Annotated in this window: 100 protein-coding genes, 1 tRNA gene, 3 pseudogenes and 2 riboswitches (1 of these 106 running past the window's edge); of the genes and pseudogenes, 53 read left to right on the top strand and 51 right to left on the bottom strand. The window is 66.8% G+C overall.

Going from position 1 to position 113,112, the window contains the following annotated elements:
- Positions 1–80: 80 nt before the first annotated feature.
- From ACXJJ9_RS07450 to ACXJJ9_RS07435, 4 genes and pseudogenes are all read right to left on the bottom strand, one after another.
- Positions 81–671 (bottom strand): proprotein convertase P-domain-containing protein, encoded by a 591-nt coding sequence (locus ACXJJ9_RS07450; RefSeq protein ID WP_457096608.1) that lies wholly within the window; start codon positions 669–671, stop codon positions 81–83.
- Positions 672–764: 93 nt separating this feature from the next.
- Positions 765–2,366: pseudogene (locus tag ACXJJ9_RS07445) on the bottom strand (S8 family serine peptidase); the annotation flags it as partial.
- 352 nt (positions 2,367–2,718) lie between these two features.
- Positions 2,719–2,952: pseudogene (locus tag ACXJJ9_RS07440) on the bottom strand (proprotein convertase P-domain-containing protein); the annotation flags it as partial.
- A 129-nt stretch (positions 2,953–3,081) separates the two neighbouring features.
- Positions 3,082–4,803, bottom strand: a pseudogene (locus ACXJJ9_RS07435) (S8 family peptidase); the annotation flags it as partial.
- A gap of 845 nt (positions 4,804–5,648) precedes the next feature.
- Between ACXJJ9_RS07435 and ACXJJ9_RS07430 the strand changes: the two are divergent.
- A complete protein-coding gene (locus tag ACXJJ9_RS07430) occupies positions 5,649–8,519 on the top strand; it encodes a winged helix-turn-helix domain-containing protein (protein ID WP_457096557.1) in 2,871 nt (956 codons plus the stop codon).
- 57 nt (positions 8,520–8,576) lie between these two features.
- On the opposite strand, the gene sufT is transcribed toward ACXJJ9_RS07430, so the two are convergent.
- The gene (sufT, locus tag ACXJJ9_RS07425) at positions 8,577–9,134 is read right to left on the bottom strand and encodes a putative Fe-S cluster assembly protein SufT (protein ID WP_457096556.1); all 558 of its coding nucleotides are present in this window, start codon (positions 9,132–9,134) and stop codon (positions 8,577–8,579) included.
- A gap of 290 nt (positions 9,135–9,424) precedes the next feature.
- Here sufT and ACXJJ9_RS07420 point away from each other — a divergent pair, with 290 nt between their 5' ends.
- Positions 9,425–9,862, top strand: coding sequence for a hypothetical protein (locus ACXJJ9_RS07420; RefSeq protein ID WP_457096555.1), 438 nt, complete (start codon positions 9,425–9,427; stop codon positions 9,860–9,862).
- Positions 9,863–9,898: 36 nt separating this feature from the next.
- Here the strand turns inward: ACXJJ9_RS07420 and ACXJJ9_RS07415 are convergent, their stop codons facing one another.
- Genes ACXJJ9_RS07415 through ACXJJ9_RS07400 form a run of 4 tightly spaced genes read right to left on the bottom strand, consistent with a single transcriptional unit; the run spans position 9,899 to position 11,704 of the window.
- Entirely contained in the window at positions 9,899–10,363 is a 465-nt protein-coding gene (locus ACXJJ9_RS07415; protein WP_457096554.1) for a DUF3106 domain-containing protein, read from the bottom strand.
- Between the two features lie 4 nt (positions 10,364–10,367).
- The gene (locus ACXJJ9_RS07410; RefSeq protein WP_457096553.1) at positions 10,368–10,751 is read right to left on the bottom strand and encodes a hypothetical protein; all 384 of its coding nucleotides are present in this window, start codon (positions 10,749–10,751) and stop codon (positions 10,368–10,370) included.
- On the bottom strand, positions 10,748–11,305 hold the full coding sequence (locus ACXJJ9_RS07405; RefSeq protein WP_457096552.1) for an RNA polymerase sigma factor: 558 nt from the start codon (positions 11,303–11,305) through the stop codon (positions 10,748–10,750). The genes ACXJJ9_RS07410 and ACXJJ9_RS07405 overlap by 4 nt, the downstream gene beginning before the upstream one ends.
- Positions 11,306–11,326: 21 nt before the next feature.
- Complete coding sequence (locus ACXJJ9_RS07400; protein ID WP_457096551.1) at positions 11,327–11,704, bottom strand: hypothetical protein; 378 nt, start codon at positions 11,702–11,704, stop codon at positions 11,327–11,329.
- Positions 11,705–11,853: 149 nt separating this feature from the next.
- Here ACXJJ9_RS07400 and ACXJJ9_RS07395 point away from each other — a divergent pair, with 149 nt between their 5' ends.
- Both ACXJJ9_RS07395 and ACXJJ9_RS07390 read left to right on the top strand, forming a co-directional pair.
- Positions 11,854–12,168 carry an NAD(P) transhydrogenase subunit alpha gene (locus ACXJJ9_RS07395; protein ID WP_310053957.1) on the top strand — a complete coding sequence of 105 codons (315 nt, stop codon included), beginning with the start codon at positions 11,854–11,856 and terminating at the stop codon, positions 12,166–12,168.
- Complete coding sequence (locus tag ACXJJ9_RS07390) at positions 12,165–13,559, top strand: NAD(P)(+) transhydrogenase (Re/Si-specific) subunit beta (RefSeq protein ID WP_457096550.1); 1,395 nt, start codon at positions 12,165–12,167, stop codon at positions 13,557–13,559. Before ACXJJ9_RS07395 ends, ACXJJ9_RS07390 begins: the two co-directional genes overlap by 4 nt.
- Positions 13,560–13,580: 21 nt before the next feature.
- Here ACXJJ9_RS07390 and ACXJJ9_RS07385 read toward each other — a convergent pair whose 3' ends face one another.
- The 5 genes from ACXJJ9_RS07385 to ACXJJ9_RS07365 form a co-directional block, all read right to left on the bottom strand.
- Positions 13,581–14,531: a helix-turn-helix transcriptional regulator gene (locus ACXJJ9_RS07385; RefSeq protein ID WP_457096549.1), complete on the bottom strand. Its 951-nt coding sequence runs from the start codon at positions 14,529–14,531 to the stop codon at positions 13,581–13,583.
- Between the two features lie 115 nt (positions 14,532–14,646).
- Entirely contained in the window at positions 14,647–15,132 is a 486-nt protein-coding gene (locus tag ACXJJ9_RS07380) for a hypothetical protein (protein WP_457096548.1), read from the bottom strand.
- Positions 15,133–15,279: 147 nt separating this feature from the next.
- The gene (locus tag ACXJJ9_RS07375) at positions 15,280–15,783 is read right to left on the bottom strand and encodes a hypothetical protein (protein ID WP_457096547.1); all 504 of its coding nucleotides are present in this window, start codon (positions 15,781–15,783) and stop codon (positions 15,280–15,282) included.
- 160 nt (positions 15,784–15,943) lie between these two features.
- Positions 15,944–17,074, bottom strand: coding sequence for an NAD(P) transhydrogenase subunit alpha (locus ACXJJ9_RS07370; RefSeq protein WP_457096546.1), 1,131 nt, complete (start codon positions 17,072–17,074; stop codon positions 15,944–15,946).
- 144 nt (positions 17,075–17,218) lie between these two features.
- Positions 17,219–19,363, bottom strand: coding sequence for a DUF1631 family protein (locus ACXJJ9_RS07365; protein ID WP_457096545.1), 2,145 nt, complete (start codon positions 19,361–19,363; stop codon positions 17,219–17,221).
- Between the two features lie 132 nt (positions 19,364–19,495).
- On the opposite strand from ACXJJ9_RS07365, the gene ACXJJ9_RS07360 reads away from it, so the two are divergent.
- The 8 genes from ACXJJ9_RS07360 to ACXJJ9_RS07325 all read left to right on the top strand — a co-directional run bounded on the left by ACXJJ9_RS07360 (position 19,496) and on the right by ACXJJ9_RS07325 (position 25,259).
- Positions 19,496–20,089 carry a nitroreductase family protein gene (locus ACXJJ9_RS07360; RefSeq protein ID WP_457096544.1) on the top strand — a complete coding sequence of 198 codons (594 nt, stop codon included), beginning with the start codon at positions 19,496–19,498 and terminating at the stop codon, positions 20,087–20,089.
- Positions 20,090–20,094: 5 nt separating this feature from the next.
- Complete coding sequence (locus tag ACXJJ9_RS07355; RefSeq protein ID WP_457096607.1) at positions 20,095–21,015, top strand: 5'-3' exonuclease; 921 nt, start codon at positions 20,095–20,097, stop codon at positions 21,013–21,015.
- Between the two features lie 49 nt (positions 21,016–21,064).
- The gene (locus ACXJJ9_RS07350) at positions 21,065–21,631 is read left to right on the top strand and encodes an NUDIX hydrolase (RefSeq protein WP_457096543.1); all 567 of its coding nucleotides are present in this window, start codon (positions 21,065–21,067) and stop codon (positions 21,629–21,631) included.
- Between the two features lie 66 nt (positions 21,632–21,697).
- Entirely contained in the window at positions 21,698–22,420 is a 723-nt protein-coding gene (locus tag ACXJJ9_RS07345) for a hypothetical protein (RefSeq protein ID WP_457096542.1), read from the top strand.
- 137 nt (positions 22,421–22,557) lie between these two features.
- Positions 22,558–23,166, top strand: coding sequence for an NAD-dependent epimerase/dehydratase family protein (locus ACXJJ9_RS07340; protein ID WP_457096541.1), 609 nt, complete (start codon positions 22,558–22,560; stop codon positions 23,164–23,166).
- Positions 23,163–23,528: a GDP-mannose 4,6-dehydratase gene (locus ACXJJ9_RS07335; RefSeq protein ID WP_457096606.1), complete on the top strand. Its 366-nt coding sequence runs from the start codon at positions 23,163–23,165 to the stop codon at positions 23,526–23,528. The genes ACXJJ9_RS07340 and ACXJJ9_RS07335 overlap by 4 nt, the downstream gene beginning before the upstream one ends.
- On the top strand, positions 23,498–24,481 hold the full coding sequence (locus ACXJJ9_RS07330) for a class I SAM-dependent methyltransferase (protein WP_457096540.1): 984 nt from the start codon (positions 23,498–23,500) through the stop codon (positions 24,479–24,481). Before ACXJJ9_RS07335 ends, ACXJJ9_RS07330 begins: the two co-directional genes overlap by 31 nt.
- A 37-nt stretch (positions 24,482–24,518) precedes the next feature.
- Positions 24,519–25,259: a class I SAM-dependent methyltransferase gene (locus ACXJJ9_RS07325; RefSeq protein WP_457096539.1), complete on the top strand. Its 741-nt coding sequence runs from the start codon at positions 24,519–24,521 to the stop codon at positions 25,257–25,259.
- Positions 25,260–25,483: 224 nt separating this feature from the next.
- Here the strand turns inward: ACXJJ9_RS07325 and ACXJJ9_RS07320 are convergent, their stop codons facing one another.
- The 8 genes from ACXJJ9_RS07320 to prmC all read right to left on the bottom strand — a co-directional run bounded on the left by ACXJJ9_RS07320 (position 25,484) and on the right by prmC (position 36,803).
- Complete coding sequence (locus ACXJJ9_RS07320; protein ID WP_457096538.1) at positions 25,484–27,934, bottom strand: adenylyltransferase/cytidyltransferase family protein; 2,451 nt, start codon at positions 27,932–27,934, stop codon at positions 25,484–25,486.
- Between the two features lie 27 nt (positions 27,935–27,961).
- Positions 27,962–29,641: a hypothetical protein gene (locus tag ACXJJ9_RS07315; RefSeq protein WP_457096537.1), complete on the bottom strand. Its 1,680-nt coding sequence runs from the start codon at positions 29,639–29,641 to the stop codon at positions 27,962–27,964.
- A gap of 11 nt (positions 29,642–29,652) precedes the next feature.
- Positions 29,653–30,480: a hypothetical protein gene (locus tag ACXJJ9_RS07310; RefSeq protein ID WP_457096536.1), complete on the bottom strand. Its 828-nt coding sequence runs from the start codon at positions 30,478–30,480 to the stop codon at positions 29,653–29,655.
- An 84-nt stretch (positions 30,481–30,564) separates the two neighbouring features.
- Entirely contained in the window at positions 30,565–31,692 is a 1,128-nt protein-coding gene (locus tag ACXJJ9_RS07305) for an ABC transporter ATP-binding protein (protein ID WP_457096535.1), read from the bottom strand.
- A 7-nt stretch (positions 31,693–31,699) separates the two neighbouring features.
- Entirely contained in the window at positions 31,700–32,488 is a 789-nt protein-coding gene (locus ACXJJ9_RS07300) for an ABC transporter permease (RefSeq protein ID WP_457096534.1), read from the bottom strand.
- Between the two features lie 19 nt (positions 32,489–32,507).
- Positions 32,508–34,808, bottom strand: a complete 2,301-nt coding sequence (locus ACXJJ9_RS07295) for a glycosyltransferase family 2 protein (RefSeq protein WP_457096533.1) — start codon at positions 34,806–34,808, stop codon at positions 32,508–32,510.
- A gap of 179 nt (positions 34,809–34,987) precedes the next feature.
- Positions 34,988–35,929, bottom strand: coding sequence for a prolyl aminopeptidase (pip, locus tag ACXJJ9_RS07290; RefSeq protein ID WP_457096532.1), 942 nt, complete (start codon positions 35,927–35,929; stop codon positions 34,988–34,990).
- 31 nt (positions 35,930–35,960) lie between these two features.
- Entirely contained in the window at positions 35,961–36,803 is an 843-nt protein-coding gene (gene prmC, locus ACXJJ9_RS07285; RefSeq protein ID WP_457096605.1) for a peptide chain release factor N(5)-glutamine methyltransferase, read from the bottom strand.
- Positions 36,804–37,052: 249 nt separating this feature from the next.
- On the opposite strand from prmC, the gene ahpC reads away from it, so the two are divergent.
- The 4 genes from ahpC (at position 37,053) to ACXJJ9_RS07265 (ending at position 41,171) form a co-directional block, all read left to right on the top strand.
- Positions 37,053–37,616, top strand: a complete 564-nt coding sequence (gene ahpC, locus ACXJJ9_RS07280; RefSeq protein WP_310053974.1) for an alkyl hydroperoxide reductase subunit C — start codon at positions 37,053–37,055, stop codon at positions 37,614–37,616.
- 267 nt (positions 37,617–37,883) lie between these two features.
- The gene (gene ahpF / locus ACXJJ9_RS07275; RefSeq protein WP_457096531.1) at positions 37,884–39,470 is read left to right on the top strand and encodes an alkyl hydroperoxide reductase subunit F; all 1,587 of its coding nucleotides are present in this window, start codon (positions 37,884–37,886) and stop codon (positions 39,468–39,470) included.
- A gap of 70 nt (positions 39,471–39,540) precedes the next feature.
- The gene (locus ACXJJ9_RS07270) at positions 39,541–40,491 is read left to right on the top strand and encodes a LysR substrate-binding domain-containing protein (protein WP_457096530.1); all 951 of its coding nucleotides are present in this window, start codon (positions 39,541–39,543) and stop codon (positions 40,489–40,491) included.
- Positions 40,488–41,171, top strand: a complete 684-nt coding sequence (locus ACXJJ9_RS07265) for a hypothetical protein (RefSeq protein WP_457096529.1) — start codon at positions 40,488–40,490, stop codon at positions 41,169–41,171. The genes ACXJJ9_RS07270 and ACXJJ9_RS07265 overlap by 4 nt, the downstream gene beginning before the upstream one ends.
- A 42-nt stretch (positions 41,172–41,213) precedes the next feature.
- Here ACXJJ9_RS07265 and ACXJJ9_RS07260 read toward each other — a convergent pair whose 3' ends face one another.
- The 4 genes from ACXJJ9_RS07260 to ACXJJ9_RS07245 all read right to left on the bottom strand — a co-directional run bounded on the left by ACXJJ9_RS07260 (position 41,214) and on the right by ACXJJ9_RS07245 (position 43,733).
- A complete protein-coding gene (locus ACXJJ9_RS07260; protein ID WP_457096528.1) occupies positions 41,214–42,143 on the bottom strand; it encodes a DMT family transporter in 930 nt (309 codons plus the stop codon).
- Entirely contained in the window at positions 42,140–42,799 is a 660-nt protein-coding gene (locus ACXJJ9_RS07255) for a glutathione S-transferase family protein (RefSeq protein WP_457096527.1), read from the bottom strand. The genes ACXJJ9_RS07260 and ACXJJ9_RS07255 overlap by 4 nt, the downstream gene beginning before the upstream one ends.
- A gap of 104 nt (positions 42,800–42,903) precedes the next feature.
- Positions 42,904–43,167 carry a putative signal transducing protein gene (locus ACXJJ9_RS07250; RefSeq protein ID WP_457096526.1) on the bottom strand — a complete coding sequence of 88 codons (264 nt, stop codon included), beginning with the start codon at positions 43,165–43,167 and terminating at the stop codon, positions 42,904–42,906.
- 32 nt (positions 43,168–43,199) lie between these two features.
- Positions 43,200–43,733 carry an adenine phosphoribosyltransferase gene (locus tag ACXJJ9_RS07245; RefSeq protein WP_457096525.1) on the bottom strand — a complete coding sequence of 178 codons (534 nt, stop codon included), beginning with the start codon at positions 43,731–43,733 and terminating at the stop codon, positions 43,200–43,202.
- A 182-nt stretch (positions 43,734–43,915) separates the two neighbouring features.
- Between ACXJJ9_RS07245 and ACXJJ9_RS07240 the strand changes: the two genes are divergently transcribed.
- The 6 genes from ACXJJ9_RS07240 (at position 43,916) to ACXJJ9_RS07215 (ending at position 49,119) form a co-directional block, all read left to right on the top strand.
- Complete coding sequence (locus ACXJJ9_RS07240) at positions 43,916–45,679, top strand: glutamine--tRNA ligase/YqeY domain fusion protein (protein WP_457096524.1); 1,764 nt, start codon at positions 43,916–43,918, stop codon at positions 45,677–45,679.
- Between the two features lie 200 nt (positions 45,680–45,879).
- Positions 45,880–46,170: a hypothetical protein gene (locus ACXJJ9_RS07235; protein WP_457096604.1), complete on the top strand. Its 291-nt coding sequence runs from the start codon at positions 45,880–45,882 to the stop codon at positions 46,168–46,170.
- On the top strand, positions 46,170–46,745 hold the full coding sequence (locus tag ACXJJ9_RS07230) for a nucleoside deaminase (RefSeq protein WP_457096523.1): 576 nt from the start codon (positions 46,170–46,172) through the stop codon (positions 46,743–46,745). The genes ACXJJ9_RS07235 and ACXJJ9_RS07230 overlap by 1 nt, the downstream gene beginning before the upstream one ends.
- Positions 46,746–46,765: 20 nt before the next feature.
- A complete protein-coding gene (gene rlmM / locus ACXJJ9_RS07225; protein ID WP_457096603.1) occupies positions 46,766–47,821 on the top strand; it encodes a 23S rRNA (cytidine(2498)-2'-O)-methyltransferase RlmM in 1,056 nt (351 codons plus the stop codon).
- Between the two features lie 132 nt (positions 47,822–47,953).
- Positions 47,954–48,475, top strand: coding sequence for a hypothetical protein (locus ACXJJ9_RS07220; protein ID WP_457096522.1), 522 nt, complete (start codon positions 47,954–47,956; stop codon positions 48,473–48,475).
- Positions 48,476–48,693: 218 nt separating this feature from the next.
- Positions 48,694–49,119 carry a hypothetical protein gene (locus tag ACXJJ9_RS07215; protein ID WP_457096521.1) on the top strand — a complete coding sequence of 142 codons (426 nt, stop codon included), beginning with the start codon at positions 48,694–48,696 and terminating at the stop codon, positions 49,117–49,119.
- A 92-nt stretch (positions 49,120–49,211) separates the two neighbouring features.
- On the opposite strand, the gene ACXJJ9_RS07210 is transcribed toward ACXJJ9_RS07215, so the two are convergent.
- Together ACXJJ9_RS07210 and ubiH are read right to left on the bottom strand one after the other, a co-directional pair.
- Positions 49,212–50,417, bottom strand: a complete 1,206-nt coding sequence (locus ACXJJ9_RS07210; protein ID WP_457096520.1) for an FAD-dependent oxidoreductase — start codon at positions 50,415–50,417, stop codon at positions 49,212–49,214.
- Entirely contained in the window at positions 50,414–51,718 is a 1,305-nt protein-coding gene (gene ubiH, locus ACXJJ9_RS07205) for a 2-octaprenyl-6-methoxyphenyl hydroxylase (protein WP_457096519.1), read from the bottom strand. The genes ACXJJ9_RS07210 and ubiH overlap by 4 nt, the downstream gene beginning before the upstream one ends.
- Positions 51,719–51,776: 58 nt before the next feature.
- Between ubiH and ACXJJ9_RS07200 the strand changes: the two genes are divergently transcribed.
- The 3 genes from ACXJJ9_RS07200 (at position 51,777) to ACXJJ9_RS07190 (ending at position 54,003) form a co-directional block, all read left to right on the top strand.
- The gene (locus tag ACXJJ9_RS07200) at positions 51,777–52,355 is read left to right on the top strand and encodes a DUF6580 family putative transport protein (protein WP_457096518.1); all 579 of its coding nucleotides are present in this window, start codon (positions 51,777–51,779) and stop codon (positions 52,353–52,355) included.
- Between the two features lie 18 nt (positions 52,356–52,373).
- Positions 52,374–52,958: a cob(I)yrinic acid a,c-diamide adenosyltransferase gene (locus tag ACXJJ9_RS07195; protein WP_457096517.1), complete on the top strand. Its 585-nt coding sequence runs from the start codon at positions 52,374–52,376 to the stop codon at positions 52,956–52,958.
- Between the two features lie 124 nt (positions 52,959–53,082).
- Positions 53,083–54,003 carry a histone deacetylase family protein gene (locus ACXJJ9_RS07190; protein WP_457096516.1) on the top strand — a complete coding sequence of 307 codons (921 nt, stop codon included), beginning with the start codon at positions 53,083–53,085 and terminating at the stop codon, positions 54,001–54,003.
- 222 nt (positions 54,004–54,225) lie between these two features.
- Here ACXJJ9_RS07190 and ACXJJ9_RS07185 read toward each other — a convergent pair whose 3' ends face one another.
- The 5 genes from ACXJJ9_RS07185 to ACXJJ9_RS07165 all read right to left on the bottom strand — a co-directional run bounded on the left by ACXJJ9_RS07185 (position 54,226) and on the right by ACXJJ9_RS07165 (position 58,911).
- Entirely contained in the window at positions 54,226–54,660 is a 435-nt protein-coding gene (locus ACXJJ9_RS07185; protein WP_457096515.1) for a hypothetical protein, read from the bottom strand.
- Positions 54,661–55,712: 1,052 nt separating this feature from the next.
- The gene (gene gcvH / locus ACXJJ9_RS07180; protein WP_457096514.1) at positions 55,713–56,108 is read right to left on the bottom strand and encodes a glycine cleavage system protein GcvH; all 396 of its coding nucleotides are present in this window, start codon (positions 56,106–56,108) and stop codon (positions 55,713–55,715) included.
- Positions 56,109–56,249: 141 nt separating this feature from the next.
- Positions 56,250–57,365, bottom strand: coding sequence for a glycine cleavage system aminomethyltransferase GcvT (gene gcvT / locus ACXJJ9_RS07175; protein ID WP_457096513.1), 1,116 nt, complete (start codon positions 57,363–57,365; stop codon positions 56,250–56,252).
- A gap of 163 nt (positions 57,366–57,528) precedes the next feature.
- Entirely contained in the window at positions 57,529–57,963 is a 435-nt protein-coding gene (locus ACXJJ9_RS07170) for an NfeD family protein (RefSeq protein WP_457096512.1), read from the bottom strand.
- 3 nt (positions 57,964–57,966) lie between these two features.
- Positions 57,967–58,911, bottom strand: a complete 945-nt coding sequence (locus ACXJJ9_RS07165) for an SPFH domain-containing protein (RefSeq protein WP_457096511.1) — start codon at positions 58,909–58,911, stop codon at positions 57,967–57,969.
- Positions 58,912–59,158: 247 nt separating this feature from the next.
- On the opposite strand from ACXJJ9_RS07165, the gene ACXJJ9_RS07160 reads away from it, so the two are divergent.
- The 3 genes from ACXJJ9_RS07160 to ACXJJ9_RS07150 are packed head-to-tail and all read left to right on the top strand — an operon-like array spanning position 59,159 to position 61,908.
- The gene (locus tag ACXJJ9_RS07160; RefSeq protein WP_457096510.1) at positions 59,159–59,800 is read left to right on the top strand and encodes an RNA polymerase sigma factor; all 642 of its coding nucleotides are present in this window, start codon (positions 59,159–59,161) and stop codon (positions 59,798–59,800) included.
- On the top strand, positions 59,793–60,677 hold the full coding sequence (locus tag ACXJJ9_RS07155; RefSeq protein ID WP_457096509.1) for a hypothetical protein: 885 nt from the start codon (positions 59,793–59,795) through the stop codon (positions 60,675–60,677). The genes ACXJJ9_RS07160 and ACXJJ9_RS07155 overlap by 8 nt, the downstream gene beginning before the upstream one ends.
- A 49-nt stretch (positions 60,678–60,726) precedes the next feature.
- The gene (locus tag ACXJJ9_RS07150) at positions 60,727–61,908 is read left to right on the top strand and encodes a PDZ domain-containing protein (protein WP_457096508.1); all 1,182 of its coding nucleotides are present in this window, start codon (positions 60,727–60,729) and stop codon (positions 61,906–61,908) included.
- 100 nt (positions 61,909–62,008) lie between these two features.
- On the opposite strand, the gene ACXJJ9_RS07145 is transcribed toward ACXJJ9_RS07150, so the two are convergent.
- Positions 62,009–62,980, bottom strand: a complete 972-nt coding sequence (locus tag ACXJJ9_RS07145) for an aldo/keto reductase (protein ID WP_457096602.1) — start codon at positions 62,978–62,980, stop codon at positions 62,009–62,011.
- Between the two features lie 69 nt (positions 62,981–63,049).
- Between ACXJJ9_RS07145 and ACXJJ9_RS07140 the strand changes: the two genes are divergently transcribed.
- The 3 genes from ACXJJ9_RS07140 (at position 63,050) to dusB (ending at position 66,720) form a co-directional block, all read left to right on the top strand.
- Positions 63,050–64,183, top strand: coding sequence for a GGDEF domain-containing protein (locus tag ACXJJ9_RS07140; RefSeq protein WP_310054011.1), 1,134 nt, complete (start codon positions 63,050–63,052; stop codon positions 64,181–64,183).
- A gap of 135 nt (positions 64,184–64,318) precedes the next feature.
- Complete coding sequence (locus tag ACXJJ9_RS07135) at positions 64,319–65,617, top strand: NupC/NupG family nucleoside CNT transporter (RefSeq protein ID WP_457096507.1); 1,299 nt, start codon at positions 64,319–64,321, stop codon at positions 65,615–65,617.
- A 104-nt stretch (positions 65,618–65,721) separates the two neighbouring features.
- Positions 65,722–66,720, top strand: a complete 999-nt coding sequence (gene dusB / locus ACXJJ9_RS07130; protein ID WP_457096506.1) for a tRNA dihydrouridine synthase DusB — start codon at positions 65,722–65,724, stop codon at positions 66,718–66,720.
- Between the two features lie 10 nt (positions 66,721–66,730).
- On the opposite strand, the gene ACXJJ9_RS07125 is transcribed toward dusB, so the two are convergent.
- The gene (locus ACXJJ9_RS07125) at positions 66,731–67,048 is read right to left on the bottom strand and encodes a hypothetical protein (RefSeq protein ID WP_310054015.1); all 318 of its coding nucleotides are present in this window, start codon (positions 67,046–67,048) and stop codon (positions 66,731–66,733) included.
- Here ACXJJ9_RS07125 and ACXJJ9_RS07120 point away from each other — a divergent pair.
- Positions 67,041–67,367, top strand: a complete 327-nt coding sequence (locus tag ACXJJ9_RS07120; RefSeq protein ID WP_310054017.1) for a hypothetical protein — start codon at positions 67,041–67,043, stop codon at positions 67,365–67,367. The genes ACXJJ9_RS07125 and ACXJJ9_RS07120 overlap by 8 nt on opposite strands.
- 75 nt (positions 67,368–67,442) lie before the next feature.
- Here ACXJJ9_RS07120 and ACXJJ9_RS07115 read toward each other — a convergent pair whose 3' ends face one another.
- The gene (locus tag ACXJJ9_RS07115; protein WP_457096505.1) at positions 67,443–68,495 is read right to left on the bottom strand and encodes a metal-dependent hydrolase; all 1,053 of its coding nucleotides are present in this window, start codon (positions 68,493–68,495) and stop codon (positions 67,443–67,445) included.
- A gap of 215 nt (positions 68,496–68,710) precedes the next feature.
- On the opposite strand from ACXJJ9_RS07115, the gene ACXJJ9_RS07110 reads away from it, so the two are divergent.
- The 6 genes from ACXJJ9_RS07110 (at position 68,711) to ACXJJ9_RS07085 (ending at position 80,314) form a co-directional block, all read left to right on the top strand.
- Positions 68,711–69,412 carry an RNA polymerase sigma factor gene (locus ACXJJ9_RS07110; RefSeq protein ID WP_457096504.1) on the top strand — a complete coding sequence of 234 codons (702 nt, stop codon included), beginning with the start codon at positions 68,711–68,713 and terminating at the stop codon, positions 69,410–69,412.
- A gap of 54 nt (positions 69,413–69,466) precedes the next feature.
- Entirely contained in the window at positions 69,467–71,980 is a 2,514-nt protein-coding gene (locus ACXJJ9_RS07105; RefSeq protein WP_457096503.1) for a protein kinase domain-containing protein, read from the top strand.
- Between the two features lie 148 nt (positions 71,981–72,128).
- Positions 72,129–72,821 (top strand): RNA polymerase sigma factor, encoded by a 693-nt coding sequence (locus ACXJJ9_RS07100; protein WP_310054024.1) that lies wholly within the window; start codon positions 72,129–72,131, stop codon positions 72,819–72,821.
- Positions 72,818–77,086 carry a WD40 repeat domain-containing serine/threonine protein kinase gene (locus tag ACXJJ9_RS07095; RefSeq protein ID WP_457096502.1) on the top strand — a complete coding sequence of 1,423 codons (4,269 nt, stop codon included), beginning with the start codon at positions 72,818–72,820 and terminating at the stop codon, positions 77,084–77,086. Before ACXJJ9_RS07100 ends, ACXJJ9_RS07095 begins: the two co-directional genes overlap by 4 nt.
- 9 nt (positions 77,087–77,095) lie before the next feature.
- Positions 77,096–79,933 (top strand): TonB-dependent receptor plug domain-containing protein, encoded by a 2,838-nt coding sequence (locus ACXJJ9_RS07090; protein ID WP_457096501.1) that lies wholly within the window; start codon positions 77,096–77,098, stop codon positions 79,931–79,933.
- Between the two features lie 108 nt (positions 79,934–80,041).
- Positions 80,042–80,314, top strand: coding sequence for a hypothetical protein (locus ACXJJ9_RS07085; RefSeq protein ID WP_457096500.1), 273 nt, complete (start codon positions 80,042–80,044; stop codon positions 80,312–80,314).
- A gap of 223 nt (positions 80,315–80,537) precedes the next feature.
- Here ACXJJ9_RS07085 and ACXJJ9_RS07080 read toward each other — a convergent pair whose 3' ends face one another.
- Both ACXJJ9_RS07080 and ACXJJ9_RS07075 read right to left on the bottom strand, forming a co-directional pair.
- Positions 80,538–81,365, bottom strand: a complete 828-nt coding sequence (locus ACXJJ9_RS07080) for a UDP-2,3-diacylglucosamine diphosphatase (protein WP_457096499.1) — start codon at positions 81,363–81,365, stop codon at positions 80,538–80,540.
- On the bottom strand, positions 81,362–83,083 hold the full coding sequence (locus ACXJJ9_RS07075) for a lysophospholipid acyltransferase family protein (RefSeq protein WP_457096498.1): 1,722 nt from the start codon (positions 83,081–83,083) through the stop codon (positions 81,362–81,364). The genes ACXJJ9_RS07080 and ACXJJ9_RS07075 overlap by 4 nt, the downstream gene beginning before the upstream one ends.
- A gap of 281 nt (positions 83,084–83,364) precedes the next feature.
- Here ACXJJ9_RS07075 and metK point away from each other — a divergent pair, with 281 nt between their 5' ends.
- The gene (gene metK / locus ACXJJ9_RS07070) at positions 83,365–84,582 is read left to right on the top strand and encodes a methionine adenosyltransferase (protein WP_457096497.1); all 1,218 of its coding nucleotides are present in this window, start codon (positions 83,365–83,367) and stop codon (positions 84,580–84,582) included.
- Between the two features lie 177 nt (positions 84,583–84,759).
- Positions 84,760–84,845, top strand: a riboswitch (S-adenosyl-L-homocysteine riboswitch).
- A gap of 51 nt (positions 84,846–84,896) precedes the next feature.
- Positions 84,897–86,357 (top strand): adenosylhomocysteinase, encoded by a 1,461-nt coding sequence (ahcY, locus tag ACXJJ9_RS07065; protein ID WP_457096496.1) that lies wholly within the window; start codon positions 84,897–84,899, stop codon positions 86,355–86,357.
- Between the two features lie 206 nt (positions 86,358–86,563).
- On the opposite strand, the gene ACXJJ9_RS07060 is transcribed toward ahcY, so the two are convergent.
- The 3 genes from ACXJJ9_RS07060 to ACXJJ9_RS07050 all read right to left on the bottom strand — a co-directional run bounded on the left by ACXJJ9_RS07060 (position 86,564) and on the right by ACXJJ9_RS07050 (position 89,377).
- A complete protein-coding gene (locus tag ACXJJ9_RS07060; protein ID WP_457096495.1) occupies positions 86,564–87,328 on the bottom strand; it encodes a LytR/AlgR family response regulator transcription factor in 765 nt (254 codons plus the stop codon).
- On the bottom strand, positions 87,325–88,362 hold the full coding sequence (locus ACXJJ9_RS07055; protein WP_457096494.1) for a sensor histidine kinase: 1,038 nt from the start codon (positions 88,360–88,362) through the stop codon (positions 87,325–87,327). Before ACXJJ9_RS07055 ends, ACXJJ9_RS07060 begins: the two co-directional genes overlap by 4 nt.
- A gap of 82 nt (positions 88,363–88,444) precedes the next feature.
- Positions 88,445–89,377 carry an alpha/beta fold hydrolase gene (locus ACXJJ9_RS07050; RefSeq protein WP_457096493.1) on the bottom strand — a complete coding sequence of 311 codons (933 nt, stop codon included), beginning with the start codon at positions 89,375–89,377 and terminating at the stop codon, positions 88,445–88,447.
- Positions 89,378–89,577: 200 nt separating this feature from the next.
- On the opposite strand from ACXJJ9_RS07050, the gene metF reads away from it, so the two are divergent.
- The 4 genes from metF (at position 89,578) to ACXJJ9_RS07030 (ending at position 92,949) form a co-directional block, all read left to right on the top strand.
- Positions 89,578–90,408: a methylenetetrahydrofolate reductase [NAD(P)H] gene (metF, locus tag ACXJJ9_RS07045; protein WP_457096492.1), complete on the top strand. Its 831-nt coding sequence runs from the start codon at positions 89,578–89,580 to the stop codon at positions 90,406–90,408.
- A gap of 146 nt (positions 90,409–90,554) precedes the next feature.
- Positions 90,555–91,187 carry a hypothetical protein gene (locus tag ACXJJ9_RS07040; protein WP_457096491.1) on the top strand — a complete coding sequence of 211 codons (633 nt, stop codon included), beginning with the start codon at positions 90,555–90,557 and terminating at the stop codon, positions 91,185–91,187.
- 86 nt (positions 91,188–91,273) lie between these two features.
- Complete coding sequence (locus ACXJJ9_RS07035) at positions 91,274–91,876, top strand: DUF4124 domain-containing protein (RefSeq protein ID WP_457096490.1); 603 nt, start codon at positions 91,274–91,276, stop codon at positions 91,874–91,876.
- Between the two features lie 155 nt (positions 91,877–92,031).
- Positions 92,032–92,949: a branched-chain amino acid transaminase gene (locus tag ACXJJ9_RS07030; protein WP_457096489.1), complete on the top strand. Its 918-nt coding sequence runs from the start codon at positions 92,032–92,034 to the stop codon at positions 92,947–92,949.
- A gap of 89 nt (positions 92,950–93,038) precedes the next feature.
- Here ACXJJ9_RS07030 and ACXJJ9_RS07025 read toward each other — a convergent pair whose 3' ends face one another.
- The 6 genes from ACXJJ9_RS07025 to ACXJJ9_RS07000 form a co-directional block, all read right to left on the bottom strand.
- A complete protein-coding gene (locus ACXJJ9_RS07025; protein ID WP_457096488.1) occupies positions 93,039–94,379 on the bottom strand; it encodes a sensor histidine kinase in 1,341 nt (446 codons plus the stop codon).
- 135 nt (positions 94,380–94,514) lie between these two features.
- On the bottom strand, positions 94,515–95,195 hold the full coding sequence (locus ACXJJ9_RS07020) for a response regulator transcription factor (RefSeq protein WP_457096487.1): 681 nt from the start codon (positions 95,193–95,195) through the stop codon (positions 94,515–94,517).
- 380 nt (positions 95,196–95,575) lie between these two features.
- The gene (gene rimK, locus ACXJJ9_RS07015) at positions 95,576–96,535 is read right to left on the bottom strand and encodes a 30S ribosomal protein S6--L-glutamate ligase (RefSeq protein ID WP_457096486.1); all 960 of its coding nucleotides are present in this window, start codon (positions 96,533–96,535) and stop codon (positions 95,576–95,578) included.
- Positions 96,532–97,068, bottom strand: coding sequence for an ATP-dependent zinc protease family protein (locus ACXJJ9_RS07010; RefSeq protein WP_310054058.1), 537 nt, complete (start codon positions 97,066–97,068; stop codon positions 96,532–96,534). The genes rimK and ACXJJ9_RS07010 overlap by 4 nt, the downstream gene beginning before the upstream one ends.
- 99 nt (positions 97,069–97,167) lie before the next feature.
- Positions 97,168–97,241, bottom strand: a tRNA-Gly gene (locus ACXJJ9_RS07005).
- Positions 97,242–97,360: 119 nt separating this feature from the next.
- Entirely contained in the window at positions 97,361–99,199 is a 1,839-nt protein-coding gene (locus ACXJJ9_RS07000) for an autotransporter outer membrane beta-barrel domain-containing protein (RefSeq protein ID WP_457096485.1), read from the bottom strand.
- 166 nt (positions 99,200–99,365) lie between these two features.
- On the opposite strand from ACXJJ9_RS07000, the gene thiS reads away from it, so the two are divergent.
- From thiS to ACXJJ9_RS06980, 4 genes are all read left to right on the top strand, one after another.
- On the top strand, positions 99,366–99,566 hold the full coding sequence (gene thiS / locus ACXJJ9_RS06995) for a sulfur carrier protein ThiS (RefSeq protein ID WP_457096484.1): 201 nt from the start codon (positions 99,366–99,368) through the stop codon (positions 99,564–99,566).
- A 91-nt stretch (positions 99,567–99,657) separates the two neighbouring features.
- Positions 99,658–99,745, bottom strand: a riboswitch (cyclic di-GMP riboswitch).
- A 249-nt stretch (positions 99,746–99,994) separates the two neighbouring features.
- Positions 99,995–100,801, top strand: a complete 807-nt coding sequence (locus ACXJJ9_RS06990; RefSeq protein ID WP_457096483.1) for a thiazole synthase — start codon at positions 99,995–99,997, stop codon at positions 100,799–100,801.
- Complete coding sequence (gene trmB, locus ACXJJ9_RS06985) at positions 100,801–101,544, top strand: tRNA (guanosine(46)-N7)-methyltransferase TrmB (protein ID WP_457096482.1); 744 nt, start codon at positions 100,801–100,803, stop codon at positions 101,542–101,544. Before ACXJJ9_RS06990 ends, trmB begins: the two co-directional genes overlap by 1 nt.
- A 131-nt stretch (positions 101,545–101,675) precedes the next feature.
- Positions 101,676–103,523, top strand: coding sequence for an SLC13 family permease (locus ACXJJ9_RS06980; RefSeq protein ID WP_457096481.1), 1,848 nt, complete (start codon positions 101,676–101,678; stop codon positions 103,521–103,523).
- A gap of 12 nt (positions 103,524–103,535) precedes the next feature.
- Here ACXJJ9_RS06980 and ACXJJ9_RS06975 read toward each other — a convergent pair whose 3' ends face one another.
- Positions 103,536–103,889, bottom strand: a complete 354-nt coding sequence (locus tag ACXJJ9_RS06975; RefSeq protein ID WP_457096480.1) for a Rieske (2Fe-2S) protein — start codon at positions 103,887–103,889, stop codon at positions 103,536–103,538.
- 107 nt (positions 103,890–103,996) lie between these two features.
- Between ACXJJ9_RS06975 and ACXJJ9_RS06970 the strand changes: the two genes are divergently transcribed.
- The 4 genes from ACXJJ9_RS06970 to ACXJJ9_RS06955 all read left to right on the top strand — a co-directional run bounded on the left by ACXJJ9_RS06970 (position 103,997) and on the right by ACXJJ9_RS06955 (position 107,066).
- Positions 103,997–104,287 carry a hypothetical protein gene (locus ACXJJ9_RS06970; RefSeq protein WP_457096479.1) on the top strand — a complete coding sequence of 97 codons (291 nt, stop codon included), beginning with the start codon at positions 103,997–103,999 and terminating at the stop codon, positions 104,285–104,287.
- Entirely contained in the window at positions 104,284–105,024 is a 741-nt protein-coding gene (locus ACXJJ9_RS06965) for a fumarylacetoacetate hydrolase family protein (RefSeq protein WP_457096601.1), read from the top strand. The genes ACXJJ9_RS06970 and ACXJJ9_RS06965 overlap by 4 nt, the downstream gene beginning before the upstream one ends.
- A gap of 71 nt (positions 105,025–105,095) precedes the next feature.
- Complete coding sequence (mscL, locus tag ACXJJ9_RS06960; RefSeq protein ID WP_457096478.1) at positions 105,096–105,503, top strand: large-conductance mechanosensitive channel protein MscL; 408 nt, start codon at positions 105,096–105,098, stop codon at positions 105,501–105,503.
- Positions 105,504–105,653: 150 nt separating this feature from the next.
- The gene (locus ACXJJ9_RS06955; RefSeq protein WP_457096477.1) at positions 105,654–107,066 is read left to right on the top strand and encodes a M28 family peptidase; all 1,413 of its coding nucleotides are present in this window, start codon (positions 105,654–105,656) and stop codon (positions 107,064–107,066) included.
- Positions 107,067–107,126: 60 nt separating this feature from the next.
- On the opposite strand, the gene ACXJJ9_RS06950 is transcribed toward ACXJJ9_RS06955, so the two are convergent.
- From ACXJJ9_RS06950 to ACXJJ9_RS06940, 3 genes are all read right to left on the bottom strand, one after another.
- Complete coding sequence (locus ACXJJ9_RS06950) at positions 107,127–107,933, bottom strand: TrmH family RNA methyltransferase (protein WP_457096476.1); 807 nt, start codon at positions 107,931–107,933, stop codon at positions 107,127–107,129.
- Positions 107,934–108,222: 289 nt separating this feature from the next.
- Positions 108,223–111,348 (bottom strand): efflux RND transporter permease subunit, encoded by a 3,126-nt coding sequence (locus tag ACXJJ9_RS06945; RefSeq protein WP_457096475.1) that lies wholly within the window; start codon positions 111,346–111,348, stop codon positions 108,223–108,225.
- Positions 111,349–111,351: 3 nt separating this feature from the next.
- Positions 111,352–112,479 (bottom strand): efflux RND transporter periplasmic adaptor subunit, encoded by a 1,128-nt coding sequence (locus ACXJJ9_RS06940; RefSeq protein WP_457096474.1) that lies wholly within the window; start codon positions 112,477–112,479, stop codon positions 111,352–111,354.
- A gap of 119 nt (positions 112,480–112,598) precedes the next feature.
- On the opposite strand from ACXJJ9_RS06940, the gene ACXJJ9_RS06935 reads away from it, so the two are divergent.
- Positions 112,599–113,112: the 5' portion of an O-acetyl-ADP-ribose deacetylase gene (locus ACXJJ9_RS06935; protein ID WP_457096473.1), read on the top strand. Its footprint extends 8 nt past the window's final position; the window shows 514 of its 522 coding nt (coding positions 1–514); its start codon is at positions 112,599–112,601; the stop codon falls past the right edge of the window.

Below are 113,112 nucleotides of genomic sequence, written 5' to 3'. Positions count from 1 at the left end.
CTTCGCCGGGATGACGAGCAAAAGCAAAAGACCCCGGCCGAAGCCGGGGTCTTTTTTTGCCAGCTGCCAGAACAACACCGTCAGAACGTGATGCTCCAGCTGTTGATGTAGCCGGTATCCGCCGCCGCGTTGTCGTTGACACGCAACTTCCAGGTGCCGTTCAACGCTTCCGTCGACAGGTTCACGTTGTAGGTCTGGTTGATGTTGTCGGCGCTGCCGCCGGTGTGGTTGTGCAGCGTGTACACCGAACCGTCCGGCGCCACCAGGTCGACCTTCAGGTCGCCGATGTAGGTGTGGACGATGTTCACCGCCACCGGTGTGCTCGCCTGTGCGTTGCCCGTGCGTCCGGACACCGTGATCGGGCTTTCGACCGTTGCGTTGTCGCTGATCGTGTAGTCCGTGGTGTTGGTGTAGGTCTGCCCGCCACCACCGGTGGTGTAGCTGCCGGTGAGTGCCACGCCCGAGAACGCGGTGTAGCCGCGCAGCATCACGTGATACGTCCCGGCCTGGGCGGTGGCGATGTTGCAGGTCTCGTTGTTGCCGCTGAGGAAAGGACGGCAGTCGTAGACGCTGGTGGTGGGCGCCGAACCAAAGCGCACGTACATGTCGGCATCGCCGGTGCCGCCGGCGATGGTGAACTTCAGGCCGCTGGCGCCGGCCGGCACGGCCATCGTCCAGAACTGCTGGCTGCCCGATGCGCCGCTGATGCCGGTGACCGGCACGCCGTTCTGCAGCACGCTCCCCGTGGCGCCTACGGTGACCGACTGGGTCCTGGTGTTGGTGGCGCCGCCGTTGTCGGTGACGGTCAAGGCGACCGAGTAGGTGCCCGCGGCCGCATAGGTCTTGCTGGGGTTGGTCGCGGTCGACGTCGTGCCGTCGCCGAAGTTCCAGCTGCGAGAGGCGATGGTGCCGTCGCTGTCAGTGGAACTGTCGGTGAAGTTCGCGGTCAGGCCGCTGGTGGTGAAGCTGAAGTTCGCCGTCGGCGCGACGTTGCCGCCACCGCCGCCGGCCGCATCGACGACCTTCTTCGCGTCGAGGATGCCCGGACCGATGGTCTGGCTCGGCGTCACCGGGAACGGGCGGAAATTCGCCTTGATCAGGCTCTCGACCTGGGCCGGCGTCTTCGGCGTAGGGGACACCGATTGCAACAGCGCGATCACGCCGGCGACGTGCGGCGTCGCCATCGAGGTGCCGCTGTAGGTGGCATAGCTTTCGGCGCCCGGCGTGGTCGTGCCGGCGTTGAGGGTGGAGACGATCGACGATCCGGGCGCGGCGATGTCGATCAGCGCGCCGTAGTTGGAGAAGCTCGAACGCTGGCCGGTGTCGGTGATCGAGGCCACCGCGATCACGTTGTTGCAGTTGGCCGGCGTGAACCCGGACGTGTTGGCGTTGCTGTTGCCGGCCGCGATCGCCAGGGTCGTGCCGCGGCTGACCGCGCCATCGATCGCCGACTGCATGGTCGCGCTGCACGTGCCGCTACCGCCGAGGCTGAGGTTGATCACTTCCGCGGGATTGGCGTTGGCGGGTATGCCGCTTACGGTGCCGCCCGAAGCCCAGACGATCGCATCGGCGATATCGGAAATGCTGCCGCCGCACTTGCCCAGCACGCGCACCGGCTCGATCTTCGCGTTGAACGCCACGCCAGCAACGCCGACACCGTTGTTGGTCGCCGCCGCCACGGTGCCGGCCACGTGCGTGCCATGCCAGCTGGAATTGGAACCGCTGATCTGCCCGCATTCGCCCGCGCTGTACCAGTCGCCCTGGTCGGCCGGGTTGGAGTCGCGGCCATTGCCGTCGCGCGCGGCGGTCGCGTCGCTGACGAAGTCGTAGCCCGCAATGACGTTCGCATTGAGCTCGCTGTGGCTGGTGATGCCGGTGTCGAGGATGGCGACCACGACGCCGGTGCCGGTGGCGCTGTCCCACGCCTCGTTGGCGCGGATGCCGGCGTCGGCATCCTGGTAACCCCATTGCTGCGGATACTGCGGATCATTGGGCGTCAGTACCGCCTGCAACAGGCGGTCGACTTCGACGTACTCGACCGCGGGATCCGCGGCCAGCTGGCGCATCAGCTTTTCGGCCTCGACGCGGTCCAGCTTGCGCCCCGCGCGCACCACGTCGGCGCCGACGGCGAGGCGGCGTGCCTGCTTCAGGCCGAGCGCACGGCCGTTGGCGGCGCCGTTCGCGGCCGTGTCCAGGGATCGCTGCAGCGTCGCGGCATCGCTGCGTGGCGCGCTGCCGTCGCGGTATTTCACGATGAACTGATCGAAGCTTTCCCCGGACTGCAGGCCACTGGTGTCCACGCGGCCGGCAGCCACGGCCGATCCCGTTGCGAGCGCCCACAGCGTAGCGACAGCAAGCGCATTCATGCGTACTGAGTTGTTCACGATGTACCCCCGAGCAGTGAGTAGATGGCCGCAGTGCGGCCGCGCAACTTCCGTTTGCCCTCCGTAACCGCCATGCGCACCGGTCGTCCGGTGGCGCAGGTCGAAACGGGGGATCGCGACGGGCCCAAGCGTCAGCGACCGCGCGACGCTAGTGGCGGGAACCTTTGAAAACTGTGAAGCCCGATGCCGGGCCCCGTTCGCCCCGGATCCGCGGGGTGCCGGACACGGGCTGCTGCGCCGCAACACCCGCTCGCACCGTACGCATGGGACGGAACAAAAAAAGACCCCGGCCATGGCCGGGGTCCTGGTACTGCGTCCTGGTCGCGCGGGGCGATCAGAAGGTGACGCTCCAGCTGTTGATGTAACCCGTGTCGCCGGCGGCGTTGTCGTTCACGCGCAGCTTCCACGTGCCGTTCAGCGCTTCAGTCGTCAGGTTGACCGTGTAGGTCTGGTTGATGTTGTCGGCGCTGCCGCCGGTGTGGTTGTGCAGCGTGTAGATCGAACCATCCGGGGCCACCAGGTCGACCTTCAGGTCGCCGATGTAGGTGTGCACGATGTTCACCGCGACCTGGGTGCTGCTCAGGCCGTTGCCGGTGCGACCGGACACCGTGATCGGGCTGTCCACGGTCGCGTTGTCGCTGATCGTGTAGTCGCTCGTGTTGGTGTAGGTCTGGGTGCCGCCGCCACCGCCGGTGGTGTAGTCGCCGACCAGGCTGACGCCCGAGAACGCCGAGTACGCCTTCAGGTTGATGTAGTACGTACCCGCGGTCGGCGTGGCGAAGGTGCAGGTCTCGGCGTTGCCTGTCTTGTACGGACGGCAGTCGTACACGGTGTCGGTCGGCTCGCTGCCGAGCTTCACGTACATGTCCGCATCACCCGTGCCGCCGGAGGTGGTGAAGGTCAGGTTGGTCGCGCCGGCCGGCACCACCATCGTGTACTTCACATAGGCGCCGGCCGCAGCCGACAGGCCGGTCGCGGCGACGCCCTTGGTCAGCGTCCCGGCGCCACCGCCGCCGCCACCGTTGGTCGCGTCGACCACGGCCTTGGCGTTGAGGATGCCCGCGCCAATCGGTTGCGAAGGGGTCGACGGGAACGCGGTGACGTTGGCCTTGATCAGCGCTTCGACTTCGGCCGGGGTCTTCGGCGTGGTCGCCACGGCCTGGATCAGGGCGATGACACCGGCGACGTGCGGGGTCGCCATCGAGGTGCCGCTGTAATTGACGTAGGTCTCGGCGCCCGGCGTCGTCGTGCCGGCGTTCATCGTCGACATGATGGTCGAGCCCGGTGCGGCGATGTCCACGCCGGCGCCGTAGTTGGAGAAGCTCGAACGCGCGCCGGTGCTGGTGATCGAACCCACCGCAATGACGTTCGCGCAGTTCGCCGGCGAGGCATTGGACACGTTGGTGTTGTCGTTGCCGGCGGCGATGGCCAGCGTGGTGCCACGCGACACCGCGCTGTTGATCGCGGCTTGCGTGGTGGAGCTGCACGCGCCGGTGCCGCCCAGGCTGAGGTTGATCACTTCGGCCGGGTTGGCGTTGGCCGGGACGCCGGTGACGGTGCCGCCCGAGGCCCAGATCATCGCGTCGGCGATGTCGGAGTCGTAGCCACCGCAGGTACCCAGCACGCGCGCCGGGACGATCTTGGCGCCGTAGGCGACGCCGGCCACGCCCTTGGCGTTGTTGGTCACCGCGGCGATCGTGCCGGCGACGTGGGTGCCGTGCCAGCTGGAGTTGGATGCCTGCGAACCGGTGCCGCACTGGCCGGCCGTGGTCCAGTCACCCGGATCGCTCGGATCGCTGTCGCGGCCGTTGCCGTCGTTCGACACGGTGGTGTCGACGATGAAGTCATAGCCCGGGAGGATGTTGGCGTTGAGGTCGCTGTGGTTGGTGATGCCGGTGTCGAGCACGGCCACGACGCTGCCGGCGCCGTTGGTCACGTCCCAGGCCTGGTTGGCCTTGATGCCGTAGGTACCCGAATAGCCCCACTGCTGGCTGTAGTTGGTGTCGTTCGGGGTCAGGTAGGGCTTGTTGAGCTTGTCGAGTTCGACATATTCGACGTTCGGGTCGGCGGCGATCTCGCGCATCAGGCTTTCGGCTTCGGCGCGGTCGAGCTTGCGATCCGACTTCACCACGTCGGCACCCAGCGACATGCGGCGCAGATGGCCCAGGGCCAGCGCCTTGCCCGCGACACCGGCCTTGCTGGCGCGCATCAGTGCAGCCTTGGCCTTGCCGGTGTCGGCGCCTTCGGCGGTGCCTGCACGGTACTTGACGATGAAGCGGTCGTACTGGGCGCCGGATTCGAGGCCGGACAGGTTCAGGCGCTCGGCGGCGAAAGCCGGAGCGGCCAGGGCGGAAACGGCGACCGCGGTAGCGGCGGCCAGCGCATGCAGGCGCATGCGGGGGTGGGATACGACGGACATCAGTTGATTCCCTCTGGACTGGTTTGCATGGATTCCATCGCGGCGGATGGAGACTCAACAACACTGCTGCTTGGGTAGCCCGCGACCACTTCCACGCGCGTCGCCACCGACATGCGAAACACCCTCGCCTTCCCTGACGAAGGACCAACCACGCTCCATGGACTGGACCGCTGCGACTTCGGACCGACCTTCACGGATGGCGCGCGACGGCCCCCTGGCGCCGCTCGTCGTTCCCGCGTGTCGCTGCGGTATTCCGGGTCGCTGCATCCCCACGTGCAGCCCGATCCCGAGAGGCCCCGGCTCGCGCCGGGGCGGTGTTTCGTCCCTGAAACGATGCTCCTTGCCGGGGGTCTCCTGCCCCCGCTCCGCTGGCGCGGTTCCGTTGAAGCGAATTGGGTGGCCGGTGCGCGCGAACCTGGCGCGCTGTGGGCCGGAATCACCGGGCGACCCCGCCGGGCGATGCACGAGCCCGGTGAGCTTTACTGCACCCTGCCCCCGGACTTGCGTCCGGGGGCAGAGGGCCGCCGATCGGTGGGCCTCCGTTCGACAGGGAGGATGAAAGGGTGCCAAAGGTCATAGAGACTTCGTCCGGAACCTCAAAAAGTTCTCAAATCGGCCTCGAACTGTGTCCGGAGTCGTCTGGATTAACTGTTCTGTAACCAAATCCGGGGCTTGGGCGGCGCAAATGACGCACCTGACCAACGCCGCCGACGGCCGCCGTGGCTGGCAGGCGTCGGCAATTTGCCGAATTTGGCGTAAGCCTGTTCATTTTCCGCTGCAGTGCAGCACGAGCCGGCGCTCACTGGCGATAGGATTCCGCCTCCCGAGGGTTCGAGAACACGCGCTTGGCTGACCCGACACAGCACCCCTGGCCCGCCGGGACGCGGCGCCTGCAGGTGCACGATGTTCAGATCGACCTGCGCTATCGCCGGGTGATACGTCCTGAACAGGAGGCCGAACTGCCACAGCGCATGTTCGACCTGCTGCTCGTTTTCCTCGCCGAACCGCAGGTGCTGCACACGCGCGCCGAACTGTTCGCGCGCGTGTGGCCCGGGGTGATCGTCGAGGACGCCAACCTCTCACAGAGCGTCTGGATGCTGCGCAAGGCGCTGGGGGAATCGCGCAAGCATTGGATCCGCACGGTGGCCAAGAGCGGCTATGTGTTCGAGCCGCAAGGTCCGATCGAAGCAGTCGTGGAAGCCGCTCCGCTCGCGCAGACAAGGGACGCTATTAGTAAGGAGTCGCCGGCACCGGCGGCCGAACAGCCCGCATCGGGGGTCGCCCCGGCTGCGAGCGGGGTGATCCCGTCGTCCGTTTCGCGTCGGAGCTGGTGGCGCTGGGTGGCCGCTGCAGCCGTTGGGCTGGTGCTGCTGATCGGTGGCGCCGCGTGGTGGCGGGGCCATCAGCCTCCGCATCCGGCGGCAGCCGCGCCGCAGCTCGCGATCGCCCTGATCGACGTGGAGGATGAAGCCGCGCCGGAGGACTCGCGCTGGCCCGTTACCCTGCTGCACACATGGCTCGAGTGGAAGCTCGACAGCCTCCCCGAAGTAACGTTGTTGACCGAGGCGCATCTCGCCGCCGATTCCGCCGGACGCTCGCCGCGCATCGTGTTCCTCAGTTCCGGCACCGACAGCGCCAACCCCAGTCGCGTCTTCCTGCGCGCACGCTTCGACCAGGGCGGCATCGAGCAGCGCGTGGAGAAGCAGGGCGCTCGCGCCGAACTGCCGGCAATGGCCGATGCGCTGTCGCGGGAACTGCTCGCGGCCCTTGTCCCCGCGCGTGCGAAGGAGCGCTGGCCGCCGCTTGCGATCGACACCGCCACGGCGCGCCGCTACGCCGAAGCGATCGACGCGATGGAACATCGCGACTGGGTGAAGTCCGCCGAGATCCTGCAGGACGTCACCCGGCTCGCGCCCGAATTCGGCCTGCCGCGCATGCAACTGGGCTACGCGCTCTCGCGCCTGTCGCTCGCCGCGCCCGCGATCGAACAGACCGAAACCGCGATCCGCCTGCTCCAGCCCGTACCCACCGATGTCGCGGACGTGCTGGACGCGCAGCGGCTCTCCCGCAACCCGCAACAGTTCAACGAAGCCGCCAAGGCCTGGGGCGAGCTCGCGGCAAAACATCCGGAAAAGCGCGCGTACGCGCTCGAACAGGCCTCCCAGCTCAATGTCGCCAACCAGCCCACGGAAGCGCTGGCCCTGCTCAACCGCCCCGACTGGGACCAGGAAGCCGCCGGCATCCGCCTGCGCCAGCGCCTGAATCTCGCCGCCGCCTATCTCGCGCTTGGCGATCCGCAGCACGCGCGCGAAAACGCGCTGGCCGCCGAGCGCATCGCCGCAGCGGCTGGCAAGGGATGGGAACACGAGCTGGGCGATGCCCTACTGCTGGCCGCGCAGACCGACAGCTTCCAGTACGAAGACAAGGCGGACCTGTCGCGTTACGAGGAAGCGGCCAAGCAGTTCGAACTCGCCGGCGACGACATGGATGCGCTGTACGCGCGCTTCCTGGCCGAAAGCAATCGCCGCGACCAGCCCGCCGAGAGCGGCCTGGACCCGTTGCTGGTACAGGCGCGCGAGCGCGGTTACCGCAGGCTGGAAATCGCCATGCTGCGCATGGTCGCCTTCCGCCATTACAGCCGCGGCGACATGCCCGCCTACCGTGCGCGGCTGGAGCAGGCGTTGGCGACCGCGCTCACCGCCGGCGACACGTCCGAGCAGCACGTGCTTGAACTGGACCTGCTCAACGAGGACTTCCTGCGCGGCCGTTTCAACTCGGCCGACCGCCGCATGGCCAGCCTCAGCAATGCCCCGCTGCAGGGCGACGATGCAGTCTGGCTGTCGTCTTTCGAAGCGACCATCCTCGCCAACCGCGGCCGCTTCGCGCTGGCCGGAAAGGTGCTCGACCAGGCGGAAAAGCGCGCCCGCGCGGGTAATCCCGGCACGCAACCGTCGAGTGCGGCATCCCAGATTGCCTGCATTCGCGCCGACCTGGACCTGGTCATGGGCGACATTCCGGGCTCGCGCGCGGGCTGGAAGCAGTGCAGCGCGTTGGAATCGCCGTCCTCGCGCCTGCAGGCCGCGATCGGCAACGCCACCGTCGACCTCGTCGCCGGCGATCGCAACGCCGCGTTGAAGCGACTGCTGGAAACGCAGAAAGAAAGCACGCAGATGGAGGACGGTCCCGATCGCTGGAGCACCGAGCTGTGGATCGCCACCGCACTCACGCGCGCCGGCGATCCAGCCACCGCCGAACGCATGTTCCAGCGCGTGCTGCCGCTGGCGCGGAACACGCAGTACGAATGGATCACCGCGATCGCCGAAACCGGGCTTGCCGAAACCGCCGCCACGCGCGGCGACTGGAATGCCGTGCGTAGGCATATCGCCGCGGCACGCAAGCTGGAACTGGCCGACATCTGGACGCTCAGCAACCGCATCGACACCCTGGACGCCCTCGCCACGATGGTCGATGGCGACAGCAAGCGCGCGCTGCACATCCTCGCCGCGATCCACGCGCAAGCGGTGCGCAATGGCGACGTGGTGTCACAGCTGGAAGTGCAGAGCCTGTTGCCACCGGGGATGCCCATCGGCGAATGCAACGAACGCTGCCAGGCGGCACTCGTCGCCAGCAGCGACCTGCGCGGCGCGACGCTGGATTGGCTGGTGGTGCCGGCGAAGCTGGATACGAAGCTGCTGTTGCAGCGGAACATCAGGTAAGGCGCGGCCCGCGCGGGTGGGCGGAACAGCGGGTTGGCACGAAGGCGAACCGACTGCTTACAGCATCCCGGTTTCCAGCCGCGCCACTTCCGACATCATGTTGCGGGTCCACGGCGGGTCGAATACGAGTTCGACATCGGCCTCGGCCACGGTCGGGATCATTTCCAGCTTGTCGGTCACGTCGGCGACGAGGATGTCGCCCATGCCGCAGGCGGGTGCGGTCAGGGTCATGCGGATCTCGACCCGGCGCTGGCCGGGTTGTTCCGGGTGCGGCTTGACGCTGGCCTCGTAGACGAGACCGAGGTCGACGACGTTGATCGGGATTTCCGGATCGAAGCAGGTGCGCAGCTGGCGCCACACCATCTGCTCGACGGCATCGTCGTCGGCATCGACGGGAAGTTCCAGCGGCTCGGGCGGTTCCTTGCCGATCGCGTCGGCATCGGGACCGGCGATGCGGAACAGGTTGCCTTCGACGAACACCGTCCAGCTGCCGCCCAGCGCCTGGGTGATGTAACCGACGCTGCCCGCGGGCAACGTGACCTTTTCGCCCTGCGGCACGAGGACGGCGGCGCAATCGCGCTCGAATCGGACAGGTTCGCTGCTGCGGGAATACATATCAGGAAGATCGGGGCGAAGCCGTGGGGGTACAAGGCGTGGAATTTTACGGGTTGCGGCGCCGTGGTGCCGGCCCGCGGCTCATTCCGGGCAACAATATTGCCCATGCCGCGCCTGCGGCCCGGGAAACGCAAGACGCGGTGTTCCAGCGGCGAGCTTGCAAACGGAGGGCTCTCGCCGCGCGGTGCTTCGTGCAACGAGCGTTGGCGCCCGTCGTTCACCTTCACCCGGCGCGGCTCGAACACGTCGCACTGCGGGTTTGGCCCCGGGCCGGTATCCTTGCCGCCTTCATGCCTCCCGCTTCCGAGCACCCGCGCTCCCCGATCGCCCGCTGGCTGACGTGGCCCTACCGGCTGCTGATGCTGGGGGGCGCGTGCGCCGGATTCGCCGCGCTCTGGGTAGTGCTGGCCTGGGCGAATGGCAGCCAGTTCGGCTGGATGGCCGTGCTCGGGGCGCTGGATGTCGCCTGGATCCTGCGACTTTCAGGCTGGCCCTCCGGTGGACGGCGCGCGCTGGTGGGCGTGGTCGCAACGGCGGGGATAGTGGTGCTCGCCAACTGGTGGATCATCGCCGTGCACCTGGGCGAGGTGATGGGCTTCGATCCGCTGGCCTCTGCTTTCCGCCTCGGCCTGCAGCATGCCTGGACGCTGGCAAAGCTCGCCAACGGCACGTTCGAACTGGTGATGATCCTGGTTGCGCTGGTACTGGCCGCGATCATATCGCGCTGACGCTGCGAGCAGAAGCGGCTGGAGATGCCGTTGCGATCAGCGCGGCTGTGCCGGGTGCGCCTTGATCCACGCGTCGCGCTCGGCTGGCGTCATCGCCTTCCACTTAGCGCGCAGCTCCTGGCGCTGTTCCGGCGTCATGTTGCGCATCTCGCCAAACAGGGCGCGTGTGTGCTCGCGCTGTTCCGGCGACATGCTCGCCCAGCGCTTCATGCCGTGATGCGCGCGCTGGCGCTGCTCGGGCGTCATGGTCTGCCAGCGCTGTGCGTGATCCATCATGCGTGCGCGTGCTTCCGGGTTGCTGTTCCAGCGCTCGCGCACCGGTGCGACCAGCATCTCGCGTTCGGCGGCGCTGAGTTGTTCCCACGCGGGGAAAGCGCGGGCGGGCGCGGCCGGCGTGGCTTGCGCGCTCGGCCTGGCGTTGCCACCCGAGGGCGCCGTCTGCGCCAGCACGGGAGCGCTGCACAGCAGGGAAATGACGAGGGCGTGGCGAAGCAGCTTCATGGGATCACTCCGTGACAAGGTTGGCGGTGTCGTTCGATGCGAGCCAGAGGTACAGCTCGGGCGATTCGTCGAGGGTGGCGTAGACGTCGCCGGATTCGTTGTCGCTGGCAGTGGCCGCCGGTGCGGCCCGCTCGGGCACGGCTTCGTCCGGTCGGGTGGAACCGGGATGCCGCAGCAGCAGCCCGCCCGCGACCAGCGCGATCGCACAGGTGGTTACCAATGGCCAGGCGTGCCGGCGCCGCGCGGATGGCAGGGGCGACGGCGCGCGCCGCGCACGCAGTTGCACCAGCGTGCGCGGGGAGACGCGTTCGACGGCCTGTGCATGAAGCCGGCGCAGCTGCGCGTCGAAGCCGGTTGTTCCAGGGTCCTGGTCGTGGCCGGTGTTCATCGGAAATCCTCCAGGTGCTGCTGCAATGCTTCCCGTGCCCGCGAGAGGTGCGTCTTTACCGCCCCTTCGCTGCAGCCCATGACGCGGGCAGTGGTGGCGACGTCCAGGTCTTCAAAGATGCGCAGGCTGAAGGCCTCGCGCTGGCGCCGCGGCAGCTTGCGCAGGCCAGCGACGATCCGGCCCCAGGCCTCCTGCCCTTCCTGCCGTCGCGCGGGGTCCGCGACCGGGTCGGCCCAGTCGACCGCGTCCTCGCCTTCGTGCTGGGGCGACAACCAGCGCAACCGCAACAATCCACGGCGTTGCGCATCGACGATGCGGCTGCGCAGGACGCTCCAGAACAGGGGCGTCCATTCCGGGGACGGCCGGTCGCGGTAGGCGAGCATCTTCGTCATCGCGTCCTGCACCGCATCGCGGGCGTCTTCGCGATGGCGCAGGCCCATCTCCGCGAAGCGGAACGCGCGCGCGGCGATGCCGGCCAGGAATTCATCCAGCGTCATCGCGGCTTCCACGAAGGCGGGAGCGGACGCGTGCGGCATTTCCGCGGTCGTGGTCATGCGCTCAAGCATGCACCGGGCTCAATGTCTGCGGTCCGAATAGCGATCCCAGCGGCGGTCGAAGCGGTCGCCGCGGCGATCCCAGCGCGCATCGGCAAGAGTGCCGCGCCGATCCAGGCGGGCATCGATACGGGCGCCCTCGCGCTCCAGGCGACGCGCCCTGCGGTCGTGGCCGTTCGTGGCGGCGTGCGCGGCGCGCCGATCGAAGCGGCCCTCGATGCGATCCCCCTTGTGGTCCAGGCGGTGCTCGATGCGATCGCCCTTGCGGTCCAGGCGGTGATCGACGCGATCGCCGAAGTCRCTCGCGCTCGCCGCCGTGCTTGCGGCGAGCAGCCCCAGACCCAGTGCCGCTCCTCGCCAAGCCTGCCCCCGCCATACGTGCCCCAGCCATGCCTTCATGTGCGTCTCCTCGGGCAGGCGGGCGCGGGATGCGCGGTGGATGACGGCCTGCATGAGGGGAAACGCGCGACCCGGTCGCCGGTTGACACGGCGCCCGTTGCATTCAGGGATCGTTATGATGGGAACGAACGCGATCCTGGGACACAAGCATGACGGACGGACTGGTAGCGCTGTACATCTTCATGCTGGCGGCAATCGCCGGCAACGTGATCATTTCGCGGGTGCCGGTGATCCTGCATACACCGCTGATGTCCGGCTCCAACTTCATCCACGGCATCGTGCTGATCGGCGCGATGGTGGTGCTGGGGCATGCCGATACGACGCTGGAGAAGGTGATCGGCTTCCTCGCCGTGCTGCTGGGCGCGGGCAACGCCGCCGGCGGTTATGTCGTCACCGAGCGCATGCTCGAGATGTTCAAGCCGTCGCAGAAGAAGGATGCCGGTAGCGAGGGGAGCAAGGCATGACGCTCCTGACCGGGATTGCCGCGGCCAGCTATTTCATCGCCGCCTCGTTGTTCCTGCTTGGCCTCAAGCGCATGGCCTCGCCGCTGACCGCGCGCAGCGGCATCCAGTGGGCCGGCCTGGGCATGCTGATCGCCACCGCCGCCACGTTCCTCCTGCCGGACCTGCACAACATGGCGCTGATCATCACCGCATTGGTGATCGGTACCGCGCTGGCATGGATCTCGGGCAAGAAGGTCGCGATGACCGACATGCCGCAGATGGTCGCGCTGTACAACGGCATGGGCGGCGGCTCGGCCGCGGCGATCGGTGCGGTCGAGCTGCTGCGGTTTTCGTCGGAAGGCCGTCCGCCCTCGATGGTCACTCTCGTGCTGGGCGTGACTGGCGCACTGATTGGCGCGGTGTCGCTGTCGGGCTCGGTCATCGCATGGGCCAAGCTCGACGGGCGCATGGACAAGCGTTACACCTTCCCGGGCCAGCAGCTGTTCAATGCCGCAGTCGCCATCGCGGCCGTGGTGCTCGGCGGCATCGTCGTGCATTCGTTGGGCGTGCCGATGATCATCGCGTTCTTCATCGCCGCACTCGCGCTGGGCGTGCTGATGACGCTGCCGATCGGCGGCGCCGACATGCCGGTCGTGATTTCGCTCTACAACGCGCTGACCGGCCTCGCCGTGGCGTTCGAGGGCTTCGTGCTCGGCAACCAGGCGCTGATCATCGCCGGCACCATGGTCGGCGCGGCCGGTACCTTGTTGACGCAGTTGATGGCGAAGGCGATGAACCGCCCGATCCGTGGCGTGCTGTTCTCCAACTTCGGCGGCGGCGGGCAGATGCAGGAAATTGGCGGCGCGCAGAAACCGATCGAAGCCGGCGACGTCGCCGCGATGATGGCCTACGCCGAGCGCGTGGTGATCGTGCCCGGTTACGGCCTGGCCGTCGCGCAGGCGCAGCACAAGGTGTGGGAGCTCACCCAGAAGCTGATCGAGCGCGGGGTGAAGGTGAAGTTCGCCATCCACCCGGTCGCCGGCCGCATGCCGGGCCACATGAACGTGCTGCTGGCCGAGGCGGGCGTGCCGTACGACCTGATCGCCGACATGGACGACATCAACCCCGAATTCGCCAACACCGATGTCTCACTGGTGATCGGCGCCAACGACGTGGTCAATCCGGTGGCGAAGACCGATCCGGCCTCGCCCATCTACGGCATGCCGATCCTCGACGTCGTGAACTCGAAGAACACCATCGTCATCAAGCGCGGAAAGGGCACCGGTTTCGCCGGCATCGAGAATGCGCTGTTCTATGCCGACAACACGCGCATGTTGTTCGGCGACGGCGCCGGCATGGTGGCGGCACTGGTGAGCGAGCTCAAGGCGCTGGACAGCGGCGGCGGCCACTAGACCCGCCGCTGCGCGCTGCCGCTAGCGCAGGGCGCTCAGCGGCCTCGCGCCGATCCGCGCCCGCGGCCGGACATGCGATAGACGTGGGCTGGCCTGGCGCAGGCCGGATGCCGGCATGCGCCGCACCTGCGTGGTGGTGAGGCCGTAGGCGCTCTTGAACGCACGGCAGAACGCGCTCTCGCTTTCGAAACCGAGCTTCTCGGTGATCTCGCAAACGGGCAGTCCGCTGTCGCACACCAGCGACCAGGCGCGCGAAAGGCGCAGGCGCGCGATGTGCTCGCTCGGGGTCTCTCCGAAGACGTCGCGGTACATGCGGATCAAGTGCCAGGGCGAGTAGTTCGCGCGCTGGGCCAACTGGGCCAGGTTGAGATGGCCGTCGTTGCCGCGCTCGATCAGCTGATGCACGCGCAGCAGGCGCTGCAGGGTCAGTACCCGCCGCTGCAGTGTGCGGCCATTGCAGCGTTCGACCAGCAGTTGCAGGTCGCGTTGCTGTTCGAGCAGGCAGGCGCAGAGTTCGCGCAGGGCGACTCCGCAATCTGCGGCAGGGCCCTGGTCACGTTGCATCCGGGCGAGACGCACCAGCCGCAGGCGCAATTCGCGTGGGCAGCGTGATTGCCGCACCAGCAATTCATTGCAATGGCCGTTCGATGCCGCCTGCAGCAGCGTCCGCCAGGTGGCGTGTGGCCCGGCCAGGGCCAGCCATCGGGCCGTGGCATGCGTGCTCGCGTGCAGGACGCCCTCGTGCGCAATCAGCAGATCCTGCCGCAGCGTCCAGCCTCCCACGGGCGATTCCAACTGCAGGTCGCCGCGCAGGGGCAGCCATAGCGACAGCCATCCCGGCGGCAGGCTCAACTGGGAACCGCGATGGGCGGCATAGAACAGATGCAGGCCGTCGCCGGGCGGGCGCGCGGGGTCCGGGCGCGTCAGATCGAGTCGTTCGGCAGTCCGCAACGGGCGAAATTCCAGCTTCAAGCGTAGCTCCCGGAGCGCGCGCCATCGCACGCTTCAGGTTCAGGCTAGTGCCGGCATGAAGCACCGGAAGCGCCAATGTCCGTGGATTGCGGGAAGCCAATTCCCGTTGGCGCGCTCACTGGCGCAGGCCGAGCGCCCGCCGCGCGAACAGGACGCAGATCACGCCAAACAGCAGGTGCATCAGGAAATTGGTGACCATCGCGAGCATCAGCGGATGCGCGGATGGCTGCGCCTGCGACAGCGGTACCACGACGTGGGTCATCACCGCCCAGAGCAGGAGGCCATAGGGCACACCGTAGAGCACGGGGTGCTGCACCAGCGCGCGGTAGCGGCGGCTGGCCAGGTAATAGGCCAGTACCATCATGGTGGCGATGAAATAGTGCAATCCGGCGCCCAGCAGCGCGGTCGCGATGCCGCCATCGAAGGAGGCCTGTCCGATCGCGCCCGAAGCGATGTACTGCAGCAGGCGAACCGGCGACACGTGCCGCAACCACGCCCAGAACGAACAGGCGTAGATCAGGTCGATGGTGGCGAGGGTGAGGCCGCCGGCGATGACATGGAAAGCAGCCGGGCGGGATTGCGCGGTATTCAGAGTGGACATCGGGACCCCATCGTGGCGAATGCCGGGAATGCTCAGCGGCCGCGTGCGCGGATCACGCCGGACACGGTGTGCATGATGATGCTCGACACGATTCCCGGCGGGTAGATTTTTGTTGGCTGCGGTGCCTTGGGCAGCCCTGTCCCGCCGTCATGCGCGCCGTAGCGCACGCTGCGCGAACAAAGCGGCGATGGTCCCGAAAACGGCGAACATCGGGATGCTGGTCAGCATCCACGCCACCTGCGGGTGCCGCGGTGCCGGCGCCGCCGACAACGGTACGACGATCGCGTTCATGACGAGGTACAGCAGCAGACCATAGGCGACGCCGTAACGCCGTGGGTGCCGAAGCAGCAGCGTCAGGTGCGGCGCGACCATTGCGTAGGCGAGCACGAAGCAGCAGCCGATGAACCACTGCAGGCCGGCACCAAGCAGCGCGGTGGCGATCCCGCCGTGGAAGGCGGCCTTGCCGAGCGCGCCCGCGGCGATGCCCTGCAGCAGGCGCGCCGGTGCCACGCCTTGCGGCGACCAGAACAGCAGGCAATAGATGAAGTCCGTGGCGGCGATGGCCAGGCCGCCGCACAGGATCATCGGCCAGGCGATGGACGACGCCTGGTCGAGGCCGGGATAGCGCGAAATCGAAGTGCTTGCCTGCATGGGATGTCTCCTTGAGCGGCAGCAGGAAGGGCAGTTTCTACCTGGCGCAGGTCATCGTGCCCGCGCGTGGTGGCCAGGACAGCACCAATTTCCCGTGGCTGGAAGGAGCCAATTCAGGCGGCACCGGGGCGCTGGTCTGCCCCGCGCGCTGCGACGCGTTCTATGGTGCCGCGGCGGACGCTTCCGGGGGGTGCGGCCATACCGTCTTCGCCAACAGTTCGTCGTTCCAGTCGAAGGCGATCGCGCCATCCTTCACGAACAGGCTGACGAAGTTCAGCACGTTGCGTGCATACATCTCGCTGGCGTGCACCGCGCCCATGCTGGCGAGATTGAGCGGACCCGCGATGACGACGCCGTTGCTGTCGATGGTCTGGCCCGGGCGCGTCAGCTCGCAGTTGCCGCCGGTCTCGGCGGCGAGATCGACGATCACGCTGCCCGGCTTCATCCCGCCCACCATCGCCGCGGTCACGATTTTCGGCGCCGGGCGTCCCGGCACGGCCGCCGTGCAGACGATCACGTCGACCGTCCTGAGGTGATCGGCGAGGCGCTGCTGCTGGAGCGCCTTTTCGTCTTCGGTCAACTGGCGGGCGTAACCGCCTTCGCCGGCTGCGCTGACGCCGAGGTCGAGGAACTTGCCACCCAGCGATTCGATCTGTTCGCGCGTTTCTGGCCGCACGTCGAAGCCTTCCACCTGCGCGCCCAGGCGCTTCGCAGTGGCAACGGCCTGCAGGCCGGCGACGCCGGCGCCGATGATCAGCACCTTCGACGGCCGGATCGTTCCCGCCGCGGTGGTCAGCATCGGAAAGAAGCGCGGCGCGAGTTGCGCGGCGATGAGAGTGGCCTTGTAGCCGGCCATGCCCGCCTGCGAGCTGAGGATGTCCATCGCCTGCGCCCGCGTGGTGCGGGGCAGGCGCTCAAGCGGGAAGGCCACCAGTTGCCGCGCGCCAATCGCCTCGCCACGTGCGGCATCCGCCTGCGGCGCCAGCGTTCCCACCAGGGCCGCGCCCTGCTTCAGTTGCGCCAGGGTCGACGGGGATGGCGGCTGCACGCAGAGCACGAGGTCAGCGTCGCCCAGCGCGGCGGGCACGTCATCGGCGACGCGCGCACCCGCGGCTACGTAAGCGTCATCGGTGAAACCGGCACCGAGGCCTGCGCCGCGCTGCACCTGCACCTGGGCGCCGAGCGCGACGAGCTTCTTGCACGTTTCCGGCGTGGCGGCGACGCGGCGCTCGCCCTCCGCGGTTTCGCGCGCCACTGCAACGGTAATCCCCTGCACCGCTCCTGCCGTCATGCCGCGCTCCACATTCGAGAATCGCCGGCATCGTAGCAAAGGCCGGTGAGTGCAGCCGCGCGGTGCCGGGATTCCAGCGCCGAAAACGCGAATGGAGCGACATGTCGCTCCATTCGTGGTCCGCAGCCGACCTGGATGCGAGCGTTATGCCGCGCGCACGAGCCGGTCGCGCAGGTGACGCATGGCTTCGTCGGTCGGCGCGCGCTCCGCCCCCACCTGCAGGCGCCCGGCCTGGGCCAGCGACGCGAGTTCAGCCGCCGACGCCACCAGTACGCGCAGGCCACGGCGGTTCACCAGCAGGAAGCGCCCGGTCATCGGGCTGATCCACGCGACCTTGACCGCCACGGCCTGGCCCGCCGGATCGAGCAGGCGCAGCCATTCGCCCGGCAACAGGCGACGCATGCGCGCGGCGGTCTCCGGATCGTGGTCGAGAGTGTCGGTGCCACCGGCCAGCCACAGCGAGGCGTCTTCCATCGCGCCTTCCTCGTCCGTCACCGGGGCGGGCACGGCTTGCAGGTTGCGCGGCGCATCCGGCAGGGCCAGCGCGCCGATCAGGCCGGCGAGACGCTGGGTAGCCGCGTCCTCGTCGAGGCCCGAACTCGCCAGGCAATGGGTGATGGCGTCCTGCAGCGACAGCAGGCGATCGGCGAGCCGGCGCCCGTCGCGTCCGGTACGCGCCAAGCGGTCCGCTTCGAGCAGGGAATCGCCCAATGCAAGCGTTTCGGTGTATGCGGACGAGCCGGGACCATCGCGCAGCAACGTCTGCACCAGGTGGTGGCGCCAGGGTTGCGCCAGGAACTCGCCGACCGCGCCCGTCACCGGTTCGTTGAACAGGTAAAGCACGGTGTTGTCGGCCTGGGCGCGCGCCTCGTTGAGGCGTTCGCGGCCGAAGGTGGCCTTGGCCGCGCGCGCTTCCTGCAGTTCGACCCGGCGGCGATGCTGCTCGAGCAGTGTTTCGAGCTCGGCATGGGCCAGCGCGAACACCGCAAGATCCTCCTGGTAATCGGCCACGATGCGCTGGGAGATGGCCGCGCAGCGCTCGATCAGTTCGCGATCCTGCGGCGTAGCAGCGGCGTTGCCCTCGCAGGCTTCGGTGATGGCGTCGAGCAGCTTGCGCGCCGGATGCTCGCGCTGCACGAACACGCCCTGGTCCGACATCGCGACCTTGACGTACGGCATCACCAGGCGGCCATAGAGGCGGCGCGCATGGTCGAGCAACGCGTAGCTCTGGAACAGCGACTCGAACAGCATGCCGACAAGGTCGACGGCGTCGTCCTGGTCCGCGCTCATGCGGGTGTGGTCGGGATTGTGTCCGAGACGGCGCGCACCCTCGGCGAGTTGCCCGCGGATCGCTGACGCCAGTTGTCCCGGGTCGCCGCCCAGCGCCCGCACGAAGACGTCGGGCGATTCCGGCTGCAGCAACGACACCACGCTTGCGACTTCCTCGGTGCGCAACTCGCGGCGCGGCAGCTGGTCGCGTGCCGAAGCCTGTTCCGGCATCTGCTGGCGCCAGGCGTGCAGCTCCGCGCGCAGCTGGGCGAACTGCGCGGCGCTGGCGGGATCGACCACGCGCGGACGGCGGATCTGCTGCACCAGTTCGTGTTCCTGGTCGCGACGCGCCACTTCGACGTTCGTCGGCGGCAGCGGGCGTGGACCCTGCGCAGGCCGGCCGTAGCCCGCCGTCGCCAGCAGGGCGTTGACGCGCGAATACAGGTCACCGAGCACGCGGGAGAGTTCCTGCTCGTAGGCACGGAACATCAGCGGCTGCAGGTCGTTGGGCATCTGCGCGTCGCGGAAGGTTTCGATGAAGGCGCCGGCAAGGCGGCCGGCACCGATCGGATTCGAACCGGGCTGCATCTGCAGGTCGTCGGCCAGCTTGTCCAGCCGCGCACCCATCGTTTCCAGCGCAGGCGCGAACCGCGTTTCGATGGCATCGGCGAGCTGTTGGCCGGCAAGGTGGTAAGCGAGCTGGTTTTCCGCCACCAGCGACAGCGGCAGGTCGCCGCGGTTACGGATGCGCAGCGAGCGGAAGTCATCGAAGCCCTGCGCGATCTGCTGGCGATAGCGCATCACGAAGCCCGAGGATTGCTGGCGCAGCTTCACCAGCGCCTGCAGCTCGACGTGGCGGGTCGAGCCACCGCGTGCCGAGGAATCCTGGAGGGTGAACTCCACCGGCGAATACAGGCCGTTGGGCACGGCCCCGAGCAGTTCGACCGAAATGCGCTTGATCTCTTCGAGCACGCGCGCCGGATCGCTTCTCCCCGAAGCGCCCGGTGCGATCTTGGTCATGCCAGGAGGATAATCGGACATGTGAACCACCTTCCCCGGTTTTGCACTTACACGACGACACTTTGCGTCAGTTTTCCGCAGGATAGTGTCGGAATTTGTCAGTTTGCGCCCCAACCCTTCGATCTGTGACCCATGTCCCAAAACACTTCCGATAACGTGACGCCCCATCTGGTCGCACTCGACACACGGCGCTCGGTCCCAGCCAAGCAGCTGGGCGACCCCGGCCCTGATGCGGCCACCCTGCTGCGCCTGCTGCAATCGGCGGTGCGCGTACCCGACCACGGCAAGCGCACGCCCTGGCGCTTCCTCGCCATCCGCGGCGACGCCCGCCAGGTGCTGGGCGATCGCCTGGCCGCGCGCGGACGCCAACGCGACCCCGACGCCGGCGAAGCCGCGATTGAAAAGGACCGCATGCGGTTCGCGCACGCGCCGCTGGTGGTGACGGTGATCGCGAAACTCGGCCCCGACGAGAAGATTCCCGAACAGGAACGCCTGCTCAGTGCCGGCTGCGTCTGCTTCGCCTTGCTACAGGCGGCACAGGCTGCGGGCTTCGGCGCGCAGTGGCTAACCGGCTGGCCCGCCTACGATGCCGAAGTCGGACGCTGGTTCGGCCTGGCCGCACACGAGCACATCGTCGGCTTCATCCACATCGGCACGCCCAGGCTGGAAGCACCGGAACGCGAGCGCCCCGATCCGCGCGAACTGCTGAGCGAGTGGACGCCGTGACCACGATGCAAGCCGCGCCGCGTCCGCTCTATCTCGTCGATGCCAGCATGTACGTGTTCCGTGCCTGGCATTCGATGCCGAACGACTTCACCGACGCCGATGGCTGGCCCGCCAACGCGGTGCACGGCTTCGCGCGCTTCCTGCTGGAACTGCTCGACCGCACGCGGCCGCAGCACATCGCCATCGCCTTCGACGAGGCACTGGACTCCTGCTTCCGCAACACGCTCTACCCGGCCTACAAGGCCAACCGCGATGCCGCACCGGACGAACTCAAGCGCCAGTTCGCCCATTGCAAGGCCCTGTGCATCGCCCTTGGTTTTGCCGTGCTCGCGCACAACGATTACGAAGCCGACGACCTGATCGGCTCTGCCCTGGTGCGCCAGCGCGCGCACGGCTTCCGCAGCATCATCGTCTCCGCCGACAAGGACCTCTCGCAGTTGCTGGGCGACCACGACGAACAGTGGGACTACGCCCGCGACCAGCGCTGGGGTGCGAGCGGCGTGAAAGCGCGCCACGGCGTGCACGCGCACCAGATCGCCGACTACCTCGCGTTGACCGGCGATGCGGTCGACAACATTCCCGGCGTGCCGAGCGTGGGCGCGAAGACCGCGGCGGTGCTGCTCGCCCATTTCGGCTCGCTCGACGAACTGCTGGCTCGCGTCGATGAAGTGCCGTACCTGCGCCTGCGCGGTGCCGCCGGGGTCGCGGCGAAGCTGCGCGAGCACCGTGAACAGGCGCTGCTGTGGCGCCGGCTCACCACCATTGCGCTGGACGCCCCGCTGGACGCGCCGCTCGACGACGGCCACTTCGCGCGCGGCACCGCCGATGCGCAGATGCTCGGCACGCTGTGCGAGGCCCTGCGCTTCGGCCCGATGACACGCCGTCGCCTGCACGAAGCGGCCGGGCTCGTTTACGCGGTGTCGTGATCACGGCGCGCGGCGCGTGAATGCCGCCCGGGCGCGGTAGCATCGGCACATGAGCCAGGAACACCACGAAGCCGAAGACCACCCGATCGAAACGCTGTACGACGGCCAATGGCTGCGGATGAAACGCCGCGGGCATTGGGAATATGCCGAGCGCAGCCATGGCAACGGCATGGCCGTCATCATCATCGCCGCCACGCCCGACGACCGGGTGCTTTTCGTCGAGCAGTACCGCGTGCCGTTGGGCAAGCGCACGATCGAGATGCCCGCCGGCCTCGTCGGCGACGACCACGCCCACGACACGCTCGAATCCGCCGCGCGCCGCGAACTGATCGAGGAAACCGGCTGGGAAGCCGCCAAGGTCGAAGTGCTGCTGGTCGGCCCGACCTCGTCGGGCATGAGCAACGAGCGCATCGCCTTCGTCCGCGCCACCCAGCTCTCCCGGGTCGGCGAGGGTGGCGGCGTGGATGGCGAGGGCATCGTCGTGCACGAAGTCCAGCGCACCCGCGCACCGGCGTGGCTGATGCAGAAGCAGCGAGAGGGTTACGAACTGGACCTCAAGCTCTGGGCCGGGCTGTGGATGCTCGAACGCGAGCCGGACGGCACGCCGCTGCTTTAGACAGCGCCGACGCATGTGCGCGCGCGGAGCATGGGACAATTGCGTCCCCTACATACGCGCCGCCCCATGTCCGTTCGCCGCCCGATCCTCGTAGCTTCCCTCGCAGCCTCCCTCGCTCTCACCCCCTTCGCCGCCCTTGCCCACCACGGCCAGGATTTCCTGATCGTGGAGAGCCCCTCGGTCACGCATCCCGGCAACGTCTACTTCCTCGCCAACGCCGCAGCCGCGCTGGAGTCGGACGCCGAAGAGCAGGCTGGCTTCGAACCCGCGCTGCTGGTCGGCGTAGCCCCGCGCGTCGCGCTGGAACTGCATGCCCACACCGAAAAGCTCGCTGGCGACAGCTGGAATTACGAAGCCACCGCGCCATCCGTGCATGTCCTGCTGACCGATCCCGAGCGCCACGACGGCCTCAAGGCCGGCCTCAGCGCCGAATACGAAATCGCCCGCGAGGCCGACGCCGCCGATCGCCTCGAACTGCGCCTGTCGCTGGAGCAGAGCGTCGATGCGTACAAGTGGGGCGGAAACCTCATCTACAGCCGCGAGCAGGGCGGCGAGGACGAATTTGGCGTCGCGCTCGGCCTGCGCCGCGCCGTTGGCGCGCACGTTGCGCTCGGCGCGGAAGCGCAGGGCGCGTTCGACCATGCCGACGGCCGCGAACTGCTCGGTGGCGTGTACTGGGAACCCAACGAAGCGGTCACGCTGAAATTCGGCCTCGGCGGCGTGCACGACGACGCGGGCGGCAACATGGCGCTCGCGCGGTTCGGGCTCGTCGTGCGCCTGCGCGGCTGAAAGAGCCCGTAACCCAACGGAGCAGGACGAATCAGCCCGACGGATCGCCAATTGACCGGTCCCGCACAGTCCAAAGCGCGCATCCCGCCGCATCCGAAAGTTAAAATTCCAGGATTGATCAACTTGCCGATGGACTCATGCATATCCTGGTTTGTGACGGCGGCGGCTATGTAGGAGCCCATGCTGCCTACGCGCTTTCCTCTAAGGGCCACGAAGTCACCGTATTGGACAATTTCAGCACTGGCCACCGGCAAGCCATTCGCTGGGGTGGTCTCGTCGAAGCCGATCTCCTGCAGCCAGGATCCCTGGACGAGGCGTTTCGCAAGCCGGTTGATGCCGTCATGCACTTCTGCGCACGCTCGCTGGTCGGCGAATCCGTCACCGCGCCATACGACTACTACGACAACAACGTCACTGGCACGCTGAACCTCCTGCGCGCCATGCGGAAACACGGCGTGGACAAGCTCGTGTTTTCCTCCACCGCCGCGGTCTTCGGCAATCCCGTCCGCGATGTCATCGACGAGGACCATCCCAAAGCCCCCATCAATCCGTACGGCGCCAGCAAGCTCATGGTCGAACGCATGCTTGCCGATGCGGCGACTGCCCATGGGCTCCGTTCCGTTGCCTTGCGCTACTTCAACGCGGCCGGAGCGGCCAACGATGCGGGCATCGGCGAGTCCCATTCGCCCGAGACCCATCTCATCCCGAACGTGTTGCGGTCGGCGCTGGAACCGGTCCTGCGCTGAAAATATTCGGCAACGACTACCCCACCCGGGATGGCACCTGCATTCGCGACTACGTCCATGTCCTCGACCTGGCGGATGCGCACCAGCGCGCGCTGGACTACATGGGCACGCACGAAGGCGCGCACGCCTTCAATCTCGGCAATGGCACTGGATTCAGCGTGATGGAAGTCATACGCGCGGCACGCGAGGTAACCGGTCGGGAGATTCCGTTCGAACAGGCCCCGCGACGCGCGGGCGACCCTCCGGTGCTGGTGGCCTCCAGCGCCTCCGCCCTTGACGTCCTGGGCTGGCAACCACGCTTCCCGCAGATCGACCAGATCATCCGGACGGCATGGAACTGGCATTCGGCGCCGGCATACTGAACCGCATGAATCCCGAGCAGTTCCGCCTGCTGGTGCCCGCCACGGTCGAAAACTTCGACGAGTCGGGCTATCTCGCAGCCAATCCTGACATCGCCGAAGCCGTCAAGGCGGGTACCGTCTCCTCGGCACGCGCCCATTTCGACGCGTTCAACGCGACCGAATCGCGGCCGCTACGCGTCCCGCTGCCGATCGAGTGGAAGCACCGGAAACTGCATCGCGTGCGCCCATTGCTGGAACCGGACATCCCGCACCGCGAGACGCTGCAGTTGATCGATTGCCTGACGGACGCGCTGCGCGAGGAATTCAGCGTGATTCCCACCGACAACGTCAGCGCCCACGAATACGATCCACCGACGCTGGCATTGCTCGAACGGCACGCGGATGGCCTGGTGCTCGACTGTGGCGCCGGGCAGCGCAACACGTACTACGCGAACGTCGTCAACTACGAGATCGTCGCCTACGACAGCACCGACGTGCTCGGCGTCGCCGAGCGCCTGCCATTCAAGGACGCGAGTTTCGACGCCGTGGTCTGCATGAATGTCCTGGAACACGTGAAGGACCCCTTCCAGGTGGCCCGCGAACTAATGCGCGTGCTCAAGCCGGGCGGCGAGCTGTTGTGCGTGGCGCCGCTGCTGCAGCCGCTGCACGGCTACCCACACCACTACTTCAACATGACCCACCAGGGCCTGTTGTCGCTGTTCGAGCCGATGACCGACAAGCGGACCGAAGTGTACGGCGCCATGCACCCGATCTGGGCCCTCAACTGGATCCTGGCGAGCTACCACGCAGGACTGCCGCAGGAGCAGCGTGCGCAGTTTGCCGCCATGACGGTTGCCCAGCTGCTGGCGTCCCCATCGGCGCTCGAACTGGAAACCATCGCCACGGCGCTCTCCGAGGCCGCGCGCACTGAACTGGCATCGGCGCACGCCCTGTCGGCCCGCAAACCCCACTGAAGGCGTCGCCGACGCCGCACCTGGAAACAACTGCAAGATGAAGCTTCCCCATTTCCTGAGCAGCTACCTCAAGCAAAGCAAGGAACTGCTCGAAACCCACGACGAATCGCGTGCCATGTCGCTGGCCGTCGGTGGCGATTACGAAGCGGTCGGCGCACTCGAATTCTGCCTGCTCAAGCAGCAGGGCCTGCAGCCGCAGCACACTGTGATCGATGCAGGCTGCGGCAGTGGTCGACTGGCGACCCAGCTCAAGGACTACCTGACCGGCACCTACGTCGGCCTGGACGTCGTGCCGGAACTGTTCCGCTATGCCCAGCAGGCCTGCGGACGCCGCGACTGGAAGTTCTACCAGGCCCCCGGCACCACCATTCCGGAACGCGATGCCAGCGCGGACTTCGTCACGTTCTTCTCGGTGTTCACCCACCTTCAGCACGAAGAGACCTATCGCTACCTGGCGGAAGCCAAGCGCGTGCTCAAGCCCGGCGGAAAGATCGTGTTCTCCTTCCTCGAGTTCCGCATTCCCTCGCACTGGTTCATCTTCGAGCACTCGGTGAAGGACACGCGGCCCGACAAGGTCCTGAACCAGTTCATGGATCGCGACATGATCCACTTCTTCGCGCAGGCCTTGGGGCTGCACGTGCTCAAAATCGAGGATGGGCACTTGCCGCATATCCAGCTCGATCGGGTCATTCGATGGGATGACGGCCGCGAGATGGTTGGCATTGGCAACCTTGGCCAATCCGTATGCGTGCTGGTCAATGGATCAGGCACATCCTGATGACCCCACATCATATTCTGGCTATCGACGCAGGAAAGAACGAGCAGCATTCGCGCGATTGCCTGTAACACGGCGAACCGATCGAAGGGACTCAACGCGCGTCTGGAAGCAATCGTCGATGCCGCTAGGGGGCGAGCGTTTTTTGGAAGAGTCGGCTGAACGCCTTTTTTCCCAAGCAACTTCTGTAAGGCCTGACAGCAAGCGCTGCCATCTTCCCTCGATAGTCAACCTCGCCTGTATTTTCTCCCCTCGGACCTGCCGTGGCGTGTCCAGTGCGCATTCGCGGTATGTACACCGCTTATTCCGGCATTTCTTAGCCCCGGATTCATATCCACGTATATCGGGTACGAGAAATCCGGAGGAACCGCATATTCGATCGGTCGTCCTTCGCTGCTGCCGTACTGAAGGTAGTGCAGCATTGCAGCGACCGGGTTGCTGTGTCCGGCATTGGCGACATCAGGATTGAGAAACAGGTATTCCATCCACGGGAAATGTCGCGGCGCATCCCTGAACTGATATCGGGCCGACAGCGCATCGGCGGAAATACCAAAATTGCGATTGAGTATCCTGCTGTACTCTTCCTCGGGAGCACCATGAATATAGACGCGCTTCCAGAACGAGAGGAAACGATCGATGCGAGGATCCGTCACGGAAGGCGCAGGCATGTGCTTGTTCACATACGGGATCATTATGCCGACGACGGCACGCAGGTCCGTTTCCGCACAGTCCCGAACAAATTCAAATGCATCCTCGCCCAGTGGATTCCTGTAGAACCATTTCCACACAGCTAATAGGACTCTGGAAAATCCAAGTCTCAGGGCAGTATTGAAGTCCCGCTTTTCATAGCACTGCAGAATTACCTGAGATTGCACCCCTAGCCGCACGGCCTCATCCCTGATCTTTCCCGCCACGTAGTCGTAGTCTTCGCGATTCGATTTGATATCGCAGACCAACGCCTTGCCAGGCTGAGTGCAGAGCAGGACAGCTTGCTCCAACGACAGCGGGGTGAGTTCCGAATCGAACTTGCTGGCCAGGAACTCTTTCGTAGATATGCTGGCGAACGGACTACCCAATCCATGGCGATGCTCAAATCCGTCGTGCGCCACTATCACCCCGTCGGCGCTGCGAACAAAATCCAGCTCCACAAAATCGACGACATCGCGCGCAGCCGTCACGGCCTCCAAGGAATTGGAAGCATGATGGGACGCAAAATCCCCACCGCCATTGGCGATAACCCGGGACCTCGTGAACATCAGGTTGTCATGCGCGATCGCGTTCGAAGGTCGGGATGGCGTTCGATCGACAGGCCTTCCCTCCTCCAGTGCGTCACAGGCCCTTGAAACTTCCGCGACAATCGACGAAGCACTCGCTTCGGTTATGGATGTCCCGTGCAGCAATCGAGCCTGCATCGCGGCAATGGCAGCGAGGGCATCCGCATCGCCATCCAGGAGCCTTTGAACGGCCCCCGCAACTTCCTGCGGCCTTACGCACAACCCTCCTACGAACAATTCCGCAGTACCCGCTGTGTACGGGTAGTCGAACATGCCTGCATTGTTGTCAGAGTATTCGCGCAGCAACACCTGGACGACCGGCTTGCTCAGCGCCGCCGCCTCGAAGATAGTGGAGGAAAGGTCGGAAACCAAGCAGTCGCAATGTTTCAAGAGCTCACTGATGATCCCGCCTTCGTTAGGAACAACATTGAGTCCGGAAACATCCAGGTGTGCTGTTTCGGGATGCAACAGCGCAACATGATTTGGGATATCGGCGATCTGCCTCACCGCAGCGGCCATATCCAGGTTATTGGAAATGTACCAGGTCGGAGCGAACAGCACGATCGGCCGGGCGGGATCCAAGCCGCAGGCCGCAGCCACTCGTTCACGCGAGCGCAGGGGCGGGCTCAATAGAAGCTTTGACTTGATGAATCCGCCAGAGCGAACCTTGTCTTTAGAAGGGCCATCAGAGAAGAAGGTCAGCAGGGACCGAACGTGATCGGGCCCCGCTGTAACGATCACGTCGAAAAAGTCGAACCGTTTCTCATCTGCAAGGAACCATTTCAGATGGCTGGCGCCATGATCGATGAGAACTCGTGGCTTCCCGTCATAGCTGCTTGGCAGTTCTTCGGCGGGGAGGTTGAAGAAAACGAGGCAATCGCAATCGATTCCCTCTGGCAGTGAGCTGGTCTGCGTAAAGACCGGCGCCATGTTCGCCGACGTCATCTCGTTGACCAGGCTCATTGCGCAGTCGTAGTGCTTCTTGATGTACGTATCGCCAAACAAGACCTTTTTGACCTTGAAGTGGCCTCCGATGCTCGTTTTCACGTCGGTAGAGGAAACGCCTTCAGTCCGTGGAAGGTAGCTCACCTCGCAGGACACCCAGTCGAACCTCCCCTGCCAATCGTTCCCCATGACAAGCAAATCCGCACCATGCTCGCGAATGTATTCGTCCTTTCTCTCCAGGGAATCCTCGAAAAATACTTCATCGACGCATTTCAAGGCGGCCACGCATTCCGCGCGATGAGCCTGAGAAAAGAAGGAGCGTTTTCCCTTTTCTGCATTTAGCCGATCTGTAGAAACGCCGACGATGAGATAGTCCCCCATCGCCCTGGCACGCTCAAGAATTCTCAGGTGACCTTCGTGAAGAAGATCGAAGGTGCCAAATGTGATGACTTTCTTCATTCGTTCCAGGTCTTTGTAGACAGGCGCTTATGCCCAGAACCGGGACGGCGCAAATCGCTCGTAACTGAAGTCAGCAATGCCCCTGGCCATCCCCCCCCCTGCGACCATTGCCGGCTTTGGCAGATCATCAATCTGGTTACCGGTCATGTGCCGCGAAAGCGCCGTTCGGATCTTGCCAACCTGTTCCGGGCCGCCCCATTTTTGGGCCAGGTAATATGCGCCGGTCAGCATTGCGCGCTCTCGCTGCTTTTCCTTCTCCGGATTGGCTTCTGCAGAGAAGCGCGGAGTGACGTCGTGAACGAAGCGAGCCACGGGGCATACTTTAAGCAGCCCCCCGAGCAGCTTCACGCGCCACGACAGGTCCACATCTTCACTGTACATATGGATATTCGGGTCAAACCCACCGGTCTCTGCCCACAATTTGCGCGAAATCGCGAAGCAAGCGCCCGACACCCACGAAGTGTCCAGCGTCACCGGGTCGTGCCATTTGGGATGATCGACAGGAGCCGCTACTGCCTCAATGAGCGCCTGATCTCCCCAATAGTCCGAGAAGTCGAGGAGAGCCTTGATGCTCCCAGGGGTAAAGAAGCCATCGGGATTTGCTCCGATGTACAACCGGTCCTGTTGAAAGCAGAGCTTCATCAAACGGTTGTGCGCCCGGCCGAACCCGAGATTTTCTTCCGCACAGATGAAGTTTCCACCAATTGTGCTGCGATAGCGCGGTAGGTTGTCGCGGTCGTTGATCAAGTACTTCCACTCGATCTCGTAGCCTGGAGTGCGAAGCGCTTCACACCTTAGAGACGCTTCGATTTTCCGAAGCTCTTCTTCGGAGTTGTCGTACAGGACAATTCCGACAAAGGCCTTCCGACGGTCCCGTCGCGCCTCATGCGCCACCGAAGGAAGACGAGCCTTGGTATAGGGCGTAGGCCACTTCGGCCCCGCCAACTGCCCGGTGCCCTTTGTCGCCTGCAGGAACCCCTTGAGGGTTTTCATGTCGTTCTTGTTGCCCAGGTGCGCCGCTCCTTTCAGGAACAGGTCGCTTACGAGCGGCTCCTTGCTGAACCTGCGGGATTCATTGATACCGTGCTGCACGAAATGCAACAACGGCACGCACCCAGCCGCCTCCAGGTCGGGATTGCTGGCCATGTAGTACGAAAAGCATGCAAGCGAAGAGCATTCCAGATACTTCGCACCGTCACGACCCTCGTTGCGCAAGTAGTGCTCTACCGGAATCTGGCGATTCTCGATGCCGACTCCATTCCTGGCCCGGTACACCTCGTTCTCGAAGAACATGCAAGGGTCCGCATTGGTCTCCGCCAACATCTGCCGCAAACCTGAGTACGGCGCCAGAACATCCCGCTTTTCCTGGAGCGTAACCGCCCCAGCGCCACCGGGTAGCTGGCGGATGATGTGATCCATGTCGATCAGAACTGAAGGGCTGCGAGCCTCCTTGAACCCATGCATTACGTAATGCAGCAACGGAGGAGTATCCGACGATCGAACATCCGGAGATCTTTCGAGGTAGTACTTGCCATCGAACAATGGAGAGGTCGGCGCATTCCAGTAGCTTGGGTTTTCCAGATACAAGAACTCGATGGGTACGCCCATGCCTTCAGCATTCAGGCCAAGCGCGTTGGCGAGATACTCGGGGTCGAGAAGTCCGGAATTGCGCAGAACCGAGACTTCTGCAAGTCGCTCATTCAACATGGGAAAATCTCTTAAAAATCGGAGGCAAAGAACTTGATTTCATAGGCGCTTCTGAGGCGGTCCAGGAGCTTCCGATTTGATTTCCATATCTCTTGCTTCTCCATATCCTCCGGCCTGTCCGTACCTTTTGGCGTGCTGTTACTCTCATCGCTACGCATCAAATACGCACCGATACGGATCTTCATATTGGAGAAGTCGCAAGGCACTCGGCCTGCAACCCGGAGGAGGAACTCATAGTCCTCCACGCGAATGAGATCACTACGGAACCGTAGTTCGCTCTTATCGACCTTGCTGCAGTCGATAAGGTAGGAGTGCAAGGGTGCAAAATTTTCCTTGATTAGATCCAGCTTGTTCTTGCCCTTGAACGGGTTACTCATCGAATAGACAAAGTCGTAATCGGAAAACCCAACGGCGTGCGCCATCTCCATGCCGGCAAAAGAAACTGCCGCGGCCGTGGATGACAGGGGCTCCTTGAGCGTCTTGTACGCGTGCGTGTACAGCAGGTCATCGTAATCAAGAAATGCAAGATATCGATTGCCTCGCCGATTGTGTTCGGCGATCCCCGCGTTCAACAGATCGGAGCGCACGTCACGATCAGACGAATCCGTGTAATTGATCACTACGGGCTTCGGCATCCATTCAAAGAACCACTGACGCTCCACGGCAGCCCTTACCGCGTCGACTGCCGCGACATCGAGCCGTTGCGTAACTACGATCGGCTGAACTTCGGCTTCAATCTGTGCATGCAGGCTCTGGATTGCACGCTCCAGCTTGCCCAACCCATGCATGTCGTGGAATCGCACAACCGTGCTCACCACTTCGCTTGCTTTCTGAGTCATATAAGTTCCAGCTAATTGCAGTCGCCACATCGAGCGGCGAGCCAATAACAAGGCCAAGGCCCTCCAAAGGGGACCGCGGCCGGTTCATTCCACTTCGATGATGCCCGCCATGGCCACGGGCAACGGCGGGCCCAGGTTCTTCTCGGAACGCCCCACACTCACCTTGAGGTCGTTCAGGATGTCCGCAGACTTGTGATCCATGGGCCGTGGGATCGCGACCCGGAAGCCGAAGTTGCCCGCCCTCTTCGCGAGATGAAGGCGGACATCGCGCCGGTCGACCCTTTCAGGCGAGAGACTGACTCGGCGCCCGCCCGTTTCTACGGTCATCACGGCCGCTTCGCCGCCCTTCTCGTCGATGGCCCAACCCTCGAGTTCCACACGGTCGACGGTGATCGTGATGCGTTCCACCAGGCCAACGGAATTGCCGAACAGCAGCGGATCATCAAGCGCTGCATCGCGTCGGGCTTCCGCGCCGGCATTGGATACGACGGAGCGATAAGCCTCGATACCCGCATCGATTTCGCCAAAGAAACGCATTCGGCCGCGATCGAGCACCAGTGCCTTGTTGCACATCGAGCGCAGCAGCGAAGTGCTGTGGCTGGCCAGGACGACGATGCGGCTGCCGTGGAAGCGGCTGAGCATCCGTTCCTTGGCACGGGCGATGAAGTTTTCGTCACCGGCTCCGATCCATTCGTCCATCAGCAGGATGTCGGGCTGCACGGAGGTGGAGATCGCGAAACCCAGCCGCATGCGCTGGCCTGCAGAGAGGGTGTAGAGACGATGGTTCGCCCGGTCGGCGAGGCCCGCGAACTCAAGGATGCTCTCAACGGCCGCATCCACCTGGCGGTAGCGCAGGCCCATAGCGGTGCCGCGCAGGACGATGTTCTCCACGAGTGTGGCGTATTCGTTGAACCCCAGCGTGGTGCTGAGCAGCGACTGCACGCTGCCCTGGGTGTCGACGCTTCCGCGCGTGGGCTGGAGGGCGCCGTTGAGGACGCGCAGCAAAGTGGTCTTGCCCGCGCCGTTGAGGCCCATGACGCCGATGCGATCGCCCTCGCCGGCATGGAAATCCACGCCGTTGAGGACGGTGCTGAAGCGGCGCTTGGCGGAGGCGAACGTCGCCAGCAGCCCATGCGAAGCGGTACCGGCGCCGCCCTGGGATTCATAGGGGAGTTCCAGCGAAAGACCGCTGACCTTGATGGATGTCGTCATGTCTTTATCAAATCCAGACCGGAACGCGTCGCGCGAAATTTCGATAGGCCATCACTGCCAGTACCAGCCCCACCAGCGTCATGTTCGCCACGTAGTAGTAGGTGACCGGCTCGATCGTTTCCGTGGTCAGCGGCGCCCGGATCAGCGCTATCAGGTGATGCAGTGGGTTGGCCCGCATCAGCATGCCCTGCATGGTGTCGGCGGGCGCCGACGTCGGATACCAGACGATCGGAGTCACCAGGAACAGGAACAACATCGCGCTGCCCACGACCTCGCCGAAGTCCGGGAAGCGGGCGCCCAGCAGCCCGAACGAAACCGAGAACAGGAACAGGTTGACCAGCACCACCGCCAGTCCGACGAAAGAGCCGGGAATCCCAGAAGCATCGAAGTCCGGCGACAGCACCATGGCCACGGCCAGCACCGGCATGGCCAGCACGAAATAGATCGTGGCGCGCGCGACCACGCCGAGCAGGTAGTCGGTCAGGCGCATGTGCCCGTCGTTGATGTACGACTGGTACTGCGAGAACACCGTAGTGGAGTCATTCATGACGCTGGTGATCAACCGGAACGTGATGAAGCCGATGCCCACGTGCGCCATGAACGGACGCACGCTCACCGGATTGATCATTCCCACGAACCAGCCAATGCCCCAGATGTAGACGATCGGCGGCACGAGGACCCAGAACAGTCCCAGCGCCGTCTTGCGGTATTTGGTGATCACACCCAGCCACGCGGAATACAACCAGTGGTCTGGGCGGCGAAAACTTGTCGCCAGATCTCCGAACAAAGAGCTCATTTCCTTCATTTTTCCTTTCTTAGATGACTGGCACGCCAACCCGCGCAAGCGCGCCATTCGGAGCTGCCCTTGGCGGGAAAGCCAATCCGAAATCGGCGTCATCAAGCGTCAGGTTGGGGTTGTAAGCCGGGTCCTGGAGCAGCAGCCGATCCCAGCGCTGCTTCATGGTGCTCGCTTCCTTGTCGAACCTCATGCGCTTCTCGGGCGTGTCTTCGGAACCACGACTTGCGGATTCGTGGTGATAGAGCTCCGCAAACGGCGTCCAGACATTGAAGTACCCGGCGACGGATACCCGAATGCAGAAGTCGACGTCGTTGAAGGCAACGGACAGCCCTTCATCAAACCCGGAAACCTGCTCGAAGACCTGGCGGCGGACCACCATGCAGGCACCGGTTACGGCCGTGTAGTTCTGGGTGACCCCTGCGCGCCCGATATAACCACCGGTGCCCCTGGGTTGCCGCACGTGCACGTGCCCTGCCACGCCACCGATGCCCAGCACCACGCCCGCGTGCTGCACTGTGCCGTCAGGGTAATAGAGCATGCAACCCACCACACCGACGTCCTTGCGGATGGCGTGACCCACCAGTTCGTCAAGCCACTCCGGCGTGATGACTTCGATGTCGTTGTTGAGGATGCAGAAGACTTCGCCTTCCGCATGGCGCGCTGCGTGATTGATGATCGCAGAGAAATTGAAGGGCGCTGGATAGCGCAGGACCGAAATCCACTCGTGCTTTTCGAGCTCGGCAAGGTAGGCCAATGCCTCCGCTTCCTCGGAGCCGTTGTCCACCACGATCACCCGATAATTCCCGTAGGTGGTTCTTTGCAGGATGCTGTCGACACAGGTGGCCAGCAAATCCTTCTTGTCCCGCGAAGGAATGATGATGGCCACCCGGGGGATCGCGTCGCCCAGCTCCCGGCGCGCCCGGTAATACCCGGCAGGCGTGACTTCGACGCGGCCTTTTATGCCAATCCGCGCCATGTGGGACTCGACGGCACGCCGTCCGGTCTCCAGCGCATAGGATTTCTGGGAGACGCCGGCAGCCGTCGATCCCTCGACCTGGCGCCAGTGATAGAGCACCTTGGGGATGTGAACCACTTCGGACGGAAGCAGCCTTTCGGTACAGCGCAGGAGCAGATCGTGGTCCTGTGCCCCTTCGAATCCAGGCCTCAGTCCGCCTTGGCTGGAGACCAGCGCCGCATCCAGGACGGTCAGGTGACAGATGTAGTTCTGGGACCGCAGCAGCTCCGGATTCCATGCTGGCTTGAAATTCGGGTCGAAGCGCTTTCCGCCTTCGTCGATCTTGTCCTCGTCCGAATAGAACAACCTGCCCTGCGGGTTGTGCTCGATCGCCCGCGCCACCTCGAACAGGGCATCCGGAGTGAGCTCGTCGTCGTGATCCAGGAACGCGACAAAATCCCCGGTGGCCAGTGCCAGGGCGTCGTTGCTCGTTTCGCTGATATGCCCGCGATTCTCGCGAAGGTGCAACAGGATGCGCGAGTCCTGTCGGGCGTATTCCGCGAGGAGCTTCCTGACGGATGAAGGCGACGCATCATCTGCAATGCATAGCTGCCAATTGGAATAGGTTTGGGCAATGACGCTGTCTATGCACTTGCGAAGCAAAGGAAGCGGCGTGTGGTACGTCGGCAAGATCACCGATATCAGTGGACGCCTGGCGAGCGGGGCGACCTCTTTCTTCCGCCGCTGCTTCTGCAGGGTGTTGTCGAACAACGCCACCCATCGCGTATAGCCGCGTATGTCTTCGCGACAGGCGTCGACATAATGGCGCACAAGCAGTTGTGCACCCTCCGTCATCCTGCCCAGCACCAGCAGCCGCAGGAATCCCCAGAGCGCAGCCAGCGCGGAATCGAAAAAGAGCTGTTTCCTGGCGCGTTGAATGCCGGCCAGCATCAGGAAGAATGCGCGCGGGCGGGATATGTTCCGGATCGTCAGCCGGTTGATGGTGAATCGAGCCGGCCGGATGGTGGGGTCGAAGCGCAGCCTGAGGACCGGGCGCGAGATGGCAACGACGGTTTCAATCCACCCCTTGCCGTCCGGCTCCGGCAGCGGAATCTTCTCTGCCTCGTACATCCCCTCGCCGAAATCGGGATACAGGCAAGGCGAGGTGATGCTTCCTTCGGCAAGCGCCACCCGCAATCGGATCCGATACCAGCCAGGAGATATCCGCAGCGGCGCGCCGTCGACGAGCAGCTCGAATCGCGGGTCCTCCCCGTCGGATTCATACTTCGGATGCCCTGCGGCTTCGTAGACAGTGATCTGGTGCGTGGGCTCCAGATCAATCCTTCCCCTTGTGAACCGCATCGACCCCATCCTTACAACAAATCCGTGCCCTCGGCGCTTGCACACCGGGCAAATGACGTGCCCCCCCTGCCACGGGGGGCTATCCCCTTAACGGAAAATTATCGCAGGATGGGGGCTCGGGCGGGCCCGCAGCTTTTGCCGAATCAGCTGTATCGGAAGTGTGATTCAGACATCTTGATTCAGGCGAACTGTTCTGTCGCCGCCACCAGCGCATCGATGTTCTCCGCCTCGAAGGCGGAGTGGCCGGACGCCGGCGTGATCACCAGTTCGCCCTTCGGCCAGGCCTTGTGCAGCTCCCACGCGTTCTGCACCGGGCAGACCACGTCGTAGCGGCCGTGCACGATCACGCCGGGGATGTCCTTGATCCTGCCTGCGTCGCGCAGCAGTTGGTCCTCGACCTCGAAGAAACCACCGTTGACGAAGTAATGGTTCTCGATGCGCGCGAAGGCCAGCGCGAACGCGGCGTCCTCGTGCCCGGAAACGAAATCCTGGTCGACGTGCAGGAAGCTGGTCGCGCCCTCCCACACGCTCCATGCGCGCGCGGCAGCCAAGCGCGTGGCTTCGTCGTCCGAGGTCAGGCGGCGATGAAAGGATGAGATCAGGTCGTGGCGTTCGACCGGCGGGATCGCGCTGATGTAGTGCTCCCACGCATCCGGGAACAGGCGCGAGGCGCCTTCCTGGTAGAACCATTCCAGCTCCCAGCGACGCAGCATGAAGATGCCGCGCAGCACGAGTTCGCTGACCCGCTTCGGATGCGTCTCCGCATAGGCGAGCGCCAGGGTGGAACCCCATGAGCCGCCGAACACCTGCCAGCGCTCGATGCCGAGTTGGCTGCGCAGCTTCTCGATGTCCGCGACCAGGTCCCAGGTGGTGTTGTCGACGAGATCCGCGTGCGGCGTGGAGCGTCCGCTACCGCGCTGGTCGAACAGGACGATGCGGTACTTCGCCGGATCGTGGAAACGCCGCATCTTGTCGCTGCAGCCCGCGCCGGGCCCGCCGTGCAGCATTACCACGGGCTTGCCGTTTGGATTGCCGCACTGCTCGTAATAGAGCGTGTGTCGTTCGTCGACCTTGAGGGTGCCAGTGTCGTAGGGCTGGATCTCGGGAAAGAGAGTGCGCATCGCTGGCATCCGTTCGGCTAACGGGGAAATTCTAGCCCAGTGCCCGTGACCATCGACCGAGGGAAACCCGGTCGCGGTCCTCGAGGTCGCGCTCGGTGGCGACCTCGGCGAAGCCAGCATTCGTCAATAGTTCGCGCACCGCGGCGCCCTGGTCCCAACCATGCTCCATCAGCAGCCAACCACCGGCCTCCAGGTGCCGGGGCGCGGCCGCCACGATCGCGCGGATCGCATCGAGGCCATCGACACCCGACGACAGCGCCGACGCCGGTTCAAAGCGCAGGTCGCCCTCGCCCAGATGGGGGTCCTCGACGGCGATGTACGGTGGATTGCTGGCGATCAGGTCGAAGCGCTCGCCGGCCAGCGGCGCCAGCCAGTCGCCTTCGCGGAAGTCGACATTGGCAAGACGCAGCGCCTGCGCGTTGGTGCGTGCCACGGCCAGGGCCGGCGCACTCGCATCGGTGGCGACCACCTGCGCGCGCGGCCGTTCCAACGCCAGCGCCAACGCGATGGCGCCGCTGCCGGTACCGAGGTCGGCGACGCGCAGCGCGCGACCGGGCGGCAACCGCGACAGCGCCAGCTCCACCAGCAGTTCGGTTTCCGGCCGTGGAATCAGCGTCGCCGGCGTGACTGCAAGGTCGAAACGCCAGAACCCCCGTTGCCCGGTGAGATAGGCAACCGGCTCGCCCGCGCCGCGCCGCTGCACGAGGGCCTCGAAGGCCGCCACGGTGTCGTCCGAAGCCAGCTCATCGCGATGCGCGAACAACCAGCTGCGCGGTTTACCCAGCGCGTGCGCGAGCAGGAACTCCGCATCGACGGCATCGATCCGGGCACGCGCGGCCAGCAACAGGGCATCGAGGCGCCGCGCGCCGGGCATTGGGGTTGGGGCTGGGGTTTCCATGCGCGAATGGTAGCGGCCGGCGCCCAGCCACCCGGCCGCACACGTCGGCGCAACGTGGGATCGGGTACACCCGACAGGCCCGCCCGACAGGCCCGGCCAGGCTCGACTGTCGATAGGCATAGACTATCGCAGTCATAACATCAATCGAATTGATCAATTCGATAGCCGGACCTAGCATTCCCCCCTGTCTTCCCAACCCACCCCTCCACCAAGGACGAAACCGCAATGTCTTTGATCAACACCGTCATCAAGCCGTTCAAGGCCCAAGCCTTCCACAACGGCAAGTTCGTCGAAGTCACCGACACCAGCCTCAAGGGCAAGTGGTCGGTGGTCGTGTTCTATCCGGCCGACTTCACCTTCGTCTGCCCGACCGAACTGGAAGACCTGGCCGACCATTACGCCGAGTTCCAGAAGCTGGGCGTCGAGGTCTACGGCGTGTCCACCGACACCCACTTCTCGCACAAGGCGTGGCACGACACCTCCGAGGCGATCAAGAAGGTGACCTACCCGCTGGTGGGCGACCCGACCGGCACGCTGACCCGCAACTTCGACGTGATGATCGAAGAGGAAGGCCTGGCGCTGCGCGGTACCTTCGTGATCAACCCGGAAGGCCAGATCAAGCTGTGCGAGATCCACGACAACGGCATCGGCCGCGACGCGTCGGAACTGCTGCGCAAGGTCAAGGCCGCGCAGTACGTCGCCTCGCATCCGGGCGAAGTGTGCCCGGCCAAGTGGCACGAGGGCGAAAAGACGCTGAAGCCGTCGCTGGACCTGGTCGGCAAGATCTAAGCGTTTCGTTCCACACCCTCTCCCGCTTGCGGCGCCCGAAGGGTGTCCAGCGGTGAGAGGGGGTCGGAGTGAGGGCCGAGCGCCCTCACCCCGGATGTTTGCATCAGCGGCTTGGGTCGTGCCGGCTCTCTCCCCCTACCGGCTCCCTCCCCTCCGGCCCAGGCCGCTCCTGCAAGCGTCTGCACCGATCGTGCGCCCGGATCCGGCCGCACCGGTGTCGTCTTGCCAGATGTTTTTCCTTCCCCCATTCGTAATCGTGGAGTCCCCATGCTCGACGCCGACCTGAAGACCCAACTGCAGGCCTATCTCACCAAGCTGCAGCAGCCGATCGAACTCATCGCCTCGCTCGACGACGGCGCCAAGTCGCGTGAGCTCGAAGCGCTGCTGCAGGACATCGCCTCGATGTCCGACAAGATCAGCTACGCGCGCCGCGACGACGACGCGCGCCGTCCGTCGTTCGCGATCGTGCGCACCGGTACCGATATCGAAGTCCGCTTCGCAGGCATCCCGCTTGGCCACGAGTTCACCTCGCTGGTGCTCGCCCTGCTGCAGGTCGGCGGCCATCCGCCGCGGATCGAGGAAGCGCTGGCGAACCAGGTGCGCGGGCTCGAAGGTGAGTTCCGCTTCGAGACCTTCATGTCGCTGTCCTGCCAGAGCTGCCCGGACACTGTGCAGGCGCTCAACCTGATGAGCGCGCTCAACCCCAACATCACCCATGTCGCCATCGACGGCGCGCTGTACCAGGACGAGGTACAGGCACGCGAAGTGATGTCGGTGCCGACGGTATTCCTCAATGGCCAGCCCTTCGACCAGGGCCGCATGACGGTCGAGCAGGTCGTGGCGAAGCTGGACACCGGCGCCACCGCGCGCGCGGCCGAGCAGATCGCGAAGAAGGAAGCCTTCGACATGCTGATCGTCGGCGGCGGCCCCGCGGGCGCCGCGGCCGCGATCTACGCGGCACGCAAGGGCATCCGCACCGGCATCGCCGCCGAACGTTTCGGCGGCCAGGTGCTGGACACGCTGGCGATCGAGAACTTCATCTCCGTCTCCTACACCGAAGGCCCGAAATTCGCGGTGGCGCTGGAGCAGCACGTGCGCGACTACGAAGTCGACGTGATGAACCTGCAGCGCGCGAGCAGACTCGTGCCGGCCAAGGCCCCGGGCGGCCTGATCGAAGTGCAGCTGGAAAGCGGCGCGTCGCTGAAGGCGAAGTCGGTGATCCTCGCCACCGGCGCGCGCTGGCGACAGATGAACGTGCCCGGCGAGGACCAGTACCGCAACAAGGGCGTGGCCTACTGCCCGCACTGCGACGGCCCGCTGTTCAAGGGCAAGCGCGTGGCGGTGATCGGCGGCGGCAACTCCGGGGTCGAGGCCGCGATCGATCTCGCCGGCATCGTCGCCCACGTCACCCTGATCGAGTTCGACAACCAGCTGCGCGCCGACGAAGTGCTGCAGCGCAAGCTGCGCAGCCTGCCCAACGTCGACGTCGTCGTCAGCGGCCAGACCACCGAAGTGCTCGGCGACGGCAGCAAGGTCACCGGCCTGGTCTACAAGGACCGTACCAACGGCGAATCGCGCACGGTCGCGCTGGAAGGCATCTTCGTGCAGATCGGCCTCCTGCCGAACACCGAATGGCTGAAGGGCGCGATCGAACTGTCGCCGCGCGGCGAGATCGTCATCGACGACCGCGGCGCGACCTCGCTGCCGGGCGTGTTCGCCGCGGGCGACGCGACCACGGTGCCGTTCAAGCAGATCGTGATCGCGATGGGCGCGGGTTCGACGGCGGCGCTGAGCGCGTTCGACCACCTGATCCGCACCTCGGCGCCGGCGGAGCCGCAGCAGGCCGCCGCCTGACCGCGACCGGGAATCCCACCCCCCGGGCGCGCAAGGGCGCGCCGGGTTGGCTGCCGCTAAGATCGGCCGCATGAACCTGCGCGACCTCAAGTACCTCGTCGCCCTTGCCGACCACAAGCACTTCGGACGCGCCGCCGCGGCCAGCTTCGTCAGCCAGCCGACGCTGTCCACGCAGATCCGCAAGCTCGAGGACGAACTCGGCGTCGCCCTGGTCGAGCGCGCGCCGCGCAAGGTGATGCTCACGCCGGTGGGTCGCGAGATCGCCGAACGCGCACGCAAGGTGATCAGCGATGTCGAGCAGATGACGCAGATCGCACGCCGCAGCCAGGACCCGGAAGCGGGCACGGTGCGACTGGGCCTGTTCCCCACGCTCGGCCCGTACCTGCTGCCGCACGTGGTGCCCGGCCTGCGCAAGCGTTTTCCACGCCTCGAACTGTTGCTGGTCGAAGAGAAGACCGACCAGATCCTCGCGCGCCTGCGCGACGGCCGCCTCGATGCGGGCCTGCTCGCGTTGCCCATCCACGACGACCAGCTGCATGTCGAACCGCTGTTCGAGGAACCCTTCCTGCTCGCGGTACCGCAGCAGCATGCGTTCGCCAGGCAGGCGTCGCTGAGGGTCGACGATCTCGACAACCAGCACCTGCTGCTGCTCGAGGAAGGCCATTGCCTGCGCGACCAGGCACTCGACGTGTGCCGCATGGGCGGTGCGGACGAGCGCGACGGCTTCCGCGCGACCTCGCTGGAAACCCTGCGGCAGATGGTCGCCGCCGGCGTGGGCATCACCCTGCTGCCGATGCTCGCGGTACAGCCGCCGGTGCCGGCCTCGCCCGACATCCGCCTGCTGCCGTTCCGCGGTGACGCGCCGCATCGCGAGATCGCGATGGTGTGGCGGCGCAGTTCGGCGATGGGCGAGTTCCTCGGGCAGATGGCGGCGGAACTGCGCAACCTGCCGAAGTCGCTGCTCAAGCCGCCGGCGACGCCGCCCGTGGGCAAGACCAGGCGAGGCGAGGCGAAGGCGTGAGTGGCCGTGCGTGGGTGGCGTTGCTGCTGCTCGTCGCCGCGATCGGCTGGTGGTATTCGCCGGTGTCGCCGCGCAAGCCGCCCGGCTATGCGTCCATCGATCCCAGCCCGCTGCCGGCAACTGCGGGCACCGCGGAACGTGCCCCGGCCACCGCCTGCGAGCTGCCACCGCGCGTGGGGGCTTTCGATCCACCGTTGCAGAGCCCGACGCCCGCGACGCTCGCGCCCTTCCACCTGCGCGCCGCCACGCTGACACCGCTCGCCGGCTTCAGCATCGATGCGAAAGTGCTTTCGCGCCGCGACTACCGCTCCGATCGCGAGTCGCAACTTGCACCGACCGACCTGGCGCTGGGCTGGGGCCGCATGCGCGACGACACGGTGCTCGCGCGCCTGACCATCACCCAATCGGCGCGCTGGTACCACTACCGCTATAGCGACCAGCCACCCATCCCGCAGGCCGAGATCGACCGCTCCGCCGCGAACATGCACATGATCCCCGGCAGTGAAGCCATCGCCTCGGCACTTGCACGGGTGGAAGCGGGCGAACGCGTGCGCATCGACGGCTGGCTGGTGGAAGCGCAGGCCCCCGACGGCTGGCGCTGGCGCAGCTCGACCTCACGCGAGGACACCGGCGCGGGCGCCTGCGAAGTCGTCTATGTGTGCGCGGTCACGCGGCTGTAAGTCTTGCCTCGCGCTTCGCGCGGCAGTGCCAGCACGCCCGGCTCAGGCCGCGGCATCCATCGCCGTTTCCGCTGGCTTGCGCTGCCCGCGCACCAGGCCCAGGAAGATGCCTGCCAGCGACAAGGCCAGTCCCAGCATTTCCACCGGGCCGAGCCGCGTGCCAAACAGCAACGCATCCCACACGTATGACAGGAGCGGCTGCAGAAGCAGGCACAAGCCGAGCACGCCGGCGGGCAGCTTCGGCATCACCCGGCCGATCACCAGCCAGCCGAACACCTGCGCGATCAGCGCATAAGCCAGCAACGCGCTCCAGTCGCGCGGGCCGCGCGGCGACAGGGACTCGCCACCCGCCAGCGTCATCGCCAGCAGCAACGCCGCGCTGAACACGCACATCCACCACAGCAGCGCCTCGTTCGCCACCTGCGCGCGTTGCCCCTGCGCCGCGCGGAAGAAGATGAGAAAACCGGCATACGCCACCGCGGTGCCCAATCCGAACGCGATGCCGGTGCGGAAGCGCGCATCGAAGCCCTCCCAGCCCGGTGCCAGCAGCAGCGCGAGTCCGAACAGCGCCAGCAACAAGCCCACCCACAGGCGCCAGCCGCCGCGCTCGCCGAGCACGAACGCGCCGTAGCCGGCGAGCGCGAATACCTGAAAGTTGCCGAGCAGCGTGGCCAATCCGACGCCGACGTAGAGGATGCTCCGGTGCCACATCCACAGGTCGACGGCGAAGAACAGCGCCGCGACCGCCAGCAGGCCGAGCACGCGCGCATCCGGCTTCCAGCCTGCGCGCACCTTCGGTCGGACGAACCAGGCGAGCAGCAGCACGGACGCCAGCCCCATGCGCCAGAACGCCGATGCGGTCGGCCCGATCCCGACCCACTTCACGAACACCGCCGACGTGCTGATCAGCGCGGCGCCCAGCGCCATCGCGGCCAGCGAGCCGCGGGTGTAATCCCGGGCCGCATGGGTCATGCCCGCACCAGCTTGTCGGTGTCGGGCAGGTATTCGGGTTCGGCGGCCGCGGCCGCGCGCCATTCGCGCACGGCCGGCAACGCGGTGATCGCCTCGACATAACGGTGCGCGTTGTCGTCCAGGGCGACGCCGTAGCCGAGGAAGCGCATCACCACCGGCGCGAACATCGCATCGACGATGCCGAAGCCGCCGCACAGGAAGTCTCCATCGGCCGCGAATTCAGCGCGCAGCTCCCGCCAGAGCTGCTGCATGCGGTCGATGTCGGCCTGCGCATTTTCGTCGCCGCGATACGCATCGGGCTGGCGCCGGCAGTTCATTGGCATTTGCGTGCGCAGCGCGCGGAAGCCCGAATGCATTTCCGCCGCGGCGGCGCGCGCCTTCGCCCGCGCGCGCAGGTCCGCGGGCCAGCCACGTCCGTCGAGCCAGCGTTCGTTGACGTATTCGCAGATAGCCAGCGAATCGGGCACGACCAGGCCGTCGTCGTGCAGCACCGGCACCGTGCGTGTCGGCGACCAGCGGCCGATCTCTGCGTGGAACTCGGGCGTGTCGAGGTTGAGCCGCAGCTCGTCGAAGGCCACGCCGAAATGGCGCAACAGCAGCCACGGTCGCAGCGACCAGGACGAATAGTTCTTGTTGCCGATGACGAGCAGGGGCATGGGGCGCGGTCCTCGGAGCACGGGAGAGGGAGGATATTTCGCGTGACAGGCGGCCCGCGTTGGCCGTGGCAATGGAACAAAGACCCGTCGCCAGGACGGCGCGCCTACGCAGGTTGCCAGCCGCCCTCGCCCACTTCGTCGTCCGCGGCGGCGGGTGGCTCGTTCAAGGGCAAGGCTTCGACTATCTCGCGCGCCTGCGGCCAGACCACGTCCGGCACGCACACCGCGATCACCCCGAACAGCGGCAATTCGCCCATGCCGCCGAGCAGTTGCTCGCCGCGCAGGAATACCGGGATCTCCGCGGCTTCCAGCGCATGGCGGACGAGGTGGGCATCGATCAGGTTGGCGGCTTCGTAGACGACTTTCATCGCGGCTCCGGGTTGCGCAGCCAGCATACGCTTCAGCAACGCAGCAGCGTGCGTAGTGGAATCTCCTCCGGCCAGCGCATGCGGCCGCGCAGGCCGTCGATCTCGATCACCACCCCGGCACCGACCACCTGCGCACCGACCTGCTCCAGCAGGCGGCGGCCGGCGTCCAGCGTGCCGCCGGTGGCCAGGACATCGTCCACCAGCAACACGCGGGCGCCGGCCGGCAGCCCCTGCGCGCCCAGCCCTCCCGAGCTGATTTCCAGCCGCGCGCTGCCGTACTCGAGGTCGTAGTCGATGCCGAGGGTGGGCGGCGGCAGCTTGCCGACCTTGCGCAGCGGGACGAAGCCGGTCTTCATCGCCAGCGCCATGGCCGCGCCGAAGATGAAACCGCGCGACTCGATGCCGCACACCGCGTCGATGGGGACGTCGCGCCACGGCGCCGCCAGCGCGGTGATGCAGGCGGTGAAGCCGGTGGGATCGGCCAGCAGCGGGCCGATGTCCTTGAAGACGACGCCGGGCCTGGGGAAGTCGGGGACATCGCGGATCAGGGTGCGGAGGCTGTTCATGGACGGAGCTTAAGCTCCATCCAGAGCGTGGTGGTGCATCTGAAGCATCTGACGGCTGCGGTGCACGCAACGGCCCGGCACCCGTGATTCCGCAGCCGCGGGCGCGGCTTCGGCAATCCGGTGGCCTCGGTCGTGTCGCGGGCCGCTAAACTGCGCGTTCTCCCTCGCTTCCGCCTTCCCGCATGTCCGCCACGCCTGCCTCCGCCGCCCCGTCCTCCCCGCCGGAAAAGAACGACTTCATCCGGCAGATCGTTCGCGAGGACCTCGCCAGCGGCAAGCACGCGGCGATCAAGACCCGTTTCCCGCCGGAGCCCAACGGCTACCTGCACATCGGCCACGCCAAGGCGATCTGCCTGGATTTCGGCGTCGCCCGCGAATTCGGCGGCGAGTGCAACCTGCGCCTGGACGACACCAACCCGGCCAAGGAAGACCCCGAGTACGTCCGTGCGATCCAGGATGACGTGCACTGGCTCGGCTTCGAGTGGCACGACCTTCGCCATGCTTCCGACTATTTCGAGGTGCTGTACCTGGCCGGCGAGAAGCTGATCCGCCAGGGCGACGCCTTCGTCTGCGACCTCAGCGCCGAGCAGGTGCGCGAATACCGCGGCACCCTGACCGAGCCGGGCCGCAATTCGCCCTATCGCGAGCGCAGCGTCGAGGAGAACCTCGACCTGTTCCGGCGCATGCGCGCGGGCGAGTTCCCCGACGGCGCGCGCACGCTGCGCGCCAGGATCGACATGGCCAGCGGCAACATCAACCTGCGCGATCCGGCGCTGTACCGGATCAAGCACGTCGAGCACCAGAACACCGGCAACGACTGGCCGATCTATCCGATGTACGACTACGCGCATTCGCTCAGCGACGCGGTGGAAGGCATCACCCACTCGTTGTGCACGCTGGAATTCGAGGACCACCGTCCGCTGTACGACTGGTGCGTGGACAAGGTCGACCTCGCCCATTCGCCGGAGCTGGTCGCGCCGCTGACCGGCAAGGGCCTGCCGTTCGAGGCCAGCAAGCCGCGCCAGATCGAGTTCTCGCGCTTGAACTTCAACTTCCTGGTCATGAGCAAGCGCAAGCTGCTGGCGATGGTCAACGAAGGCCTGGTCGACGGCTGGAACGATCCGCGCATGCCGACCCTGCAGGGCATCCGCCGCCGCGGCTACACGCCGTCGGCGCTGCGCCTGATGGTCGACCGCGTCGGCATCAGCAAGCAGAACTCGCTGCTCGACATCTCCATCCTCGAGGGCGCGCTGCGCGACGACCTCGACGCGCACGCTTCGCGGCGCATGGCGGTGATCGATCCGCTCAAGCTGGTGCTGACCAACCTGCCGGAATCGCACGAGGAATCGCTCACGTTCTCCAACCACCCCAAGGACGCGGCGCAGGGCGAACGCCAGGTGCCGTTCGCGCGCGAGCTGTGGATCGAGCGCGAGGACTTCGAGGAAGTGCCGCCACCGGGCTTCAAGCGCCTGACCGTGGGCGGCGACGTGCGCCTGCGCGGCGCCGGCATCATCCGCTGCGACGAAGTGGTGAAGGACGCCGCGGGCAAGGTGGTCGAATTGCGCTGCACGCTCGATCCGGAATCGCGCCCCGGCATGGAAGGCGCCAACCGCAAGGTGAAGGGCACCATCCACTGGGTCAGCGCGAAGCATGCCGTAGCGGCGGAAGTACGCCTGTACGACCGCCTGTTCGTCGTCGCGGATCCTGACAGGGACGGCTCCGACAACGAGGAAGGCGGCAAGACCTACAAGGACTACATGAATCCGGACTCGCGCCGCGTCGTCACCGGCTACGTCGAGCCGGCGGCCGCGCAAGCCACGGCGGAGCAGTCGTTCCAGTTCGAGCGCATCGGCTACTTCGTCGCCGACCGCTACGACCATGCCGCCGGCCAGCCGGTGTTCAACCGCAGCGTCACCCTGCGCGACACCTGGTCGGGCAAGGCCTGAGGCACGATGCCATGCGCGCGCTGAGCAGACTCCGCCGCCGCCTGCGCGCCGCGTCGTTCGTATTCGCATTCGCACTCGTCACGGTCACCGTTGGCGCCTGCGCGGCACCGTCGCCGAACGGCGGCGCTCCCGCCAGGAACGACGCGCCGGCCGCGGCGGCACCTGCGGCGACAACGCCAGCGCAACCGGCCCACAAGCCCGTGCACACGGGCGGCCGACTGCCACCCGATCCGGTCCAAGCGCCAGCGGCGGCGCCGGGCGCCGTCGATCTGGGCTGCAAGACCGACGCCGACTGCACCGTCAAGAACGTCGGCAACTGCTGCGGCTATTACCCGGCCTGCGTCAACGTCAACAGTCCGACCGACCCGAAGAGCGTCCAGGCGGAGTGCGCGAAGAAGGGAATGATGTCGGTCTGCGGCTTCCCCGAAATTTCCTCCTGCAGCTGCAGGCAGGGCAAGTGCGAAGCCGCTTCGTCCGGGCTGGTGCAGTGATGCTGTATGCGCAGGTCCACCTGACCCTGCCGGCCTGGGTGCACGACGCAGTCGACACCTCGCGCAGTTACGCCAGCGATGACGACAAGGTCGCGCTGGCGATCGAGCTGTCGCGCATCAACATCGAGGAAAGAAGTGGCGGCCCATTCGGCGCGGCGGTATTCGGCCCCGACGACCGCATCATCGCGGTGGGCGTGAACCGGGTGCTGCCGCATGCGTGCTCCGTCGCGCATGCCGAGATGATGGCCTACATGCTCGCGCAGCTGCGCACCCAGCGCCCGCGCCTCAACCGCAACGAAGCCGATGAACCCATCGGCCCGATCACGCTGGCGACGTCCTCGCAACCGTGCTGCCAGTGCTATGGTGCGACCGTGTGGGCCGGCATCGATCGCCTGCTGATCGGCGCGCGCAGCGAGGACGTGGAGGAACTCACCGAATTCGACGAAGGCCCGCTGCCCGCGGACTGGGTCGGGGAACTCGAGCGCCGCGGCATCATGGTGACGCGCGACGTGCAGCGCGACGCCGCGCGTGCGGTCCTGCGCGCCTATGGTGCAGCCGGCGGCGAACGCTACTGATGGCAGCCGATGCCCCGCCTCTGGATGGATTGTTCTGCTGGTGCCGCGCCGGTTTCGAACCGGAACTGGCGGGCGAGCTGTCCGAGCGCGCCGCGCAGGCGAACCTGCCGGGTTACGCCCGCACGGAACGCAACAGCGGGTACGTCGAATTCATCTGTGAAGACGCGACATCCCTGTCGCGTGCGCTGCCCTTCACCGGATTGATCTTCGCGCGGCAGAAGCTGCTGCGCCTCGCCGACCTGCGCGGCATCGACCCGAAGGACCGCATCACGCCGATCCTCGCCGCCCTGGAAACGCTGCCGAAGCAGGTCTTCGGCGAGTTGTGGGTGGAACACCCGGATTCCGACGTCGGCAAGCCCCTGGCCGGCCTGGCCCGCAGCTTCGGCAATGCGCTGCGGCCGGCGCTGCGCAAGGCCGGCTGGCTCGCGCGCGCGGACGACGCAGGCAAGCCGCGCCTGCACGTCGTCTTCCTCGATGGCGACCACGTCGTACTCGCGCGCAGCGAGCCGCGCGACAGCGCGCCATGGCCGCTGGGCATCCCGCGCCTGCGCATGCATGCCGATGCCCCGAGCCGTTCCGCGCTGAAGCTGGAAGAGGCGCTACTCACCTTGCTCTCCGACGAGGAGCGGCAGCGCCTGCTGCGCGATGGCATGCGCAGCGCCGACCTCGGCGCGGCGCCGGGCGGCTGGACCTGGGTGCTGGTGCGCAACGGCCTGCATGTCACTTCGGTCGACAATGGCCCGCTACGCCAGCACCTGCTCGACAGTGGCCGTGTCGACCACCTGCGCGCCGACGGCTTCCAGTGGCAACCGAAGGCGCCCCTCGACTGGATGGTGTGCGACATGGTCGAGCAGCCGCGCCGCGTCGCCGAGCGAATGGCGACCTGGCTGCGCGAGGGCTGGTGCCGGCACGCGATCTTCAACCTCAAGCTGCCGATGAAGAAGCGCTGGGACGAGACACGGCTGTGCCTGGAACTGTTCGAACAGCAGGCGCGCAAGCCGCTGCTGGTGCGCGCGCGGCAGCTGTACCACGACCGCGAGGAGATCACCGTCTTCGCCAGCGCAGCGCAGCGATGACAGACCGATCCGGTTGCGGCCATCAACGGCCGCGCGTTCGTTTCCGTTCAGCCTGAATTGCGCGGTTTTTACGCGCGTTTTATGCGTTGGGTACTAGTACGGTCCCGGGTTTCCACCGCATGAGGCTCGCTCATGAACAAGACCGTTGCACTTACTTTCCTGGCAACGCTGCTGGCTGCTCCGGCGCTCGCCCAGTACGCGCCGCCCGCCACTTCGATGGAACAGTCCACCGATGCGCAGGCACAGGCCAAGGCCAAGGCCGAGGATGCGAAGCAGCAAGCCACGCCACAGTCTGACCGCTGGAGTGGCACGACGACGACCGAGTCCACCACGAATGCATCGACGGATGCCGGCACGCCGATGACCAGCAATGATGCGTCGGAGGCGATGCAGTCGACCGGTGCGGCCACGGCCGCGGCTGCAACAGGCGCCGCCAGCGCCATGCCGGCCGCCGCCAACGTCACCTTTACCTCGCATCCGGGCGATCCCAGCGGCTATCGCCCCGAGTTCCGCGCATTGGACACCGACCAGGATGGCGTGTTGTCGCGCGCCGAGGCCCGCGGCAATCCGAAACTGCAGCAACAGTTCTCCGCCATGGACACGAACCACGATGGAAAACTGTCGCGCGCTGAAACCGAGAACGTGATCAATTGAGCCAGCGCACCGCCGGGCGCCCTGCTTCATGCGGGCGCCCGGCAGTTTCCCTGGACGCTGCAGCGCAATGCTGAATATGGCTACGCACGGGTCTTCACGCGTGCTGCGCGCCGGGCGGCACGCGGCTTACCTTTTCGTTCAGCCTGCATTGCGGAGTTTTACGCGCGCTTGATGCGTGGGGTACTACGGTTCCCCGGTCTCCCCATACGAGACCTCTCATGAACAAGACCGTTGCATTGACTCTTTTCGCGACGCTGCTGATCGCGCCCGCATTCGCGCAGGACGCGCCGCCCGCCACCACGATGGGGCAGTCCGCCGATGAGCAGGCGCAGATGAAGGCCGAGGACGAGCGCCAACAGCACACAACCCCCATGACCAGCAACGATGCCGCCGACGCGATGCAGACAACCCCGCCGACAACCCCGCCGACCGCGGTGCCGATGACCAGCAATGACGCCGCAGCCGCTGCGGCGACCTCGCACCAGGTCGACTTCGCGGCGCTGGACAAGAACAGCGATGGCAGCTTGTCGCAAGGCGAAGTGAACGCCAGCGGCGATGCCGACCTGATCCGCGATTTCGGTGCGATCGACAGCAACCACAACGGCCGCCTGTCGAAGGACGAATTGAAGGGCTGGTCCCATTGAGGGTCGGGACCGATTGAGTGAAGTTGGGACGGCAGGGAAGCACCACGCCCCGCTTCGGCGGGGCGTTTCTCGTCCGGGCTACGGGCAACCGGCTACAGCCCGGCCGCGTGCTTCCACAAGGCGTGCCGCAACGGCGGCAGTTTCCCCACCAGTCCCAGCAGGGGACCGCGCAGCAGCGTCGCCAGCAGCTTGTCGTTCGAAAACAGTCGGTTGAGGCCATCGAACGAATAGGCGGCCACGGCATTCTCGCTGCGCCGCTGCCGGGCCCAGCGCGCCAGCGCCACGGGCGCACCCGGATCGCGACTGGCCGTGCGCTGGCGCAACAGTAGCGCGCGCAGCGCGGCGACATCACGCAGCCCCAGGTTCACGCCCTGCCCCGCGAGTGGATGCACCACGTGCGCGGCATCGCCGATCACCGCAACGCGGCCGGCGACATGCGCCTGCGCGAGTTGCCTGCGCAGGGGAAAAGCCACGCGCTTCGACACCGCGCCGAGCGTACCCAGGCTGCCGGCAAAGGCGTTGTCGAGTTCGCGCAGGAAGGCCGAGTCGTCGACCTGCAGCAAGCGCGCCGCTTCGGCCTCGGGCAACGTCCACACGATCGAACTGCGGTGCCCACCTGCGCTGGCGCCTTCGCCTGTAAATGGCAGGAACGCGAGCGGCCCGGTGGGCAGGAAGCGCTGCCAGCACGTGGCCTCGTGCGGACGCGCATGATCGACGAAGGCGACCAGCGCGTTCTGGCCGTAATCGTGGGTATAGGTATCGATGCCGGCGAGCGTGCGCAGCTTCGAGTCGCCACCATCGGCCGCGAGCACGAGCCGCGCGCGCAGGCGGGTGCCGTCGTCGAGCTCGAGCGCGGCGTGGTCCGCGCCCTCGTCCTGCTGCAACGCGATCACCTGGGCAGGGCAGCGCAGCCGCACGCCCGCGGCCGGCAGTGCGGCCCAGAGGCGATCGACCAGCAGCGCGTTCTCCACGATCCAGCCCAGTTCGCGTCGGCCGAAGACGTCCGCATCGAAGCGCAATTCGTCGCCGCCGGCCGCATCCCACACGCGCATGCCGCGGTAGGGCTGCGCGCGTGCATCGATGATCGATGGCCACACGCCGAGGTCGGCCAGCAGCGCGGCGTTGTCGGGCGCGAAGGCATACACGCGCAGGTCGGGCTGGTCGTAGCGCCAGCGGGGCGGTTCGCGCGCTTCGATCAGCGCCACCTGCCAGCCGTCACGAGCGAGCGCGAGGGCGGCGGCGGCACCGACCACGCCGGCACCGACGATGGCGACATCGAGCAGGTCGCGGCGGCTCATGCGGCCCCCGCGCTCGTGGTCTCGCCACGGCACAACGCGGGCACATCGCCGCGGTAACCCATCGCCGCCCCGACCAGGAATGCCTGCATGGACGGCAGGCGATCGGCGGCGAGCAGGCCGACGCTGCGCAGCGGCCGCAGCAGTCCCGAGCCGTTGGCGGTGAAACGGGCAAGGTCATCGGAGAACGCAACGGTGCGGTCGCGATCCTCGCGGCGGCGCTGCGTGTACCGCGCCAGCAGTGCGGCATCACCGCAGTCGAAACCGGAGGCGGCGCGCGTACCGGGACAACCGGACTCGATCAGCTCGGCAAGCGTCAGCGCATCGCGCAGGCCGAGATTGAAACCCTGTGCGCCGACCGGATGGATCGTCTGCGCGGCATTGCCCACGAGCACCGCGCGCCGCGCCGTCAGCGCCTGCGCCATCACCCTGGTCACCGGGTACGCGGTGCGGTCACCGCAGGCGAGGAAGCGGCCGGCGCGCCAGCCGAACGCATCCTGCACGCGGGCCAGGAAAGCCGCGTCATCCAGGGCCGCGACGGCGTCGGCATCCTCGCGTGCCACGCCATGGATGAGGCCGAAGTGGCGGTCGCCGCGCGGCAGCAGGGCGGTGGGTCCGTTCGCGCCGAGGCGCTCGTAGGCGGTGCCATCGGGCGCGCGTTCGGCGAGCAGCCGGGAGACGAAGAGTGTCTGCGCGTAGTCGTGCTCCTCGCTGCCGATGCCCAGCGCGGCGCGCACACCACTGCGTGTACCGTCGGCAGCGACCAGCAGGCGTGTCCGCAACTGCTGTTCGCCGCGCTCGTTGGCGACGCGGACGACGCGCAGGTCCTCGCCGGCGGCGTCCACCCCGACGAAACGCATCGGCCGATAGCGGCGCACGTGCTGCAGCTCACCCAGCCGTGCTTCCAGCGCCTCGCCGAAGTCGCGGGCAATGACGACCCGGCCGAATTCGCTGCGACCGTGTTTCGCCGCGTCCAGCACGGTGCGGCCGAAGTCGCCGCTGCGGCTGACGTGGATGCGTTCGATCGCGCCGGTCGGGGCACGCAGCTTCTGCATCACGCCGAGCGCGGTGAGGGCGTTGACGGTGGCTTCGGCGAAGCTGAGGTTGCGCTCGTCGAATACCGTGGGAAGCGCGCCGGCCGGCGCGGCTTCGACCAGGCCGACATCGAGGCCCAGGCGATCCAGTGCGATCGCCAGGCTGGCGCCCACCAGGCCTCCGCCGATGATCAGGACGTCGTGCGTGTCGGCTTGCAGGGGGCCGGTCGCGGGCGACGCGGACTGTGATGACAGGTCGGTCTGGGGCATTGCGTTATGCTAACGGACCTACGGCCGCCACCGGCCAGCCACCGCAAGAACGCAGCCCATGAACAGCCCGAACCGTCCGACGTCCTCCTTCGCACCCGGCCCGCTGATCCTGGGTGCCATGATCCTGGTCGCCGCGCTGACGCGCGTGGTCCCGCATCCGTGGAACTTCTCGCCGGTGGAAGCGATCGCCCTGTTCGGCGGTGCCTACTTCGCCTCGCGCTCGCTCGCCATCGTGGTGCCGCTGGCGGCGATGGCTGCCTCCGACCTGATCCTGGCGGCCGTCCATGGCGGCACCTATTCGAGCTACTTCTTCAGCACCAGCTTCTGGCTCGTGTATGCCTGTATCGCGCTTTCGACCGTGCTCGGCTTCGGCCTGCGCGGCAAGGTGAATGGCGTGCGCGTGCTGGGCTATTCGCTGGCGGGTTCGGTGCTGTTCTTCCTGGTGACCAACTTCAGCGCCTGGATCGGTTCGTCGATGTACCCGCAGAACGCGGCCGGCCTGATGGCCGCCTACATCGCCGGCATCCCGTTCTTCCAGGGCACGCTGCTGGGCACGCTGTTCTTCTCGGCGCTGCTGTTCGGCGGCTTCAGCCTGCTGCGCCATCGCATGCCGGCGCTGCGCGTGCAGACGGTGTAAGCAACCACCGTTCACATCGTGGGCAACCGCCTTTCCAAGATCTATACCAAGACCGGCGACGACGGCACCACCGGGCTCGGTGACGGCAGCCGCGTCGCCAAGGACTCCGCCCGCGTCGCCGCCTATGGCACGGTCGACGAAGCCAATTCCTGCATCGGCCTGGTGCTGGCGAGCGCGGCTTCGGACAGCACGTTCCCCGACGCCGTGCGCTCGCTGCTCGTGTCGGTGCAGCACCAGATGTTCGATCTCGGCGGCGAGCTGTGCATTCCCGGCCACGCGGCGATCTTCGACGCGGACGTGGAACGCCTGGAACAGCACCTCGACGCCTTCAACGAACCACTGCCGGCACTGAAGGATTTCATCCTGCCAGGTGGCGGCGAGGCCGCGGCGCGCTGCCATGTCGCGCGCACCGTGGTGCGCCGCGCCGAACGCGAGACCATCGCCCTCTCGCGCCAGGATGCAGTGCGCCCCGAGGCGATCCGCTATCTCAACCGCCTCTCCGACCTGCTGTTCGTGCTGGCCCGCGTGCTGGCACGCGCGAGCGGGCACGGCGAGGTGCTGTGGAACCACGAGCGCCGCAAAGGGGCGCCGCCACGCCAATAGGCGTGCGATTCCGTAACCGCGTCGCCATGCGCCGCGCCGCGGCACAGGCAGGCGTGCTGAGCGCTTCACGCCCGCCCACCACTTCCCCGCTACCCTCGCGGCATCGCTGCCATTCCCTGGTCCCGTGCACTTCTTCACCCACACCGCCTGCCTGCAGCACGATACCGGCGCCGGGCACGCCGAACGGCCGGCACGCCTGGAAGCGGTCACCGCGGCGCTGCGCGAGGCCTTCCCGCAGGTCGCCTGGCTCGACGCGCCGCGTGCCACGCGCGGGCAGCTGTCGCGCGTGCACGACGATGCGTTGCTGCGGCTGGTGCTGGACACACCGGTGGCGGAAACGGTCCCACTGGATGCGGACACGATGTTGTCGAAGGGCTCGGCAGAAGCCGCCCTGCGTGCCGCCGGTGCCGGCGTGGCCGCGGTGGACGCGGCGTTGGCCAGCGCATCCGGTTCCCTGCCGCGCGCGTTCTGCGCCGTGCGGCCACCGGGGCACCACGCGACCCCTTCGGTGGCGATGGGTTTCTGCCTGTTCAACAACATCGCGGTGGCCGCCGCGCACGCTCTGGACGCCCATGGGCTGTCACGGGTGGCGATCATCGACTTCGACGTGCACCACGGCAACGGCACGCAGGCCATCTTCGACGGTGACCCGCGCGTGCTCTATCTGAGCTCGCACCAGATGCCGCTTTACCCCGACACCGGCTACCCCAGCGAACGCGGCGTCGGCAACGTCGTCAACGCGCCGCTGCGCACCGGCTCGGGTGGCGAGGCCTTCCGTGCGACCTGGGCGCAGACACTGCTGCCAGTCATCGACGCGTTCCGTCCGCAACTGCTGCTGGTTTCGGCCGGCTTCGACGCGCACCGGCTCGATCCGTTGGCGCAATTGCAGCTGGAGGCCGGCGACTACGCCTGGCTCACCACCGAACTGGTGGCGCTGGCCGACAAGCACGCGCGCGGACGCCTGGTGTCGATGCTCGAGGGCGGCTACGACCTCACGGCGCTGCGCGAGAGCAGCGTGGCCCATGTCAGGGCACTGATGGGTTGAGGATGGTGAGCATCGAGCGGGGAGGCGTTTCGGCATCGCTCGGGGTGTTGGACTTATGGATTCACAGCCCGGCGGCCGACTGCTGTAGCGCGCGGCGGCGCGGTGACTGTGCGCGCACGCCTATTCCTGCGGCGGCGCCATAAAAAAAACTCTCCCCCCGCCTGGGCTGCGGGGAGAGAGCTGGTGTTACGGCAATCGGGACTTTCTGTTTTTTTCGATGACTTAGATCATCGGTGCCGGGGTTGCCGGCATGGCGGCCGCGACCTTCTTGGCTACGCGCTTGCGCTTCACAGCCTTCTTCACGGCCTTCTTGGCAACGGCCTTGCGGACGGCCTTCTTGGCGGCGCCCTTGCGGACGGCCTTCTTCACGGCAGCCTTGCGGACGGCCTTCTTCACAGCAGCCTTGCGGACGGCCTTCTTCAGCAGCGCCCTCTTCACGGCCTTCTTGGCAACGGCCTTGCGGACGGCCTTCTTGGCGCCAGCCTTGCGGACAGCCTTCTTGGCAACAGCCTTGCGGACGGCCTTCTTGGCGACCTTCTTGCCAGCAGCCTTGCGGACAGCCTTCTTGGCTACAGCCTTGCGGACAGCCTTCTTGGCTACAGCCTTGCGGACTGCCTTCTTGGCGACCTTTTTCTTCGCAGCTTTCTTCATGGCCATGGTATGGCTCCTCGTCAGTTGTGTAACGGTCGTACAGCTCGGTCTTTCGGGTTAACAACAGCCCAGTTCAAACCCTGCCGCGGGTGAACCCGCGACCAAACGCCGGTACGCCAGGCGTACCAAGGCGAATGCCTTGCCCCATCGTCACAGGTCGGCTCACCCGTTCCCGATGGGTTGGCCCGATTCCACGCCCGGAGGCGCGTGACGGGCCGGTTCCGATAGCACCACAAACAAAAACCCGATCCGCTTTGGGCGAACCGGGCTGGATGCGGTCACTCGTTTGCGAGTAGGTGAGCTGCGTTTTCGCAGAGGACAGGGCGCCAACGTCCACCGTTTTTATGTTCCGGGCGGAGGTCCGTTTATTGCTGCGCGTTGTCGCGATCGCTCGACTCACTCTATTCCGCAGGTATCGTCTGCTGGGCGAAACCTAATCACGGTTTTTTGGCCTGTCAACAATCCGGAGCAATTTTTTTTCGGGCCCCGTTCCGGGCGGCCCGACGCATGCCGCCCGGATCGACGACGACGACGTGCATTGCGACCGCAACGGATTTGCCGATGTCATCCGCGACGAATTCGCAAAGCACTAAAAAAAAGGCATTTCGCAACGCGCGCATTCGCCCGCTGCAACGGCGACGGCGGCGCGGCGCGAGCGGCGCATCCGCGTGGCGATGCCGACCGGCATCCCTTTTCACACTCGCCGCGCGCCGACGACCGGCCGCCCGATTTGGCGTCGCATCAGTCCATTTGCGCAAAAACTGCGCGAACTATTCCGGCATGTTCGACCCCGCATCGCGATGCACCGACACGTCGAACGGCGGTGTCGCGCGTCTGCGGAAGCGGCCTGACGAACCGCTTCCATCGGATGGCGGCGGAGCATCGATGGGCGCGGCGAACGGGCGCGAGTCGCACCGCTGCGCTCGCATTCGTTAAGTACGGGTCGGCACTTGGCCGTGATTCGCCGGCCGCAGAAACGACGATGCCGGCGCGGTTGCCCGGCCGGCATCGTGTGTACTGCTTGTGGAGGCCGCGGCATCGCCGCGACCGCGCGGGACTCAGTGGTCCTCGTCTTCCAGCAGCTCGGCGTAGTCGTCCGGACCCAGCAGCTCATTGAGCTGCTCGGCGTCCTCGATCTCCATCGTGAACAGCCAGCCTTCGCCGTAGGCGTCCTCGTTGATCGTTTCCGGCTTGTCCGAGAGCGCGCTGTTCACGGCGGTGACGGTGCCGCTGACGGGTGCGTAGACGTCGGAGGCGGCCTTCACCGATTCGACGACGGCGCAGGCATTGCCGACTTCGACGCGGTCGCCGACGTTGGGCAGCTCGACATACACCAGGTCGCCAAGCAGGCCCTGGGCGTGATCCGAGATGCCTACGGTGACCTTGCCATCGCCTTCGACGCGTGCCCATTCGTGGGACTTGAGGAACTTGAGGTCGCCGGGGATCTCGCTCATGGGGTGCTCCGTGGATGCGTCTGACGCGTGGGGGATTGAAGGATACGTCGCTGGCAAGAGCGCGTGGAGGCGTAGTGTAGCGAAGCAGGGGCGTACCGGATCAAGCGTCCCCTGGCGCCCCCGCCGGATCAGATGCTGCGGTCAGATGCCTTCCTGCGGCTTGCCGTCGCGCACGAACGGAAACTTCACGACGCGCACCGGCACTTCCTTGCCGCGGATGTCGACGCGGACGTTGCCCTCCGCGCCCAGCGGGATGTCGCCTGCCGGCACGCGCGCGAACGCGATCGCCTTGCCCAGCGTCGGCGAGAACGTGCCCGACAGGATCTCGCCCTCGCCGTTCGCGGTGAGCACCTTCTGGCCGTGGCGCAGCACGCCCTTCTCGTCCATGACAAGGGCGATCATCTGCCTCGGCACGCCATTTGCTTTCTGCGCCTCGAGCACGCTGCGACCGGTGAAGTCGCGCCCTTCGTCGAGCGCAACGGTCCACGCCAATGCGGCCTCGTACGGCGATACGGTTTCGTCCATGTCCTGGCCATAGAGGTTCATGCCGGCCTCCAGGCGCAGCGTGTCGCGCGCACCCAGGCCGGCGGGCTTCACGCCCGCGGCCAGCAGTGCATTCCAGAACGCGACGGTCTGCGCCTCCGGCACGATGATCTCGAAGCCGTCCTCGCCGGTGTAGCCGGTGCGGGCAACGAAGACATCGACGCCATCGACCGTCTTCGCCTCGCCGGCCGCGAACTTGCCGAGCTTGCCGATCGCGGCGCGGTCTTCCGCGCGCAGCAGGCCCAGGACCTTGTCGCGCGCATTCGGGCCCTGCACGGCGACCATGCCGAACTCCGGGCGCTCGGTGACGGCAACGTCGAAGGCCTTTGCCTGCCGGGTGATCCACGCCAGGTCCTTGTCGCGGGTGGCGGCATTGACGACCAGGCGAAAGAACTCCTCGTCGCGGAAATACACGATCAGGTCGTCGATCACCCCGCCCTGCTCGTTGAGCATGCAGGTGTACAGCGCCTTGCCCGGCTTCTGCAGCTTGTCGACCGAGTTGGCGACCAGCCTGCGCAGGAAGTCGCGCACCTTCGCGCCGCGCAGGTCGACCACGGTCATGTGGGAGACGTCGAACATGCCGGCGTCCTGGCGCACCAGGTGGTGCTCGTCGATCTGCGAGCCGTAGTGGATCGGCATGTCCCAGCCGCCGAAGTCGACCATCTTGGCGCCGAGGGCGCGATGGGTGTCGTTGAGGATGGTCTTCTGCGTCATGGCGGCGGGAACGTGGGGAGGAAGCCCGCAATTATCCCGCGCCGCGCTGAAATATGCGCGCCGAGTGAATCAGGCGCGCCGCCGCGCGCTGACGGGCCCGGCAAGCAGTGCCGGGCCGTACGGTGTCGTGTACGGCCCGCACAGCGGTGCTACGGCCGCGGACTCAGGCGGCTTCGACCCTCAGGCTCATGCCGTCCACGGCCACGATCCGCACCGGCGTGCCCGCGGCGAGATCGGAACCCTTGACCTCCCAGAACGCATCGGCGATCTGCACGCGCCCACGCCCATTGACGATCGCCCGCTCCAGCGGCACCACGCGACCGACCAGCGCCTGGGCGCGGCGGTTGAGCAGGGGCTCGTCGCTGCTGCGCGCGCGCCCCCGGAACCAGCGCCGGTAGACCTGGATCGAGACGAAGCCGAGCACGACGAACAGCGCGACCTGTGCCAACACCGGGAGGTCGAACAGCAACACCACCACGAACACCGCCGCCGCCGCGAAGCCCAGCCACAGCATGAAGGCGCCCGGCGCCATCGTTTCCAGGGCGAACAGCACCAAGGCTGCCGCCGCCCACGCCACTACCTGCCAGTCCCAACGCATGGCTCAGCTCCCGCGACCCGGCATCGGCGGCGGCGACTTGCCCAACGCGTCCTTCGCCAGTTCGGCGATGCCGGCGAGCGAGCCGATCACACCTGCCGACTCCATCGGCATCAGCACGAACTTCTGGTTGGGCGCCTCGGCCAGCGCCTTGAATGCCTCGATGTACTTCTGCGCGACGAAGTAATTGATCGCCTGCACGTTGCCGCCGGCGATTGCATCGGACACGAGCTGCGTCGCCTTGGCTTCGGCCTCGGCCAGGCGCTCGCGCGCCTCGGCGGCGCGGAACGCGGCTTCGCGGTTGCCCTCGGCTTCCAGGATCACGGACTGCTTCTCGCCCTCGGCCTTGAGGATCGCGGCCTGGCGGAAGCCCTCGGCTTCGAGGATGTTGGCGCGCTTCTCGCGCTCGGCCTTCATCTGCCGTGCCATCGAATCGACCAGGTCGCGCGGCGGCTGGATGTCCTTGAGCTCGATGCGGTTGACCTTGATGCCCCACGGATGCGTCGCCTGGTCCACCGCGACCAGCACCTTGGCGTTGATCTCGTCGCGCTTGGACAGGGATTCGTCCAGGTCCAGCGAGCCGATCGCGGTACGGATGTTGGTCATCACCAGGTTGAGGATGGCGATCTCCAGGGTCGCGACCTCGTAGGCCGCCTTGGCCGCGTCCAGCGCCGAGAAGAACACGATGCCGTCGACCTTCACCACCGCGTTGTCCTTGGTGATGACGTCCTGGCTGGGGACCTCCAGTACCTGCTCCATCATGTTGATCTTGCGGCCAACGCCCTGGTAGATCGGCATCAGGAAGTGCAGTCCGGGCGTCAGCGTGTGCGTGTACTTGCCGAACGTTTCCACCGTCCATTCGTAACCCTGCGGCACCATGCGGACGGCTTTGAACAGCACGATCACAAATGCGAACAGCAGTACCGCGGCCAACAGCGAACCCAGCGTCATCTCGAACCCCTCCCTGTAGTTGGGGCGAGTATAGGCGTTGAGTGACTCGGGGCCGGAACACCCGGGCAGTAATCAAAGCCGATGGTTTGCCATGGCTACCCGCCGGCGCGGCCCGGATTCGTCGCGCGTCGGGTAGTGATCGCGGGCCGGCCACCCGCCGGCGCGGCCCGGTTTGTGGCGCGTCAGAAAATCGATCGCGGGCCGGGCGTGCGACGGTTTGCCCCCAGGGCGCATCCTTAGTCACTGGATGCCCGCCAACTCCTCCTTCGCCATCGACGTTCCCGACGCCCTGCTCGCCCGTGCGCGCGCCGGCGAGCGCCCCGCATTCGAGCAGTTGTACCGCTGGTTCGAGCGGCCGGTCTTCACACTGGCGCTGCGCATCTGCGGCGACCGCGAGGAGGCGGCGGAGGTGCTGCAGGACACGATGTTGAAGGTGCTCAACCGGGTCGCGGATTTCCGCGGCTGCGGCAGCGGCGCCGATGGCAGTCCGTTCTGGGCGTGGCTGCGGCAGATCGCGGTGAACGAAGCGCTGATGCGGTTGCGCAGCCGGCGCGCCCATGGTGGCGAAGTGGCGATCGACGACGACTACTCTCTGGAAGACCACGCGCCGCCCCCGCCTGCCGCTGCCGACGCCGCGCAACTGCAGCGCGCGCTGGCGCAGCTGCCCGCCGTCACCCGCAGCGTGCTGTGGCTGTATCACGCCGAAGGCTATACCCACGAGGAGATCGCCACGCTGATGCAGCGCACCGCGAGCTTCTCCAAATCGCAGCTCGCGCGCGGCAGTCGCCGCCTGCGCCTGCTGCTGGAAGGCCCCGCCAGGGAGCCGTCATCCGCCGCGCGAAACGACATCCTCGCCGTGGCCGCGACACTCGAGGTGCGTCATGCCTGACAACTCCCATTCCGGCGCAGACAACGGCGCCCTGGCCGCGGCGCCACAGGACTGGAGCGCGGCGTTCGCCGCCCTGCCGATGGAAACACCGCCGGGCGATGGCTGGACACAGATCACCCGCAGGCTCGATGCCCCGTCTTCCCGGCATCGCAGCGCGCGCCGCGAGCGCCGCACGACCTGGCTCATCGGCATGGCGAGCGCGGCCGTGCTGGTACTGGCCGCATGGTCGCCGCTGTCGCGCTGGCTGCAGTCGGCAGGCGACGACACACCGGCAACGGCCGTGGTCGCGACAACGCAGGGATTGCGTGGACCGGCCGCTCCCGTTCGCGCCGAACCCGCGGAAACGCGCGTTGCCGTCGCGACGAGCGAGACAAAGGCGGCACCGGATGCGCTCACCCAGTCGACGCGCGTAACGACAGTGCCGTCCCACCGCCCGCACGCACGCAGCGCACGCGCCACCCCGAAGCAGCCGCACGCCGCTTCCGACGCCGCGACCTCGCGCCTGGCCACCGCCGCGACCCAACAGCCCGCTCCGGGCCCGGACCGCGGCGTTGCCACGACGACGACAATGGCCAGCGATGCCGACCCGCTGCAGAAGCTGAAGACGCAGTCCGCGCAACTCGAAGCCCTCGTCGCCCTCGCGCGCGACGACCGCGTCGGCAATGCCGGCCTTGAACTGCTCAGTGGCGAGCTCGACGCCGGCATCGCCACGATCGATGCCTCGCTGTCGCAGTCCGACCTGACCACCACCCGCCAACAGGATCTGTGGCGACAACGCGTGGACCTGTTGCAACAGCTCGCCGGGGTCGAAGCCACCTCGCGCTGGCTCGCCGCGCACGGCACGTCCAACGACACCGCGCTGGTCAGCGTCGACTGACCCGCCCCCCTCCACACCCATCATCCCATCGAACAAGCGGAGAGTTCCCATGAAACGCCTGCCTGCCATCACTACCCCGCTCGCCTGCGCGCTCGCGCTCGCGCTGGCCTTCGGCGCGCTCGCGCAGGCGGCGCCCGACGCGGCCAAGCAGAAAGAGCTGGCCGCCGCACGCGAAGACCTGCATCGTGCCGCGCGCCGCGTCGCCGAGCTCTCCGGCGACACGGGCGGCATGGCCATGGATGGCACGCGCCAGATGGTCATCGAGCGCCGCCTGCTGCAGCGCCCGGTGCTGGGCGTGATCCTCGAAGGCGACAGCGGTGCCGGCGTCCGCATCGCCGCGGTTACACCGGAAAGCGGTGCCGCCAAGGCCGGCCTGCGCAGCGGTGATCGCATCACCACGATCGACGGCAAGGCCCTGTCCGGTGCCGATGGCGATGCCCGCCTGGCTGCCGCCCGCGCGCAGTTGCGCGCACTGGATGACAAGACACCGGTAGCGCTCGGCTACGTGCGCGACGGCCGCACGGCCAGCGTCAAAGTCACGCCGAGCGCCGGCGACCAGCTGATCATGCTGCATGACGGCGATGGCCCCTTCGAATTCGGCGGCGAACCGGGCATGCACATCGGCCCCGGCGGCGCGGGCCGCATGCACCTCGCACCCGGCGGCGTCGCGCCGCAGATCCGGCGCGAGATCATCCGCGAGGACCTCTGCGACGACGATGCCGATTGCCGACGCCCGATGCTGGCCGAGGCGTTCCGCTGGAACGGCCTCAACCTCGCCTCCATCGACAAGGATCTCGGCCACTATTTCGGCACCGATCGCGGTGTGCTCGTGATCAGCGTTCCCGAAGACATGGGCGGGCTGAAGCCCGGCGACGTCCTGCAGAAGGTGGACGGCAAGGCCGTGGATACGCCGCGCGCGGCAATGGCGGCGGCGCATGCGCATTCGCCGGGCACCGCGGTCGCGGTCGAATACCTGCGCGATCGCAAACGCATGACAACCAAGCTGACGCTGCCCGAACGCCGCGCGCTGCGCCTGCTGGCACCGCCCGCACCGCCCGCACCGCCAGCGCCGCCCACCCCGCCCGCGGCACCGCATGCGAAGGCAGTGCCGGCTCCGATGGCTGCGCCACCCGCACCACCCGCACCACCCGCACCGCCGGCGCCACCCGCCGAGCCGGACGCACCGGCGCCGCCATCACCCCCGCCGCCGGCACCGCTGACGTTGCTGTAGTCCATACATGGAAAAGCCCCGTACCGGTCAACGGTGCGGGGCTTTGCTTTTCATCGCGGCGTTGCGAACCGCGTCGCGCCTCGCGCTGGTTCAAGGGCGTTCACGCCGCGGCGGCTTCCACCCTCGCCCATTCGTCCTCGCCTAGCTGCCGCTCGAGTTCCAGGGCCTGCAGGTTCTGCAGGAGTTGCTCGACGCGGCTGGCACCGAGGATCACGCTCGACACATGCGGGTTGCGCAGGCACCAGGCGATCGCCAGCGTGGCCGGCGCATGGCCCAGCTCCTTCGCCGCCGCGGCGAAACGTGCGGAGCGCTCGATGCGGTGCGCGTCACCGTCACCGACGACGATGCGCTGCAACCAGCCCATGCCTTCACGTCCCAGGCGGGCGTCTTCGCTCATGCCGCCGGCGTATTTGCCGGTCAACAGGCCGGAGGCCAGTGGCGAGAACGTCGTGGTGCCCAGGCCCAGTTCCGCATACAGCGGTGCATATTCCAGTTCGACGCGTTCGCGATGCAGCAGGTTGTACTGCGGCTGTTCCATCGTCGGTGCGTGCAGGTGCGATGCGCGGGCAATCCGGTGCGCCTCCCGGATCAGCGCTGCCGGCCATTCCGACGTTCCCCAGTACAGCACCTTGCCCTGGCGGATCAGCGCATCCATCGCCCACACGGTTTCCTCGACCGGCGTGTCCGGATCCGGCCGATGGCAGTAGTACAGGTCGAGGTAGTCCACGCGCAGGCGCCGGAGCGCGGCATGGCAGGCGTCGGTGACGTGCTTGCGGGAGAGTCCTTTCTGGGTCGGATTGGGGTCGACCGCCGAACCGAACAGCACCTTGCTCGACACGCAGTAGCCGTCGCGCGGCAGGCGCAGGTCGGCGATCACGTCGCCCATGACCGTCTCGGCATTGCCGTTCGCATAGCCCTCGGCGTTGTCGAAGAAGTTGATGCCGTGATCCCAGGCCGCGGCCACCAGGTCGCGCGATACGCCGCGTCCCACCTGTGCGCCGAAGGTCAGCCAGGCGCCGAACGACAGGGCCGATAGTTGCAGGCCGGACGAGCCCAGGCGGCGGTAATGCATCATGAACTCCGTGAAATCGGCCAAGATGGCGTGCATGCTACGCCCGCCCCGACCCGCGTGGAGACCTACGTGCACCTTGCCCGCCAGATCCGCGACACGCTGCGTCTGCTCTTTGCGCAACCCGACGAGGTGATGCTCGAAGTCGGGTCCGGTGGCGAGCTCATCGTCGCCCGCCTGCGTTCCGTGGTCGCACTGCTGTTGTTGCTGCTACCGCTGATCAACGCAGCAGGTGGCGGCAGCGTGCGCGAAACGATGATCGGGCTGGGCGGCGCGGTCCTGGTCAACGTCTTCGCCCTGGTATGGCTCGCGCTTGCACGCCGGCAACGGCGGCACCGCTGGTTGCCGTTCGCCAGTTCCGCGTTCGACGTGACGGCCGCCAGCGCGGTGCTGGTGGTACTGGCGCTCAACCACCTGCCGTCGGGCCTCAACAGCATGGTGGTGTGGTGCGGCTACCTGCTCGCCATCGTGCTGACCGCCCTGCGCGGCGACGCCCGCGTGACGCTGTTCGCCGGCGTGCTGGCACTGGTCGAATACATCGTGCTGGCGACCATCGCGATTTCCTCGGCCAGCTCCCCGGAACAACTGATCTCGGCCGATTACGGCGCGGTGACCCTTGGCACCCAGGGCCAGCGGGTGGTGCTGCTGGCGATCACCACGCTGATCACCGTGATGGTGACGTTCCGCATGCAACGCGTCGTGGAAATGTCGGGTACCGACGGCCTGACCGGCCTGCCCAACCGGGTGTGGCTGCTGCATCGCTTCCCGCGCGTGATCGATGCCGTGCAACGCGACGGCAGCAGCCTGTCGCTGGCGCTGATCGACCTCGACAACTTCAAGCGGGTCAACGATGAAGTCGGGCACCGCGCGGGTGATCGCGCCCTCAAGCACGTGGTGTCGATCCTGCGCGAGGCGGCCGAACCCGGGGAGAACCTGGTGCGCATCGGCGGCCAGGAATTCGTGCTGCTGATGCGCAAGCCGATTGGCAGCGCGTGGGAGCGCGTCGACTTCCTGCGCCGGCAACTGCTGCAGCGGCCCTTCGAACCCGAGCGCGGCGGCGAACCCTTCCGCCTCAGCCTCAGTGCCGGCCTGGCCTCCTGTCCACAGGAAGGTACGGACCTCTCGCGCCTGCTGCGCCGCGCCGACCAGCGCCTGCAGGAAGCCAAGCGCGAAGGCAGGAACCGGGTCGTGGCGCGCGACGGCTGAAGGATCCGCGCCGGCGCGACCGCTTCGAGCCCGGATCCAGCGGCCCGACGCCGGCAACGGCAAGGCTTGGTTGCCCGTACCAGCGGCCGCCGCTACCCTGCCGCATTCACGCCGTCACTGGCACAGGGGAAATCAGTGGAAGCACTTGCGCGCGTCGCCTTCGGCCTGTTTGGCCTGGCCGTATTGATCAGCATTGCCTGGCTGTTTTCCGCCAACAAGAAATCGGTCGACTGGAAGCTGGTCGGGACGGGCGTCACCCTGCAGATCGCCTTCGCTGCGCTCGTGCTGCTGGTCCCCGGCGGCAAGGATGTGTTCGATGCGCTCGGCCGCGGCTTCGTCAAGCTGCTCGAGTTCACCGGCGTCGGCACGAACCTGATCTTCGGCGAGTTGTCCCACCCGGCCAAGTTCGGTTTCATTTTCGCCTTCCAGGTGCTGCCGACGATCATCTTCTTCGCCGCGCTGATGGGCATGCTCTACCACCTCGGCGTGATGCAGTGGATCGTGCGCGGCATGGCCTGGGCGATCACCAAGGTGATGCGTGTGTCCGGCGCGGAAACCACCAGCGTCTGCGCCAGCGTATTCATCGGCCAGACCGAGGCACCGTTGACGATCCGGCCCTACCTCGGCCGCATGACCCAGTCCGAACTGCTGACGATCATGGTCGGCGGCATGGCCCACATCGCCGGCGGCGTGCTCGCGGCGTACGTGGGCATGCTCGGCGGCAGCGATCCGGTGCAGCAGGCGTTCTACGCCAAGCACCTGCTCACCGCGTCGATCATGGCCGCGCCGGCGACGCTGGTGATCTCCAAGATCCTGATGCCGGAAGTGGGCGAACCGCTCACCCGCGGCAAGGTGAAGATGGAAGTCGAGAAGAGCACGGCGAACGTCATCGACGCCGCCGCCGCGGGCGCGGGCGATGGCCTGCGCCTGGCCCTGAACGTGGGCGCGATGCTGCTCGCCTTCACCGCACTCATCGCGATGCTCAATGCCCCGCTGACCTGGCTGGGCGAAGTCAGCGGCATCGCGTCGATGCTGGGCAGGCCGACCGACATGGGCACCCTGCTGGGTTACGTGCTGGCGCCGGTCGCCTGGGTGATCGGCGTGCCGTGGCAGGACGCGACGACGGTCGGCGGCCTGATCGGGCAGAAGATCGTGCTCAACGAATTCATCGCCTATCTGCAGCTGTCCGACATCATCAACGGCAAGACGCCGGGCGTGGCACTGACCGAACATGGCAAGCTGATCGCGACCTACGCGCTGTGCGGCTTCGCCAACTTCAGCTCGATCGCAATCCAGATCGGCGGCATCGGCGGCCTCGCCCCGGAACGCCGCCACGACCTCGCGCGCCTTGGCCTGAAGGCCGTGCTGGGCGGCTCCATCGCCACATTCATGACGGCGACCATCGCGGGCGTGCTGACCAGCTTCGGCAGCTGATCCGGCCAAGCAGGGACCACAACGGGCCGCCTCGCGGCCCGTTTTGTTTTGCACGCGCCGATGGCCAGAACGGGCGCCCGCGGCGTGCCCGCTACAATGCGCGCATGCGGATCGGCGCCTTCGACATCACGCCCAAGGTGATCCTCGCCCCCATGGCGGGCGTCACCGACAAGCCGTTCCGGGTGCTGTGCAAGCGCCTGGACGCGGGCCTGTGCGTGTCGGAGATGACCACGTCCGATCCACGCTTCTGGAACACCGCCAAGTCGCGCCACCGCATGGACCACGAGGGCGAACCTGCCCCGGTCAGCGTGCAGATCGCCGGCACCGTGCCCGAGGTGATGGCCGAAGCCGCGCGCTATAACGTCGACCATGGCGCCCAACTCATCGACATCAACATGGGCTGCCCGGCAAAGAAAGTGTGCAACGCCTGGGCCGGCTCCGCGCTGATGCGCGACGAAGCGCTGGTCGCGCGCATCCTCGAAGCGGTGGTGTCCGCCGTCCAGGTCCCGGTGACGTTGAAGATCCGCACCGGATGGGCCGCAGGCCAGCGCAACGCCCTGGCCATCGCGCGCATTGCCCAGGCCGCGGGCATCGCCGCGCTGGCCGTGCACGGCCGCACGCGCGACCAGCAGTACAGCGGTTTCGCCGAATACGACACGATCGCGGAAATCAAGTCGCAACTGTCGATCCCCGTCGTCGCCAACGGCGACATCGATTCGCCGCAGAAGGCGGCGTTGGTGCTGCGCCATACCGGCGCCGACGCGGTGATGGTCGGACGCGCGGCGCAGGGCCGGCCTTGGATCTTCCGCGAAATCGCGCACCACCTGGCCACGGGTGAATTCCTCGCCGCGCCTTCGCTGGAGGAAGTGCGCGACATCCTGCTCTCGCACCTGCACCACCTGCATGCGTTCTATGGTGAACAGGCCGGAGTGCGCATCGCACGCAAGCACCTGGGCTGGTATGCGAAGGATCGTCCTGAAAACGCCGCGTTTCGTGCGGTGGTCAATCGAGCTGAATCGGCGGAAGCGCAGCTGCTGCTCACGCGCGATTACTTCGACGCGCTGATCGCGGGCGTGTTGCCGCAACTTCCGGCCGCTGCCTAGAGCGAGAGCTCTACGGCATTTTCCATGCCATGCGATTGCACGCATGACCAAAGTCATGCGCGAAAGTCGCAACTGAAACGAGTTGCGGGCAATGCAGTGCGTCTGCGCGCAACAATCCGACCATTCGTTGATCGTTCTTGCTCGATCGACATACCAGCGTTGTCGGGCCGACCAGAACCCTTGTTCCTGCAGCCAGAAGTAATACCGTCGTTCGGGCGATGTAATCGCGTCGTGGATTTGCCGAAATACCACTTGCCGGGATCGGCTTTGCGGCAAACCGTCCCACAGGATCCCGGATGATGAAAACACTGGAGGCAATCATGAACATCAGGCTCGCAAGTCTGTCAGTTGCACTGATGGTCGTTGCCGCGCCGGCATTCGCCGGTGGTGATGATCCGTGCAAGCAACTCGCCCAGGAAACCGGTCTGACCCAACGCAAGGTCGAGATGATCCTCGGCAACCGCACCTCGTACGCCGAATATCCCTACACCTATGCACGCAGCGTCGATAAGCTGCGCGAGGCCATCGGTGAAGGACGCTACGAGCAACTCATGAACGAAGGAAACCTGATTTCCGCTTCGACCGACGTCAAGGCTCGCGCCATGCTCGCGGCACTCGAAGAGAACAGGAACAGCTTCACCCCGTAATGGGCGTTACTCCGTAAAGGTCGGTCCCCTAAGGGTCGGTCCCCGAGGGGACCGGGTTACGGTCCGGCAGCCCGGCTAGCCTCCACGCGATGCCGGAATGGGTTGCGATGTTGGCGGCGACTTCGCCGGTGGCGATATCCAAATTCGCTGCCACATCGCACCCAGCCGTTGACGGGCCTCCCAGGGCCATTGCAGTTGTTGCGGCGCGATCTCGCGCCAGCCTCCGCGGTTGCGCTCGGCAACCGCGAAGCGGAACGTGTAATCGGGTTCCGCCCCCATGCGCAGGTCGGACAGGACGAGCAGTCCTCCGCGCTGCTGCGCTTTCATGAACCCGTGGTTGAACCAGTGCAGGCGCTGCACTGCCCTGTAGCCGTGCACGGCATCCAGCGCCTCCACGTCGCTGGCGAACGCACGGAACTGCATCGGCCCGCGGTCGGCCACCAATGAGCGCTCGCCTTCGACGAACCCGCCCGGCGTCATCGCCACCACGCGCCACAGCAGGATATTGAACGGCATCGGCACGGAAAAACGCGGCGCATCGCCCAGGCCGTTCGCTGCCAGTGCGTTGCCGGCATCCCGCTCCACCTTCCATTTCGCCACCTGCGACAGGCCGAGATAAGCCGCGGCCATCACCAGGCCTGCGGCGAGGACATGCCGGGCAAGCGGCCGTGCGCGCGCGAACCAGGCGACCAGGCACGGCACGATCAGCAGGAGACTGAACACGGGGTCGATGATGAAGAGGCTGGACCACATCGCCGGCGGCACCGGCAACGGCCAAAACAATTGCGTGCCATAGACGGTGAAGGCATCCAGCAACGGATGCGCGAGCAGCGTGCATTGGAAAATCCAGAACCATTGGCGTTGCGCGCTCGCCACGCGGCCGTCGCGACGCTTGAACCAGGCCCACAGAGCACATGCGACAAGCGGCAGCAACAGCAGCGAATGGGTCATGCCGCGATGCCACACCATGCGCGTGACGGGATCATCGCTGAACAGCAACGGCAGCACGTCCGCATCGGGCAGGCTGTTGAGCAGCGCCCCGGCCAGCAGGGCGGCACGACGTTGCGACGCGGGGGCGATGGCAGCGGCGATCGCGCCGCCAACAAACAGATGGGTAACCGAGTCCATGGTTGAATGCTAACGGTGGCTGCAATCGGCGGCACGCTTTTCCGTATCGACGAAGATAGTCGATGCGCCCCGCGCCCCCTCCGCAGCGACGGGTGTCACCCGATTCAATCCCCAGTAATACGTCCTCCATTTTTTTGCAAATTCGTTTTTGTTCTGTAAGGACGACGACGCGGTACGTCGCACGGATGCGGGAATGGCACGCATCCGGAGAAGCCTTGACTCGATTCGCAACGACCCGCTGGAGCCTGATCCTGGATGCGCGCCAGGCGGAAACATCCCGCAGCGCACTCGAGGAAATCTGCCGTGCCTATCGCGCACCGGTACTCGCTTACGTGCGTCGCCACGGCTACTCGCCGGCGGACGCCGAAGACCTGACCCAGGACTTCTTCGCCCGTTTCCTCGAGCGGCGCTGGGATGCCGAACTCGACCCGATGCGGGGCCACTTCCGCGCGTTCCTGCTGCTGGCCATCAAGCGCTTCCTGATCACGGCCGATGAAGCCGCGCATGCGATCAAGCGCGGCGGCGGGCTGGTCCGCCTGGACGCTGGTGACCAGCTCGAGGCGCTGGAGGCGCCGCACGCCGAGAGCCCCGAACGGGTGTTCCAGCGCGTGTGGGCCCTGACCGTGCTCGAGCGCAGCTTCGCCCGCCTGCGCAACGAGGCCCGGCACGCCGGCAAGGAGGAACTGTTCAACCAGCTCAGCCCCTACGTGGCCGAACGCCCGGTGGCGGACGAATACCATCGCATCGCCGAAGAGCTGGGACTGCGGGCAAACACGGTCGCCGTTGCCGTCCACCGCCTGCGCGCGCGGTTGCGCGAAGTGGTGCGCGAGGAACTGGCCGAGACCTGCAGCGGGCCCGAGGAGATCGATGCCGAGCTGCACGCATTGCGCGACACACTCAACCACGTGACGGGCTGAGCCAGCGCGAGGCCAGCCCATGCCGCCGTCACCGCCACCCCACGAGCCGCCGCCATGACCGCGGGTGACCGACGTAGCGACTCGTCTCCCGGTGCCAAGCGCAGTTTCGACGCGCGGCTGGCGCGGATGGCGCAGTGGCTGATGAGTTCGCACAGCGACGGCAACATCGCTCCCCATTCCAATGGCTCGCGCAGGTCCGCAGCCGACATGCTCGAACTGGACCTGCGCGATCCGGGGCAGCGCTTCTTCGACGATTTCGAATTGCTCGAGCGGATCGGCGAGGGCGGCATGGGCGCCGTCTATCGCGCCCGCCAGCTGTCCCTGGATCGCGATGTCGCCGTGAAGCTGCTGTCCGCGGGGCCGTGGGCGTCACCGGAGTTCATCGCTGGCTTCAAGCGCGAGGCGCGGAACGCCGCGGGGCTGCACCACCCCAACATTGTCGGCGTGTACGCGATTGGCGAGCAGGAAGGCCTGCTCTACTACGCGATGGAGCTGATCCTCGGCGAAACCCTCGACGAGCGCATCGTGCGCCTCAAGGGGCTGCCCACGCGCGATGCCGCGACGCTGGTGCGCACCGTTGCCGAAGCGGTCGACTACGCCCACCGGCTGGGCGTACTGCATCTCGACCTCAAGCCTTCCAACATCCTGCTGGACAGCATCGGCATGCCGAAGATCGCCGACTTCGGCCTGGCCCGCCAGTTGGGCGAGGCGTTGAGCGTGCAGAACGAACGCGTGGCAGGCACGCCGAGTTACATGGCGCCGGAGCAGGCAGCGGCGCGGCGCGGCGTGCTGTCGCCCGCCACCGACGTCTGGGGACTGGGCACCATCCTGTACGAGTGCGTCACCGGCACGCCGCCGTTCCTGGCGGCAACCGCGGAAGAGACCCTGCGCCTGGTGCGCGAAGGCCATGTACGCAAGCTGAGCCGCTCCGCTTCAGTGCCACGCGACCTCGAGGCGATCTGCCTGAAATGCCTGACGCGCTCACCCATGCATCGTTACATCAGTGCACGCGCGCTTGCGGATGACCTGGGCCGCTTCATCGAGGGACGTCCGGTACGCGCGCGGCCGCTGCATGCCTGGCAGCGCTTCGGCCACTGGATGCAGCGCGAGCCCAGGCTGGCCTTTGCGGTCGGGGCCATGGGGGTGGCGCTGATAGCGGGTATCGCGGCGACGTCGCTGCAGTGGCAACGCGCGGAACGCAGCGCCGCATCGGCGCGCGAGGTCAGCCGCTTCATCAGCGAGGACCTGCTCGCCGCCGCCGACCCGTACCGCTCCGACGAGAGCGTCACCGCCATGCTGGCCAAGGCGGAGGCAAGACTCGACAGCGGCCTGGCCGAACAGCCGGAAACACGCGCCCAGATCGGCTTGTCGATCGGCCGCGCGTACATCGGCCAGGGCCATTGGCATCAGGCGCGACTGCGCATGGAACGCACCTACGCCGACGCCCGCCGCTCACTCGGGCCGCTGCATCCGCTCACGTTGGCTGCCGCCGAATACCTCGCGCAGTCGCTGACCTATGACGCGCAATACGCCGAAGCCGAACGCGTGTATGGCCAGACGCTCCCGGTCCTGCTGCGCCGGTTGGGTCCCACCGATCCGACGACCATGCGCGTGCGCCACAGCCACGCGATGATGCTGTATGAGACCGACCGCTTCGAGCCGGCCGTGAAGGAGCTCAGCGCGCTGCGCGCGGACGCCGTGGCGCATGCCCCGGCGATGCTGCCGGAGATCGATGCGACGCTGGGCGAGCTCTACACTGAGACCAATCGCTGGGACGAAGCTATGGCGGTGCTGCAGGGAGCGCTGGCACGATCGCGCGAGCGGCTCGGAGCGAATCATCCCGAGTACCTGTGGCAGGAGATGTCGCTCGGCGACATGCTCATGATGCGTGGAAAGTGGGATGAGGCCGATGCGATCTTCAGCAACGTCCACGAAGGACTGGCCGAGACCCTGGGCGACAGCCATCCCAGGACCCTGACCGCCATCCACTTCCTCGGCCTGACCCAGCTGGAGCGCGGACAGCCGGCCAAGGCCCTGCCCTTGCTGCGGCACGCGCTGAGGGAACGCCTGCGCGTGCAAGGTCCTGATCACAACTGGACGCACTATTCGATGAACCGCGTCGCCGAGGCGCTGGTCGAGCTCGGCCGCACGGACGAAGCCATTCCGCTGCTGCAGCAGGCGTTGCAGTCGATCGATCGCACCGGCCGCCGGCAGCGGGCCTACGTGGTTCTCATCCTCGACACGTTCGGCCGTGCCTACCTCAAGCGAGACGATCCCGCGCGTGCAGAACCCTATCTGCTGGAGGGTTGGCGCCTGGCCCGCGACACGCTGCCGCACAACAACGTCCGCCGCGGCATCATCGAACGCAGCATGGGCCAGCTGCGCGCGCGCCAGGGCCGCTACGCGGAAGCGCGCGGCCACTACGCCATCGCGGAAGCGATCTTCACTGAAGGATGGGGCGCGTCGCATCCCTGGGCCAAGGCCGTTCGCGCGCAGCTCGCGGCATTGCCTGCGAGCGCCAAACCGCATGCGGAGCGCAGGCAGCAGGCGCCACCAGCCCGGGAATAGCCCTCATGGATTGCTGCCTTCCGGACGCAAATATCGGATCCATGCATGGCCGCTGCCACATCCGCCCCCCGTTGTTGCTAGTGCCTGCGTGCCCGTGCACAGGACGCGGCCACCCATCCCGCTGGGTAGAGGAACGGACACCACCCTGATGAGCCGCTTCCAGACCACACGCTGGAGCCTGATCGACGCGGCGCGCGATCACCCCTCGCAGGCCCGCAACGCGCTCGAGCAGCTCTGCCGCGCGTACCGTCCACCCGTACTGGCCTTCGTGCGCCACAGCGGTTACGCAGCCGCCGATGCCGAGGACCTCACCCAGGCCTTCTTCCTGCGTTTCATCGAACGTGGCTGGTATGGCGACGCCGATCCGGAGCGCGGCCGGTTCCGGACCCTGCTGTTGACTGCATTGCGCCACTTCCTGATCGACCAGCGCCATGCCGAACATGCCGCCAAACGCGATATCGCGCGAACCGTGGAACTGGACGAGCTGTCGCAACCGGGCACAACGGTGGATTCACCGGAACAGGCCTTTACCCGCGAGTGGGTGGGAACCGTCATCGCCAACGCCTATGCGCGCCTGCAGGCGGAGTGGGAACGCGCAGGCAAGGGCGAACAGTTCACGCAACTGTCCGCACTGCTGGCCGAGCGCGCGGACTCGGCCGAACTGCATGCGCTGGCCGCGCGGCTGGAACTGCGCCCCAACACGCTGGCCGTACAGACGCACCGGATGCGCCAGCGGCTGCGGCAACTCGTGCGCCTGGAGCTGATGCAGACCGTGCGCAGCAGTGAGGCACTGGAGCAGGAACTCGCTGAGTTGCGGAACGCCCTGTCCGATGCACCATGAACGAGGGCGACGCCCGTCGCAATGCAACCACGCGCTGGTGGCTCAACCCGGCCCTGGCGCGACTCGCCTTTGGCGAGACGCAGGCAACGCACGCGACCCGGTCCACGTTTCCACCGGCCGCGATCCTCGAAATAGACCTGTCCGATCCGGCCCAACGCGAGTTCGGCGATTACGAACTGATCGATGTCGCCGGGCGTGGCGGCATGGGCGTGGTGTATCGCGCGCGCCAGCGCGACCTGGATCGCGAAGTCGCGCTGAAGCTGCTGTCGTCCGGTGATTGGGCGGACGAGGAGTTCGTCGAGAACTTCCGTCGCGAAGCCAAGAACGCGGCGTTCCTGCAGCATCCCAACATCGTCGTCGTGCATGAGATGGGAGAGCACGCCGGACTGATCTATTACGCGATGCAACTGGTACGGGGACGCAGCCTGTCGCAGCAACTCGACCACGACGGGCCGCTACCGCCGCGCGAGGCCGCGCGCATGTTGCGGACCGTCGCCGAAGCCGTCGACTACGCCCATCGCCTCGGCGTGCTGCACCTGGACCTCAAGCCCGGCAACATCCTGATCAACGAAGACGGCGAACCACTGGTGGCCGACTTCGGCCTCGCGCGACGACTCGAGCAGGCGCTCGTCAACGAGAGCATTGCCGGCACGCCCAGCTACATGGCGCCGGAACAGGCGCAGGTGAACGGTCCCGAGTTGTCGCCCGCCACCGACGTATGGGGACTGGGCGCCGTGCTCTACGAGATGCTGACCGGGCATGCGCCGTTCGAGGCGAAGGACACCGCCGACACATTGCGCCTGCTGCGCGACGGCGAAGTCCGCGGACCTTCGCGCTATGCGCGGATACCGGCGGAGTTGGAGGCGATCTGCCTGCACTGCCTGCAGCGGGAGCCGACCCGGCGTTATGCCAGCGCGCGCGAGCTGGCCGACGACCTGGGCCGCTTCCTCGAAGGCCGCGCGGTCAGCGTGTTGCCGCTGAATACCTTGCAGCGCGTCGGTCGCTGGATGCTGCGCGACCCGAGGCTGGCGACGGCCACGGGCGTGGCCGTACTGCTGCTCGTGGCCGGCCTTCTCGCCACCACCCAGCAGTGGCGGCGGGCCGAAGGCAACGCCGACGTGGCCCGCAAGCAACTCTGGTCGCAACGAAGCGACAAGGCCTGGAGCAGCATCGGCGACGGCGGATTGCTGGACGCATTGGCACCACTGGCGCAGAACCTGACCGAGCAGGAGGCGGCCGGCGCGCACGACGACGCCGTCATCGCGCGCGCGCGTATCGGCAGCCTGCTCGCGCAGTCGCCTGCATTGATCGGTGTGTTCGATGCGCATGCGCCGGTCTTTACGCTCGCGCTCGCCGACGACGGCAGCTGGGTGGCCGCGGGCAGCGACGACGGCGCGGTGCGCATGATCGAGGTGCCATCCGGCCGCGTTCGCTGGACGACCCAGACGCGCGATGCGACCCACTTCATGGTGCAGGCGCTGCACGTGGGGGAACTGTGGAAGGCGACCGACGGCCGGCATCTGCTGGGCGCCCGCCCGGCACCCGACATCGTCGCCTACCCGAGCGGCCTCAACCAGCTGCTGTTCGATCTGCAGACTGGCGCCCTGTGGACACCTGCGGATCCGGATTTCCGCGACGCGACCTTCAGCCCGGATGGCGGCTTCGCGCTGATACGCACCACCGCCCTGCGCACCCGACTGGTGCATGTGCCCGATGGCCGCCCCGTCAGCCCCTGGCGGTCGTTCGATGCAAGCAATCCCCTCTGGCTGCTGGCGCCGCAGGGCCGGCATGTCGCGGCCGCCCCTGGTGGCGGCCGCAAGATCGAACTGTGGGCGCCGGAAACGCTGCAGGCGCGCTTCAAGTTCGAGTTCGAAGAAGCCCGCATGGTCCGCTCGTGGATCTTTACACCCGACGCCAGGTTTCTGGTCCTGGGCCATCGCGATGGCCAGATCTCGCTGGTCGATACGCGCAGCGGGGTGCTCACACCCTTGCAGCCGCAGCGACCCGCCAGCGTGGGGTGGATGCGCATCAGCCGCGACGGCGCGTGGCTCGCGGCCTCCTACGAGGATGGGCATGCCCTGGTATGGGACCTGCAACGACGCGAACTGCTTTCCGAACCCGTGCCCTTGGGCACCGGGCTTTTCAGCATCGAGATCGACAGTGCGTCACGGACGTTGTTCAGCCGCGACGAAGCCGAGGCGGAAGTCTGGCGCATTCCGGAAACGCCGGGGCCTGCATTGCGCCTGCACCGGCGCCCGGGGCTGCCGACGACGCGATACGGCCGCTCCAATGCCTGGGCCCCGCAATCCGGCCTGCTCGCCGCCGGCACGCTGACCGGTGAGATCCGGGTGTGGCGCACGCACCAGGAACAGCCGCTGCCATGGCTGGGGCCACCGCAACCCAGCGAAACCGCCTTCGATGGCCGCCACGTCGTGGCCGCGGATGGCAATCATGTCCGGGTGATGGATGCAGTGTCGCGTCATGCTGCTGGTCCGCGCATCGACCTTCCGCAGCCAGTCGGGTTCGCCCTGCTGCTCGGCGACGGGCGAACCCTGGTTGCAAGCGCCGGACGCACCCTGCACGTGCTCGACTGGCAGCGCGGCATGGCACGCATGGCGCCGATCGTGCTGCAGAACTCTCCCGTCCGGCTGCTCGCCACGCCCGATGGCGCGGTATTGATCACCAGCGAAATCATCCGCAGCGGCCATCGCAGTCGCGCACGCATCGCGAGCTATGGCATCAAGGACGGCAAGCGCCTGGGTTCAATCGAGCTCGACGCGCCACTGCACGGCATGCGTCTGTCGTCGGACGGGCGCGACCTGCTGGCATGGCGCTTCGGCGAACTGCACGTGTTCGATGCGCGCACGCTCGTCCGGCAGCGGTCGATGCAACGATTCGGCCCTGACCAGCTGGCGACGCGGCGCGCGCTCTATGCGAGCAATGGTCCGATCGAAGTGACCGATCCGGATGCCTTCTGGGGCAAGCAGATCATGGACGTCGATGTCGATCGCGCCAGTGGTCTGGTGTGGGTATTGCTTGGTGAGTACGAGCTGAAGTGCGTGCGCTATGCCGACGGCATGATGGTGCGTGAGCAGAAGGTGCCGGTTGGACAGGCCTCGCGGGTCGAGGCCGCCACCAAGGGCGCATTCGTGCTGTCCGAAGACCAGGGCCTGTTGCGGTTCAACGCCAGCGACGGCCTGCGTTCGCTGGCGCGAAGCGGCGACGACGTGACGATAGGTGTGCTTGCCCGCAGCGGCGACGGCCGTCGCCTCGCAGTCAGCACCGGGCACGGCGCCATGCTGTTCGACGCAGCGAGCGGCCAGTGGCTGACGCCACCGCTGCAACTCATCGACGATCCGCAGGATCCGCCCTTGCAGCTGGCCCTCGACCAGCGCGGCGAAAGCCTGCTCGTGCAAAGCCTCGCGCGTCGTTTTGTCGTACGGCTGACGAGCGAGGAGCGCGCGCCCACCGACGTGGTGAGGTTGGCGTCGCTCTGGCGCCCCGTCGATGCATTGAACCCGGTGTCTCCGGCGGTGACAGGCCCTGCCGCAGGCCCTGCTGACCCGCATCAGGTCGATCCTGGCGTCGCGTCGATGGCGCCGTTTCCTGCACCCACGCGGAGTCAGACCGCCCTGCGGCCCAATGAACCGCGCTTCGTCGACCTACGCCCGCGCTGCAACTTCCACGCCGATGGCAAATTCGAGGCGTTGGACGAGCGCATCCTGTCGCGAAGCCTGCCGCGTGGCCGGCAGACGCTGCTGGGTCATGATTTCTGGATCGATTGCGGGGTCGCGGCGTCACTCGCCAGCTTGAACGAGCCCTACCCCGATCGCGTCGACGATATTGCGATCGGCATGCGGCGCTTCGCCGCGCTCGATGTCCTCCTGACGGGACGCACGACCACGCCGGGATTCGCCGCCGTGCCCTATGCACTGGTCGAATTGCACTATCGGGATGGCAGCGTGGCGAAGTTGCCCATCCATTCCCGCAGTGAGGTCTGGGCGTTCTGGCACGACGGCACCGACCTGCCGGAGCAGCCGCTCGCCTACCTGTCCCAGCTTGCGTACACGACGGGTTATGTCGCGCGGCTCTATGCCGTGCACCTGGAAAATCCGCATCCCGAACGCGAGGTCCAATCACTGGCACTCGCCGCGACCGACTATGCCTGGAGCAGTCCACTGGTGCTGGCTGTCACGTTGGAGAACGGTGCGGCCGGAGGCGCGAGCCCGCCCGGCTTGGCCACTTCGCGAACTGGCGCGCGTTGATGAAGCTGTATGCAGGCAGCCGCCCGCCCCCAACCGCCGCACGGACGCCGTCTGGCGGGTACGGCTATTTCGCTCGTCCTGCTGCCGGGTTTTGCCTGCTCGCAGGAAGCAACAAGCAATCGCCCGATCGACCTTCCCGGGATCGTCGTCACCGGCTCGCATATCGGTCGCCCCGGATTCGAAACCTCGCAACCGCTGATCGTGCTCGATCGCCAGGACTTGCAGCGCACCGGACTGACCAGCGTCGGCGAGATCCTGCAGCAGCTGCCCCAGCACGTCTCCGACCTCAACAGCGATTACAACAACGGCGGCAATGGCGAGACCCGTGTCGACCTGCGCAACCTCGGCGCCCGGCGCACGCTGGTCCTGCTCAACGGCCACCGCTATGTCATCGCGCTCGACGGCGCAGTGGACGTGGCCAGCATCCCGCTTCCGATCGTCGACCGCATCGAAGTGCTCACCGATGGCGCGTCCGCGATCTACGGCTCCGACGCCATTGCCGGCGTGGTCAACATCATCACCCGCGACGACTACGCCGGCGTGGAGGCCAGCGCCTACTACGCAAGCAACGACCATGGCGACGGTGAACGGCGCGCTGCGGACATCACCTGGGGGCGGCAAGGCGAGCGCGGCGGGATCGCGCTGAACCTGTCGTTCGCCGACCAGCAACCGATCTGGGCGGGCGACCGCGCCATTTCCGCCGTGCCGACCTTCAACCTGCCCGCCAACGACACGGACGCAGGGGCATCGCGGAACACCCCCCAGGGACGTCTGGGCTTCGGTCCCCATGGCGCTCAGTTGACCGATGGCAGCGAAGGACAGTTGACCTGGGACCCCGCGCTGGCAGCGCATCGTCCGTTCGACTTTCGCAGCGATGGCTACAACTTCGCACCCGAGAACTACCTGCGCACGCCCTACGAGCGCACCGCCCTGTTCGGTCAGGCGGATTACCAGCTCGACGGGCAACTGAGGTTGCGCTCCGAACTTCTGCTGCATCGGCGCCGGTCCAGCCAGCAACTCGCGCCGACGCCCTTGTTACAACTCGGCGCGGAGGGAGATCCCTACAACTTCAATATCGCGACCGACAGCCTCTACAACCCCTTCGGCCAGCCAATCACCTTCTTCAGCTTCCGTCCGCTCAACCGCCCCCGGCGCTTCACCCAGCTCGTCGACACCTGGTATCTCACGTTGGGGCTTGAGGGCGCGTTCGTACTCGGTGCGCGTTCCTTCAACTGGGAACTGCACGGCATCGTGGCGCGAGCCGACAATCAGCAGCACATCTCCGGCGGCTACGACCTGCAGCGCCTGGGTTTCGGCGTTGGCCCTTCCTTCCTCGATGCTTCCGGCGCGGCACGCTGCGGCACGCCGGGCGCGCCCGTGGACGACTGCGTGCCGCTGGATTTCGCGCATGGCCAGGACGGCTTCACCGACGCGATGTACGACTACATCTCCTCTGCGGAAGGCGATTCCGAAACCACGCAGCGCCTGGGCGATTTCACCTTCAACGTGAGCGGCGCGTTGCTCGACCTTCCGTCCGGCCCGCTGACGGCGGCGTTCGGGCTGGAACACCGGCGCGAGCGCGTCCGCGTTGCGCTGGATCCCCTGCTGACCGACAAGGCCTTCGACTTCGGCGGCAACATCCCCGAGCCATTGCAAGGCGAAACCCGGATCAACGAGGCGTTCGTCGAACTCGCGGTGCCATTGCTGGCGAACGGGCGCTGGGCCGACGCCCTCGACCTCAGCCTGGCGGCGCGCTACTCCGACTACTCGACGTTCGGATCCACCAGCAACGCCAAGCTAGGCCTGGGCTGGAGGCCTACCATCTCCTGGCTGCTGCGCGCGACCTGGTCGCAGGGCTACCGGGCCCCGTCCGCGAGCGAACTGTATGCGCTCACTGGGGCCTTCCAGATTACGGGACTGGATGCGCCATTCTTCGATCCCTGCGCCCAGCACCCGACCGGCATCGTGGCCGAGCGCTGCCTGGCCGCCGGCGTGCCGCTCGATGGTTTCGATCCTCAGGTGGGCCCGGCGATCCGCTTCGGCTCCAATCCCGACCTGCGGCCGGAACGGGCGCGCAACCGCACGATCGGAGTGGTCTGGAGTCCACACACGATCGAGGGCCTGGATGCATCGCTGGACTGGTGGCACATCACCCTGCGCGACGCGATCGATGCCATCCCCGACTACCTGCTGCCGATCCTGTGCTATCGCCAGGGCGCGACCGGCGCCTGCGAGCAACTCACGCGCGATCCGGCCACCGGCGTGCTGACCCTGATCGATGCGCGCCAGCACAATTACGGCACCTACGAGATCGAAGGCTACGACGTCAGCCTGGGCTACCGCCGCGACACCCGATTGGGTGAGTTTGCATTGCGCTGGGACAGCGTCTACCTGAGCCGTTACTTGAAGGAGGTGCCCAAAGGCGCCCTGCTATCGACGGTCGGCAACTACTTGCAGTGGGATCCGGGCTGGCGGGTGCGATCGCTGCTTTCGTTGGACTGGAATCGCGCGCCCATCGGCGCCACCTTGCGCCTGCGCTATTACTCGCCCTTGGACGAAAGCTGCTTCCTTCCGGCTGAGTTCGGCATGCCTTCGCTCTGCGACCGACCTGACTTCGAGAGTCCGACCTTCAACGGCGATCCCGAGCACGTCATCGACGCCCGCACCTACACCGACCTTCAGCTGCGCTGGGAGCCGTGGCCAGGCATGCAATTAGCCGTCGGCCTCGACAACGCCTTTGATCGCGATCCGCCGGTCGCGTACACATCCGCCGCCAACTCCTACGACCCCAGCTATGACGTACCGGGTCGGTTCTGGTATGTGCGCATCCAGCACACATTTCAGTGAGCCCAGGCGCCGCGCATTCAGTAATTTCGACACGGACGCGTCGTAGGAAACGTCGCAGAGGACATGCCGCTGCCGGCAAGCGCCCGATTGCGCGGCCCGGAGATCACCATGAAGCACTTCTATCCATTGCTCGCCGGACTGATTTTCCTTGGCTTTTCCGGCTACAGCCTGGCAAGCGAACGCGACCAGCTCCAACTGATCGCCCATGAAGCCGGCGTTTCGATCAACGACGTGCGCATGGTGCTGGGGGGCCGCACCACGTTTTCGCAATACCGCACCGCGTACGACCGCAAGGAAGTCCGCGTCCGTGCAGCGCTGGCGCGATTGGCGGCGGCGGATGCCCGCCAGCAGGACGCCAAGCTGGTTGCCAAAGCGAAATGAGAGTGGCAACGACGCGCTTGCGAGCGGACTGCCGGATCGCCGCAAGCACGTAGCAGGGACGCTCCACCCGAGACCGACGAGTCCCCGACTCGTCGGTCTGTTGCTGCCTGTCTGCACGCCGCACTTCTTCCGCAAGATTACGTGCCACGTTTTTCCGTCCCGCATTCCCAGGCCACGTCCGCGTCGGCGGATCGGCGGCGACTGGTTCCAGCGCCCGGCCAACTCAAGCGGCTTGCGGCAATGCCGTCGCATCTGTCGGCGCCAGCGCCCGCGGTGGCAGCAGCGAGCGGGTCTCGCCGTTGTGTCCGAGCAGGCGCAGGGTCCCGTCGGGGTCTTCGACGAGCGCGGTCAGGCTCTCCACCCAGTCGCCATCGTTCGCATACACGCAGCCGTCGCGTTCGAACAACGCGGCGCGATGGATATGACCGCAGACGATGCCGTCCACGCCGCGGCGCTTGGCGTCGTCGACACCGGCCTCCACGAAGCGCGCGATGTAGCGTTCGGCCGCGCCGCTGCGGCGCTTGAGGAATTCCGCCAGCGACCAGTAGCGCAGGCCGCAGCGCCGTCGTGCGAAGTTGAGCAGGCGGTTGCCGGTGAGGATGCGGTAATACAGCCAGTCGCCGAACCGCTCCTGCAGGCCGCCGAAGTGGGTGACCGCATCGTAGTCGTCCCCGTGCACGACCAGCAGGCGGCGGCCATCGGCGGTGACGTGGATGGAGCGTCTCCGGATCGTCATCCGCGGCAGGACCAGGCCGCAGAAGCGGCGAACCGGGCGATCGTGGTTGCCCGGCACGTAGATGATCTCGGTACCGTCCCGGCGCAGCGCGTGCAGCGCCTCGATCACGCGGTTATGCGCGGCGTTCCAGTTCGCACGCCGCGATGCCATCCACCACAGATCGACGATGTCGCCCACCAGGTAGAGGCGATCGCAGCGCAGCGTGGTGAGGAAGTCGGCGAATTCCGCCGCGTGGCAATGCCTGGAGCCGAGATGGACGTCGGAGACGAAGACCGCGCGCCGACGTACAGCCAGCGGCGCGATCATCGACGTCATTCCACCACCTCGGCGACACGCGGCTGGGCCGTGAGGTAGCGGTCGCGCTTTCTTGGACGCAGGCAGCGCGTGTCGACCTCGATCAGGCCATCGACCGAATCACTGAACGCCGGATCGACGCCGAAGGCAAGGAAGCGCGCTCCACCCGGTTCACACAGCTCGGTGTACTGCTTGTAGAGCATCGGCAGCGTCGCGCCGAGCGCGTCGAGGTTGTCCCTGAGCACGCGGAACGCCGTGGCGGCGTCGAGGTCGTCGCCGAACTGCGGCGGCGCAGCGCGGTAGACGAACGGCTGCCGCGACTGCGCGCAGCGCTCGCGCGCGCCGTAGTAGCGCGCGTAGTAGGCGACGATCTGTTCGCGCGCATCGACCGGCAACGCCGCGCTGATCGACACCGGGCCGAACAGGTAGCGCACTTCGGGATGGGCCTGCAGGTAGGCACCGATGCCCTGCCACAGGTAGTCGATGCTGCGGCTGCCCCAGTATTCGGGGGCGACAAAGCTGCGCCCCAGCTCCATGCCCTGCTGCAGCCGCGGCAGGGCATCGTCGCCGTATTCGAACAGCGAAGCCGTGTAGAGGCCGGCCAACCCGCGCTCGGGCAGCACGGCGGAACCGCGCGCGAGCCGATACGCGCCGGCGATCTTCGACGCGGCGGCGTCCCACAGCACGATGTGCTCGTACCAGCTGTCATGGACATCGACATCGAGGCGGAGACCGGTGCCCTCGCCCACCGCGCGGAACGTGAGTTCGCGCAGGCGGCCGATCTCGCGCAGCAAGGGCGAACCCGCGGCGAGGTGGCCGAGGCGGATCTGCTTGCCGTCCAGGGTCTGCCCCAGCGATTGCAGCGCCTCGACGCCCGCGCGCACCAGCGCCGGATCGATGGCGTCGATCAGCGGCTCGGAGCCTACCGGCGCGGCGCGTTCATGCGGAGTGCCGATCGCATGCAGCTCGCGGCGCACCCGGCGCAGCAGTTCGGTCGGCTTGCCGCCCGCGGGCAACCGCAGCGGATGGCCGATGCGCAGCGCGATGCGCCTGGCACGACGGGCGAACATCTCGCGCGCCAGCAGTGCGGTGCCCGCCGGCCTGAACAGCACGGAGGCTCCATAGAACAACGCGGAATTGCGGGCCTCGATGCGCACGGGCAGCACCGGCGTGTCCGTCGCGCGCGCGAAGCGCAGGAAGCCGCGCCGCCAGCGTCCGTCGGTGACCCCGCGCAGGCCCAGCCGCGCGACTTCGCCGGCCGGGAACACGATCACGCAGCACTCATCGCGCAACGCCTGCTCGACCGCGCCGAGACTCTGCGCGCCCGCCCGGCCGCCGACGATGCGGATCGGCAGCAGCAGGCCCGAGAGCGGGTCGAGTGCGCTGAGCAGGTCGTTGGCGACGATCTTCACATCGCGCCGCACTTGGCTGACGGCGTCGAGCAGCGCCAGCGCATCCAGCGCGCCGGAAGGATGGTTGGCGACGATCAGCAGGCGGCCGCTCGCGGGAATCCGCCGCAGCTCGGCCGGATCGGCGAGATAACGCGCCTGCAGGAACTCCAGCGAGGAGCGCACGAAGTCGAAGTCGCGCAGGTGGCCGTGGGCGTCCAGGTGCCCGGCGATGGCATCGAACTTCGACCAGCGCCCGATGGCCCGCAGCAATGGCCGCGCCAGCGTCGCGCGGCGACCGCGGAACCAGTGTGGAAACCGCTGCTGCAGCTGCTGCTCGAACTTGCGCATCGCCCGTCGCCCCCCTTTCGTCCGGCAGCCTGCCGGGGCGATGCGACAGTCACGCGGCGGCGGTGCGACAGCCCGGTGACAGCGCCCGGGCCGCCGGCCGTTGTGCGGGAACCGCGTGGTTCGCCAGTCCCGGCCGCGGGCGCGGCATTCGAGGCCGCGGCGCTTTGAGAGGGCCGCAGGCCGGCGCACAATGCCCCCTTCATGCACCGGCCAGCTTCAGGCTGTATCATGCGCGGCCATCTTTTCATCCCCATGAAGGGATATTCACCAAGGAAGCCTCGATGTCCACCAGCTACCTCTTCACCTCCGAATCCGTTTCCGAAGGCCATCCCGACAAGATCGCGGACCAGATCTCCGACGCCGTCCTCGACGCGATCCTCGCGCAGGACAAGCGCGCGCGCGTGGCCTGCGAAACGATGGTGAAGACCGGCGCCGCTATCGTCGCCGGCGAAGTCACCACGTCGGCATGGGTCGACATCGAAGCGCTCGCGCGCAAGGTCATCAACGACATCGGCTACAACAATTCCGAAGTCGGCTTCGACGGCCACACCTGCGCGATCATCAACATGCTCGGCAAGCAGTCGCCCGACATCAACCAGGGCGTCGACCGCAAGAAGCCTGAAGAACAGGGCGCGGGCGACCAGGGCCTGATGTTCGGCTACGCCTGCAACGAAGCCCCGGAATTCATGCCGGCGCCGCTGTACTACTCGCACCGCCTGGTCGAGCAGCAGGCCAAGGTCCGCAAGAGCGGCAAGCTCAAGTGGCTGCGCCCCGACGCGAAGTCGCAGGTCACCCTGCGCTATGAAGGCAACAAGGTCCTCGGCCTCGATGCCGTCGTGCTCTCCACCCAGCACGATCCGGATATCAAGCAGAAGGACCTGATCGAGGCCGTGCGTTCGGAGATCCTCGTGCCGGTGCTGCCGAAGAAGTGGCTGGACGCGCTGTCGAAGAACAAGGTGCACATCAACCCGACCGGCAAGTTCGTCATCGGCGGCCCGGTGGGCGACTGCGGCCTGACCGGCCGCAAGATCATCGTCGACAGCTACGGCGGCATGGCCCGCCACGGCGGTGGTGCGTTCTCGGGCAAGGATCCGTCGAAGGTCGACCGTTCGGCCGCCTACGCTGCGCGTTACGTCGCCAAGAACATCGTCGCCGCGGGCCTCGCCGACAAGTGCGAAGTGCAGGTGTCGTACGCGATCGGCGTGGCCGATCCGACCTCGATCTCGATCACCACCTTCGGCACGGGCCACATCTCCGACGACAAGATCGAAAAGCTGATCCGCAAGCACTTCGACCTGCGTCCGTACGGCATCACCAGGATGCTGGACCTGGAGCACCCGATCTACCAGGCGACCGCCAGCTACGGCCACTTCGGCCGCAAGCCGAAGGAAATCAGCTACACCGACGGCGCCGGCAAGAAGCACAAGGCCACCGCGTTCTCGTGGGAGAGGACCGATCGTGCCGAGGCGCTGCGCAAGGATGCCGGCCTGAAGAAGTAAGCCGCCCTTTGCTCCCTCTCCCGCTAGCGGCGCCCGTAGGGTGTCCAAGGGTGAGAGGGTTGGGGTGAGGGAACGGGCCGCATCCGCGGCCCGTTGCTTTTTCCGGCCTCCCGGCGCAATCCCGATGCCTGTTCATCAAGTCATCGGCGACCCGACGCGGTAGAATTCCGCCCCTGCCCCGCCGAGGGGCGCTGCGACCGCAATGAAGTCACTTGCGGCCAGGCTCGGCGAGGTTCCAAACGCAACAACGGCGCCCGTTAATGCAAGTCCACCGCTTCCACAGGGGCTGCGACTTCCAAACAACGGAGCAACACATGAACGCCGTACCCAAGCCCGCTTCTACAAAGCAATTCTCCACCGAAGGCGACTACAAGGTTGCCGACATCTCGCTGGCCGATTGGGGCCGCAAGGAAATCGATATCGCCGAGCACGAGATGCCGGGCCTGATGTCGATCCGCCACAAGTACGCACCGGTCAAGCCGCTCAAGGGCGTGCGCGTGACCGGTTCGCTGCACATGACCATCCAGACCGCGGTGCTGATCGAGACGCTGCGCGACCTTGGCGCCGACGTGCGCTGGGCCTCGTGCAACATCTTCTCGACCCAGGACCACGCCGCCGCCGCGATCGCCAAGTCGGGCACGCCGGTATTCGCATGGAAGGGCGAATCGCTGGAGGAATACTGGGACTGCACGCTCGACGCGCTGACCTTCCCGGGCGACAGCACCAATAAGTTCCGGGGTCCCGAACTCGTCGTCGATGACGGCGGCGACGTGACCCTGCTGATCCACAAGGGCTTCGAACTCGAGAACGGTTCCGACTGGGTCAACACCGCGTCGTCGAACCACGAGGAACAGGTCATCAAGAACCTGCTCAAGCGCGTCCATGCCGAACGTCCCGGTTTCTTCGCCGGTGTCGTCAAGGACTGGAAGGGCGTGTCGGAAGAGACCACCACCGGCGTGCACCGCCTCTACCAGCTCGCCGAACAGGGCAAGCTGCTGGTGCCGGCGATCAACGTCAACGACTCGGTGACGAAGTCGAAGTTCGACAACCTCTACGGCTGCCGCGAATCCCTGGCCGACGGCCTCAAGCGCGCGATGGACGTCATGCTCGCGGGCAAGGTCGCCGTGGTGTGCGGTTATGGCGACGTCGGCAAGGGCTCGGCGCACTCGCTGCGCGCCTACGGTGCGCGCGTCGTGGTCACCGAGATCGATCCGATCAACGCCCTGCAGGCCGCGATGGAAGGCTTCGAGGTCAATACCGTCGAATCGACGCTGGGCCGTGGCGACATCTATGTCACCACCACCGGCAACAAGGACGTGCTGACGCTCTCGCACATGGCCCAGATGAAGGACCAGGCCATCGTCTGCAACATCGGCCACTTCGACAACGAGATCCAGGTCGATGCGCTGGCCGCCTCCGGCGCGAAGAAGCTCAACATCAAGCCGCAGGTCGACAAGTACACCTTCGCCAGCGGCAACTCGATCTTCCTGCTGGCCGAAGGCCGCCTCGTCAACCTCGGTTGCGCCACCGGCCATCCGAGCTTCGTGATGTCGAACTCGTTCTCCAACCAGACCCTCGCGCAGATGGACCTGTGGGCGAACAAGGACAACTACGAGAACAAGGTCTACATCCTGCCGAAGAAGCTGGACGAGGAAGTGGCGCGCCTGCACCTTGAGAAGATCGGCGTGAAGCTGACCAAGCTGACCGCCGAGCAGGCCGATTACCTCGGCGTGTCGGTGGATGGTCCGTACAAGCCGGATCATTACCGCTACTGATCGGCAAATTCTGATCGGCAAATTCTGATCGGCAAAACAAAAACGGGCGCTTCGGCGCCCGTTTTTATTTGCCACGTTTTGCTCGTCATCCCGGCGTAAGCCGGGATCCAGCTTTTTGGTTTGCCCCTTCGAAGAATGCGGAGCTGCCAACAACAGCAGAAGCTGGATCCCGGCTTGCGCCGGGATGACGGCAGTGGGAGCGTCCTCTACAACGCCAGCCGTTCCCGTAACTCGCGCGCCTGGCGCCGCGACACCTCCACCGTGCTGCCGTCCTTCAGCGTCAGGTCGTAGCCCTCGCCCACCGCCAGGTCGATGTTCTTGACCATGCGCAGGTTGACCAGCGTGTTGCGGTTGGCGCGGAAGAACAGGGACGGATCGAGTCGCGCCTCCAGCGCGCTCAGGCTGCGCGCCAGCATCGCCTTCTCGTCGCGGAACCAGACCCGGGCGTAGTTGCCGTCCACCACTATGCGGCTGACCTCGTGCAGCGCCACGAACCAGCAACGCTCGCCGTCACGCAGGAAGACCTGGTCGTCGAGTCCCAACAGGCCGCGCGGGTCGGTGTCGACCGGCTCCGTGGCGGCACGTCGGACGCGGGCGCGGTCGATCGCCGCGCCCAGGCGTTCGGGCACCACGGGCTTGACCAGGTAGTCGAGGGCATTGGCTTCGAACGCCTGCACCGCGTAATGGTCGTAGGCCGTGGTGAACACCACCAGCGGTGCGTGATCGAGGCCTTCGAGCACGTCGAAGCCGGTGCCCGAGGGCATCTGGATGTCGAGCAGCACCAGGTCCGGTTGCAGCGCCTCGATCGCGGCCTGTGCCGCCGGCACATCGTCCGCCTCGCCAACGCATTCGACATCCGCCAGCTCCGCCAGCAGCGTGCGCAGCTCCTGCCGCGCGAGCCGGGTGTCGTCGACAATCAGTACTTTCATCGGCTGCGCCTTCGCTGCCAGCGTCCGCAGGGGCGCGCTCATTGCGCGATCTCCAGCCGCGCCAGCACGCGTGGTCCGTTCTGCTGCAGGTGGAAGTCGCTTCCTGGTTCGCGCGCCAACCGCGCACGCAGGTACGCCAGGCCAACGCCATGGCCGCTGCCGGAGTGCCCCACGCGGCCCGGGTTGCTGACTTCAATCGCCAGCTTGCCCTGGTGGCGCCACGCCGAGACGCCCAGTTCGCCACCGCCCGGCGTGCGCGCAATGCCGTGCTTGATCGCGTTCTCGACCAGCAGCTGCAGCAGCATCGGCGGCAACTGCGCATCGAGCGCATCACGGGCGATGTCGCGATGGACTTTCAGGCGCTCTTCGTAGTGCACGCTCTCCACGGCGAGGTAGTCGTCCACGACGGCCAGCTCCTCGCCCAGCGATGCCGATTCGCGCTGGCTGTGTTCCAGTGCATGGCGCAGGATGTTCGACAGCCGCGTCACCACCTCGCGTGCCCGCCCCGGTTCCTCGTTGATCAGCGCACGCACGTTGTTCAGTGCGTTGAAGACGAAATGCGGGTTCAGCCGGGCCCGCAGCGCATCCAGTTCGAGCGCGTTGCTTTGCGACTCGGCGCGCAGCCGGGCCATCTCGCTCTGGCGGCGATGGCGCAGCAGGTGCCAGCCCGCCCACGCGGCGACCCAGAGCCACAGGATCAGCGCGACCTGGACTGCATAGACGACCGCTTCGCGCACGCCATAGGTATCGCTCGGCGGCAGGCGGTAGAACCCGAGCATGTCCGCGGTTTCGATCACCACGCGCACGGCGAACTGCACGACGAAAGCGCCGACCACGACGCTCGCGGTCAGGCGCGCCAGGAGGGCGCCAGCGCCCAGCGCAAACCAGTTCCGGCGCAGCGCCACGGTGCGCAGGATGCCGGTCGCCAGCCATAGTCCGGCGCCCAGGCTGCAGGCCAGCCACCATGCGGCTGCGGTGGGCCCGCCCATCATGGTGAAACTCATGATGATGAAGCCGGCATAGAGCACGGCCGGAATCAGGTTCAGCAGGGCAAAGCGGACATCGGCGCGCATCATCGAAACGGTTCTCCTTCCTGGATTCGGCTCGGTGCTCTGGACGCGGCGGCCAGCAAGCGCTGGCCGTCGCGAAGCGGTTGCATCACTTGCCGGCGGCAATGAACCCACGCACCTGCTGCTGCAACCACTGCGGATCGTCCCACATCAGGAAATGGTAGCCGCCTTCGCTCATCTCGATGCGCACTCCGTCGAGGTTCGCGTATTGCGCCTTGTAGATGGCGGCGGTGGATTCCTTCGTGGAGCCATAAGGCGCATAGGCGGCCCAGGCGCCGAGCACCAGGGTCGGGACGCGGACCTTGACCAGCTCGCCGCGCAGGTCGGTCACCATCATTTCGTACATCGCCTGCGCGGTGATCGTGCGGTCGCTGGCATTGCCCCACGCGGCCAGGATCTCCACGCGCTTGGGGTCGTGCACCATGCCCTGGAGGTTCGCCGACACGCCTGCCCGGTACCCCGCCTCATCCTGCGCCAGCATCTGCTTGCGCATGGCTTCGGCCATCGGCCTGACGTCGTTGGCCGTCGCAGCCGGGTTGCGGACCGCACCCAGGAAGGAAAGCGCGTCGACGATCACCACGCGGTCGAACCGCTGCGGCTGTTTGATCGCCATCTGCAGGGCGAGGAAGCCGCCCAGGCTGTGGCCCATCACTACCGGGTGCTTGAGCTTGCGAGCGTCGACGTAGGCGAGCAGGCGATCGCGCATGTCGTCCAGCCACGCGTCCTTGCTGGCATCCGCGGCCGACGGCAGGCCGGCGAAGCCCGGCAGGGTGACGATGTGGCACTGCACATGGTCCGCCTGCAGCGCCGCGCAGGTTTCGGTCCAGGTTTCGCCGGCGCTGTTGAGCCCCGGGATCATCAGCACCGGACGGCCCTTGCCGACGACTTCGATCTTCAGGTCGTGGAACGTCCGCGGCGGGGTGGCGGCGTTCGCGGCGTGCCAGACCGCGAACGACAAGGCGAAGCTGGCGGCGAAGATCCGGAAGGTGGTGCGGAAAATCGACCGGGCGATCAATTGCATGGCGGGCTCCTTGCGTTGGGTGTGGCCACAGCGTGGCCGCACGGCCGTTGCACCACGCGGGATAAATGACGAGTGGCCGCACGCCGTGGCGGGCGGCGACGCCCGGGGACGAGCGGCGGACGCCGCTTCATCCGGTTTGTTATTTCCTATCATCGCGATGAAGCGATAGACTGTCGGAAATCCCGTAAACGGCCTGCCGTATGTCCAGCCCCTCGATCAGCTTCGAGTTCTATCCACCGAAGACCGACGAACAACGCGCGCAACTGGACAAGGCCGCGGCGAAACTCAAGTCGCACAACCCCGATTACGTTTCCTGCACCTTCGGCGCGGGCGGTTCCACGCTTTCGTACACGCCGGAGACGGTGGAACGCCTGCACGCCCACCACGGCCTCGACGCCGCCCCGCACCTGTCCTGTGTGGGCGGCACGCGCGCCGAGCTGGGTGAACTGTTGCTGCGTTACAAGGCGATGGGTTGCCGCCGCATCGTCGCGCTGCGCGGCGACCTGCCCTCCGGCATGGGCCAGGCCGGTGATTTCCGCTATGCGTCGGACCTGGTCGAATTCATCCGCACCGAATACGACGGCTTCTTCCACATCGAAGTGGCGGCCTATCCGGAATGCCACCCGCAGGCCGACGACGCATTCGCCGACCTGCGCAACTTCAAGCGCAAGGTCGACGCCGGCGCGAACGGTGCGATCACCCAGTATTTCTACAACGCCGATGCGTACTTCCGCTTCGTCGACGACGTGCGCAGGCTTGGCGTCGAAGTGCCGATCGTGCCCGGCATCATGCCGATCTCCAACTTCACCCAGTTGCGGCGCTTCTCCGAAGCCTGCGGCGCGGAAATCCCGCGCTGGATCGGCAAGCGCATGCAGGCCTTCGGCGATGACGTCGACAGCGTGCGAGACTTCGCTTCCGACTTCGTCGCCGCGCTATGCCAGCGCCTGCTCGATGGCGGCGCGCCGGGATTGCATTTCTACACGCTCAATCTGTCCAAGCCGACCTCGAGCGTGCTCGCCCGCCTGGGATGACCGGCTGCACTGACATTGCTGCACTGACATTGCTGAACTACAGCCGCTCCAACAGCGGGGGTTCAGCATGAACGGGGGCGCTCACACACCACGTTGACCAAGCGAACCCGAGCATCACCGCGTGTCCCGGATTCATCGGTCGCGTCGTGAAACCTCTTCGTTCCGCGCTATTCACCGTGGTCGCAACATTGGCCGCATTCAGCGCCGCGCCACCGCACGCGGCACGCGCCGGTGAGAGTCCCATCCTCCAGCGGTGCCAGGCGCCGGATGGCAACGCGGTCTATACCGACAAACCCTGTGCGGCATTCCGGGCGCAACCGACGCGCATCTCCGAGGAGCTTGCGTTCCGCCTCGCGATGGCCGACATGGGCGAGGAGCAGGCGACCCTCGGAAGCATCTACCGCGATGCCTCCGAACCACTACACGAAGCCATCCCTGGTCGTCGCTCCGCCGCCGCGGGTTGTGCGCGATCCCCCGAGCAGTTGTCGCAGGACCTCGTGGGCGCGTTCGCGCTGCACGACGTCAACCGCGTCGCCGAAAGCTATCACTGGGCCGGCATGAGCAACCGCAGCGCGTTGCCGGTGATGAAGCAGCTCGAACGACTGTCCGCGCAGCCGCTGTCGGAAGCGCACTTCCTCTCCGCCTGGATCGGATCGGGACAGCAGACCGCGATCCCGCAGGATGCCGGCCTGATGCAGCTGGTGTTCGCCGGTGGCAGCAGGCGCATCGTCGATTTCGAAGTACGCCGTTACGCGGGCTGCTATTTCATCGCTTCCTGAACTCCGCCTGCCCCACCGCCCGCAACTGCGCGATCTGGGCCAGGCCTCACTTTTCGCCTCCGGACCCCGGCGCTAGGCTGCGGGACATGTTGCTACGCCCGCTTCAGCTTTTCGTTCTGGCCTGCATGCTCGCGGCACTGTGGCCGCAGGTGGCGCATGCCGACGTGCGGCGCTGCGTGACCGCCGACGGCCAGACCATCTTCACCGACCGCATGTGCGGCGAAGTGGATGCGGTCGAGCACCCGGCCCATGTCGATGCGCCGCCCACCGCGGCGGTGCGCCGTGTCGGCGGCTGCGCACGCACGCTGCAGGACCTGGTCTTCGAAGTGAACACCGCCATCGAAACCCGCGACGCCAACCGTCTCGCCGGCGTGTATCACTGGCCCGGCACCTCCGCGGATGAGGGCTATCGCATCTGGACGCGACTGGATGTGGTGGCGAACCGGCCGCTGGTGGACATCGTGCCGGTGATGCCGAACCGCCCCGACCTCGGCAGTGAAAACACCAGCAATGATGCCGGCACCGCCGCGCCGGCCAAACCCGTCGATGCCGAGCTGTACCCACAGACCGCCGTGGGCCGCAACCCGGTCGCCCTGCGCGTGGAGCAGACCCTGGACCACAGCGCGACGCCGGCGCGCACCGTGTTCGGGCTGACCCATTACTTCGGCTGCTGGTGGCTCCGGTTCTGAGTCCACGGTCGCCGGCTTCCGCTGAACGACCGCACCCGTGATCCAGGGCCGCGCGGGAGACCGCGCGGCCTTTTTCATGCCCCCCATTCGCGGGTTCAGTGCGCCATCGGCGGGGCGTTAAACTACGCAGTCTTTGTCCTCCACCGAGAACCCGAATGGCCATGCACTACCCCGAATGGATCTGGCACAACGGCGCGATCAAGCGCTGGGCCGAGGCCACCACGCACGTCATGGCGCACGTCGTGCATTACGGCTCGTCCGTGTTCGAGGGCATCCGCAGCTACCAGACGCCCAGCGGACCGGTCATCTTCCGCCTCACCGACCACAACAAGCGCCTGTTCGCGTCGGCCAAGATCTACGACATGGCGATTCCGTACTCGCTGGAACAGATCAACGCCGCCTGCCGCGAAGTGTTGAAGGCGAACGAGAACACCACCGATTACCTGCGTCCGGTCGCGTACCGCGGCCTGGGCGGCTTCGGCCTGTCCGCCGACACGCCGGTCGAAGTGGCCGTGGCGACGTGGAAGATGGGCCAGTACCTCGGCGCCAGCGTGGTCGACGAGGGCATCGATGCCTGCGTGTCGAGCTGGCAGCGCTTCGCCCCGAACACCATCCCGGCCGGCGCCAAGGCCGGCGGCAACTACCTGTCCGGGCAACTGGTCGCGCGCGAGGCACGCCGGCTCGGCTTCGGCGAAGGCATCGCCCTGGCTTCCACCGGCCTGCTCAGCGAAGGCGCGGGCGAAAACCTGTTCCTGGTCTTCGACGGCGTGCTGCACACCTCGCCGGTCAGCGCCGCGCTGCTCAACGGCCTGACCCGCAACACCATCATCACCCTGGCCCGCGCCAACGGCATCGAAGTGGTCGAACGCGACCTGCCGCGCGAGTACCTGTACCTGTGCGACGAACTCTTCATGTGCGGCACCGCCGCGGAGATCACCCCGATCCGCTCGGTCGATGGCCGCCAGGTCGGCACCGGCAAGCCGGGTGCGGTGACGCGCCGGATCCAGGACCTGTTCTTCGGCCTGTTCGACGGCCGGACGCCGGACAAGCATGGCTGGCTCGAGCCGCTGTAACCGCGGTACGACAGCCCGCGCGGTACGACAGAACGAAAAGAGCCGGGCAATGCCCGGCTCTTTTTCTTGAAGACTGCAAACCGATTGCGTCAGGACAGCACGCTGCCATCCTTGCCGAAGGTCAGGATCGCCACGACGCCTTTCTGGCTGCCGGGCAGCACGCGCACGTCCCAGCCGTACAGCTCGCATAGGCGGCGCACGATCGACAGGCCGATGCCGCCTCCCTGCGAATGACCCGCGTGGGTACCGCGGTAACCGCGCTCGAAGAGCTTCGCTGCATCTTCCGCGCTCAGGCCCGGGCCTGAATCGACGACTTCCACCGCCTTGGGGTGCACGCGCACCAGGACCTCGCCTTCGGTCGTGTACTTCACGGCATTGCCAATGAGATTGCCGAGGGCTACCGACACTGCGGACTCCGGCGCATCAACCACAAGGCCACGCGGGCCCTCCATCAGCAGTTGAAGCGGCTTGCCGCCGAGCTGCGCCCGATGCGCATCCAGCAACTGTTCGGCCACTTTGGCGACATCGGTCGCGCCGTGGCCGCGTTCGTTGCGCGAGAGCAGCAGCAACGCGCTGATCAGGTCGGTGCACTGTTGCTCGGCGCGCTGGATGCGCTGCAGGCGCGCGCGGGTGCGGTCGTCCAGCTCCGGCTTCGACAACAGCAGCTCCACCGCGCCACGGATCACGGCCAGGGGCGTGCGCAGTTCGTGGCTGACGTCGGCATTGAATTCCCGGTCGCGCTGGACGACGTGGGTGAGGCGTTCGGCATAGTCGTCGAGCGCCTCGGCGAGCTGGCCGACTTCGTCATCGGGGAAGTGCGAGGCCAGCGCCTCCGGTTCGGCGCTGCTGCCGGACTGCTTCAGGCGGGTGGCGAGCTCGGTGACCGGGCTCATCACGCGCGACGCGGCCCACAGCCCGACGACGAGCGACAGCAGGGTGAAAACCACCACCGAGATGTAGATGGCGCGATTGAACTGTTCCTCTCCGCGCATCGTCTGGGTCATGTCGTAGGCGAGGAAGAACCACGCCTGCGGCGTCTTGCGCACCGCGAGCTTGTAGCTCAGCGGATGTCCCAACTCGTCGGTTCCGGTGATGCCATGGATGCCATCGGGGAGGGCGTACCACTCGGGCCGGTTCAGGCGCACCGAATCGAACTTGTCGGGCGTGTACACGAACGCCCGCATCTGGTTGACGGCGAAGTTGGGGTTGTTGGGGTCGTGGGCGAACTGTTCGGCGAACGCACTGATGTTGCGGTTCATCACGTCTTCGACCAGCGCGTTTTCGACGCGCGACCGCGTGAGGTTGGTCGCGTACGCAAACAGCGCGGTCAGGCCGAAGCCCAGCAACACGAAGGCCAGGATGATGCGGCTGCGCAGCTGGCGCCGGTAGCGGATCTTGGGTTTGCGGACGGGGCCGGGTTCGATGGGCATGGTCAGGCAAGGGTCGGGAGCGCGGGGCGCGCGCGGCGGGCCGGTGGTGCCACCGGCGGGACTTCAGGAATCACTGCGCTTCGCGATTACGTCCCCATTGCTCCCCGTCGTGCCCACGCACGGCAGCGTCGCGGTTCAAGCGTTTTCCGGCGGTGCGATGCGATAGCCGATGCCATGGCGGGTCTGGATCAGCGGAATATCGAACGGCTTGTCGACGACCGCACGCAGGCCGTGGATATGCACGCGCAGGGAATCCGAATCCGGCAACTCCTCGCCCCACACCCGGGTTTCCAGTTCCTGCCGCGTGACCACCGCCGGCGAGGCTTCCATCAGCGCCTGCAGGATCTTCAGCGCGGTCGGGTTGAGTTGCAGGAGCTTGCCCTGGCGACGCACTTCCAGCGTATCCAGGTTGTATTCGAGATCGGCGACGTTGAGCACGCGGGTCTGCACGCCGCGACCGCGCCGCGCGAGCGCATTCAGCCGGACTTCGACTTCCTGCAGCGCGAAAGGCTTGATCAGGTAATCGTCTGCGCCGCTGTCGAAACCGGCCAGCTTGTTGTCGAGGGAATCGCGCGCGGTCAGCACCAGCACGGGCGTCTGCTTGCGCGCTTCGTTGCGCAGCTTGCGGCAGACCTCGAGGCCATCGAGGCCCGGCAGGTTGAGATCGAGCACGATCGCGTCGAATTCGTGGACCACCGCCAGGTGCAGCCCGGTGATGCCGTCCGCGGCGAAGTCCACGGTGTGCCCGCGCTCCTCGAGAAAGTCGCCAAGGTTGGCGGCGATGTCCTGGTGATCTTCGATGACGAGGATGCGCATTGGGACCATCCGTTCCTTCAGGTAAGGCTTCGACCGTGCGGCCGCTGCCGGGTTCCGGAGGCGCGTGGCGCGCGACCGAAGCGTCAAGGAGTTGAAATTAACAAATCTGTTTTAACAAATCTGTTCGCGATGGTCTTGTGACCGTGCGCGACGTGCCCCCAGCCACCCAAAAGAAAGACCCGGATGCGGGGCCGCCGCATCCGGGTCAAAAAGGGTGTTGCCCCGATTACCGTCATCCTGCGACCGACTACTGACGAGGAAGCAGCGGGATTCCGGTCTGCGCAGGCTACGCCTGCCGGGACTAAAAGTCCGTTAAAACGGGCACGTAAAATTTCGTTATTTCGCCGCGCTCGCGTCGGCGCAGGATCAGCATTTAACAATTAACTTGCTGATTTCAATAGATAACTTTCACCGGCCGTTTTTTCATGCAGCGGCCGCGTCGGGGACGCGTGGCGCGGTCCGCCCCGCTTGAACCGGCCCCCGACGTAGTCGAGCACGGCCCCGGCCACGTCCACCTCGCTGGCGGCCTCGATGCCTTCCAGGCCAGGCGATGCATTGACCTCGAGTATCAGCGGTCCACGCTTGGAACGGATGAGATCGACACCCGCCACGCCCAGGCCCAATGCGTGGGCTGCGCGAATCGCCACGTCCTGTTCGGTGGCGCTCACGCGCACGCCCCTGGCGCTGCCGCCACGATGCAGGTTGGAGCGGAAGTCGCCCTTCGGCGCCTGCCGCTTCATCGCCGCGACCACCGAATTGCCGACCACGAAGCAGCGCAGGTCGGCGCCCTTGGCCTCGGCGACGAATTCCTGCACCAGGAAGTTGGCGTACAGGCCACGCAGTGCCTCGATGACGCCGCGCGATGCCGACGGCTTCTCGGTCAGCATCACGCCCGCGCCCTGCGTGCCTTCATTGAGTTTTATGACGTGCGGCGGCGGGCCCAGCATCGCCAGCAGGTCCTGGGTGTCATCGGGGTTGTCGCCGAACACGGTGATCGGCATGCCGATGCCTTCGGCCGCGAGCAACTGGTGGCAACGCAGCTTGTCGCGCGCCTTGAGGATCGCGTCGGAGGAATTGGGCGTGTAGGTGCCCATCAGTTCGAACTGGCGCAGCACGACGGAGCCATAGCGGGTGATGGAAGCGCCCACGCGCGGGATCACCGCGTCGTAATCCGTGATCTGCCGGCCCTTGTAATGCATGGAAAAGCCGTCGCTGGCGATACGCATGTAGCAGCGCAGCGGATCGAGCACACGCACGCTGTGCCCGCGTTCACGCGCCGCCTCGACCAGGCGGCGGGTGGAGTACAGCTTGCTGTTGCGCGAAAGGATCGCGATTTTCATGGGAGCCGGGAATGGGAGGCGCGAATCGGTGAATGGATGGCGGAAACCCGCGACTGGGAAACGGGCCGGGCGATGGCCGGTGTACCGACTTCGCGCCGCCCATGGAGGAACGATCGCGCCGGGTCCACAGCGAACCAGCCCGCCATTGCCGTGCGGCCGAGCAGCATCGGAAACAGCATGCCCTGCCGATCGGTCAGGTTTATTTCGATTTCGCGTTCGACGCCGGCCAGGGCCAGCGTCGTGCGCAGGAAGATGCGCCGCGTGCGATGGCCGCCGGAGTCGATGACGTCGCGTTCGTCGAACACGGGTGCCGCTGCCTGCACCGTCGCCTCGCCGTGGCCGTCGTTGCTGAGACGGAAACCGACCCACGGGCCACCGCGTTCGCTGAACCGCCAATAGCGGTCGACATGCAGCGACGAGCTGCGCGCGCCGCTGTCGATCTTGCATCGCACGGCCGGCAAGCCCAGCCGCGGCAAGCTGGCCCACTCGCGCCAGCCGAGCATGATGCGCTCGCGAGGAATCTGTCGTGCCATGCCATACACCTGCGGAAAAAAGAAAAACGGCAGTCACTTTGACGCGACTGCCGTTACGGTTTTGTTGCCGCGGCTTGCAACGCTCCACGAGCATCGAACTGGAGCGGGTGATGGGAATCGAACCCACGCTATCGGCTTGGGAAGCCGAAGTTCTACCATTGAACTACACCCGCTGACGGACGGCAGTCTATGCCCCGGGTTACGCGCTTGGCAACGCGGCATGGCTGGCCGCCCGGGCGCAAAAGCAAAGGGCCCCGAGGGGCCCTTCGCCTGGTTCATCGATCGATGTGCGTCAGAAATCCGCGCCGACCGTAGCGAACACCGTCGCATGGTCGGCGTTGCTCTGGCCCACGGTCAGGCTGGTACCGATATTGGCTTCCAACCCGAAGACCTTGGTGCGCGCACCGAAGGTCAGCGTGCCGTAGTCCTGGTCGAACTGCACGCCGGGCACGGCGTACGGCGCGGTATCAGGCATCGACTGCACCTGTGCCTGGGCTTCCTCGTCCGCATCCTCGAACTCGCGGTCCACGGTGAGGCGCGCATACGGCTGGAATTGCTCGCTGATGGCATAGCTCGCCTGCCAGCCGACGCTGCCGATCAGCGAATCGAAATTCTGGTCCGGATAGGCGAGCGAGGTGGACTGGTCGGCGTGGTCCTCCTTGAACCCGTCGATCTTGATGCGCTGCGCCAGCAGGCTCAGCACCGGACCATGGCGCAGCGCGCCATTGCCGAAGTCCCAGCCCGCGCTGATGCCGGCGGTGAGGTTGTCGCCGTCGGCCGAGCTGCTGTGCTTGCGCACGGCCTGGCCCAGCGCGATCTTGCGATCGATGTCGAAGTCGACCTGGCTCCAGCTCAGCTGGCCATTCACCCAGGCGCCGTTGTCGGCGTACCAGCCGATGAAGCCGCCCAGGCTCATGTCGGTCTGGTCGAAGCTGCCGCCGCTGTGGCCGAAGTCCTCGGACTGGCGGCCGTAGCCGGCGAAGGCGCCGTAGACGAGGTCGCCGCTGCTCCAGTCGACGCCGAAGCTCAGCGTCGGGCCGGCGCCGTCGTAGATGTCGCCGTCGTCATAGCGCTGGAAGTCGCCGCGCAGGTCGCTCCACCACTTCATGCCGTCCGCGGCCGGCTTGCCGGTGTGCGCGGCGACGCGCTCGGCGCGCGAGCGGCCCACCATCGACGCCGAATTCGGCAGCAGCGCCATCTGGCGCGGGGCCTCGAGGATCGAGACTGCGTACTGCGCGATGATCTGGTGGGCTTCGGTGCTGGGATGCACGCCGTCGGCGAAGGCACGGCCGCTGCCGGTGCTCACGCAGGTCAGCGAGGTGCCGGCGCAGGCCGGGATGGTCGCGCTGTTGAAACCGTAGGCGCCGGGATCGGCACTGATTTCGTGCAGCAGGTGGTAGGTATCCAGCGGAATCACGCGCAGGTTCTGCTGGGCGAGGCCACCGAACAGGGTCTGGTTGTAGCCGTTCACCAGTGCGGTGATGCCGGCCGAGCCAGCCGCACCCTGCGACAGGCCGAATGGCGTCAGGCCGACGTCGGGCATGGTCGGCACGAGGACGTAGCGCGCGCCGGCGTTCTCCAAGGCACCGACCAGCCCGACCTGTGCCGCCGCCGAACCAAGGAACTGCGCGGGCGTGGTGGCGCCGTTGAGGGTGAAGAACAGATCGTTGGCGCCGCCCCAGACCGTGTACAGCGCATTCGGGTCAGCCGCACCGCCGGCGAGGTAGGCATTGACCTGGGTGGTCAGTGAGGGGGCGAAGCTTGTCGGCGGGGTGGGCGGAAAACCCGGACCCGGCACGACGGTGGCGCCGCCAGCGGCGTAATTGCTGCCGGTGCCCGGAATGCGCGTGCCGGTGTTGGTCAGCGACCATGCCGGCGCCGCGTTGGTGCCGTAGAAATTGGCAAGGTACTCGGACCACACCAGGCCAGGATTGGTGGTGAAGCGGCCGACCAGGGCGTTGGACGGATTGGGCGGCGCCAGCGGCGACGGCTGGATGAGGAAGTTCCGGTAGAAACCCGAGTCGGTCAGGCTGTCGCCGAAAAAGATCGTATTGGAAAAGGTTCCTGCAAACGCTGGAGCAGCGGCCAGCGCCAGGGCGGCGGCAAGCAATCGGCGGACGGGCTTCTTCATCGGTTCTCTCCCCAGAGTGGACTTTCTTATGGTTGGCTTCTGGCGGGGCGCAATACGCCCACGCATGGCGCACGCATCGAACCATGCCGTGACGCGCTCCACAAGGGGCACTGCGGCATGGCGCACAACACTGGCCCCGGCCCGCGAGTGCCGCGACAATGCCCGCATGGACATCGTTTTGAACGGCGAGCAACGCGCCCTCGCCAATCCCATTACCGTGCTCGAGCTGCTGCAGGCCGAAGGACTCGGTGAGCGCCGTGTCGCGGTCGAGGTAAACGGCGAGATCGTGCCGCGCAGCCGCCACGGCGAATGCGCGCTGCGCGAGGGCGACCGCATTGAGATCGTGCACGCCCTGGGCGGCGGCTGAACCGGGTCGCTGTAGCGCACCCCGGAAAAAGAAAACCCGGCTGGGGAGAGAACCAGTCGGGTCAGTGGAGACGCGCGGTGAACACCGCGGTAGTGGGAACCCGGCCATCGGGGCGGAGGGAGTCGCCCGGATCCTCGGCTTTGCGGCCCCGGCTCGCACCGGGTGTGCTCTTGTACATACCGACGGTGTAAACCGCGCGTAGCAGGGACTTCTTCGCCGGGGGGAGACGCAGGGGAACGCTCGCCGTGCCGGGCCCGATGCATCCTGCTGCATGAACCCAACGCGTCCGCGCAGTCGGAACGGCCACTCCCGCTGCCAATCCCTGCTCCAATCGACGAACGGTAGGCGGAGCGGAGCGCCCGGTGCGCTCGGTCGGCGCAGCGGCATCACCAGCGCCGCTGCTAAAGCACCGCTGCTAAAATCCCGGGATGACGCTTCCCGCCCTGTTCACTCCGCCCGCGGACCCACTGGTCATCGCCGGCAAGGCTTACTCCTCCCGGCTACTCACCGGCACGGGCAAGTTCAAGGACCTCGACGAGACCCGCCGCGCCAGCGATGCCGCCGGCGCGCAGATCATCACCGTGGCCATCCGCCGGACCAACATCGGCCAGAACCCCGGCGAGCCCAACCTGCTCGACGTGCTGCCGCCGGACCGCTTCACCATCCTGCCCAACACCGCCGGCTGCTACACCGCCGACGACGCGGTGCGTACCTGCCGCCTCGCCCGCGAACTGCTCGATGGCCACACCCTGGTGAAGCTCGAGGTGCTGGGCGACCAGAAGACGCTGTATCCCGACGTGGTGCAGACGCTGGCCGCCGCCGAAACGCTGGTGAAGGACGGCTTCGACGTCATGGTCTACACCAGCGACGATCCGATCCTGTGCCGGCGCCTGGAGGAGATCGGCTGCGTCGCGGTGATGCCGCTGGCCGCACCGATCGGTTCGGGCCTGGGCGTGCAGAACCGCTACAACCTCATCGAGATCATCGAAAACGCGAAGGTGCCGATCATCGTCGACGCCGGCGTGGGTACGGCGTCGGACGCGTCGATCGCGATGGAACTCGGCTGCGACGGCGTGCTGATGAACACTGCCATCGCCGGCGCCAGGGATCCGGTGCTGATGGCGCATGCGATGCGGCTCGCCGTCGAAGCCGGACGCGCGGCGTTCAAGGCCGGGCGTATCCCGCGCAAGCGCTACGCGAGCGCATCGTCGCCGGTGGACGGGCTGATCGACTGATGTCTGAGCAGGACGCCCGCAAGGCCCCGCCCAAGCCCTTCACCATCGAGGAAGGCCATCGCAAGGTCCGCAGCTTCGTGCTGCGGCAGGGACGCTTCACGCCGGCGCAGCAACGCGCGTTCGACGAATTGTGGCCGCGTTTCGGCCTGGACTATGCGGGCATGCCACGCGATTTCGACACGGCGTTCGGCCGCAGCGCGAAACGCGTGGTCGAGATCGGCTTCGGCAATGGCGAGGCCCTGCGCTACGCCGCCCGGCACGACCCGGACCGCAACTACATCGGCATCGAAGTGCATGCGCCCGGCGTGGGCCGCCTGCTCAACGCGCTCGCGGAGGACGGCAGCGACCACGTCCGCCTGTACCACCACGACGCGGTCGAAGTGCTGACCCATGAGATCGCCGATGCCTCGCTCGATGAGGTCCGCATCTACTTCCCGGATCCATGGCACAAGAAGCGCCACAACAAGCGGCGCCTGGTGCAGCCCGATTTCGCGAAGCTGATCGTCAGCAAAATCGCCCCCGGGGGCCGCTTGCACCTCGCCACCGATTGGCACGACTATGCCGAGCAGATGTGGGACGTGCTCGATGCAACACCGGGCATCGTCAATCGCGCTGGGGAGCGCGGCTGCGTGCCGCGACCGGAGTGGCGGCCGCAGACGCATTTCGAAACCCGCGGCCAGAAGCTCGGCCACGGGGTGTGGGACCTGCTGTACGACAAGCCCCTGCTGTACGACAAGCCGTAGACCGGCGGCGCCTGGCCACTGCTTTCCCCAAACGGACGCAGCACGGCACCGGCGGCCTTCGACTACCAAGCAATGCGGCGGATCGAAACTCCGCTCACGAACGAGAAGTCTCAAGCGACCAGCCCTGACGAATGGACACCGCCCTCCCGCTCACCACCGACATGAAGCTCGTACTCGGGCTGGTGGGGTTCACGATGGTGATGTTCCTGTTCGAACGGATCCGCGCGGACGTGGTCGCGCTGGTCGTGCTGGTGCTGCTCGGCCTGTCCGGCCTGGTCGAACCCGAACTGCTGTTCAACGGCTTCTCTGGTAATGCCGTCATCAGCATCGTCGCGACGATGATCCTCGGTGCCGGCCTGGATCGGACCGGCGCGTTGAACCGCCTGGCCGCCTGGCTGCTGCGGCGTGCCAACGGCATCGAGCAGCGCCTGCTGCTGTTCACGACGGCCGTCGCCGGCCTGAATTCGTCCTTCATGCAGAACCCGTCGGTGATGGCGCTGTACATGCCCGTCGCCTCACGCCTGTCCTCGCGCACGGGCGTGTCGCTGCCGCGCCTGCTGCTGCCGATCGCCGCGGCCATCGTCATGGGCGGCGCGCTGACGATGGTCGGCAACTCGCCGCTGATGCTGCTCAACGACCTGCTGGTCGCCGCCAATGCCAACCTGCCTTCGGGCGCGGCGACCATCGAGCCGTTGAAGATGTTCGCGCCGTTGCCGATCGGCGTGGCGTTGCTGGCGACCTCGCTGGCCTACTTCCATTTCTTCGGCGACAAGCGCCTGCGCGAAAAAGAGGAAACCGGCGGCGGCGCCACGCCTGCGCGCACGCAGAGCTACTTCGCCAAGACCTACGGCCTCGAGGGCGACGTGTACGAGCTGACGGTCAGCGCCGACAGCCCGCTGGTGGGCATGTCGGTCGGCGAAGCCGAAGCCATCCGCGGCGCACCGTTGCTGCTGGCGCTCAAGACCGGCGACGAGTCCCGCCTCGCCCCGCCCGCCGATGCACGCATCTGGGTCGGCAGCGTGCTCGGCGCGATGGGCGACAAGCAGGGCATTTCCGATTTCGCGCAGAACCATTTCCTGCGCCTCAGCGCGCGCCTGCGCAACTTCGCCGACCTGTTCAATCCCAGCCGCGCCGGTATTTCCGAAGCGGTGGTGCCACCGACATCGAAGTTCCTGGGCATGAAGGCCGGTGACCTCGGCCTGCGCAAGAACCTCGGCCTCAGCCTGCTGGCGGTGAACCGCGACAAGCAGGTCCTGCGCGACGACCTGCGCAGCATCACCCTGCGCAGCGGCGACATGCTGGTGCTGCACAGCATCTGGACCGACCTCGCCGAAGCGGCCGAGAGCAAGGACCTGGTCGTCGTCACCGACTATCCCAAGGGCGAACAACGCCCGCACAAGCTCAAGATCGCGCTGGCGATCTTCACGGTGTCGATGCTGCTGGCGCTGTCCTCGCGCCTGCCGGTGTCGATCGCGCTGATGACCGGCGTCGCCGGCATGCTGATCGCGGGCGTGCTGCACATCGACGAGGCCTACGCGGCCATCAACTGGCGCACCGTGTTCCTGATGGCCTGCCTGATCCCGCTGGGCTGGGCCATGGATTCCAGCGGCGCCGCGGCATGGGTGGCGGGACATTCGCTCGAACAGTTGCCGCGCGGCACGCCGGTATGGCTGCTCGAACTGGTCGTGGGCCTGTTGACCACCGCGTTCTCGCTGGTGATCAGCCATGTCGGGGCAACGATCGTTGTTGTGCCGCTGGCGATCAACCTCGCGCTGGCCGCGGAAGGCAATCCCACGGCGTTCGCCCTGATCGTGGCGCTGTCGGCGTCGAACAATTTCATGACGGCGTCGAATCCGGTGATCTCGATGATCATGGGACCCGCGGGCTACACCGGCAAGGAACTGTGGCGCATCGGCGCGCCGCTCTCGCTGCTGTACACCGGCGTGATCGTGGTGATGGTGGAACTGCTGTTCCGCTGATCCGCGCCGTCGCTACGGCGCCAGCCACACCTGGCCGTCGCGCACTTCCACCGGCACCACGCGCAGCGCTTCGCCACGGCAGGGACCGCCGACGCATTCGCCCTGCACCAGTTCGAAACTCGCGCCGTGTGCCGCGCACACCAGCAGGCCTTCCTTGCTTTTGAGGAACTGCCCCGGCGCCCAGTCGAGGCGACGCCCCGCATGAGGGCAGATGTTGAGCCACGCGCGCACCGCCCCGCCCTCGCGATAAAGGATCAGGGATTCGGCATCGCCTGCGATCACGGCCTCGGTTTCGGCAAAGCCGCCATCGGCAATGCCGTCAAGTGTGATCAGCGCCACGCGCGTCGAAGGGCTGGGTGTGTCCACGGTCTCATTGTTTAACGGAGTTCTCACACTCGGTCGGGACGGCCGGTCGATACTGCGCGCCCGGTCCCCCGCGACCGGATTGTGTCACCACCGGGGATGTCCGACGAATGTTTGCCCACGCCTTCCGCTTCGATCAGTTCAACGTGCGCATGCGTAATGCGTTTTCGACGCCGCGCAAACCGCGCCATCGCGTGCTGCGGACAGTCCTCGGCATCGTCGGCGTGGCGCTGCTGGCGGTGCTGGTGATGTTCGGCCTGTTCGTCGGCGCGGCCATGATCGCCACCGGCCTGCTGTTCAAGCTGTGGAAGCAGCGCGGCAAGCCCGCTCTGGCTACGCGCGACGCACGCGTGCTCGACGGCGAATTCCGCGTCGTCGATCCCGCCTCGCTGCCACGCTGACCGTGCGCGACGTCGTCGCCGCAGCGCCGCAGCCCCGCGTTCCGGTGCGCGGCACCGGCATCGACGCAGGCAGCAGCTTCCCCGTCCACCGCATCTACTGCGTCGGCCGCAACTTCGCCGACCACGCCCGCGAAATGGGCGCGACGGCGCCCGCCTCGCCCGCCGAGCGCGGCAATCCCACTTTCTTCCTCAAACCCGCCGATGCCATCGTCACCGACGGTGCGGTGAGGTATCCGCGCGGCACGCGCGAGCTGCACCACGAAGTCGAACTCGTCGCTGCGTTGGGCCAGGATGCGCCTCCCGGCGTCGTCGCTGTCGAGGATGCGCTCGCGCTGGTGTACGGCTACGCGGTCGGACTGGACCTTACCCGTCGCGACCTGCAGGCCGCGGCCAAGGCCAAGAGCCTGCCGTGGGACACCGGCAAATCCTTCGAGCATGCCGCGCCGATCAGCGCGATCGTGCCCGCTGCGGACTTCGGCGCGCTCGAAGGCCATACGCTCGCCCTGCGCATCAACGGCGAACTGCGCCAGCACGGTTCGCTCAGCGACCTGATCTGGAACGTCGCGGACATCCTCCACGAGTTGTCGAAGCTGTACGACCTGCGCGCCGGCGATCTCGTCTTCATGGGTACTCCCGCCGGGGTCGGACCGTTGCAGCCGGGCGACGTGTTCGAGGCGCGGCTGGACGACGCCCACCAGCAGGCGGCCGTGGTGCTGCAGGGCCGCATCCTCGCCTAGGCCACATCCTCCCTGGTGCGCTTGTATAGTCGGGCGCGGCACCTGGTGCCATCCATTCCGGGAGGGTCAAGATGGGTGTGATTGCGGAATTCAAGGAATTCGTCGCGCGCGGCAACGTGGTCGACCTCGCGGTCGGCGTGGTCATCGGCGCGGCGTTCGGCAAGATCGTCACCGCCATGGTCGACGGCATCGTGATGCCGGTCATCAGCATGGCCACCGGCGGCGTGAGCGTCGCCGACTGGAAGCACGTGATCACCCCGGCGCAACTCGACGCCACCGGCAAGCAGGTGGCCGCGGAAGTCGCGATCAAGTACGGCATGTTCCTGCAGACGATCATCGACTTTTTGATCGTCGCCTTCGTCATCTTCATGGTCCTGAAGGCCTACAACCGCCTGCGCAAGCCGGCCGAAGTCGCCGCGGCCGCCCCGCCGGAAGACGTCCTGCTCCTGCGCGAGATCCGCGATTCGCTCAAGCGCTGAAGGTCATCCGCAGCCACGAGCCGTGCTCGTGGCTGCCGCCAAAAAGTGTCACGCCTGCGTTGACGTGGAGCACAGCGTATCGAAGCCGTCGGCGGTTAAGCTCGCGGCTTCGTCTTTTTTCCGCCCCTTCCAATCGCACCAGGAGTCGTGATGCGCGCTGTGCCGTGGTTCCTCGCTTCCTCCCTGCTTGTTGCCGGCACGCTCCACGCCGGACCGCGCGCCACCGTCATTCCCGCCAAGGCGATTGCCGCCGCCACGCAGCTGCGCGAGCAGGCGTTGGCCAGCAACCTGGGCTACGAGATCACCGAATCGCTGACCACCGAGGTCGGTCCGCGCCTGGCCGGCAGCGAGGCCGATGCGCACGCCGTGCAGTGGGCGCAGGCGAAGTTCAAGGCACTGGGCTACGACAAGGTCTGGCTGGAAGAAGTGCATTTCCCCAAGTGGGAACGCCGCAGCGAGCACGCCGCGATCATCGGTGACCACGCGCAGCCGCTGACGCTGATCGCACTCGGCGGCAGCCCCGGCGGCACCGTGGAAGCCGAAGTGGTGCGCTTCGCCGACCTCGCCTCGCTGGAGGCCGCGCCCGCGGGTTCGCTCGCCGGCAAGATCGCCTTCATCGACCACCACATGGAACGCGCACGCGACGGCGCCGGCTATGGCATGGGCAGCAAGGTGCGCGGTCGCGGCCCGTCCGCGGCGGTCCGCGCCGGTGCCGCGGCCTACCTGATGCGTTCGGCCGGCACCGATTCGCATCGCAATCCGCACACCGGCATCACCCGCTTCGACGAAGGCCTCACCCCGATTCCCGCCGCGGCATTGGCGACGCCCGATGCCGAACAGCTCACGCGCCTGCTCGCGCTCGGCCCGGTACGCGTGCGTGTCGCGCTGGATTGCGGCTGGGATGGCGAGGCCACCTCGTACAACGTGGTCGGCGAGATCCGCGGCCGCAGCAAGCCGGGTGAGGTCGTGCTGATCGGCGGACACCTGGATTCCTGGGATCCGGGCACCGGCGCCATCGACGATGGCGCGGGCGTCGGCCTGACCATGGCAGCGGGCGCCTTGATCGGCGAGATGAAGCAGCGCCCGGCGCGCACCATCCGCGTCGTCGCCTTCGCGAACGAGGAGCAGGGCCTGTACGGCGGTAAGGCCTACGCGGCCCGGCACATCGGCGACATCGGCAAGCACCAGATCGCGGCGGAAAGCGATTTCGGCGCCGGCCGCGTCTACGCTTTCCGCAGTGGCGCGCCGGAGTACGCGCAGGGCGCGGTGAAGCAGATCGCCGAGGTGCTGGCGCCGCTGGGCATCGCGCATACGCCGGACGAAGGCGGCCCGGGCCCGGACGTCGATCCGTCCGCGGCGCAGGGCGTGGCATGGGCGTCGCTGCGCCAGGACGGCACCGACTATTTCGACTACCACCACACGCCGGACGACACGCTCGACAAGATCGATCCCAAGGCGCTGGCGCAGAACGTCGCGGCGTATGCGGTGTTCGCCTACCTCGCGGCGAACGCCGACGGTGATTTCGGCAGCGAAGCGAAGAAGGTCACGCCGCCGCAGGAATGACCCGCGGCGCCAAATGAAAAAGCCCGGGATKTCCCGGGCTTTTTTTCATCCGTTCTCCTGCTACAGGCGCGCGCGCCAGGCCGCCAGCAGCACGGCGGTAGCCGCCGCGACGTTGAGGCTTTCCACCGCGCCGGTGCCGGGAATCGACACGCGCAGGTCGCAGGCCGCGGCGAGTTCGCGATCCATGCCCTCGCCTTCGCTGCCGAGCACGAATACCAGGCGCTGCGGCAACGAGACATCGAAGACGTCGCTGCCGCCCTTCACCACCGTCGCCGCCAACACGAAGCCGGCGCTACGCAACTGCGCAAGCGCATTGTCCTGGCGGCCCAGCCGCACCATCGGCACCACTTCAGCACCGCCCTCGGCCACGCGCGCCGCGGCGCCCGACAGCGCGAGCGGCGAGTGCTTCGGCAGCAGGATCGCACCGATGCCGAAATGCGCGGCCGAACGCAGGATGGCGCCGAAGTTGTGCGGATTGCCGACGCCGTCCAGCCACAATGCACATTGCGGCCCATCGGGCAGGTCGCGCAGCCAGTTCGACAGCGAGTGCAGCTCCTCGCGCAGGACGTCGGCGACCACGCCTTCGTGGTGGGTGCTGGCGGCGAGACGATCGAGGTCCTCCTCTTCCACCACGCGATAGCCGACGCGGTTGGCGACGCACCACTTCAGCAGCGGCTGCAACGCCGGAATGCGCGCCTCGATCAGGTACAGCTTGCGGATCGCCTGCGGACGGCGGGCGAACACCGCGTGCACGGCGTTGAGGCCATACAGGCGCAGTTCGACGTCGCGGCGTGCGCGCGAGGGATGCTGGGCGCCGTCATCGGGCATCGCGTCGCCCCAGGGCTCATCGCGACGCGGGGTGCGCAAGCCCGCATGCGGCTCGTCGCGCGGGCGTGGCGGGCGCGGACGCTGGTCCTCGAACGCGCGCTGTGGACGCGGGCGCGCGGCTTCAGGTCCGCGCGGCGGACGCGGGCGGGAATCGTCGTGTTGCGACGTGCGCTCCCGCGCAGGTGGCGACGGCGCGGACTTCCAGGGGCCGGCGCCGGTTTCGGGCCTGCGCGGCGGACGTGATCGATGATCGGACATGGCGAAAGCTTACCCCTCGGGGCGGAGCGACGCGCGGTTTTGCCGGCGGCATCGACCGCCGGCCCTCGCTTCAGGCGTGCCCGCCGGGCTGCGGCGTCGCTTCTTCCAGCTTCTGCAGCTCGTGCGCCACCGCGTCCGGTGATCTGGTGTACGGCGCGAGCAGCGCATAGAACGCTGGAACCACCAGCAGCGACAGCAGCGTGGAGAACGCCACGCCGAACACGATCACCACGCCGATGCTGGCCCGGCTGGCGGCGCCGGCGCCACTGGAAAGCATCAGCGGGATCGCACCACAGATCATCGCCACCGAAGTCATCAGGATCGGCCGCAGGCGTACGGTCGCCGCTTCGACGATCGCCTCGCGCACGGATCTGCCCTCGTCGCGCAACTGGTTGGCGAACTCGACGATCAGGATGCCGTTCTTCGCCGCCAGGCCGACCAGCATGACGATGCCGATCTGGCTGTAGAGATTCAGGCTGACGCCCCAGATCGTCAGGCCGAGCAGCGCACCGAGCATCGCCAGCGGCACGGTGAGCATGATCACCAGCGGATGCAGGAAGCTTTCGAACTGCGCCGCCAGCACCAGGAACACGACCAACAACGCCATGCCGAAGGTGAAGAAGATCGCGCCGCTCGACTTCATGAACTCGCGCGACTCCCCCTTGTAGTCGACCTGCGCCTCCGGCGGCAGCTCCTCGGCGGCGATACCGCGCAGGTACTCCAGCGCCTCGCCGACGGTGTAGCCCGGAGCCAGGCCAGCGCTCAGGGTAATCGCGCGCATGCGGTTGAAGCGGCTCAGCGTGCCCGCCTCGGCGTTCTCGCTCAGCTTCACCAGGTTCGACAGCGGTATCAGCTTGCCGGTGGTGGTGGAGCGCACGTACAGACCGGTGATGTCGGTCGGGTCGCGGCGGCTCTCCAGCGGCGCCTGCATGATGACGTAGTACTCCTCGCCGTCCTTCTCATAGGTGCCCGCGCGCAGCGAGCCGAGCATGGTCTGCAGCGCGTTGCCGATCGCCTGCACCGGCACGCCCAGGTCGGCGGCACGCGCCTTGTCGATGTCGACGCGGATCTGCGGCAGGGTTTCCTTGTAATCGGAGTCGACGTTGAGCAGACGCGGGTTTTCCTCCATCCGCAGCAGCATGCGATTGCGCCACTGAGCCACGGTCTCGTAGGTCGGGCCGCGCAGGACGAACTGCACGGGACGACCGAAACCGCGCACCAGGCCCTGCCGGACCTCGGTGGTGATGCGTACTCCGGGGATCCCGGACATCGCCTTGCGCACGTCGTCCATCACGTCCTGCGTGGTCGCCTCGCGGTCGTCCCACGGCTCCAGGAACACAGTCGCGCGACCGGTATTGAACCCACTGCTCTGGCCGCCGAAGCCGCCCGGCACACGCGTGATCACGCGCGACACCGGTTTGCCGCCGCCTGTGTATTCGAGCAGCCGCTTCTCGATACCGGCCATCTGCCGGACCATGTAGTCGTAGCCTGCGCCTTCCGGTCCGGTGACAGAGACGTTGAAGTCGCCTCGATCCTCGGCCGGAGCCAGTTCCGACGGCACCAGCTTGAACAGCAGGCCGCTGGCGACGAAGGTCGTCACCATCGCCGCGGCCAGCAGCCAGCCGCGGCCGACCACTTTGCCGACGAGGGCGCGGTACCAGCGCGTCAGCGTGTCGAGGCGCCCGTTCACCCAGTTGTTGAAGCCACGCTGGTGGGTATGCGGGCGCAGCAGGATCGAGCACATCATCGGCGTCAGCGTCAGCGCGACGAAGCCCGAAATGGCGACCGCGCCGGCGACCGCGACCGCCAGCTCGCGGAACAGGCGTCCGGTATTGCCCTCCATGAAGGCGATCGGCAGGAACACCGCGATCAGCACGACCGTGGTGGCGATCACCGCGAAAGCGACCTGGCGCGTGCCGCGTGTCGCGGCGAGCAGCGGCGGTTCGCCGAGGTCGGTGCGGCGCTGGCAGTTCTCCAGCACGACGATGGCATCGTCCACCACCAGGCCGATCGACAGCACCAGCGACAGCAGGGTGAGCTGGTTGATCGAGAAGCCGCAGGCGTACAGCGCCATGAACGCGGCGGTGATGCAGACCGGCACGGTCACCGCCGGGATCAAAGCCGCGCGCGCGCTGCCCAGGAACACGAACACCACCAGCAGCACCAGCACGATCGCCTCGGCCAGGGTCTTATAGACCTCGTGCACGGCTGCTTCGGTGAACACGGTGGTGTCATAGGGCACCGACAGCTGCATGCCTTTGGGCAAGGTCTTCGACACCTGATCCACCAGCGCGCGGACCTTCTGCGCGACCTCCAGCGAATTCGCCGTGGACGTCGCGACGATGCCCAGGCCGATCTGCGGCACGCCGTTGCCATGGTAGTAGGCGCGGCGCTCTTCGGTGGCCAGCTCGACCTTCGCCACCTCGCCCAGGGTGATGACGTGACCGTCGCTGCCCTTGCCGACCACGAGGCCGGCGAAGCTCTCCTGCGTCTCGTAGCCGCGCATGACCCGCAGCGAGAACTCGCGCGTCTGCGACTCGATGCTGCCACCGGGCAACTCGATGTTCTCGCGGCGCAACGCGGTGCCGATGTCGTCGGGGGTCAGTCCGCGCGCGCTCAGTGCCTTCGCGTCCAGCCACACGCGCATCGCGTAGCGCTGGCCGCCGCCGACGTTCACCGAGGACACGCCGTCGATCGCGGAGAACTGGTCGACCAGGTTGCGTTCGGCGTAGTCGGTCAGCTCCTGCGCACTCAGCTTCGGTTCGCTGAGGTTGAGGAACATGATCGGCGCGGAGTCGCTGTCCTGCTTGGCGACCTGCGGCGGATCGACGTCTTCGGGCAGGCGGTTGCTGACGCGGCTGATCGCGTCGCGCACGTCGTTGGCGGCGCCCTCGATGTCGCGCGTCAGCGTGAACTCGATGGTGATGTCGGAGCGGCCGTTGCGGCTGGCGGCGGTGATCAGGTCCACGCCCTCGATGCCGCTGATCGCGTCTTCCAGCACCTGGGTGATGCGGCTCTCGACCACAGCCGCCGACGCACCGGTGTAGGTGGTGGTCACCGACACCACCGGCGGATCGACGTCGGGCAGTTCGCGCAGCGGCAGCCGGGTGAACGACACCACGCCGAGCACGATCAGGATCAGCGACATCACTGTCGCGAAGACGGGACGCTTGATCGAGACGTCGGAGAGCAGCATGGCTCAGCCTTCCTTCGCGGGTCTGGCGCCGTCCGCGCCGTCGCCCGATCGCGCGCCGTCCTGGTCCGTGGTCGCCTTCGCGCCGACGTCCTTGATCCTCGACCCATCGCGCAGCTTTACCGTGCCTTCGACCACGATCCGATCGCCAGGCTTGAGGCCGGAGACCACCTCGACCTCGCCGAACCGGCGCGAGCCGATCTTCACCGGTACTTCCTTGACCTGGTTGCCCGGCTCGACCCGGAACACGCTTGCCACCGTGCCGTTCTGCTGCAGGGCGAGTTCGGGGATCGCGAGGGTGTCGCGCGTGGCGCGCTCGACGCCGACGTCGAGCAGCATGCCAGGCCGCAGCCGGCCATCGGCGTTGGGGATTTCCGCGCGCACGGTGATCGCGCGCGAGACCGGATCCACGCGCGAATCGATCGAGGCCACGGTGCCGACGAAGGTTTCGCCCGGCCACGCCTCGCTGCGCGCATTGACGCGCTGGCCGAGGGCGAGCTGCGACAGCGCTGATTCGGGGAAGGTGAAGTCGAGCTTGATCAGGGAGACATCGTCGAGCGTGGTGATCGGCGTGCCCAGCGTGACCAGTGACCCGGCGCTGATCAGGCGCAGCCCCAGCACGCCGGAGAACGGCGCGCGGATCACCCGGTCGGCGACGGTGGCGCGCTGCGTCGCCACCTGCGCACGCGCGGCTTCCAGCGCGGAACGTTGCGTGTCCAGGTCGGCGCGCGCGATCAGCTGCTGTTCGGCAAGCTTGCGGCTGCGTTCGTAGAGCTGCTCGGCGTTGCGCAGCTGCGCCTGTGCCTGGTCGACGTTGGCCGCCTGCTGTCCCTGCACCAGGGTGACCAGCGGCTGGCCCTTCTTCACGTACTGGCCGCTGTCGAACTCGACGCTGGCGATGGTCTGGCTGACGCTGGCGGTGATCGTCACCGATTCGCGCGCATTGGCCGTGCCCAGCGCCTTGAGCTCATCGCTCCAGCGCACCGGCTGCACCTGCGCGGTCGTCACGGTCGCCGGCGGCTGGCCGCCCTTGTCGCCTTCCGCCCCGCCCTTCTTGCCGCAGGCGACAACCAGGCTGACCAGGCCGAGCACAACCAGGGCGCGATACGGGCGTGAGGACAGGAAGGCGGGCATGGAGACGGGGGAGGCGGACGGAGGGGCCGATTCTACGGGCCGGACCCGAGCCCACGTATGGCCCGATGGTTGCCCCCCGATGCGGCAAAATCGACGCATTCAGCAGGCTCCCGCCGGCCATGGCGATCGAAGTCATCCAGGGCGACATTACGCGCTTGCGCGTGGACGCCATCGTCAACGCCGCCAACCAGGCCCTGGCCGGTGGCGGCGGGGTCGACGGCGCGATCCACCGCGCGGCCGGTCCCGGGCTGGCGCGGGAATGTCGCGATATTCCCTTCGTTCGCCCGCATGTGCGCTGCCCCACCGGCGAAGCCCGCATCACCGGCGGCCACGACCTGCCCGCCAGCCACGTCATCCACACCGTCGGCCCGGTGTGGCACGGCGGTGGCGCCGACGAGGCCTTGCTACTGGCGAGCTGCTATCGGCAGTCGCTGCTGCTCGCGGAACGGCATATGGTCGAATCCATCGCCTTTCCCGCCATCAGCTGCGGCGTATTCGGCTACCCACCCGCACAGGCAGCACAAGTGGCGGTGGCGGCCATCCGCGCCTGGCTGGCGCTGGATGCTCGACCGCAACAGATCGTGCTGTGCTGCTTCGATGCCCGCATGGAAAGGCTTTACCTGAAGGCCCTGG

It is taken from the genome of Lysobacter sp. P5_B9 (genome assembly GCF_054049835.1).
The sequence above is the reverse complement of the archived record's forward strand: the minus strand, read 5'-3'. Positions and strand labels throughout refer to the sequence as shown.

Coding starts and splice junctions, on each gene's coding strand:
- ACXJJ9_RS07090 (WP_457096501.1), top strand. CDS start 77,096: ATGCAGGCAGCCGCCCGCCCCCAACCGCCGCACGGACGCCGTCTGGCG.
- ACXJJ9_RS07075 (WP_457096498.1), bottom strand. CDS start 83,083: ATGCGCAAGTTCGAGCAGCAGCTGCAGCAGCGGTTTCCACACTGGTTC.
- metF (WP_457096492.1), top strand. CDS start 89,578: ATGTCCAGCCCCTCGATCAGCTTCGAGTTCTATCCACCGAAGACCGAC.
- ACXJJ9_RS07250 (WP_457096526.1), bottom strand. CDS start 43,167: ATGAAAGTCGTCTACGAAGCCGCCAACCTGATCGATGCCCACCTCGTC.
- dusB (WP_457096506.1), top strand. CDS start 65,722: ATGCGGATCGGCGCCTTCGACATCACGCCCAAGGTGATCCTCGCCCCC.
- ACXJJ9_RS07420 (WP_457096555.1), top strand. CDS start 9,425: ATGCCTCCCGCTTCCGAGCACCCGCGCTCCCCGATCGCCCGCTGGCTG.
- ACXJJ9_RS07200 (WP_457096518.1), top strand. CDS start 51,777: ATGAACAGCCCGAACCGTCCGACGTCCTCCTTCGCACCCGGCCCGCTG.
- pip (WP_457096532.1), bottom strand. CDS start 35,929: ATGCGCACTCTCTTTCCCGAGATCCAGCCCTACGACACTGGCACCCTC.
- ACXJJ9_RS07230 (WP_457096523.1), top strand. CDS start 46,170: ATGCTGTATGCGCAGGTCCACCTGACCCTGCCGGCCTGGGTGCACGAC.
- ACXJJ9_RS07325 (WP_457096539.1), top strand. CDS start 24,519: ATGAAGCTTCCCCATTTCCTGAGCAGCTACCTCAAGCAAAGCAAGGAA.
- ACXJJ9_RS06980 (WP_457096481.1), top strand. CDS start 101,676: ATGGACACCGCCCTCCCGCTCACCACCGACATGAAGCTCGTACTCGGG.
- ACXJJ9_RS07245 (WP_457096525.1), bottom strand. CDS start 43,733: ATGAACAGCCTCCGCACCCTGATCCGCGATGTCCCCGACTTCCCCAGG.
- ACXJJ9_RS07415 (WP_457096554.1), bottom strand. CDS start 10,363: ATGAAGCTGCTTCGCCACGCCCTCGTCATTTCCCTGCTGTGCAGCGCT.
- ACXJJ9_RS07375 (WP_457096547.1), bottom strand. CDS start 15,783: ATGCAGGCAAGCACTTCGATTTCGCGCTATCCCGGCCTCGACCAGGCG.
- ACXJJ9_RS07020 (WP_457096487.1), bottom strand. CDS start 95,195: ATGCGCATCCTCGTCATCGAAGATCACCAGGACATCGCCGCCAACCTT.
- ACXJJ9_RS07270 (WP_457096530.1), top strand. CDS start 39,541: ATGAACCTGCGCGACCTCAAGTACCTCGTCGCCCTTGCCGACCACAAG.
- rimK (WP_457096486.1), bottom strand. CDS start 96,535: ATGAAAATCGCGATCCTTTCGCGCAACAGCAAGCTGTACTCCACCCGC.
- ACXJJ9_RS07350 (WP_457096543.1), top strand. CDS start 21,065: ATGAGCCAGGAACACCACGAAGCCGAAGACCACCCGATCGAAACGCTG.
- ACXJJ9_RS07360 (WP_457096544.1), top strand. CDS start 19,496: ATGTCCCAAAACACTTCCGATAACGTGACGCCCCATCTGGTCGCACTC.
- ACXJJ9_RS07055 (WP_457096494.1), bottom strand. CDS start 88,362: ATGATGCGCGCCGATGTCCGCTTTGCCCTGCTGAACCTGATTCCGGCC.
- ACXJJ9_RS06955 (WP_457096477.1), top strand. CDS start 105,654: ATGCGCGCTGTGCCGTGGTTCCTCGCTTCCTCCCTGCTTGTTGCCGGC.
- ACXJJ9_RS07035 (WP_457096490.1), top strand. CDS start 91,274: ATGTTGCTACGCCCGCTTCAGCTTTTCGTTCTGGCCTGCATGCTCGCG.
- ACXJJ9_RS07150 (WP_457096508.1), top strand. CDS start 60,727: ATGAAACGCCTGCCTGCCATCACTACCCCGCTCGCCTGCGCGCTCGCG.
- ACXJJ9_RS07365 (WP_457096545.1), bottom strand. CDS start 19,363: ATGACCAAGATCGCACCGGGCGCTTCGGGGAGAAGCGATCCGGCGCGC.
- ACXJJ9_RS07085 (WP_457096500.1), top strand. CDS start 80,042: ATGAAGCACTTCTATCCATTGCTCGCCGGACTGATTTTCCTTGGCTTT.
- ACXJJ9_RS06940 (WP_457096474.1), bottom strand. CDS start 112,479: ATGCCCGCCTTCCTGTCCTCACGCCCGTATCGCGCCCTGGTTGTGCTC.
- mscL (WP_457096478.1), top strand. CDS start 105,096: ATGGGTGTGATTGCGGAATTCAAGGAATTCGTCGCGCGCGGCAACGTG.
- ACXJJ9_RS07160 (WP_457096510.1), top strand. CDS start 59,159: ATGCCCGCCAACTCCTCCTTCGCCATCGACGTTCCCGACGCCCTGCTC.
- ACXJJ9_RS07000 (WP_457096485.1), bottom strand. CDS start 99,199: ATGAAGAAGCCCGTCCGCCGATTGCTTGCCGCCGCCCTGGCGCTGGCC.
- sufT (WP_457096556.1), bottom strand. CDS start 9,134: ATGTATTCCCGCAGCAGCGAACCTGTCCGATTCGAGCGCGATTGCGCC.
- ACXJJ9_RS07345 (WP_457096542.1), top strand. CDS start 21,698: ATGTCCGTTCGCCGCCCGATCCTCGTAGCTTCCCTCGCAGCCTCCCTC.
- ACXJJ9_RS07405 (WP_457096552.1), bottom strand. CDS start 11,305: ATGACCACGACCGCGGAAATGCCGCACGCGTCCGCTCCCGCCTTCGTG.
- thiS (WP_457096484.1), top strand. CDS start 99,366: ATGGACATCGTTTTGAACGGCGAGCAACGCGCCCTCGCCAATCCCATT.
- ACXJJ9_RS07030 (WP_457096489.1), top strand. CDS start 92,032: ATGGCCATGCACTACCCCGAATGGATCTGGCACAACGGCGCGATCAAG.
- gcvT (WP_457096513.1), bottom strand. CDS start 57,365: ATGACGCAGAAGACCATCCTCAACGACACCCATCGCGCCCTCGGCGCC.
- trmB (WP_457096482.1), top strand. CDS start 100,801: ATGTCTGAGCAGGACGCCCGCAAGGCCCCGCCCAAGCCCTTCACCATC.
- ahcY (WP_457096496.1), top strand. CDS start 84,897: ATGAACGCCGTACCCAAGCCCGCTTCTACAAAGCAATTCTCCACCGAA.
- ACXJJ9_RS07165 (WP_457096511.1), bottom strand. CDS start 58,911: ATGACGCTGGGTTCGCTGTTGGCCGCGGTACTGCTGTTCGCATTTGTG.
- ACXJJ9_RS07395 (WP_310053957.1), top strand. CDS start 11,854: ATGACGGACGGACTGGTAGCGCTGTACATCTTCATGCTGGCGGCAATC.
- ahpC (WP_310053974.1), top strand. CDS start 37,053: ATGTCTTTGATCAACACCGTCATCAAGCCGTTCAAGGCCCAAGCCTTC.
- ACXJJ9_RS07025 (WP_457096488.1), bottom strand. CDS start 94,379: ATGCCCATCGAACCCGGCCCCGTCCGCAAACCCAAGATCCGCTACCGG.
- ACXJJ9_RS07145 (WP_457096602.1), bottom strand. CDS start 62,980: ATGCATTACCGCCGCCTGGGCTCGTCCGGCCTGCAACTATCGGCCCTG.
- ACXJJ9_RS07340 (WP_457096541.1), top strand. CDS start 22,558: ATGCATATCCTGGTTTGTGACGGCGGCGGCTATGTAGGAGCCCATGCT.
- ACXJJ9_RS07410 (WP_457096553.1), bottom strand. CDS start 10,751: ATGAACACCGGCCACGACCAGGACCCTGGAACAACCGGCTTCGACGCG.
- ACXJJ9_RS07215 (WP_457096521.1), top strand. CDS start 48,694: ATGAACAAGACCGTTGCATTGACTCTTTTCGCGACGCTGCTGATCGCG.
- ACXJJ9_RS07320 (WP_457096538.1), bottom strand. CDS start 27,934: ATGAAGAAAGTCATCACATTTGGCACCTTCGATCTTCTTCACGAAGGT.
- ahpF (WP_457096531.1), top strand. CDS start 37,884: ATGCTCGACGCCGACCTGAAGACCCAACTGCAGGCCTATCTCACCAAG.
- ACXJJ9_RS07450 (WP_457096608.1), bottom strand. CDS start 671: ATGGCCGTGCCGGCCGGCGCCAGCGGCCTGAAGTTCACCATCGCCGGC.
- ACXJJ9_RS07185 (WP_457096515.1), bottom strand. CDS start 54,660: ATGGCCATGAAGAAAGCTGCGAAGAAAAAGGTCGCCAAGAAGGCAGTC.
- ACXJJ9_RS07300 (WP_457096534.1), bottom strand. CDS start 32,488: ATGAGCTCTTTGTTCGGAGATCTGGCGACAAGTTTTCGCCGCCCAGAC.
- ubiH (WP_457096519.1), bottom strand. CDS start 51,718: ATGCCCCAGACCGACCTGTCATCACAGTCCGCGTCGCCCGCGACCGGC.
- ACXJJ9_RS07315 (WP_457096537.1), bottom strand. CDS start 29,641: ATGTTGAATGAGCGACTTGCAGAAGTCTCGGTTCTGCGCAATTCCGGA.
- prmC (WP_457096605.1), bottom strand. CDS start 36,803: ATGCCCGGCGCGCGGCGCCTCGATGCCCTGTTGCTGGCCGCGCGTGCC.
- metK (WP_457096497.1), top strand. CDS start 83,365: ATGTCCACCAGCTACCTCTTCACCTCCGAATCCGTTTCCGAAGGCCAT.
- ACXJJ9_RS07260 (WP_457096528.1), bottom strand. CDS start 42,143: ATGACCCATGCGGCCCGGGATTACACCCGCGGCTCGCTGGCCGCGATG.
- ACXJJ9_RS07390 (WP_457096550.1), top strand. CDS start 12,165: ATGACGCTCCTGACCGGGATTGCCGCGGCCAGCTATTTCATCGCCGCC.
- ACXJJ9_RS07155 (WP_457096509.1), top strand. CDS start 59,793: ATGCCTGACAACTCCCATTCCGGCGCAGACAACGGCGCCCTGGCCGCG.
- ACXJJ9_RS07255 (WP_457096527.1), bottom strand. CDS start 42,799: ATGCCCCTGCTCGTCATCGGCAACAAGAACTATTCGTCCTGGTCGCTG.
- ACXJJ9_RS06970 (WP_457096479.1), top strand. CDS start 103,997: ATGTTTGCCCACGCCTTCCGCTTCGATCAGTTCAACGTGCGCATGCGT.
- ACXJJ9_RS07115 (WP_457096505.1), bottom strand. CDS start 68,495: ATGGACTCGGTTACCCATCTGTTTGTTGGCGGCGCGATCGCCGCTGCC.
- ACXJJ9_RS07305 (WP_457096535.1), bottom strand. CDS start 31,692: ATGACGACATCCATCAAGGTCAGCGGTCTTTCGCTGGAACTCCCCTAT.
- gcvH (WP_457096514.1), bottom strand. CDS start 56,108: ATGAGCGAGATCCCCGGCGACCTCAAGTTCCTCAAGTCCCACGAATGG.
- ACXJJ9_RS07010 (WP_310054058.1), bottom strand. CDS start 97,068: ATGGCACGACAGATTCCTCGCGAGCGCATCATGCTCGGCTGGCGCGAG.
- ACXJJ9_RS06990 (WP_457096483.1), top strand. CDS start 99,995: ATGACGCTTCCCGCCCTGTTCACTCCGCCCGCGGACCCACTGGTCATC.
- ACXJJ9_RS07210 (WP_457096520.1), bottom strand. CDS start 50,417: ATGAGCCGCCGCGACCTGCTCGATGTCGCCATCGTCGGTGCCGGCGTG.
- ACXJJ9_RS07060 (WP_457096495.1), bottom strand. CDS start 87,328: ATGAGCGCGCCCCTGCGGACGCTGGCAGCGAAGGCGCAGCCGATGAAA.
- ACXJJ9_RS07080 (WP_457096499.1), bottom strand. CDS start 81,365: ATGACGTCGATGATCGCGCCGCTGGCTGTACGTCGGCGCGCGGTCTTC.
- ACXJJ9_RS07105 (WP_457096503.1), top strand. CDS start 69,467: ATGACCGCGGGTGACCGACGTAGCGACTCGTCTCCCGGTGCCAAGCGC.
- ACXJJ9_RS07370 (WP_457096546.1), bottom strand. CDS start 17,074: ATGACGGCAGGAGCGGTGCAGGGGATTACCGTTGCAGTGGCGCGCGAA.
- ACXJJ9_RS07095 (WP_457096502.1), top strand. CDS start 72,818: ATGAACGAGGGCGACGCCCGTCGCAATGCAACCACGCGCTGGTGGCTC.
- ACXJJ9_RS07310 (WP_457096536.1), bottom strand. CDS start 30,480: ATGACTCAGAAAGCAAGCGAAGTGGTGAGCACGGTTGTGCGATTCCAC.
- ACXJJ9_RS07240 (WP_457096524.1), top strand. CDS start 43,916: ATGTCCGCCACGCCTGCCTCCGCCGCCCCGTCCTCCCCGCCGGAAAAG.
- ACXJJ9_RS07050 (WP_457096493.1), bottom strand. CDS start 89,377: ATGCAATTGATCGCCCGGTCGATTTTCCGCACCACCTTCCGGATCTTC.
- ACXJJ9_RS06945 (WP_457096475.1), bottom strand. CDS start 111,348: ATGCTGCTCTCCGACGTCTCGATCAAGCGTCCCGTCTTCGCGACAGTG.
- ACXJJ9_RS07100 (WP_310054024.1), top strand. CDS start 72,129: ATGAGCCGCTTCCAGACCACACGCTGGAGCCTGATCGACGCGGCGCGC.
- ACXJJ9_RS07355 (WP_457096607.1), top strand. CDS start 20,095: ATGCAAGCCGCGCCGCGTCCGCTCTATCTCGTCGATGCCAGCATGTAC.
- ACXJJ9_RS07125 (WP_310054015.1), bottom strand. CDS start 67,048: ATGTTCATGATTGCCTCCAGTGTTTTCATCATCCGGGATCCTGTGGGA.
- ACXJJ9_RS07170 (WP_457096512.1), bottom strand. CDS start 57,963: ATGCGTTGGGACTGGCAGGTAGTGGCGTGGGCGGCGGCAGCCTTGGTG.
- ACXJJ9_RS07120 (WP_310054017.1), top strand. CDS start 67,041: ATGAACATCAGGCTCGCAAGTCTGTCAGTTGCACTGATGGTCGTTGCC.
- ACXJJ9_RS07295 (WP_457096533.1), bottom strand. CDS start 34,808: ATGCGGTTCACAAGGGGAAGGATTGATCTGGAGCCCACGCACCAGATC.
- ACXJJ9_RS07330 (WP_457096540.1), top strand. CDS start 23,498: ATGGAACTGGCATTCGGCGCCGGCATACTGAACCGCATGAATCCCGAG.
- ACXJJ9_RS07380 (WP_457096548.1), bottom strand. CDS start 15,132: ATGTCCACTCTGAATACCGCGCAATCCCGCCCGGCTGCTTTCCATGTC.
- ACXJJ9_RS07220 (WP_457096522.1), top strand. CDS start 47,954: ATGAACAAGACCGTTGCACTTACTTTCCTGGCAACGCTGCTGGCTGCT.